Below are 115343 nucleotides of genomic sequence, written 5' to 3' on the forward strand. Positions count from 1 at the left end.
CAAAAAAATTAACACAAGTAATTACGCATATCGCGAATATCTAACCTCAATTTGCGTAAATCTGAAAAACGGAAGATTAAGCTTTTGTGACTTAGAAATCAGGTAGTTGTAATAGTGTTACCCGAAAATTAGCTTTTAGAAAAATTTTAAGGCGATTGGTTGTGAAAAATGCAGCAATCGACCCTGAATGTTACCGAGTTGTTTCCTCTTTTTTCTTTTCACAAAAAAATCAAAGTGAAGCTTGGTTGCGTCGACGAAACCCAAACCTGCCTTGTCAAGAACAAAAAAAGGGAAGCAAGAATCCTGCTTCCCTTTTCGAACTAGTAATCCAACTTATTTGATCACCTCCAGATATCTGCCCATCCAATAAGGAAGGAGCCAGATATCACCGGCGCTATATTCTACTTTGCCCGCGTTGCCGCCATCTAGCGAGAAGCGGTTTGCGTTATGTCTTGCAATGCGGGTTTCACTTGGAGGGAGAACTTCTTTGGTCAACTGCCCTCTGAAATTCGCTTCAAGCAGTTCGATGTCTTTTCTGTGGCTGTTTTTGGTCGTCCAGCTGATCAGGTCGATGGGATGTCTCTCCAGAAACCAGATGGATTCCTCCAAGTCGAAATTTTCAGGCTGCACAAGCGCCGTCATAATATTCCAAAGGCCTTCCTTCTCCGGTCTTTCCGCCTCCCAGTGATCCACGATGCTCTCTTTGTACTTTGCCTGAAGGTCTTTGTCAAAAGCATAGCGGTAGAGGCCCCAGTATCCGACGTAGTACATCTCGTCATCGGAATGGTTCCAGCCGTCAGACAACATCTTAGCCCAGTCGTCGCTTCCGTCTCCGGATCGGCCGATGCCAGCCATCGGACGCATCATGTTTTCCAGGTATCCATACTTGTTCATCAGCTCGAAGGCTTTGTCCTTAAACATTTGCTTGCCGGTAAAATGGTAAGCGGTCTGAAGCATCGCAGTGATATTGGAAGAGTTGAGCTTGCGGTCGCCCACCGATGTGGGGAAACTGTTGACATAATCCGGATTCCACTTGCCCCAGAGGGTTGGCTTACCGTCAAAGTCAATCAGGTACATGTCATTTTTGACAATATGCGTCATCACAGCATCGAGCAATTCGATGGACTTTGCTTTGATCCATGGATCGTCCACGATCTCCGCCATCACGCCAAATACAAAGACGTGACCAATGACTTCGTCCGAAGAAGTTGTCGATTTCCAATCCCATTCTGGGTCGGAGGCGTGTTGCCATCTTTCCGGGTCGGAAAGTTGTGGGATGTATCCACTGCGCTCAAATGATCTGGAAGGAAAGCCTTCGACATCGTTGACCGTGTACAGTCTCTCCATGGCCTCCAGAGATTCTCTGCAATTTTGCAGTGCCTCAGGAGATTTAGTGACAGCGTAGCGGAAAGCTTCGCCGGCGAGGTACATCGTCGTCCAAAGACCGTCATTGTCCGAGTCGTCTAATTGGCCTGTTGCCAGATTGCCGGCTTCCATCAGATCGAGAGAGGAGTTGAATCCATGTCGGATATGGCGCTCACGCATCTGTTTTTCGAGGATCTCCGCTTTTTGTGCGAGAGTCATTTCTTCGAAAACAATTGTTCCGAGACCATTCTCCGTCAATACGTGGGTTTTGTTGCCCTGTACGATCAAGTCTTTCACCTGCTCACCCGGCAGCCAGCGATCTCCGTAGTAATAGCTGAATTTGCCATCAGCGTCCATCTTAAACACTCCCATGGTAGTGCCAAACCAGAGGTTTTGGCCGTCGCTCTGCACCGTGGAGATCTCTGTCCAAGGCAGTTTTTGATTGGTTTCGCTTTTTTCACTAACCTTCAGATCGTAAGTGAAATAGCCGTTTTGGGTTCCGACTACGAGTTGGTTTTTGACTGAATGAACTGCCAAAGCGGTCATCTGCGCTCCAGAGAAGGCTTTTGTCAAGGTCTTGCTAGCTGGCGCAAAAGAATAAGTCTCGCTTGAGCTCAGGATCCAAAACTGATTTTGGCCCGCATCAAATACGATGTCCAATACATCGGCTCCGGCCGGTAATTCGAAGGAATATGCTGCTTGGCCTTTTTGCAGCAACTGAAGTTTGTTTTTGGCTGCTACCACGAATGTAAATTCATTGCCTCCGGCGAATGCTGTCGGACTGCTGAGCGTATGCTTCAAAAAGACCACTCCTGCCCAGGCATTGCTGAATACCGCTTCGTCATCCAGGTAGACCACGTGATCCTGGTAGCGATCGATGGCCAGTACATTTTTGTCCTTCATCGGGAGATAGGTCAGGTCAGGGACGATTTTTCCATTTTGCTGAAAATAGCCTCCGAAGGGCTTGACGAGTTGGTTTCCCTCCAAAATTTGAACGACGCCGTTTCGGTCACTTGCCAGGCTAAACTGGCTGGTGGCTCCAACTTTGCCGACATTCTTGATGGAATAATCCTGCAAAAATACCCGGTCTTTATGAACCTGTTTTGCGGGGCTTGGACTCTGCGCCGATACCTGAATACCCACTTGGGTAGCCAAAGTAAGGGCTAGAATCAATTGTGTCTTCTTCATTTTAATTTAGAGTGATTCAGGATTGATGCTTTTATATACAATGGTTTTGCCGGTCGAGAAGTGGCTGGAATAGGTGATATGGATGATGCCTTTGGAGTCCTGTATGAGCGAAGGGTAGGAGAAGCTCCCCTTTTTGGCGGCGTCATTTTCCAGATAGAGCGGCTTGTCCGGCCAGGTCATTCCCTCGTCGTCGGAGACCCAAAGAGCAAGCTGGTAGCGGCCGTCGTGGATGTCATTGCCGACCAAGATCCATCTGCCGTCTGCAAGCTTGAGCAACTCGACGCTGGCCGTGTTTGGGAGCGTAGTCTTAGTCGCTGCTGACCAGGATTGTCCCTGATCTTTGGAGATGCTCTGTTGGATGAAGGTCGGTCCGTCGCCCGAATCTCTCGCCAGGGCGACGATATCGCCGTTTTTGCGCTGTGCCAAAGCAGGCTGAATCGGGCCTCTCCCTACCAAAGGAAGGCTTGGTTTCCAGGTTTCTCCAGAGTCTTCCGAGATCGCCATCAGAGATAGGTTGAAGCCGTCAGAGTAAAGTGGCAGGATGATCTTTTCTCCCAAAACCAAGGGCTTGATCCGCGTCATCCATCCGATGCTTCGGTACTTGGAGTTTTTGGCTGCCTCGATCGTGAGCTTGTCGTAGTCCGGCGCATAGGCAGACCAGCCGTGATGCGTGTCGGGAAGTTCTTTGAGTCTTGCCTGCACTTCCGTGAGGAATTCTTCTCCCGGCTGCAGTAAGATATTGTCTTGCCAGTTCCAGATTGGTGCACCGGCTTGATCGTAATTTTTGCTTTTGCGGGTTCTTAGGATCGAATGCTCCCATTGATTGCCAATCACTGCGATCCAGACGAGCGTAAGTTCGTTGTCGGAATTGAGGAAAAGCACCGGATTGCAATCAGGAATGCCCGGGGTGTCTGCCATCAGAAACGGAGTCGACCACGTCGTGGCGGATTTTGCTTTTCTCGAGCCCATGATTCTGACATCGTTTGCGGTTCTTTCACCAGAACCTTGAAACCATGTTGCGAGCAAGTCTCCGTTGGGCAAGGCCACGATACTGCTGCCGTGAGTGTGCTCCGACTGAGGCGGGAAAATCTCCATGGCGGACTTGGTATTAATATTGGATTGGGCGAGGAGATTTTCTGTGCAAAGCAGTAAAATCAGCGCCGCAATGCATAGAATGAATGGTGTTTTCAATTTCATTTTTAGAATATTATTCAAGAAGAATCCCTTGCCCTTTTCAAAAAGGGGGAGTTTTGGGGTGAACGTCGACCCTTTGTGAGGGCTAGAGATCTTGGCGATATCTATTAGTTAGCAGCTTCGAGTCCTTCGACCTTGAATTTCCAAAACGCTACTTTCTTTCTGTTCCAAGTGTAGGTCATAACGAGGTCTTCGCCGTCAAGTGTGATACTGGGATAGGAGAATTCCGTCTCTGGATCTTCGCCCTTTTCGATGATTTGGTCGATAGCCCAGGTTTTACCATTGTCCAGTGAGATGGCCAGATTGATTGGATTTCGGTCGCCCCAGTTTTCACCGACCGGATTGTAGATGAGTGCAATTTTTTCTCCGCCAAGATGCGCGACATCTATTCCGCTATTGTTGTTTGGCAGGTCGGTCAGATAGATCGGCGACCAGGTTTTTCCATAGTCTTTTGAGTCCGTACGAGCGATTTCCCCCCCGGAAGTTCTGAGGAGTGCGTGGACGTTGCCGGGAGAGGATTCCCAAACGGTAGGCTGGATGACACCCTCTTCAGGGACGAGTGTTCTGTCCAATTCTATAAAAGGCGTGGCTTCCCAGGTTTTTCCGCCGTCAGTACTTCTGTCCATAAATGCGTTCCACACTTTGTTTTTCTCATTGGAAGCAGGCGCGAGCCACGTGCCGTCTGAAAGTACGATGTTGTGATTTCGGACAGGGCCTCTTCCTCCTTTGTCACCCGGTACCAGTTCCACAGGCGCTGTCCATGTTTTCCCTTTGTCTTCGGAGGTTTGAACCCAAGTTTCCCAGTCGTCAATCTCTTTGCCTACTTTGAAATAGAGGTAGATCTTTCCGTCAGGAGCATTGAAGAGAACCGGGTTCCAGTGAGGATCATTTCGGATTTTGGCCACTTTCTGTGGGACTTCCCAGGTAGTGCCGTTGCCTCTTGACATCCAAATGCTGACGTCATCGTGTTTTTCGTAGGAGCCGCCAAACCAAGCCACGAGGTATTCATTTGGGGCGACTGTGATCACGGTCGAGGCATGACCCTGAGCAAATTCGGGATGACTGTCAAAGATCTTGCTGGAGCTGACCTCGACAAGCCGCAAGGAATCTGCCGGAGCGTCCGCAACCACTTCGGTGTTGGAAGAATTGGCACATCTGACAAAAAGTAGGGTGAGGGCGAGGATGCAGCAGGAAAGGCTGAGCATCCGAAAGTGGTAATAGGTCATTCGTTTCTGTGATTTGGTTTAAATACTAGCGTGTGTTCAATTAGGACTAATCCGCTCAAATAAAAATAGGTTTTGGGAAGAAAAATAATCCTCTTTGAGCGTGAATAATTAATATAATCAATCCAATATTGGGCATCCGAAAATTGGACTTTCCTCCGCGATGAATAAAAGAACTTCTCTTCTCCTGCTGATTTTCCTGATATTTTTCGTGATCTCCCTGATGTCAAATATCCTGGGGCCGATCATACCCGATATTATCAACAGCTTTTCTCTGAGCCTTTCTCTGGCGGGATTTCTTCCTTTTTGTTTTTTCGTTGCTTATGGGGTGATGTCTCTGCCTTCAGGACTATTGGTCGAGCGGTACCGTGAAAAGCCGGTTCTGCTTACTGCATTTGCCTTGGCGACGTTGGGAGCTTTGGTTTTTGCTTTCAACCCGCAGTTTAGCTTTGCATTGATCTCGCTGTTTGTCATCGGATTGGGTATGGCAATGCTTCAGGTGGTGATCAATCCGCTACTGAGAGTAGTTGGGGGCGAGGAGAATTTTGCCTTCAATTCGGTGCTTGGTCAATTGGCTTTTGGAGCGGCGTCGTTTCTCAGCCCCTGGCTCTACAGCTATTTGGTGCAAAACCTTCACACAGGCAACGACGCGTTCTATTTTCAGTTTTTAGAAAAGATGGTTCCCGCTGACCTTTCTTGGGTTTCGGTGTATTACCTCTTTGCCTTGCTTGCGGTGCTGATGTTTTTACTGATCAGCCGAGTTTCATTTCCTAAGGTCGAACTCAAGGAAGATGAAAAAGTAGATTTAGGCAGTTCTCTTAAAGCGCTAATGGGCCAAAGGAAAGTTTGGCTGTTTTTCATCGGTGTTTTTTGCTACGTGGGCTCTGAGCAGGGGATCGCCAACTGGGTGAGTAAATTTCTGCAAGAATACCATGGGGCAGATCCTGCGACGACTGGAGCACAGGTGATTTCCTACTTTTGGGGATTGCTGACTGTGGGCTGCCTGTTGGGGCTGCTGTTGCTTAAGTTGATGGATGCAAAGCATGTGCTGATGTTATTTACCCTTGGAGCTATCGCAGCGCTGATTGTCGGATTGACCGCCGAGGGCACGTTGGTGCTGGTTGCTTTTGCCTTGACGGGGTTCTTTCTGTCGGTGATGTGGTCTATTATCATCTCGCTTTCACTAAATTCGGTAGCGATCGCACACGGTACGTTTGCAGGATTGCTCTGCTCGGGCATCATCGGCGGGGCGGTGGTTCCCTTGCTGATCGGAGCGCTGGCGGACGGCATTGGGCTTAGGGCCGCGATGTTTTTCCTGCTGATTCCGCTGGGGTATATTTTCGCTATCGGCATCTGGGCCAAACCGCTGGTGTCCAATGCCCGCGTCAAGTCTCTGAAAGAACTTTTCTCCTGAACGGCCATGTATAAAGTCATCCTGCTACTTGACTTTGGCGAGGAGTACAGCAAGGCTCTATTGAAGGGGATCAGTAAATACTCCTCGGAAAACGGCAACTGGAGTTTTTGCCGTATGCCGCTCTATTACCGGGAGACAATGGGGGTGAAGGGCATCGTCGAATGGGCAAAGGAATGGAAAGCGCACGGGATCATCGGTCAGCTGTACAACGAGATGGAGACGGAGTTTTACGAATCACCGTTCCCGGTGATTGCGCAGGACTTCAAGGAGCGCTTCAAAAAGCTGCCAAACATCACGGGACTCTATCACCAGACCGGTAAGATGGGGGCGGAGTATTTTCTGAAAAGAGGCTACCAAAACTTTGCCTTCTACGGCTTCAATAATATCGTATGGTCGAGGGAACGCGCGGAGGGATTTGAAACTGCTGTGAGCAAGGCTGGATTTCAGGTGAATTACTTTGAGCACAAAAAAGCCAGGTCGACAGACATCTGGTATTACAAAAGTAAGTCACTGGCCAAGTGGCTAAAAAGTCTTCCCAAGCCGGTCGCATTGATGGCCTGCGATGATAATCAGGGAGTGCACATCACTGAGACCTGCAAGCACAACCAAATCCGGGTGCCTCAAGAAGTGTCGGTATTGGGGGTGGACAATGATGTGATGCTCTGTGAGCTGTCTGATCCGCCGCTCTCCAGCGTCGAGCTGGATATTGAAAAAGGCGGATACGATGCCGCCCGGGCATTGGATCTGATGATTCAGGGCCGGGTGAAGTTTTACCGGGATATTCCCGTGCCACCGCTGAAAGTCATCACCCGGACTTCGACAAACATCTTTGCTTCTACGGACGATCACGTCGCACAAGCGCTCGATTTTATCCATCGAAATATCGAGACCAATCTACAGGTGGCTGATATTGTGAAGGAGGTCCCAATGTCGCGAAGATCCTTGGAAAAACGGTTTTTGGAAGTCACAGGCATGCCGGTTTATAAATACATCTCCAACCTGAGAATTGAGAAGATGGCGGAGAAATTGATCAGCACCGATCAGACAATTTTTGAAATAGCCCTGGATATGGGGCTTCAGGATAGTAAAAATATTGCGCGGCAGTTTCGGCAAGTGATGGGGCACACGCCGGTGGATTATAGAAAACTGTTTGCAAACAAGAAAAGCGGGATAACTACTAAATAAGGTGGACACACCCGGCGAACCACAGGAGGGATTTTTATGAACCGGATCACGTGAGATCTGAATGGAAATCATCCGATGTCACAGGGTTTTAATTTACCCGCTCTATGACATGGCAAGAGTGTTTGCCAGGAGGATTTCGCAGGGTAAACATCCCATGACTGCGGACAAGATCCAAGTTCAAATTTCTGGATGCGGATGGGTTTCAAATGCAATCATGTGGTTTTTATGTAATGATTTTTGCATTTGGAAATATTTTTTTTGGCTTTTGTTTCAGGTGGTTTTTCTTGCAATATCGTGCTTCCAATCCTTTCTGGGATAGTACTTGGATTGGGATTTTTTACTGGAAAAAATTACTCTGAAATACATGAAAAAAGAGTGAGGAGTGCTCATAGAGTTTTGGAAATCAGGCCTTTGATTTCTTCTCAGAAAGTAAAATTGAAAGTCGATAAGCAGACCGTGGACTCAGGAAGTATGAGTTTGAATTAGTGATGAGCGCTTTCCATATGAATAAAAAGAGCCCAAAAAATGGGCTCTTTTTTCATTTGCACCTATTGGGGTTTGGTTTGGTTTTTGTCTTTAATGTATTAAGTTTATCCGAGTCTTCCATTCACCCTCGATTTAAATGGCTTATACCCTACCGCTTTCGTTTCCGGTTTTTGATGGGAATGAGGCGCATTACTTAAAACAGGCGATTGGTTCCGGACAGTTGGCTACAAATGGTGAATTCATAGATAGATTTGAAAAGAAACTCTGTCGAAAAATGAAGTCCCACCAGGCTGTGGCTTTGAATTCAGGAACTTCGGCGCTGCACCTTGCGCTTATCTTACTGGGCGTGGGGCATGGAGACGAAGTAATCTGCCAGTCTTTTACTTTCTGCGCTTCTGCCAATCCAATCGTCTATTTGGGAGGAACCCCCGTGTTCGTGGACAGTGAGGCTGATACATGGAATATGTCTCCGGAATTGTTGGAGGATGCTGTATTAAGCCGGATTTCACTTGGCAAGAAACCAAAAGCGATCATCGTCGTGCATCTCTTTGGCATGCCAGCCAAGATGAAAGAAATCATGGAAATATCCGTGAAGTACAATATTCCGGTGTTGGAGGATGCTGCAGAAGCTGTGGGAAGCATGTATAGAGGAGAGAGTTGCGGTTCTTTTGGGAAGATTGGGGTTTTTTCCTTCAACGGGAACAAAATTATTTCTACAGGTGGAGGCGGAGCATTGATTTCTAACGAAGTAAGTGTCATCGAAAAAGCCAAATACCTGTCCTCACAAGCTAGGGAAGATCTGCCGTATTATCAGCATCTGGAAATAGGCTACAACTACAGGATGAACAACATGGCTGCTGCGGTGGGACTTGCCCAATTGGAAAAGCTACATGACTGTATTTCAAAACGAAGAGCCGTCAACGCCCGGTATAGAGATCTTTTCGAGGATCTTCCCGGAATAGAATTTCAGCCTGAATTGGAAGAATCCACTCCAAACTATTGGTTGAGCGCGATTTTGATTAACGGGGAGAAGACAGGTTTCTCCAATGATCGACTTCGAATTATGCTTTTCAAGGCTGGTATAGAATCAAGATTTTTATGGAAGCCTTTACATCTCCAGCCGGTTTTTCGCGGCGCGCCATTTTATGGAGGGCAGGTAGCTGAGAAGTTGTTTTTAAAAGGGCTATGTCTGCCAAGTTCCGAAAATCTCAGTTTGGAAGGTCAAAAGAAAATAACTGACATCATCGAGCGGGAACTTAGTAAAATTAGCTAGTGTGAGTTATCCTGATTCCGGGAAAAGAGCGCTCGACCTCGTTCTTGCCACGCTAATGTTTATTGGGTTGTTTCCTGTTTTTTTGTTCTTGTTTCTTCTCTTAGCTGTTTATTTCAAGGGGAGGCCCTTTTTTGCGCAGGAGCGCCCCGGAAAAAATGGCAAACGATTTTGGATCTTGAAATTTAAGACCATGACAGATGCCGTGGACGAAAACGGCAATTTGCTAGCCGATGACAAGAGATTAACCTCTTTGGGTAAGATTGTCAGAAAGACCTCGCTGGACGAAATTCCCCAACTCTTCAATGTACTGCGGGGAGATATGAGTTTGGTTGGGCCGCGGCCACTTTTACCGGAATATTTGCCGCTGTATAATGAGCGGCAGGCTCGGAGACACGCCGTGAAACCCGGTGTAACGGGATGGGCCCAGATCAATGGAAGGAACGCGATTAGTTGGGAGCAAAAATTTGACTTTGATGTTTGGTATGTCGATCACCTGTCGTTTGGGTTAGACCTGAAGATACTGCTGGAGACGCTGTGGAATGTGATTCGGGGAAAAGGAGTAAGCCAGCAGGGGCATGTGACGGTTGGACGTTTTACCGGAAGAATTGCTGACAACGGCTCTTGATTAATTGTCATGCCTGACTTTTTTCGATTAGACAACTCAGCTGAATCTTTCAGATTCCAAGTCAGATATATTTAATGCACCTAATTTTACCTTTTTTGATGTTTGACTTATTTAAGTCGCTTTTTAAATTAGTTAATTTGGATTTTGTAAATTGGTGTACCAAAGTTCAAATTTCAGTAATAACTGAAAGTTGAAGAAAATTAAAAAATCTGTTTACTTTGTATCTTGAAGATAAATTAATAGTGGACCCCATCAGTTTTTGACTATTTGAAAATATTTCTACTATGAATTTTTTATCCCGGTTGAAGATCCTTCCAAGATGGATCATAGCCACTCTTGACTCGCTGATTCTTTTTCATTGCGCATTATTTGGATATTTGGTTCGGTTCAACTTTGAACTGGAGCTGATTGAACAATACGACGCTTTCGCGGGAAGTTTTACTTTCATGATCGGTGGACTCTTGGTTATGCAAAATACCAGGAGCTATGAGGGTATCGTGAGGCATACTGGCTTTAGAGACGGTTCTAATATTTTCAAGACAGTTCTGCTGAATTTTACGCTGTTTCTTTTTCTTAATTTTTTCCATGGAAATTTCCTCAATGACAGGTTTCTACTGCCCACCTCAGTTCTCATCATTGCCAGCTTGTCGGCAATGTTTATGCTGATTTTTTACCGGTTGTTAGTGAAGGAGCTGTTTGTCTATATCAAAAACGGATTTGAGGAGAAAGAGCGACGGCACGCCGTGATTTTTGGAGCTGGGGAATCCGGGATTATTGCCCAAGAGGCCATTAAACAGGACAGCAAGAGCCAGATGAACATTGTCGCTTTTTTGGATGATGATACTAAAAAGGAAGGCAAAAACATCGACGGAAAAAGAATCTACAAGGGTTTGGAGGATTTGGAAAAACTCGTAGGCTTGTACGGGATCACTGATTTGATTATTGGCGTCAGAGATCTCTCAGTTTCCCGCAAAAATGAGATCATAGACGAATGTCTTAGACTGAATGTCGCTGTATCGGTGGTGCCTCCTGTAGATCAATGGATTAATGGGGGACTTACCGTAGGGGCCATCCGGGAGATTAAGATTGAAGATCTCTTGAGCAGAGAACAGATTATATTGGATAATCCGCGGATTGAGGAGGATTTAAAAGGTAAAGTTGTTTTGGTGACGGGTGCAGCTGGGTCTATAGGCTCAGAGCTGTGCAGACAAATTTCCTATTACCATCCGAAGCTTATTATCATGCTGGACATCGCAGAGTCACCACTTTACGATGTGGAGCAGGAGTTCAAAGAGCATCATCAAGGCTGTTCAATCAAAATCATACTCGGGGACGTGAGGAATAAGAAGAAGATGAAAGAAGTCTTCAGAGAATTCAAACCGAATGTGGTGTTCCATGCTGCTGCCTATAAGCATGTCCCAATGATGGAGAATTATCCTGAAGAGGCCGTCCATTCTAACGTGATTGGCACCAAGATTTTGGCTGATTTGTCGGTATTGGCGCAGGTCGAGAAGTTTGTCTTTGTATCCACGGACAAGGCCGTAAACCCGACCAACGTCATGGGAGCAAGTAAGCGGGCCGCTGAGATGTACGTGCAGGCGCTAAACCAATATCTGGACACTAATCACAAGAAAATCCACACCAGATTCATCACAACCCGATTTGGGAACGTATTGGGATCGAACGGTTCGGTCATTCCGCTTTTCAAAAAGCAAATCCTGAATGGCGGACCGATGACCGTCACGCATCCTGATATCACTCGGTATTTCATGACTATTCCAGAAGCTTGCCAGCTCGTGCTGGAGGCCGGGGTGATGGGAGAGGGAGGAGAGATCTATGTCTTCGACATGGGGGAGCCGGTGAAGATTTTGGATCTGGCTAAAAAAATGATTCGGCTTTCCGGGAAGAAGGTTGATGTCGATATTAAGATTCAGTTTAGTGGATTGAGAGAGGGGGAGAAGCTGTATGAGGAATTACTGAATGATTTTGAGACTGTAAAGATCACTCACCATCCAAAAATCAAGATAGCGCAGGTGCTGCCATCATCTTATCACCGAATCGACGGACAAATCGAGTTTTTCCAAGAACTGATTGGCAAAAATAACGAAACCGATTTGGTTAGACACTTGAAAGCACTGGTCCCAGAGTTTATCTCCAATTCCTCGAGATTCGAAGTCTTGGACAGAATGAATTAGAAACCGTTTTCGATAGGCACACATTTATCGAAAAAAGCTTGAAGAACGCGACTTGGTTAAACCCATGTGCGTAGTCAAACTGGCAAGATTGTTAACCAAAGAAGTCAACAGAAAATAAAGCCGTCCTCTTTCCAAAGATTGCGGCTTTTTTGTTGACGTATTTATCCTGCTGAAAACATGCCGATCGAGGTTAGTCTTTATAAGTCTTTTTTGCGGGAGTCTCTGGGTAAAAAAAGATCCCGAAACTCGTGAAAGTTCCGGGATCTGGAAGTTAAAAAAATGAGGCGTCTTTAGTAATTAACAAAGTTGGTGATCAGCTGAATGTCAAGCTTTTTGTCTCCGGTAGTTTGACTTGCGAGGCCTCTCAGGACCAACGTGTACACCCGGTTTCCCCTCAATTCAAGTGTTCCCGATTGGATCAGCGTTTCATCTGTTTCACTGGACTTCACTTTTAGCGTAAAGTTTCCAGTGTTCAATTCTTCGAAATCCGAGACTGACTTGAAAGTCGACCCAGTGACCAGCGGAGTGGTTGTACCTGATACTTCCAGATATACGTTATCGGCATCAGGAGAAAGGTGGACGAATCTCAATTGCGCTTTTTCCGCAGTTGGCATTTCCCAAACGTCTTTCACCAAAACGGCATCAATTCCTTCGGCTTCAGCAGCAACAAAGATCGAATAAACCGAATCGGCTTTCAGCACTAGGTCTTTTTCAAGCAGGGAAGTAGCAGAGTTGAAGGCCGAAAACCGGAAATCTCTGGTCCCTGGGTGGTAGGGGCTGTAGGGCAAAACCTGCGCGTACTGGACGGGCTGTTGGTTCACACGATTTTGGTTCGCGAAAATGTCCATCGCAGGTGCATCCGTTGCACCCTGGAAAATAGAAACATAAGCTGCTGGTTGCGGTTCTGGAGATTGGACATCGTCCATGCAGCTGGTCAATAGGAAGGAGCCGGCAATGACTCCTGTTACAATCAGAAATCCCCTGCGGGTACTAGTTTTGCTTTTGGAAATAAAGCTCATACGTGTTGGATTTAATTTTCAAATACGATCCCAAGACGGACCGAAGCCGGATTTCGCTTCAGGCAAGCGGCTAATACCTTGAAGTTTTTCTCGTTACTTGAGCTAAATAATTTAGATTCAGCAGCATAACAGGTGAATTTATTTTGAGTAGATAAGTGTTACCTAGCAGGAAATCCAGCCGGAGAAAGTCCGGAGATTTTAGGAAATTGCATTCAATTCCAAGCCATTCTATGCCCACCGTAACCGCTCAGATTCAGCACCAACTGACCCTGCTTGATGAAGCCATGTCCTGTGTTCAAAAGGATTTTCCAGAAACGCTGGAACGGGTTCATCCTCAAAACAAAAAGTCTGCTCTCAACTTTTTAAAATATTTAATCTTCCGAAAAAATGACGTTCGGAAGCTGCAGGATCAACTTCACGCCAACGGACTTTCTTCACTGGCCAGTGGCGAAAGCCACATTCACCGACAGATTCAGGTTACCCTACAGCATTTGGGCGATCAATTCGCCAAGCTTGACTCTTGCACCTCAACATTTGGACGTAAAGAAATTGAAAAAAGTAGTATCAAGCTTTTTGGTGAAAGGCATGCAGAATGGCCCTCTTCGGTCATGGTGACCTTTGATGCCTCCTTTTTGGAAGAAAAAAAGCTGATAGCTGAGTTGCTGAAAAGCGGAATGGGAGTAGCCAGGATCAACTGTGCGCATGACGATGAGGGCATTTGGCTCAAGATGATTGAAAAGATCCAGGCAGCAAGCAAGCAGACCGGGATTCCCTGCAAGATTCATCTGGATCTCGCGGGTCCAAAAATCCGGACGGTTTTGTTGGGAAAAGGAAATAAGAAGGGAAAAGTAAAGATCGAAGTCGGTTCGCTGATGTGGTTGAGCGATTCGGTAGACGGTTTTAAAGAAGAAGATGTCGTCATCAGCCCGAATGAACCCGGGATCATTTCCAGTCTTAAGCTCGGGGATCGAGTGTTTATCGATGATGGGATGATTTATGGAAAAGTGGACGAGCTCCGTTCGGGTAGTGTCTCGGTGAGGATCGAGCGGATCTCTTCCAAGAAGCCGGTAATAAAGGCCGGTAAAGGGTTAAACTTTCCCGATTCTACGTTGAACATTCTCTCATTGACGGACTTCGACCGAGCTTGCCTGCCGTTTGTCTGCGCTTATGCTGACACGGTCGGACTTTCCTTTGTCCGAAAATCACAGGATGTCGTCGATCTGAGAGATGCGATGAGGGAAATAAAGACGACAATTCCCCCCGTTATTCTTAAGATTGAAACCCATGAGGCGGTCGTAAATTTTCCGGAACTCATCCTGGAAGGAATGACCGAGCCGGATTTTGGCGTGATGATTGCCCGGGGTGATTTGGCGGTGGAGATTGGATTCGAGCGACTTGTCGAGATACAGGAGGAAATATCCTGGCTATGTGAGGCGGCTCATGTGCCGGTCATTTGGGCGACCCAGGTGCTGGAAAGTTTACATAAATTCGGCCTCGCATCCCGGGCGGAAATCACCGATGCGGGACGGGCCGCTGCGGCTGAGTGTATTATGATCAACAAGGGGCCGCATACGCTGGAATTGCTTCGGACGCTGCAAAGTATCGCTACACGTATCGCTGGGATACGGACCAAAAACCGCCTTTCCCTGCGTCCGCTGAAGATAGCAGCTGATTTTCTGGGGAAATAGGCAGGCAGCAGCAACTTATACGACAGTACACAGCATGTTTTCGGTGCCTGATTGAGATGCCAAGTCGATAGGAATACTGGAGGAACGCTTTTTGTTTTAGCAGTTTTTCCAAAAAGAAACTTTGAAATTGGACAGCGCTTTGTGAATTGAAACTTAATTTGGGTTTCAATTCACAGGATTTGTCCCTAACATCGCATATGCTTCAAGATACCTTTGGACGTGTTCACGATTATCTGCGGATCTCCCTGACAGACAACTGCAACTTCCGCTGCACCTACTGCATGCCGGTGGAGGAGATGCAATGGATGCCTTCTTCCAAGCTCATGAGCAAGGAGGAAATCCTGAAGATGGCCGAGGTCTTTGTTGGCTTGGGGGTAAATAAGATCCGACTGACCGGAGGTGAGCCGCTCGTGAGAAAGGAATTTCCGGAAATCCTGCAGGGAATCGCCAAGCTACCCGTGGAAGCGACTATTACCACCAACGGCGTCTTGATCCACAAACACCTCGAAGGCCTCAAGGCTGCTGGTGTCCGTTCGGTCAATGTCAGTTTGGACACGCTCAACCGTGAAAAATTCCAGAAACTCACCCGCCGGGATCAGTTTGATCAGGTTTGGGAAAATATTTTGCTGCTTTTGGAAGAAGGCTTTAGGGTCAAGATCAATGCGGTTGCCCTGCACGGGATGATTGAAGAAGAGATCTGTGACTTCGTGAGAGCTACCGAAAAACTCCCGATTCACGTTCGTTTCATCGAATTTATGCCTTTTGCTGGCAATCATTGGTCTAGCAAGCAGGTCGTAACAGCCAAGCAAATGCTTGATCTGGTCACGGCGGAATATTCAGTAGAAAAGTTGGTGGACGAAAAGCACGACACCGCAAAGAAATATCAGGTTCCAGGATTTGCGGGAACTTTCGCCTTCATCACCACGATGAGCGAGCACTTCTGCGGCGACTGCAATCGGCTGCGACTGACCGCCGACGGCAGGATCAAAAATTGCCTTTTCGGCAAGGAAGAGCTAGACCTTTTGGGAGCGATGCGAGCTGGACAGGATGTGATTCCGCTGATCAAAACCTCGGTGACCAGAAAACATTCGGCATTGGGAGGGCAGTTTACGGCGGATTATCTACAAGCCGATCCCGACAAGATTGACAACCGGAGCATGATCACTATTGGCGGCTAGATGAAAGAATTCATAGACGTTTCCGAAGCCAAAACCATCCTCAAATCCCTGCAAATGCAGGGAACGCCGGTCTTTTTACCGCTTGAGAAAAGTCTCGGAAGATTCACCTCCCGAGCGATCTTCGCTCCGATGGACGTGCCTTCTTTTGACAATTCGGGCATGGATGGTTACGCGATTGCGTGGAGCGAAGCGGGGGAAAGCAGGGAAGTCGTCGATGTCATTCAGGCTGGAGCAAATCCGGATTTTGATCTCGAACCCGGAAAGGCTGTGAGGATTTTCACCGGAGCGCCGGTTCCCAAAGGAGCTGATACCGTGATTCCGCAGGAATACATTGACCGAACTGGAAATGAGATTTCTTTTGAGCCCAATCGATTTTCCAAAGGGAATAATGTCCGGAAGAAAGGTGCTCAGTGCAAGACAGGAGAAGAAATCGTAGCGGCTGGCTCCAAGATTACCCCGGGCACGATCGGTCTGCTGGCTTCGCTGGGGATCGGTGAAGTCGAAGTTTTTCACTCACCAAAGATCGCTCTGATCCTGACCGGAGATGAGATCGTCGACTTGGGGAATCCCCTCCAAGCCGGACAGATCTATAATGCAAATGGTCCGGCATTGCAGGCTTATTTGGAGCTATTGGGGATCAGCGAGCTGACGATCTACAAGGCAAAGGACGAGGAAAGCGAAGTGACACGGGTAATTGGTGATGCGCTGGCTAACTCAGATTTTCTGTTGCTCACCGGGGGCATTTCTGTCGGTGACTATGATTTTGTCAAAGAGAGCCTGGAAAAAAACGAGGTGGAGCAGCTTTTCTATAAAATAAAACAACGTCCCGGAAAGCCTCTTTTTGCGGGTAAAAAGGGAAATAAATTAGTTTTTGCGCTGCCGGGAAATCCGGCTTCAGTCTTGTCCTGTTTTATGCAATATGTCAAACCTTGCCTAATGGAATGGATGGGTAATTCTGCGGCTTGGGCTGGCCCGTATTATCTGCCGATCGCTCAGGATTACAACAAGCGCACTGAGTTGACTTTCTTCTTAAAAGCAAAGATCGAAACTGGAAAAATCACCTTGCTTTCCGGTCAGGAATCGTTCAATTTATTGCCTTTTGGCGTTGCAGACGGCCTTGCCGAGATCCCCCTTGCCCTCGAACATATTCAGAAAGGAAGTCTGGTAGCGTTCTATCCGTGGTAGTGTAGCGCGATTTAGGCCGACCTTGTATTATCTTTAAATTCAAAATTGGACGCACAAATGCCCAATACTATTCATATCAAGGCTTTTGGAATGGTTGCCGAGCGGATCGGAGCTACTGATCTGGAACTGGCTCATTGCCTGGATTCGGAGGCACTGTTGGAGACTCTTCGCGCAAAATTCCCAGAATTGACAACCACAAAATTTAGCCTTGCCATCAACAAGAAGCTGATTTCCGGAAATCAGGAAATCCCTGAAAATGCTGAGATAGCCTTATTGCCACCCTTTTCTGGAGGATAAGATGAACCGATTCGAGAGACAAGTCATACTTCCCGGATTTGGGATCGATGGCCAAGCCAAACTTCGAAATTCCTCAGTTTTGGTCATCGGAGCCGGCGGACTGGGGTGCCCGATTTTGCTCTACCTTGCCGCAGCAGGCGTTGGGAAAATCGGTGTCGCAGATGGCGATAAGGTAGCGCTGTCCAACCTTAACCGACAAGTGCTTTTTGGGGAAAAAGAGCTGGGTAAAAACAAGGCTGAAACTGCCGCCCGGTATTTTCAAGAAAAATACAGTGACATCAAATGGGAGGTTTATCCGGAATTTATCACCACCGAAAACGCGCAAGAATTGATCTCAGGGTATGATTTGATGATCGATGGGACAGATAATTTTCCGACCCGATACTTGGTCAATGACGCCTGTGTTTTAATGGGAAAACCTCTGGTTTTTGGAGCAATTTACCAACACGAGGGCCAGGTTTCTGTTTTTAACCTAGGCGAAAATGCCTGCAACTACCGGGATCTATATCCGAAGATGCCTTCAGCTTTGGAGATCCCGAATTGTGCAGAAACCGGTGTAATCGGGGTTTTGCCGGGAATCATCGGGAACCTGATGGCCTTGGAAGCTATCAAGGTACTGAGCGGTCTGGGTAAGCCGCTGAGCAACCGAGTGCTGTTTTTCAACAGTCTTACCTCCCAGACCTACGAAGTAGAGATTTCCCCAAACTCGGAGGCACAAGAAGCCATGCCAGCGTCGTTTGCCTCGTTTGAAATTATGGACTACGAACTCGCATGTGAAGGCATCAAGCAGCTTACTTGGTCGGATGCCATGAAAAAAATGAATCATGATGTAGCTTTCGTGGATGTACGCGAACCCGGAGAAATGCCACCTTTGGAATGTACCGGCTTGCTAAAAATCCCGTTTTCTTCGCTTTCTACCCAATTTGGAAGATTAGCGGATTCTGAAGAGGTGCTGTTCTTTTGCCAAAGCGGGATCCGAAGTCAAAATGCCGCCCGGCAGCTTCAGGAAGCCTTTCCTGATAAGAAAATCTACTCAATCAAGGGCGGTATCAACGCATTGAAAACAAATTGACATGAGCATGGAAAAGGAACGCAACCCCAAAAATATCTTTGTGCAGGGCGCTATCTCGCCAGAAGCTGTCGCCAAATCGATAGCCAACCACGCAAGCAAGACCGATATCGGGGGGCATTCGATCTTCTTGGGGCAAGTTCGTGCTGACGAGAAACCCGAAGGGAAGGTGATCGCCATTGACTACACCGCCTATGAGGAAATGGCCTTGGAGAAGGCTTTTGAGATCCGGGAGGCCATTTTTGCAAAATATCCGCTGACCTGTATGCACATTTACCACAGTTTGGGGGCGGTGAAAGTCGGTGAGCTGTGCCTTGTTGTATTTACCTCGTCCAAGCACCGCAAAGCCGCGATGGACGCCTGCGACGAGCTGGTTGAGCGGATCAAGGCCGAACTTCCGGTTTGGGGAAAAGAGATTCTGGATTCAGATAATCATGTCTGGAAGGTGAATGTTTAATGCAGGATGTTAGAAGCTGAAAGACCGGAAACGGAAGAGGACCAACTCCTTGGAGTTAGATGTTTTCTCTAAACCCTAGATAGCAGTCGAGTGTCGACTGTTGACCGTTGACAAAACAAAGAATCATGATCAACATCACCCATAAATCATCCACACTTCGCAAAGCAATCGCCCAGGCGATTGTCTGTGTCAGCAAGCCGGAGACGATCCTTGCGGTAAAGAACCGGACCGTTCCGAAAGGCGACGTCCTGGAAATGGCCAAAACGGCCGGGCTTTTCGCGGCAAAGCGTACAGCGGACATGATTCCTGATTGCCATCCGCTGCCGATCGAGTTTACAGCAGTGAGCTACGAGATCGGAGAGATGGAAATCCAGGTGGTCGTCGAAATCCACACGATCTACAAAACCGGAGTCGAGGTGGAAGCGATGCATGCGGCTTCGGTCGTGGCGCTGACGATGTATGATATGCTCAAGCCGATCGACAAAGGGATTAGCATCCAACACATTAAACTTTTGGAAAAACGTGGCGGAAAGTCAGATCAAAAGTCGGATTTCAGCAAGTTGAAGGCGGCTGTGGTAGTGTGCTCGGATTCTATCTCTCAGGGAAAAGGAGAGGACAAATCCGGTAAAGTCATCATTGGCAAATTGGAAAGTTTCGGCGTTCAGGTGTTGAATTATGTCGTGATTCCTGATGATAGCGACCAGATTCAAAATGCTGCCCATGACGCGGTAGCGCAGGGGATCGACATTCTGATCTATACTGGCGGAACAGGGCTGTCGCCACGAGACATTACGCCGGAGTCATTGTTGCCGATTTTGACTCGAAGAGTGCCGGGAATCGAAGAGGCAATTCGATCGTACGGACAGCAGCGGGTACCGACGGCGATGATGTCGCGCTCTGTGGCTGGAACGATCGGAAAGATGTTGGTTCTGGCTCTGCCTGGTTCGACAGCCGGTGCTGGAGAATCAATGGACGCTGTTTTTCCGGCGGTTTTTCACGTGTTTCCTGTCTTGGCAGGAGCCAGGCATTGAAGGCTGCCGCATCAAGAATCAAGATACAAGAGCCAAGAATCAAGATCCGAGAGAAAGTGTAAATGTCCTGCCTCGCTGGAAGCAGGAGATTTCGTTTTCGTGCCTAAGCCAGTTGAGGCCTTAGTAATTCGATCTCGCTCTTCAATTCCTGAAGTTGCAGCTTCATTTTTCCAATGATTTCTTCCGAATCCACATGGATCGAATCGACCAAATCCTGGTAATAGGCGAGCCCGAGGTTCAGGTTTTTTCGAAACTTTTCGAGGTAAGCTTCCTGCTTGGTCGAGGCCTCAGGAATCAGCTTTTGAAATTCCTTTTTTAGATAATCCATATACAGCTGAGCCTCTTTGACAAAGACATGCGGCCGATCTGATTCTAGCTTCAGTGAGATCTTTCCATAGATGTGATCTACCATTTCCTTGAGGCTGAAAACCCCTTTAAAATAGGCCAAATTTGGGCCGGGACAGATGGTTACCGCATTGAGGTTTCGCCGCGGAGTTTCGCCCTGAGCGAGGATCGCCGGAGCGCTGAGTCCTTCGCAGAGGCAGTCTTTCTCCAAGATGTCGTTGAGTTCCTGCTTGCTGATCTTGCCTTGGTCAAACAGTTTGGACTTTAAAACCTGATATTGTCTTGACGCCGTGCAGATCGGCTTCTCGGTAAATTCCGTGCTGAAGCTCAAAAACTTCTTGTAGCAGGGACTTCCTGGCCGGTCTTTTTCGATTCGCATTTTGCGCTGATCTTCTCCGCTGCTCGTGCGCAAATTGTTGAACGGAATACCGAGAGGTGAAGCGTGGCTCAGGAAAAAGTCGGATTTTTTGGCCTCGATAATCCGCTGGATTGTCTCTTCGTCGACGGATGTGGCTTCCGGAACTAGCAGAAATGGACTTCCCCAACCCGTGCCGTCCAGCTGGTAGTGATTTCTGAGGAAGCTGTCTTCTCCGGCGGTACCGATCCCGCCTTGATAGGTGATTTTGATGGATTCACTTTCTGGCAAAAGCGGTTGTTCTTTTTGGCCCAATGCCAGATTGCAGCTCTGTCGGATGGTTTCGATCAGCTCTTTTCGGTTGGTTTTGAAATCCTCCAGGATCGGTCCTGCCAGGAAACCATCTGTTGCAAAAGCATGCCCGCCACAGTTTAGACCCGATTCGATCCGGAATTCAGATACCCAAAGTCCTTTTTTTGCCAGGAATTTCCCTTGGATCAATGCCGACCGATAGTCGCTTACCTTGAGGATGATCCGCTTTTTGATCTTGCCATTTTCGTCAGGAAAAAAATCGGCAAATTGCTCAGCATAGCTGTAGAGGGCGGGATTCATGCCTGCGGAAAAAACCAAGGCCGCTGTTAGTTTGCTTTTGGCGAAGCCTCTCAAGGCTGACAAGGCATCGGAATACTCCCGGGAGAGCTCGTTTCCTTCTTTGTCGTAGTTAAGTTTATCGACCTTGGTCATGATGTTCACGTCAACCGATCCGGGTATCACTAGCTCTGCAAGCTGGGCTTTTAGGCTGTTTTTTTCGGAAGATTCCGCCGCCAAGTATTGATTGAACAATCGCGTGACCTCACTTTCCTGCGGTAGTAGGGCGATCAATTGACTCATCGAACCGGCGACTTCCCAATTCTCGTTTTTCAACTCTTCCATCTGGGTCTGGATGACCTGATGCAGCATATCGAGATAAGCTTGGACTCTTTTGGCCCGATAGTCGGCTTCTGATTCCAGGATAGGGGAAAAAGGCAAGCTGAGTATTCTGGAATGGATCCTCCGCATGTCCTCCAACAGGAAATCATCCATGATGGAGACGACGCTGGATATGCCGAATCTGGCGACCTTAAGCGGGGTGTCGACTGTATATCCCAAACCCATCACTGGGATGTGAAAGGTGTGGAGCGTGGCAGACTGGTACATAAATGGAGCGGTAATGAATCTGATGAAGCCACAAAACTACCTCGGACCTGGTCTCGAAAGGATGCTTTTAGCTTGGTGCTAGCCTGACATTAATCAGAGAATAATCTGAGAAAAAACACCGTTCGGCATTCTGGTTTTTAGTGACTAATTTGATCACAGGCTTGAAAATCAAATTTTTATGATCGAAAAATTCAATTTGGGTTTGCTGGATTTGCTGTCCTTACTTCTACCGGGGGGCTTTTTGTTGGGCTTGGCCTGGCAGCTAGGAGGACTTCGGGACTCGTCCATGCTTCGTGAGATCCCGGAAGGCTGGGCGTCCGGGGCCGTGTTTGCGGCCACAGCTTATGTACTCGGGCATTTCATCCACATGGTAGCCAGTTACTTGGATGGGCTAGTCTTTGAGAGAATCAAGAAATCCAGATGGCCAGACGAGACCTTAGTCAAGAAAGCCATAGAGATTAAGGACAGTGAAATCGGTGAGATCGACCGGAAGTATTTCAATGTGTTCAAGTGGTCTTTGGCTTACTTGATTCAGCATCAGCCGCTGATGTATCAGGCGGTGGAAAAGCATATTGCAGAGTCGAAGTTTTTCCGAAGCTTCGTAGTCGTGCTTCTGATCGCAGGGATTTGGGCTTTCTCGAAAGGGAGCTGGGGAGGAGGATGTTTGAGTTTGATCCTCATGTTCCTCTCTCTGGTCAGATATGTTACCCAGCGACAAAAATCCATCGAATCGGCCTATCAGTACGTGATCGCTGCATGGGGAAAGAAACGGTAGGCTAGACAAGAGGTCTGAGAAAGAAAGCTTACTTGCGTTCTCGTCAGAGGCCTTCGCCTCGGATAAACTCCAGTTTTCGTCAAAACTCCATCTCGATGCTTTCTCCTGCTTTTAGCTGCAGGTCGATTTCGGAACCATCCGCAAAGAGAACGACCTTTTTGCCTTTTGCAGAGTGAACCCTTAGCGTTTTCACTTGTCCATCTTCCCAAGTGAAATCCAGCGTGAATCCTCCGCGAGCCTTCATTCCGGTTACTTTGCCGGATTTCCAAGCTTTGGGCAAAGCAGGCATGACCCGGATAATTCCTTCCTCGTGAGATTGCAGCAGCATCTCAGCCACACCGGCTGTGTAGCCGAAATTTCCGTCAATCTGAAAGGGCGGATGCGCATCAAATAGGTTGGTGAACAAGCCAGTGGCAAGAAGCTTTTGGATGTTGTCATAGGCCATCTCTCCGTCCATCAGCCTGGCGGAAAAGTTGATCAGCCAAGCGCGCGACCAGCCGGTTCCGGCGCCACCATTAGCCAGCCGGTAGTCGAGGGCCTTCTTCACCGCTTCGAAATGCTCAGGTGTGGCGTCTTTGGTGATGGCAGCGCCGGGATGAAACGCATAAAGATGTGACATGTGTCGATGGCCTTTTTCGGGCTCTTCGTATTCCCGATCCCATTCGAGGATCCTGCCGTCCGAACCCAATTGAATTCCGGGACGAAGCTGGGCGAGTTGGGTTTGGATCTTGTCGGTCAGCGCGGATCGTTTGCCCAGAATTTCATTGGATTTCAGATAGATGCTGAAAATATCTGAGATCAGTTGTTGATCCATTGCGGCTCCCATTGTCGAGGCCGCCTGGACGCCTTTTTCGTCGATAAATTGGTTTTCCGGAGAGGTCGAGGGCGCTGATACCAGTGTCCCGTCCCTTGGATCTGTAATCAACCAATCAGAGTAGAATTGGGCGATTTGCTCGAAAGCTGGCAGGGCTCTTTTCTCCAAAAAATCCTTGTCCTGAGTGAACAGGTAATGCTCCCAATAATGTCTGCCTAACCAGCCGCCCGCCCCGATCCAACTCCCCCAAAAGGCTGTTCTGGACTGCAGAAAAGGGATTTTCCAAAGATCCGTCGTGTGGGGAAGCATCGCTCCTTTCATGTTGAAATTCACGGAAGCGGGCTTCTTACCGTTCTCGATGAGCTCATCCGTAAAGTCAAATAGAGGCCCATGGAGTTCACTCAGATTGGTGACTTCCGCCGGCCAGTAATTCATCTGAAGGTTGATATTGAGATGGTAATCGGCATTCCACGGAGCGGAGATGTGCTGGTTCCAAAGTCCCTGCAAGTTGGCAGGATTGGTGCCAGGTCGTGAAGAGGAAATCAGGAGATACCGTCCAAAGTCAAAAAGGAGTTTTTCGAGATGTTGATCGGTTTTGCCCGACTTTACATTTTGGATGCGTTGGTCAGTGGGTGTTTCGTCCGCCGTTTCCCGGCTTAAAGTCAGACTCATTCGGTCAAACCACGACTTGTATTCCCGCTCGTGCGCCTGCTGGAGCTGCCCCCAGCTGCTAAACGCGATCTCGTCGAGTTTGGCTTCGGCCTTTTTCTCAAAGTCTGCCTCATAATAGCTGGTCTCGGCAACCAGTTTTAGGTAGATTTCTTTGGCTCCGCTTACCTGCAGGCCTTCCGATGTAGCTTTGATTTGGCCATCTTGATTTTGGGCGAGCAGGAGAACCCGGAATTTGACGCCGTTGAGAATTGGAAATGGCTTGGAATCGATCTGTCCATTGCGCTGTGTGACCATGCCTTTCATCTCGAGCAGGTTGTCATTCAGAGCTTTCGATTCCGCCGTCGGGTGATTCTGGTCCATCGGACGATCCATTCGGATCAGTCCCCGGAACCCATCTGGATGAGTGGTGAGGAGTTTGATCAAGATGGCTTGATCGGGCGCTGAAGCGAAGATTTCCTGCCTGACGCTATGCCCTTCACTTTTGAATTCGGTCAGGGCTATGGCGGTGCCCAGATCCAGACTTCTCTTGTATTCTGTGACTGACTTCCAATCGAAATCCATCCAAAGATCCCCCATCGTCTGATGAGATCGGGTGACTTCTTTTCTGGAAAATTTTAAGACCAGCAACGAGTCGGCTTTTTGGTGATCGCCCGCGATCAGATATTCACGGATTTGAGCGAGATCGGCAGGAGTTCCATCCGCCAAGCCCCAGTCGTCCGGGCCACCGGGCCACATCGAGTCTTCGTTAAGCTGGATATGCTCCTTGCCTGGAATTCCGAAGACCATGGCTCCCAATCGTCCGTTCCCCAGGGGGAGCGCGTCTTCCCATTTTTCGGCTGGCTGATTGTACCAGAGAACGGAATTTTGGGCTGAGGTAGAAAGCACAATAAAAAATGCCCAAAGGACTAAAATGGGAGACTTTTTCATGGGTTACTTGGGTATGGTCCAAGATTACGACAAATCCTCAACCCAGCCAACCTGTTCGGGGAAAAAATGCCTCAAACAGACTCTGAACGGCATTGAGTTCTATAAATCCTTCAGAAAATTCCGAAACTCATCCGTATTGAAGTTGCTCATTCCCTGCTGATAAAAGACGATTTTTCCTTCCTTGTTCACTACCAGAGTTGTGGGGATGGACTCGCTTTGTAGACTTTGATTTAGCCCGAAACTCGCATGGACAGAAGGAAAAGCCCAAGATTTTCCCTCAATAAATTCTCTACTTTTCTCGATATCATTATCTAATCCGATCATCAGGAATTCGAGATTGGGAGTGTCTTTGACTGATTTGTAGAGTTCGGAAATATGCGGCATTTCCGCCCGGCAGGGCCCGCACCAGGAAGCCCAGAGGTTGATGAAGACCGTTTTGCCCCGGTAGTCTTGGAGGTCGATTACATTTCCATCGAAGTCTTTGAACTGCGCCCGATAGTCGAATTTTTGATCGGTCAGATCGGGGATTTCGATCTTGGGTTTCATCAAGCCGGTCGAAAGCAACACGGACTGCATGCCGCCCTGAATCACCGGAAGTAAACCTGTGAAGTAGAGAAATGCGAAAAAGGCCAGAATCAGGCCCCAAGACTTAAATTCTTTTTTCATTTTAATGTATTAAGTACGACGTACCAAGTACAAAGTATGAGGCTTCTAGAACCTCTAAAGTTTGGGTTTTGGTCGTTAATTTTCTAATCCGACAATATCGAATACTGAATGTCGAATATCGAATGATGAAGTTTGGAAATCCGAAATCAAAATTACTTCCACAATCCCAGACTCTTAGTGACCAAGCGCACATATTCCCCTTTTTCAAATCCAATGCGGGCTTAACTTGCGGCGTTGATTAGAAGCAAAGTATTCCCAAACATATGACTTACGAGATTAAAATCGCATCTGAACTGGGTATTAAGCCCCATCAGGTAAAAGCCACCATCGAGCTTTTGGACGGTGGAGCAACGGTTCCCTTTATTTCCCGCTATAGAAAGGAAGCCACTGGAACCTTGGACGAAGTTCAGGTCGCTGGGGTTCGCGACCGCATCGAACAGCTCCGCGAATTGGACAAGAGACGGGAGGCGATCTTGAAATCTGTCGAGGAGCAGGGCAAGATGACGACCGAACTGAAGAAGGCCATCGAAGGTGCCGAGACCATGTCAAAGCTCGAAGACATCTATTTGCCCTATAAACCCAAGCGAAGAACCAAGGCGACGATTGCCAGAGAAAAGGGCCTTGAACCACTAGCTGAGCGGATTTTTTCACAAACTTCCTTTGACCTTCAGTCGGAAGCAGCAAAGTATCTCAACGATGAGTTGGAGGTGAAAACTGCCGAGGAAGCACTGCAGGGTGCCCGAGATATCATTGCGGAGTGGGTCAACGAGAGTGCGCCAGTTCGCGAAAAGATGCGAAAGTTGTTTTTGGATGAGGGGATGTTTACTTCCCGCGTAATTCCCGGAAAGGAAAACGAAGCGGTCAAGTACAAGGACTATTTTGACTGGTCCGAGCCGATCAAGACCGCACCATCCCATCGGGTTTTGGCGATGCGAAGAGGGGAAAAAGAGCTGTTTCTGATGCTGGATTCCTGTCCTGAGGAGCTTTCTGCTTTGGCTAGAATTGAAAAGGAGATTTTGGAAGATGCTGCAAACTCGGCTGTCGATCAGGTGAGAATCGCTGTTAAGGACTGCTATAGAAGATTGCTCAAGCCAAGCATGGAGACGGAAGTACGCTTGCTGACCAAGAAAAGGGCGGACGAAGAGGCCATTCGTGTGTTCGCGGAAAATCTCCGCCAGTTGCTTCTCGGTGCGCCATTGGGAGAGAAGTCCGTGATGGCGATTGATCCGGGATTTCGGACAGGTTGCAAGTTGGTATGCCTCGGCCCACAGGGTCAGTTTTTGCATTATGAAGCGATCTATCCGCACGAACCACAGCGGAGAACTGCCGAGGCAGGGATGATCGTGAAAGGCTTGGCGGAGAAATTTTCGGTGCAGGCTATTGCCATCGGTAACGGGACTGCAGGTCGTGAGACGGAAGCTTTTGTGAAAAGTCTCGGCCTTCCCAAATCGGTGATCGTGACGATGGTCAATGAGTCTGGCGCTTCAATTTATTCCGCGTCGGAAGTGGCTAGAAATGAGTTTCCGGATCTGGATTTGACGATCAGAGGCGCCATATCCATTGGTCGCAGACTGATGGATCCGCTGGCGGAGTTGGTAAAGATCGACCCCAAGTCCATCGGCGTCGGACAATATCAACACGATGTGGATCAAAACGCGCTCAAAAATGCGCTCGACGATACGGTGATGTCTGCCGTGAACGGAGTTGGAGTGGAGGTCAATACCGCTTCCAAGGAATTGCTCACCTATGTCTCCGGATTGGGGCCGGGTTTGGCACAGAATATCGTGGACTTCCGGGCGGAAAATGGCCCGTTCTCCAGCCGAAGCCAACTCAAGAAAGTGCCCCGATTGGGCGAAAAGGCATTCGAACAGGCAGCTGGCTTCCTGAGAATTCGGAATGCCAAGCATCCTTTGGACAGCTCGGCGGTTCATCCGGAGCGGTACGAGCTGGTCGAGAAGATGGCCAAAGACCTCAAAGCCTCGGTAAAGGATTTGATGGGTTCGGAAGATTTGCGCAGCAAGATTGTCCTAAAAAACTACGTATCTGAGACAGTCGGTTTGCCAACGCTTCAGGATATTCTGGAAGAGCTCTCCAAGCCGGGGCGTGACCCACGGGAGACTTTTGAGGTCTTCAATTTCCAGGACGGAGTTAACTCGATGTCGGACTTGAAGGTCGGCATGAAGCTGCCTGGAGTTGTGACGAATATTACGGCTTTTGGGGCTTTCGTGGATGTGGGAGTGCATCAGGATGGCTTGGTTCATCTGAGCCACTTGGCTGACCGATATGTCAAAGACCCAAATGAGATCGTCTCTGTCAATCAAAAAGTGCAGGTGACGGTGATGGAAGTGGATATCCCGAGAAAGCGAATTGCATTGAGCATGAAGGCTGATCCTTTTGCGGAGCGCGGAAAAAGCCAGGCCAAGCCTGTTCAGAAACCTGTGAAAACGGAAGAACCTCAGGGCAGCATGGCTGATAAGCTCGCAATGCTGAAGGGGAAGTTTGGGAAATAAAGCTTATTAAGTTATAGGTTATTTGTTATTTCGCTTCGGTTAGTATCCTCACTTAATGCACCATCGTTGGAAACGAATGGGGAGACTGATCGAGGCGATTTCTATTAAACAAATCGGCGGGAATCTGAAAATCTATGAGGACACGAGAACCACAGCGTTTTTTTAGGCAGTTTTTATTCCTTTCCCTTTTGTTGGCGAGTGGCGGTGTTTTTTCGCAACAGCTATTTAAGGGCACGATCGTCGATGCCGCCCGGGATGAACCGATTCCTTACGCTACAGTCTTTTTGACCAATACGACCTTTGGAGTGTCAGCAGACGAGGAGGGAAGGTTTGCGCTGAGCGCTCCTAAGGGAAACTATGATGTGATTGTCAGAATGCTTGGCTATGAGCCCTTGACGTTTTCGCTGAATACTACAGAGATAAAGCCGCAGGGTTATCGAATCATGCTCCAGCCTATCGAAGATGAGTTGGATGAAATTGAAGTGGAGGACGCGCGGGATCCTGCTTGGTATCGAAATCTGGAGATTTTTAAATCCTATTTCTTGGGAACATCAGCAAATTCTAAGTACGCGGAAATCCATAATGAAACCGACCTGCGCCTGGATGATCAGTCCACGCCAGGGGTTTTAGTGGTAAAGGCTGCGGATGTTTTAGAGGTTGAAAACCCAAATCTGGGCTACGGAATTCAATATTTATTGACTGATTTTAGATATGATCGGAGCAAAGGATATACTTTTTACGGCGGGAATCCCCTGTTTTTTCCGGATTCGACACTTGGTCCGGCGAAGCTAAAGAAAGTAGAAAAGGCCCGAGAGGAGGCCTACCGGGGCAGCTTGCAACATTTTATTCAGGCGCTCTATCTGGGAAAAGTCAGGGAAGAAGGCTTTGAAATCCGGAGACTCGACCGACTTCCGAAAGACGGCGGGTTTTTAGATCAACTGACTTCCGAGATTGTCGATGAGGAGACGCTGTTGTCACGCGACAGGGATGGTAGAGTGATGATCAGCTACGATTTTCACTTGCATATACTATATAAACTCGAGAAAGAATCCATCGAATATGCAGGTGTGATGAACGGGCCAAGATCCAGTAATCAAACTACAATCATGAAACTTGAGGTGGACTCACTTGAGCTCTATGAAAACGGCGGATATTCGGATGCTTTTGGGATCATGGTGGAGGGATACATGGCTTGGGAGCGGGTTGCGGATTTGTTGCCGCTCGATTATCGCTCTAAGTCACTGGGGAAATAGCGGATTGTAGATTTCTCTCCTCGCCTCAGACAGTTCAGAAAATCAGAGAACTCCCACAGGCAAAAACACAGACGGATGCCTTTCAATACATCATTCCAAACACCCAGAGCGGAATCTTTTTCCCAAAACCGTGTTCAATTTCATCAGCGGCAATCAGATAGTTTTCAAGGTGTTTGACTTGGCTTGCATCTTTGTTTTTACCACCCACTTCGATCACCAGGTCGTCTACTTTGAAATCACCTGATTCCGGCAATCTGACTTCTTTTTTGATGTTTTTGAGTTGGTTGAGAAGGAATGTCTCCCTCACAGAACCGATGTCAGGATTGGCCTTTAATGCATAGGAGAGGTTGGTGTTTTCCAAATATACTTTATCCGGCTTTTGTAAAAGTGAAACCCCTTTTCCATCAGCAATGAGGAAATTGAGCAATCTCGCTTTTTCCAGTTGAGTGAGCCATTCGTACACAGAATCTCTTGATGTTTCCACTTTGCGGGAGATAGCCGATACATTTGGCTTGAAAGGAACAGATTCCGCCAATACGCCAAGTAGTTTTTTGACTTTGTAGGCGGTACCGGCATTGTAGTCCGCAATGAAGGCCAGGTCTGATTCGACTACCGTGTTGATGATTTGCTGGAGGAAAACCGGAATAGTTTCTGGATTTGACTCAGTGATGATCGGAAGGTAACCTCTCTTGAGATATTCCTTGAATGCCGGAAGCGGTTGGAGTTTAGAGGTGATTTCAGGGGTGATTTGTGAATGCGAGTTTTGGATTTCTGCCAACGAAACTGCTTGAAAATTCTGATTCTGAGTCAAATTCAGGTATTCCCGAAATGACATTCCCGGCAACTCATAAGTGATCACCCGACGGCTCAAATCGGACTCACCTCTATAAATATCCAAGGCGGAGGAAGAGGAAAATACTACTTTCAGATCAGGAAAGGAATCATAGATGTTTTTGAGTTCGCGAGACCAATTTGGATATTTATGTACTTCGTCAATGAACAAGAACCTGCCGCCGTTTTGATAAAAATCGGCAGTGGTCTCTACCAAATTGTGTGTGTAAAACCAATAGTGGTCAGCTGAAAAGTAGAGCGCTTCATTGGATTGGGGCTTTATCCCATATTTGATCCGCTGGAGCATGAGTGTGGTTTTACCGGATCCACGAGGACCTTTGATGGCGATCATGCGCTGGTTCCAGTCAATCTCCGAGAAGAGATATCGGAAGAACTTGTCGTCAATCTGATTTAACAGATTTTGGAAGTTTGAAAACAGAATTTCCATTTTTGTAGAATCTATTCTTCAAAAATATGTAAATATTGTCGAATAAAAAAGACAAAAATATAGAAAGTATGACATCTTGAATCGACAATGTCCCACTTAAATTTCGTGTATCGAAAGCATTTGGAAATTCTTTGCGGCCTACTAGGTGCTATCATCGATGGTCTTTTATCGCAAGGGGAATGGAAAAATTCAGAGAGGCGGAAGGAATTGCGAGATTTAGTTTCGACACGCGTAACGGTTACTTATAAGACTAGGTGTGTGGATGATTAATAAATTTGGAGGCCTTGCCCAAATAAGTACATTTACGACATGAAGCCAGCTGTCCGCAACATTCTCATTTTGACTCTGATTACCGCCACTCTTGCGGTTATTTATTGGTTGGTGATTAGCTTTTATAATGAAAAGAATCGCACCGATGATGCGCACGTGGATGGAAATATTGTGCCTGCGATAGCCCGTACGGATGGTTTTGTAGATTCTATTTTTGTAGAAGACGATCAGTATGTCAGCGAGGGAGATCTACTCGTACAGCTGGACACGATTGATCTTTATCTGCAATTAGAGCAGGCACTGACCGCTTTGAGTATCTCCAATACCAATGTGAAAAGAGCGGAAACGGGCATCGAGGTGATGGAGATGGAGAAGAAGATCGCGGCGCAAAATATAGAAGCGCAAAGCGTCTCTGTAAGTACTTCTGAAAGCAACTATAAGCGCAATAAAGTATTGCAGGAAAAGGGCGTGGTGTCAGTGCAGGTGTACGAGAAGACAGAAGAAAGCTTAAAAAGTAATGAGGTAGCGCTTCAGAATGCTTATAACCGGCAGGTACAGGTGACGGCTCAGCTGGAGGATGCAAAAACGCAGCTGCAACTTGCCCATCAGAACATCACTGCACAGATGAATCAGATTGCAATCATCAAACAAAACATTCAATACGCGTCTATTAAAGCTCCTGTGAGCGGTTTTGTGTCGAAGCGAAAGATCCAGGCTGGGCAAATGGTTCGCACCGGGACTCAAATCTATTCCATTGTTCAGTCGGATGAATTGTGGGCTACGGCCAATTTCAAAGAGACGCAGTTGGCGGCTTTTCCGGTCGGCAAGCGGGTCGAAATCATCGCCGATGCCTATCCGGATGAGGTTTTTTATGGTATTGTAGAATCGATCGGCAGTGCCACAGGGTCCAAGTTTGCGCTTTTGCCGCCGGACAATGCCACTGGAAACTACGTAAAGGTCATCCAGCGTGTCCCGGTACGGATCAGATTTGAAGATACTGAGCTTGCCCAGAAGATGCTGAGACCGGGATTTAGCCTCGTGGTATCTCAATGATCACTTGTTTCCCAGAATTGTCTATGCAACAGGTAAAAGGCGCCGCTTAATGTTCGCAGATCCTAAATTCTGGACACGCTTTTTTTTCTTTGCCGCCTTGGTCGTGGGCAGCTTCAATTTCCTTGGGCAAAGTCTTTCCTTCAGTTATGTGCAGGGACACTTTGGCGTATCGTCAAAAGACGCCACCTGGCTGCTCCGCGGATTCCAGGCCGGTACCATTATCACCGGCATCGCGGGACTTGTTTTTATCAAATGGTTTGGCAACCGGAGTCTGTTTATCGGCTCTTTGACAGTATTCCTGATTGCTACTTTTTTCTCATTCACTGCAAAGGAGTTTAACATCCTGCTCGTAGCGAGAGTCGCGGCTGGTATCGCTAACGGCTTTGTAATCGCGGTTTCGACTCAAATGTTCCTTTCCACCTTTGAAGGCAAGACAAGAATAATCGGCTCGCTCTATACCGTGGCGGCCAATATTGCCGGGCTATGTTTGGGGATGCTTTGCGGCAGCCTGTTTACCGAGGATTACGGTTGGCAGTTCAATTATTTTCTCAGCGTGCCAGTGGTGTTAGTGCTGCTGGGTTTCGCATTTGTGTTTGTGCCTGCTACGCAAAAGAATGAAGAGATCGAAGAAGACTGGATCAGTCTGATACCCTTTTCGATCCTTATTGTTTCACTTTTTTTCCTGGTGCTTTTCCGCGAGCAATACGAAGGGATTAGCAACCCGAAAATATTGGTTTCATCCATCATCGCTTTATTGGCTGCGGTTACTTTGTTGATTCGGGGACTTATCCATGAAAAGCCGCTATTCGACACCAAACTTTTGCAGTATCCTGAGTTTGTATTGGCGCTGTTGATCTCCTATCTGACCGGCGCCGCTTTCGTTTTCAATGTTTCCATCCTTGCAAAACTGCTTGGCGGAATATTGCAGATGCCGATGGGTGAGGTCTTTCATTTCATGAACTTTCTTTTCCTGGTGGTATTTGTGATGCTAGTCTTCACCTTCATCTTGATCCTGAAGAAATTCAATGCGCATTGGCTCATGATCGTCGGCTTGCTGGCGATCGCTTATACCGCATTTTCGCTATCCAGGCTGAGTCCGGAGTTTAGCTTTGACAGCATTGTCGCCCCTTCGCTGATTGGAATCGCGGGGGCCGGGGTGGTCGCCACGAGTGTGATCATCATCGCAGTCAAAAGCGTCCCTCAGCAGCATATCAGCAAGGTTGCCAATTTCCGCAGCGTAGCTTTTACCTTGGGTATTGCCCTTACCGCCACAGATTTGGGCAGGCTACTCAATCTTGAAAGTACCCGGAATTTCAACCTCATGATCAGTTACACAGATCCCGGAAACCCCTTGGTGCAGGAGCGGTTGAATATGCTGCAGTCACTGTATCAAAGCAACGGGCTTGATGCAGACCAGTCCTATCAGGCCGCTTTCAATGGTTTGACCGGCATGGTAAACCTGCAATCTTTCTTCCTGAGCATGAGTGAAATTCTCTGGATCGGTTGTGTCTTAAGCCTTGCACTTGCGCTGGTACTTTTTATAGTATGGACAGCGCGTAATTATAAAACGCTTTTCCACTTATTCAATTTTAAAGAAGCCGGAAAATGAACATCTTGAAAGCCATTAGACTGGGTACGCTGATCGCCGCGTTTATCTTACTTTCTGTGGCGCATTCGAATGCGCAAAGAGAGTTTACGCTAGCCGAATGCATTGGGTATGCTTTTGAACATAATCCGGCACTCAATGCCATCGCAAAGGATACGCTGATCGCAGGTCTCGGCACGCAGCGGGTCTCGGGATTGTATCTGCCCCGGGCAAATTTTGCGTCAGCATTTCAATACTACATCGCTACGCGAAAAACGCTGGTGGAAGGTGGCTCAGCCCTGGCACCGCCTTCGCTTCCGGAGGGTGAGCCAATGGCACTGGATGTAGGATATAAGAACAGTTGGTATCCGACATTCAATGTGAACCAGCTTATTTTCGACCCGTCGTATCGCAACAATTACAACATCGCACTGCAAAATCAGCAACTGCAAAGCCAGGAACTGGTCAGCTTCAAGATTGATGTGGTCACCGGGATTACCAAGGCTTTCAATACCTGCAAACTGCTTGAATTACAGGCTCGGTTTCTTGAAGGAAACATTACGCGGATCGACTCACTGGCGGAATTGACCAGGATCAAGTTTACTGAGGGTGCGGGAGTGAAGATTGAAGTCAACCGGGTGGAAGTAACCGCCAACCGGATGCGGAGCGAGCTTGCCAATGTGCAAGGCAGCTACAACGAAGCTTTGGTGGCGCTACAGTTCCAGATGAATTATCTAGAGGCGGAACCGATGATTCTGACCAGCAATCTGACAGTCGGCCAAATCGTGGATGATTCGGATGAACTGTTACTGCAACTCTCCCAAGGAGCACCTGATCAGCGCATCGAAAACCAGTTGCTCCAAACTCAAATCTCTCTGGCCGATGAGTCAATCAAGTTGGAGCAAAGCAGGGCATTGCCTGTAGTCGGCGCTGACGGCTCAGTTGGGTTTACACCAGGTGCAAATGAGTTCAGTAACATGTTCCAGGGCGAACGATGGAGACCGTATTCGTATATCGGGATCAATGTCGGCATTCCAATCTTCAACGGGATGGATGTGAAGCGGGCGGTGGATCAGCGGAAGTTGACGGCGCAGCAGTCACGGGATTACCTAGATCAATTCAACATTCAATTTGAGTCCGAAAAAGCAATCACGGAGGTGCAGATACAGATGGCGTTGGAGCGATTCAAGTACGCTGACGCGAATCTCAAACTCGCAAACAACAACATCGAATTGCTGCATGAGGCCTTTGTAAACGGCGTCGCGGACAATCAGGACATGATCCTGGGTGAAAATGACCTGTATGACAACCAGGCGAGGTATTTCAACGAACTGCTGCAATTGATGCTCAGCGAAATTGAGGGGCAGCGGGTGGTTGGTTTGTTTAATTCTTTGGCAGGATTGTAGCCGTCAACAGTTCACAGACGACAGTCCACCGATGGTCCAAAGGTGGTCCAATGGCTTTTCCTTTGTCAGGCGTAAAGTCAGCTAAACAGATTGTAAGTTCGCCCTCATTTCCTCTACCAATTCTTTCAGTCGGGATTTAGCCTCGGGAGGTGAGATGATCCGAACCCCGTCTGCCAGACAGATCATCCAGCGAACAAATCCTTCGAGATGGGAGGTCATGAAGGTCATTTCTACGCGATTTTCCAGTCTTTTCTCCATCACAAAGCCTTGGTTGTACTTCTGCTCGCGAAGGTATTTTTCCATGGAAGATGGAACCGAAAGGACAATCTGGATCAGGTCTTCGGCTGCACGAACCTTGTCGATGTATTCCTTCAAGGTCGGGTGGGCCTGCGGATCGTAGGTTTCATCCAGAGTTTTCAGACTGTTGATGCGGTCCAGGCGAAAGGTCCGGTAATCTTTTCTCAGCCGACACCAGCCGATCAAGTACCATTGTTCCGTGGCATAGTAGACACCGACGCTTTCCACATTTCTACTGCTTGTCTTTTCCTCCGCAAAGGTCGTGTAGTTCAACGCCAGCAGTCTTTTGGAACTCAGCGAGTCCAAGATCACCCGAAGGTGCTCGTCTTTTCCCTTGAGTTGGAGTTGATTTCTGTTTCGAAAGACAGCTACCAAAGGCGACAACTGATCAAGACGGTCTTTTTCTGAGCTGCGCAAGACGGACTTGATCTTCAGCATGGCGGAGTGAAAATGCTCGCCGCTGCTACGGTCGGAGAGTTTTTCGAAGATCTTTTCAGCCACCACAAAAGCTTGCGCTTCCTCTTGCGTGAACATCACCGGAGGCAGGCGGTAGCCTTCCACCAAAGAATAGCCCTGTCCGGCCTCACCGATCACCGGGACTCCGGCTTCCTCCAGCGCGCGCACATCCCGATACACGGTTCGCAGGCTGATGCCAAATCGATTGGCGATTTCCTGCGCTTTGGTGACACGCTTGGATTGGAGCTGGGTGAGAATGGCCGTCAGTCGGTCGATCCGGTTCATGGGGTTGATTTTTTTTAAGAAAAATGAAAAATACGAAAACCCTACTGACATACTGTTGTCACTGGTCGGTAGTTTCTTTGTGTAACATAAAAACCTAACCACAAAAAAACATGGAAACTCAAGTGAAAAACGAAACGCTGATTTCAAAAGAACAACTGCTGGCACACTGGCAAGGACACCGGGCTTTGACCCGCAGAGTGATCGAAGCTTTTCCCGAAAAAGAGCTCTTTTCCTTTAGCGTCGGAGGTATGCGACCCTTTGCGGAGCTGGCGTCTGAGCTGATGGCGATAGCTGGTCCAGGGGTAAAAGGCCTCGCGACTAATGAATGGAAAGAGCTCGACGAAAAGGATCCTTCCAAAGGAAGCAAAGCCAAATTGCTTGAATTCTGGGACAAGACTACCGCAGAGATTGATGAGTATTGGCCACAGATCGAGGAGGGAAGATTTCAGGAAACGATGCTGGCTTTTGGAATGTACGAGGACAAGGGCTACTGTACGCTGCTGTATTTCATCGACAATGAAATCCACCACAGAGGTCAAGGCTACGTGTATCTGAGAGCTTTGGGTATCACTCCTCCGAATTTCTGGGAAAGATAAATTAGTAGGCAGTTTCCAGAGGGCAGCGATCAGTCGCAGTGTTCAAAATGTCCAGCTATTGTGAGTAGTAAGGAGGAAGTAGTAAGTTGTAGCGACCCCACAATTTACATCTTACCACTTACTACTCACAGATGCTGCCTACTGTGACTGCCAACTGAAGTTTAATTATTCTGGTACATCTGATTGTAGTCGCCTTCGTCCATTCCCTTGCTGAACCTTCGCAGGTTGTAGGTGAAGGACAGCATCACATACTGCTGGAGAACATTGGTCTGGACGTCTTCGATGTAGGACTCAGTGATGTCTCTGCGGACGTTGGCGTTTTGACCCAGGAGATCGTAGACCATCACGGAGATTTCGCCGCGCTGATTGTTGAATACTTTTTTGCCCAGACTCATATTGATCAGGGAGAAGTTATTGTCGTAGCCCTCCGAAAGCCCGGAGTTGATCTGATGGTTCAAATCCAGTCGATACACAAAACCCGCCCAGAAGATCCAGTTGAAGTTCACCCGGAAACGCTGCTGGAAGAAGTGGTTATTCAGGCTCGAATTCAGCGTGTTTTCGACGTCGTTGAACGAAGATCTTGACCAGATGTTGAAGTCTACCTGATCGCTGATGCTGGAGTTGAGCGAGAATCCACCGCTGATTCGCTGCGAATTGTTGAAGCCTGTCTCGTCATTGACCAGACTGGGTCTGTTGGAGACGCCTCCGCCGACGTTGAGGTTGAGTTTTGATTTGATAAAATCCAGCGGCATTCCGTAGCTGATCCAGGTTCTCAGATCTACGAAACCATCAAGATTGACCGGTTTGTTGAGCTGGGAGCCTTTTTCCAAGATAATTCCGTCCTGAATCTCGGTCGGCTCCTGGGCAATGAAGGAGCTGTTTGCGATGTAGTTTTCTACCAGATTTGCCTGTGCATAGACAAACCAGCTCTTGTCCGTGTCGGGATTGTTGCTTCGCATTCTCATCCTAAACTGATTGCTGTAGGATTGATTCAAGTCGGGATTTCCCGTCCTGAGCTGGAGCGGGTTGGAGTTGTCGATCACCGACTGGAGTTGGTTGATCTGAGGTTCGTCGGTCTGCGTGTCGTAGTCCAGCTGAATGTTGGTATTTGGGGAGAATTTGTATTCCATCCTGACGGTGGGAAGAAATGCGCTGAACTGGCGCTTTAAGTCAAAGGGGTCAGGGAATTCCTGCTTGTTGTCAAGTTGGGCATCCTGATATTGGACCTCAGCCTGCATTTTCAGTTTTTCGGTGCTATACTGATAGCCGAGCTCTAATTGCTGAGTCAGGTAGTCGCTTTGGAAGGTGTTGCTCAAAGCCGTGTCCAAAACGAGGATTCCGGTCTCGAAGTCGCCGCCCTCTACGTCGTAAGTCAGCTTGTCTGATTCGTTTGAGCGGTTTCCGATTTCATATTCAATCTCCATCTGGCCTTTTTTGCCGATGGTCTCGGTGTAGGAAATACCCGTTTCCCATGAGTTTCCGGTTCGCTCTCGCGTGGTGCGCTGGTCAAGGGTTTCATTTCTCGGGCCATCCTCCTCGTAGTAGGTGTTTCGGGCTTTGCGATCCGAGTCGTCCTCATTCCACCCCATGTGATAATTGGATCTCCAGGTCAATGTCCTTCCCGGTTTGTCAAACTTATGACTGTAGAGTAACCTGTTGAAGAAATCGTAGTCGTTGTAGGTTCCAGTTTTCAGGTTGTCTACCTCGTTGATCAGGTTGACTCCGTCGTCCGTTTGCCCAGTAAAGGCTGAGCGTTCGGTTTCGAATCTTGCAGACAATCTGGGGATATAGAGAATCCTGTTTTTCTCATCGATGTTGTAATCGAATCTGAAATTGGCCTCATGCTGATTGCTGACGCGAACATCGGTCGCTGTTTCGTTATAGAATTGGTTTGTGTCGTCGGTGGTCACATAGTCTCTGTAGCGATCCACAACTCCGACATTTTCATAGTTTGAATAGACGTAGCTGCCACTGGCTTTGATTTTTTTGCCCCAAAGATCCGAGTAGTTCAATCCCAGAATATTGGTGGTGATGATGCCTTCCTGCGGATTGGAGTTGTCTTGGGAGTTGGGGTCGCTCGAATAATTGAGCATGTTGACATTGTTGGTCAGGCCGGTGACCGTGATGCGCTGGTCTTCGTCGAAAGCATTGATGCTGGCTCCGACCAGGTATCGGTCGTCGGTGCCGTACCCCGCCGTAGCTTTACCAAACTGGCCTTTTCTGCGGTTTGCTTTGGTGATGATGTTGATGGTCTTCATTCTTTGTCCATCATCAAAGCCACTTAGCTGGGCTTTTTCACTTTTCTGATCAAAGATCTCGATGCTCTGAATTACCTCTGCGGGAAGGTTTTGCAGGGCGTTTTTGACGTCCGTACCAAAGAACGGCTTGCCATCCACGAGGATTTGGGCGATGTTTTCTCCCTGAGCCTGCAGCACACCGTTTTCGGAAGCCACGCCGGGGAGCTTCTCGATGAGCACTTGGGCGCTGGCATCCTTCATGGTTTTGAAGGCGTCCGCATTGTACATGGTGGTGTCGCTTTTCTGTGTCCCGGTCGATCTTCTGGCTGCGACTACTACTTCATTCAGCGCCGTAGCCTCTTCACTGATAGAGATGGTTCCTACGTCCAGATCTTTGGTGATCTGGACGTTTTTGAATGCATTTTGGTATCCCAGGTACTGGATTTTTAGAATAAATTCCCCCTCATTTTCCGTGGTCAATACGAAGCTGCCGTCCGGATCCGATATAATCCCAGTGACTTGCGCGGAATCTGTGGCCGATAGGAGCAACACGTTGGCGTAGGGGATGCCTTGGCGGGTTCCGGTATCCTGTACTTTTCCTTTGATGCTATGTGTTTGAGAAAATGTCGACGACAGACTCGCTACGAACAGTGCTAGGAATAATAGGTATTTCATGGTCTAGGTTTATTTTCTCTTTCGAATTAATCGGGTGTCAACTGTAGTACGGCCGATGAAAAACGAAGGACTACAGGACTACAAAGGAACCTAGATAATAGCAGGAAGTCAGGCCGGAATTAGTTGAGCGGTATAAATACCGAATGAACAGCTCCTTTTAGAAATTGAGACCGTAGCATCCTGCGGTGTGCTGATAGTGAACGAGTTGAGAGCTTCTGATAAACTCCGACAAAAATTGTCACGATAAGATGTTTGTTTTTCGATCATTTGTATGTTTATAAAAACAACATTTATAACTTAGCTCACGTAAACTGAATCACTTATGGAAGCCGTAGAGAAAATCAGCATCACCACCAAGACACTTGCATCGGGCAATTGTCAGGTCAAGTTTTTTGTCGAAGATCAGCAAAAGCCTCAGTATGGCTACCTGCTCGTGACCGAACCCAAGCCCGTGGGTGATATTATCGAGGAGATAAAAAACCGACTTGAGCAGCGCAGGATGGAAGCAATGAACCTCAATCCTTTTTTTCCGGTGCCTCCCACTTCAGTTGATCCTGATTTTTACTTGTTCTCAGCATGAGTTTTCTGGCTTCAAACCTCCGGTTTTTGCGAAAGCAAAAAGCAATCACCCAAAATGATCTGGCGGATCAACTGGATGTGCAGCGTACGATGATCTCCGCTTATGAAGACGGACGATCTGAGCCTAAACTGGCCACTTTGCAGACACTTTGCGCGATTCTAGAAGTTGGCGTAGAGGAGTTGCTGGAGCATGACATTGAAAAGCTCGGAAGAAAAGCTGTCCAGAAACGCGGTGTGCAGATTTTGACCATCGCCGCTGACGATTCGGATAAGGAAAACATCACACTTGTCGGTCAAAAAGCGGCTGCAGGTTACCTGAACGGCTTTGCCGATCCGGAATATATGGAGACGCTGCCGCAGTTTCATCTGCCAAATCTTTCGAGGCAGGCCACTTTTCGAGCTTTCGAGCTTTCGGGTGATTCTATGCTGCCGCTAGTCTCGGGGACCATCGTGATCGGGTCTTATGTGGAGCAGTTAAAGGAAATCAAAAGTGGTAAAACGTATGTGCTGGTCACGCAGACTGAAGGAGTCGTTTACAAAAGAGTTTTTAATTACCTGGAGGAAAACGGAAAGCTGTTTTTGGTCTCAGACAATGATCAATACAAGCCCTTTGAAGTGAGGGGAGAAGAGGTGGTAGAAGTTTGGGAAGCGAAGGCTTTTATCAGTACCGATTTTCCCAATCCCGGCGACAAGAAGAAGCCGTTAACGCTGGATGACCTCGGGGAAATGATTCGGGACATCCACGCGGATCTGAGAAAGATTAAGGGCTGATTTATCTGGTCAGTTTCACTTCTGCAGTGACGCCGTTAGAGGGGAAGTAGATAGTTCCGATCCAAGTTTGGCCTTGGTTGTCCGTGCTCAGGGATATCGTGCCAGCGATGTCGGTTGCGGTAGAATAGTAATCCATCGCGAGATATTCGCCATCGATCTGCCCCTTGCCTTCTGCGGTTCTCTGGTTAAGCAGATCATATTCATAATATGCGACGTTCGGGCCCTCTTGGTTGAAAGCAAAGATGCTCACTTTTTGACCGTTGAGATAAAGCGACCATTCCCCCGCTATGTCATGCACTGATTGATTGGTATCGGTGCCGCCTTCTGTGTCCAAAGTCAGACTTTCATAGATCTCATTTCCTTCGGGATTGGTGACGCTGGGGTCTTGATTAGGCGATGTTTCCACCAAGGCTTCCGCGTCTTGGACCAACTGATCCTTTGTGGTTGAGTCTTGGTCGACCGGAGTGATGTATTCCTCGTCCGGGACGCACATCCCGACTAAGATCAGAAAGCCAACTAAGCCACCGATCATCCACAGGTAGTTTTTTGCCCACCAGCCTTTAGGCTGAGGGATTGGAGGCGAGAAAGTGTTTTGATTTGGACGAAGTTGCGGTTGCGGTCCTGGCTTTTTAGCAACCATCTTCTCCAATACCTTGGAAAGCTCCCGAACATCGTAGTTCCATCTCGAGCTGGATAGCTCTTGGGCATGCTTGAGGGAGAGTTCTTTTAAGTCTTCCGGCAAATCTTCCGGATTGGGCATTTCAGCACCATTGACCAATATCGGGATCACCCGAAGATTGCGCTTTAAAGCCTCTGTGATTTCTTTTCTCACCCAATCGTCCGGCTTTTGAAGCCGTGCGATTCCCTTTGAGTCAACCACTTTCAGCCAATGCGGACCAATCATCGCCAGAAGAACTTTGCTTTCTCCGAGTGCTTTGGCAATTGATTCGTCAAAATTTAATCCAGCTTCAAGGGTTTCTACGTCATAGAAAATATTCTCCTGGCCAAAAACCTGCTCTAGTTTGTCCTTTAATCTGCCGGACTCGCCAGAAGTATCTTCTCTTCTGTAGCTGATGAAAATCTTTCCACTTGCCATAAAAATGCTCGATCTATATCCTGCTAAATTTAGAAAAATCAGGCAGTTTTTATTCAATCAGGCAAATTTTATTCGTGTAACAAGTCGCGAAAGCCGGATTTGATTTTGCCGACTGCGTCAAAAGATGGGTCAATGTTCACAACACCTTTCCCGAGCTCATGCCAGTATCCATCTCCACATTCGATGTAGGCCCCGCGTTTTTTACCCGGTTCTTCTTTGGCCATTTCGTAGTGGTAATCCGGGGTGAATACGATCTTCATCAGCTGAATAGCATATTCCCAGTTGATGGTTCTGGATTTCCCCAGTTTTTCAAAAATCACCTCGCGGTTAGAGAAATGAACGGTCACACTGCAATCAGAGATCGCATCTTCCTCCACCAACCGGTAATGAACCTGCAGCGGAGCTTCCTTTTTGACCGTTTCGTAAATGGCCTGAATCAAATCTTGCGCCATCAACTGCCATTCCTCTTGATTTGAAGGGATTTTGACTCCTTCGTCTTTGCCTTTTTCGAGCGCACTGACAGTGATTCCGCCTTCTTCAATGTCCTTATTCGTCCATTTGCTTTTGTCAAATAGCAGCTGTAAAGGCTTGATCCAAACAGTATTCAAAGCGCCTTTGTAGCTGTAGTCGTCGTTTAGCGTGAACCCCTCGTCCAAGATTTCCTCGTTGGTCAAATCCTCCCTGTCGGTGTAGTGAAGATCCAGGACTACGTCAAGGTCACCGTTTGACCAATCTAGCATAAGGCGAAAAACGTGGCTGTAAGGCGGCGGAACGATACCCGAATCGTATTCTAATACCAGGCCGGTGAATGTATTCTTGGAAGGAGTCATGTTCTAAGCTTTGCGCAAAAGTATGGTTTTTCGGTCAATTAAGTGGTTATTTTGCAATGCTAAACCGAGTCCTATGGAAGAACTTCTGGATCATATTTCCGCTGAGATTTACCAAAAATCCTATGTCATCGTCGATGATTTTGTGGATGAGCCCTTCCGAAAAGCCCTTCTGAAAGAGCAGATTGAACTGGTGAATCAGGGAAAATTCCGACATGCGGCAGTGGGAAAGGGAGGGCAGAAGCAGGTGCGAACCGAGATCAGAAGCGACGAGGTGCTGTGGATGGATGCGAACGAGCTGACTCCGCTTCAGGCGGCGTATTGGGAGAAGATCGAGGAGGTCCGGAAAGTGCTGAATCAGCGTTGTTTCCTCGGTTTGAGATCGTTTGAGGGGCATTTTGCAAGATATCCTGTGAGATCATTTTACAAGAAGCATCTAGACCAGTTTCAGGCGGTACCTCATCGCGTGGTGACGGTGATCCTTTACCTCAATGATTCTTGGACAGCCGAGGATGCCGGTGCATTGCGGATGTATTTTCCTCAGGAGGATGGCTCAGAACTGATCGAGGATGTGTTGCCCCTGGGTGGAAGGCTGGTAGTGTTTCTGAGCGGTGAGATTCCTCATGAGGTGCTGCCAACCAACAAAGAGCGGATCAGCATCACCGGGTGGCTGAGAAATATCGACTAGCGGAGTTTGATGTGAATTGTTTTGCCGCCACTACCAACCTGCACCGCTGATTTTTCGAAGCTTGGAGGGCCAAAGTAGATCTTTGGATTGTTGGAGAATCCGTATTTCTCCTCGGGAAGACCGACAAAATTTGTGGTCATGATTCCGTTATCATCTTCGTCATGGAGGACTGTGATCGCATATCTTCCCGCAGGAATATCGTCAAGTCTTAACTCGGCTTTGCGGTCTTTCGGATCTAAAGCAAGTTGTCTGAAGGCCTTGTCGACTTGTTCAGGAAAGCCGTCTTCGTTGTCAAAAACCAAGACCAGAATCTTGCCCTTATCAGATCGGGCGTCGTGAATTAGGACATGAGTTGAAGCGGGAGGAATGCTAAAAGATAGAGCCGACAAAGTCAAAAAGATAAAGCTGAAGATCAAATTCATAGGTTTTCAAAGGTCTGACTTCGGTTGATTTTTCCATTGGGAGTCAGGACAAACTCCCGGCTAAAATAGACTTCCTTGGGGACTTCAAAGCGACTCAAATTGTTTACCAAAGACACTGTTAATTTTTTCGATGTTTCAAGGTTGGGCTCGTTTTCCAGAATCAAAACGAGCTTTTGACCCAGTTTTTCATCGAATTCTCCGAAAAAGAAAAATCTTGAGCCAGGGAAAAATTCCTGAATGACGGACTCGGCTTTTGACTCCAGCAGTTCGGGATGCAGTTTGATTCCACCCGAATTGACCACAAAGTCGGCTCTGCCTAACCAGAGGAAACCGTTTTCTGATTTCAAGTCCACGAGGTCGTTGGTCTGGATTTTTTCAGTCCGGCTCATCGGTGATTTGACCCAAAGCGCGCCCCGCCCGTCTTGCCCGATTTCCACGCCGGGAAGTGTTTGGTAGAGAAGGTCTCCTTGGGTGATTTTAGCCAAGGCGATGTGGGAAACGGTCTCGGTCATCCCGTAACTCTGCCAAGCTTCGATGGAGTTCACAACCAGTTTACTTTTTAATTTTTTGGAAATGGAGGCTCCGCCGATGATCAAATGTTTGACGCCCCGAAGGGTTGCCACAGACGGTGGGTTTTCAATTGCTTTTTCCACCTGTAGCGGAACCATGGCGACAAAATCAGGGACGAAACTGATAGCGTCAAGCTGAATTCCACTCGGCTCCACTAGCCAAATTGGGCAATCCCATACCATCGCCCGAACCAACATCATCTTTCCGGCGATGTATTCCGGGCTCAGGCAACAGAGGAGTTGAGTGCTTTCGTTTGCATTGAAGAAAGCTCCCGTTGCTATCGAGCTTGCCAGCATTTGCTCCCGCGTGACTTCGATTTTTTTGGGAACTCCGGTAGAGCCTGAAGTCTGCTGCACGAAGGTTTTTGCCCCGGAAAGCCAGGCGTGACAGAAGGTAAAAGCCGCTTTGGCGAAATCAGGAAGTGCTTCCAGATCCCGCTCGAAGTCGCTGAGATCACTGAATACCTGATTGTCAAAATGAAGCTGAAACATCTGAAACGGCTAAATTAGAAAGGGATTTTGGTGTCAATAAATTTCAGACAAGGCTGTTATCTTGCACAAAAATCGGATTTTTAACCAAAACGAAAACCATGGAGTGGATTACTGCCAAAGTTTACGAAGATATCACTTATAAAAAATGCAATGGGGTCGCCCGGATTGCTTTCAATAGGCCGGAGGTTCGGAATGCTTTTCGCCCCAAAACTACCGCGGAATTGTACGATGCTTTCTATGACGCGCAGGAGGACACTTCGATTGGGGTGGTGCTGCTGAGTGGAGAAGGACCTTCGTCCAAGGATGGGGGTTGGGCTTTTTGCTCAGGTGGCGACCAAAAGGCCCGCGGAAAGCAGGGCTACGTGGGAGAAGATGGATATCATCGACTGAATATTCTGGAAGTCCAGCGGCTGATCCGTTTTATGCCCAAGGTGGTGATTGCGGTCGTCCCAGGCTGGGCAGTTGGAGGCGGACACAGCTTGCACGTGGTTTGTGATTTGACCTTGGCGAGCAAGGAGCATGCGATTTTTAAGCAGACCGATGCCGATGTGACGAGCTTTGACGGCGGCTATGGCAGTGCTTATCTGGCCAAGATGGTCGGACAAAAGAAAGCACGAGAGATTTTTTTCCTTGGAAGAAACTATTCCGCTCAAGAGGCATATGAGATGGGTATGGTGAATGCGGTGATTCCCCACGCCGAACTTGAATCCACGGCCTACGACTGGGCTCAGGAGATCTTGGCCAAGTCACCGACGTCGATCAAGATGCTCAAGTTTGCGATGAACCTGACCGATGACGGGATGGTGGGACAGCAGGTGTTCGCCGGAGAAGCTACCCGATTGGCTTATGGAACTGAGGAAGCGATCGAGGGCAGAAATGCCTTTTTGGAGAAAAGAAAGCCGAATTTCAAAAATATTAAGTGGATTCCTTAAGCCCGATCACAACTTACTTTCGTTTAATTCAGTCGATGAAAGGTAGTTTTTTCGGTTACTGATTTGAATAAGGAAAGAGACAAAAAAGGAGTCTGGCGATTGACCAGACTCCTTTTTCGCTATTGCGTCACAAACTTTTTCCGCACAATATATTCCACTGCGCGGGCAGCCAGTCTCGCTGTGGCATTGTCCTGATCAAACTGCGGATTGAGCTCCACTACATCCAGGCTAATCAGTTTTTTGCTTTTCACGATCAGCTCAAAAACCTTGAAGGCGATCTGCGGATTGAAACCCATTGGCGACGGTGCCGATACTCCCGGCGCGAAAGCGGAGGAAAACCCATCCATATCGATGCTAAGGTAGATTTTGTCGACAGAATCGATAAACCAAAGAATTTGCTCCTGGATAAATTCCCAGTTGTGAAGTCGGAAATCCTCCATCACGATGTATTTGGCTTTCAGTCTCTCTGCTGTTTCAAACAGTGATTTTGGGTTGGCAGCACGCTGAATTCCGAGCGCTAAGTAGTTGAAATCGTCCGGGTTTTCCTCCGCGAGCTGGAGAAACGGCGACCCCGAATGGCCTTTGCCTCTTACCAAGGGGCGAAGGTCGAAATGCGCATCCAGATTGATGACGCCCAGTTTTTCGTTCTTTTCTCTAACAAAATTCAAAACTCCCCGTCCATGTGCAAAAGCAAGATCATGGCCTCCGCCGAGCAAAACAGGAAAGTGATTGCTGGATAGTAGGTCGTAAGTGATCTTTGAGATCACCTCATGGGAAGATTCCATGTCCTGATCCAGGGTAAAAATATCCCCATAGTCCAGAATCGGCAGATCTTCCGGCAGATGAAGTGCGATCGAACCCAACATCTTTCGGATCGCAGAAGGCCCCTCTATCGTGCCGGTTCTGCCTTGATTCCGAATGACTCCTTCTTCGCTCGCATAGCCCAAGATTCCAATTTTGTGGTTAGAATCTTGGCTGAGATTCAGGTTGGAGATCGTTTGGACTGCCTGATGCCAATATTCGGTCTGATCCGACTTTCTGCCTGACCAGTGGAAAGGAGAGGGATTTTGGTTTAGATTCATAAGATTTCGATTCAGAGAGAAAGTATATTTATGCTAACTTAAGAAAAGTTACGTGTTAGTTTTGATGACAAATTAAGCTTCTGATCATGAAAGAGTATCGGATCCCACAAAAGGAAAATATCGACTTGGATACTTTTCAAGAGCCCAGTGATTCATTTGCCGGCTACAGCTATGCAGATTACCTCAAGTGGGATTTTGAAGAAATCGTCGAGCTGATCAAAGGGAAGGTTTTTAAAAAAGCAGCAGCGCCCAATCGAAAACACCAGGGGGTCTCCAGAGATCTTACGCTGATTTTCGGAAATTTTCTCAAAGGTCATAGATGCAAGGTCTATGCAGCTCCTTTTGATGTTCGACTTTCTAAAGATCCTGACTTTAAGAAAATTGATTCAGTTATCCAGCCGGATATCTCTGTGATATGCGATCCATCCAAATTGGACGATAAAGGGTGTTTTGGCGCGCCGGATCTGATCGTGGAGATCCTCTCACCAAGCAATAGCCGGGTGGAACTTCAGAATAAATTTGAGTTGTACGAGGAGTTTGGGGTTAGGGAATATTGGGTGATCCATCCCGTTGAATGTTCGCTTTTGATCTATACGCTGGTTGATGGAGAATTCCAGCCTTCAAGGCTTTTTACATCCGGGGATAAAATCAAATCAATCGTGCTTCCCGGTTTCGAACTGGATTTGGAAGACGTGTTTTCGGAGGATTGAACGTAAGGCTTTTCGTAAGTTCTAAACTTTGGAAAGGCTTACTTTGTAGCAAGTTTTGATTTTCCATCTAGAAAATCCCTTTCAATACCTCCTCATCCACCAAATTTGGAACCGTCACTTTCAGCCCAGGACTTCTGTCCATTTCCCGCTGAAGAGCTTCCATCGAACCGGGATTTCTTGCCCAAGCCCTTCTTGCGATTCCGTTATTGACATCGTAGAAAAGCATCGATTTCAGTTTTCTTTCGGCTTCCTGACTTCCGTCAAGCACGAGACCAAAGCCCCCGTTGATCACTTCACCCCAGCCGACCCCGCCGCCGTTGTGGATCGAAACCCAAGTGGCTCCCCGGAAACTGTCGCCGATCACATTGTGGATCGCCATGTCGGCAGTGAAGCGACTTCCGTCGTAGATGTTGCTGGTCTCACGATAGGGGGAATCTGTGCCGCTGACATCATGATGGTCTCGCCCGAGAACGATCGGAGCAGAGATTTCTCCTTTTTCAATGGCCTGATTGAATGCCTCAGCAATTTTGGCGCGTCCTTCCGCGTCTGCATAGAGAATCCGAGCCTGAGATCCGACCACCAATTGATTCTTTTCCGCTTCTTCTATCCAAGTGATATTATCTTGCATCTGTTGAGAGATGGATTCGGGAGCTGTTTTCATGATTTCTTTCAAAACTGAAGCGGCGATCTCGTCGGTTTTTCTTAAGTCTTCTGCTTTGCCAGAAGTGCAAACCCAGCGGAAAGGTCCAAAGCCGTAGTCAAAACACATCGGGCCCAGGATGTCCTGTACATAGCTCGGATAGCAGAAATCAATGCCGTTTTCGGCCATCACGTCTGCTCCTGCTCTGGAAGCTTCAAGCAAAAAAGCATTTCCATAGTCGAAAAAGTAGGTGCCTTTTGCCGAATGTAAATTGATAGCAGCCGCGTGACGACGAAGCGATTCTTGGACTTTTTCTCTGAAAAGGTCCGGCTGACTCGCCATCATTTCATTGGATTCTTCGAAAGAAAGCCCGACCGGATAGTAGCCGCCTGCCCACGGATTGTGCAGGGACGTTTGGTCAGAACCCAACTCGACAAAGAGATTTGCGGCGTAGAACCTTTCCCATACTTCCACCACATTTCCAAGGAAAGCGATTGATACCACTTCCTGATTGAATTTGGCTTCAAAGACCCGCTCAACCAATTGATCTAAGTCTTCGATCAACTCATCTACCCAGCCTTGTTGATGACGCTTTCTTGCAGCAGCGGGGTTAACTTCGGCGCATACGGTTACGCAACCTGCGATATTTCCTGCCTTCGATTGGGCGCCGCTCATGCCGCCCAGACCCGCTGTAAGGAAGATCTTGCCGCTTGGGGCTACACCGTTCCCGAGTTTTTTCCGGAAGGCATTCATCACCGTGATCGTCGTGCCATGGACGATCCCCTGTGGGCCGATGTACATGTACGAACCTGCGGTCATCTGTCCGTATTGTGTCACGCCGAGGGCGTTGAACCGTTCCCAATCGTCGGGTTTGGAGTAGTTTGGGATCATCATCCCATTGGTTACGATCACTCTTGGGGCTTCTTTGGATGAGGGAAAAAGCCCCATGGGATGACCTGAATACATATGGAGTGTCTGCTCTTCGGTCATTTCCGATAGGTATTTCATGGTCAGCAGGTATTGTGCCCAGTTTTGGAAAACCGCACCGTTTCCGCCGTAGGTGATGAGCTCCTCAGGGTGTTGCGCCACGGCTTCGTCCAGGTTGTTTTGGATCATTAGCATGATGGCGGCAGCTTGTTGTGACTTGGCGGGATATTCTGTAATAGGCCTTGCAGAAATCTTGTATTCCGGTATGAATCGGTACATATAAATCCGTCCATATTCCTGTAGCTCAGTCAGAAATTCTTTGGCAAGTTCTTCATGCCATTCCTTCGGGAAATAGCGCAAGGCATTGACCAGAGCCAGCTTTTTCTCCTCGGTGGAAAGAACGTCCTTCCGCTTTGGAGCATGGGAAAGATCCGGATTTCTTTCTCTTTTTGGAGGCAAAATGGAAGGAATGCCTTGACGGATTTGATCTTGAAAATTCATCGGATTTGCGATTTTTGATTTACGTTTTACGAGCCAAATTTGAACTTTCGAGCTTTGTTTTGAAGTCTTGAGTCTTAAATCTTTGCTCCCTTTTTCCAGACCTGAGCAGGTTTCAATTTTCCCTGTTGATATAGAATCTCGCGGTAGTCAGCGGTGGGGAAAAGAACAAAATCGGCGAGCATCCCCGAGATCAGTTTTCCCCGATCTGCTAATCCTAAAGCCGTCGCTGCGCGGAAAGTGATTGCGGCGAAGACTTCTGCGGTGCTGAGTTTTTCAAAGGTCGCCAAGATCGATGCCTGCGCGAGTAAATCTCCCATCGGCGCAGAACCGGGATTCCAGTCCGATGCGATTGCCAAACCACCGCCCTGATCGAGGATCTTTCTTGCTGGTGTAAAAGCGCAACCCAAGCCAATCGACGCTCCCGGAAGTGCTACCGCGATCGTGTCAGATTTTGCCAAAAAGTTGATTTCTTTTTCAGTCGAAGCTTCCAAATGATCGGCAGACTTGGCGCGAACCTCGACCGCGACAATAGATCCTCCCACCGTAAATTGATCCGCATGAACGGTGAGATCAAATCCGGATTCTTTGGCTTTCTGAAGGTAAGGAGTTATTTCTTCCGGGGAAAAAGCGCTCTTTTCCACAAATGCGTCCACCCGTTTGCACAGCTTTTCCTCGATTAAAACGGGGAAAAGTTGGGCTGAGATCAGATTTAGATAGGATGTGTTGCTTCCTTCGAAGTCACGGGGTTTCATATGAGCAGCCAAGCAAGTTGCGATCAAATCCGCTGCGGTTGATCTGTCGGCTTTCTGGATTGCCCGAAGCATTTTTACCTCTTCTTCCAAAGAAAGTCCATAGCCGCTTTTCACTTCGATGGTGGTGACTCCTTCTGAAAGGTGGCGATTAGCGTTTTGGGTTGTGATTCGAGCCAATTTTTCCAAACTCAGTTTCCGGGTTTGGGTGACGGTATCCCAGATTCCTCCGCCGGCTTGGGCGATCTCCAGATAGGTTTTACCTGAATTTCTCATCGCAAAATCCTTTGCTCTCGATCCTCCAAAACAGATATGGGTATGACAGTCGATCAACCCGGGAAGAGCAACAAAATCAGCTTTCAGTTCTACTAGTTCTGCCTCTGGGAGATCTTTTTTTAATTCAGTCCATGAGCCCACTCTCAGTATTTTGTCACCGTCTAGAAGAATTCCGGCTTGGGAAATGATCTCCATCTGCTCGTCCCTCAAAGCTCCTTTTAGAGGAAGTTTGTCCAGCGTCAGCAGTTGGGTAATTGGGCCGATTAGTTTCTTGTTTCCCACGGATTTTCACAGATTTGATTCACAGATTCACACAGAATGATAGCGATAGAGGCTTCGTGATTTGTGCTTTTCTCGGTCTAATTTAAAAATCAAACAACTCGCTCCATTGAGTATCGAAAGCTAATCCTTCCGAACCGGCCACCTGCTTGGCCAAAGTGATCAGCTCACCGCTTTTAATCAGCTCAATCGCCGTCTCCATGTCCTCGTACATAATCCGGTCGGACACTACCGGTTCGATGTCTTTTCTCACCCGCTCATAGATCGCAGTCATGATCTTGCCAGACTTGAGTGGTGCATGGTAATCCATGGCCTGTGCAGCATAGAAGATCTCGATTCCGAGGATTTTTTCGACGTTTCCGATTACCCGCAGTGCTTTTCGGGCCCCGATACTTCCCATGCTCACGTGGTCTTCCTGACCAAGGGAAGTTGGGATAGAATCAGCCGATGCAGGAAAGCAAAGTCCTTTATTTTCCGAAGCCAGAGCCGCTGTGGTGTACTGAGGAATCATCAAACCCGAGTTGAGTCCGGTTTCTTTGAGCAAAAGTTTTGGCACTCCCGGTGTGTCACCTTCAATGGAAAGATAGATTCGCCGGTCTGAAATATTGCCGATCTCCGAAGCGGCCAGGCATGCGTAGTCCAAAGGCAAAGCAATCGGTTGACCGTGGAAATTTCCGCCTGAAACGGTGTTGTCCGCGTCGAAAACAACAGGATTGTCGGTCACCGAGTTGATTTCGGTTTCGATGCATTCTTTTAGGTGCAGCCATGCATTCCAGCTCGCTCCGTGGACCTGTGGCATGCAGCGCAGAGAATAGGGATCCTGAACCCGGGCACAGTGCAGGTGTGAGTTGACGATTTCCGACTCGTGGAGGAGGTTTAGGATGGTCTGTGCGACATGCTGATTTCCTGCAAAGGGCCGTAGTTGATGCAACTGGGCAGTAAATGGTTTGATTGAACCCATCAGTCCTTCGATCATCATCGCGCCTGTGATGCTGGCGTGTGTGAGCAGATTGTGCAGCCGGTCGACGATCTTGACTCCATGCGCTGCCATAAATTGCGTTCCGTTGATGAGCGCAAGGCCTTCTTTTGGACCGAGTGGCAAAGCAGGCTTGCCAAGTTGCTGTAAAACCACATTTGCCTTCTGAATTTTTCCCTCAAAAAACACTTTCCCCATCCCAATCAAAGGCAAAAATAAATGGGAAAGTGGTGCCAAATCTCCTGAGGCCCCAACTGATCCCTGTTCAGGGACGACCGGGATCACGTCGTTTTGAAGCATCCAATCAATTCTGTCCAAAGTTTCCATTCGGATGCCGGAGAATCCCTGCGCCAAGGCGTGGATCTTCAATACTAGCATCAGGCGGGAGATCTCTTCTGAGATAGAATCGCCAAGGCCGACCGCGTGACTTTTTAGCAGATTTTCTTGCAAAGTGGTGGTGTCCTCAGCTGATATTCTGGTGGTGCAGAGCGGACCAAATCCCGTATTGATGCCATAAACGGCCGCTTCACCCTGTGCAATCTGGGCGACAGCTTCAGCGGATTTGGTCACTTTCTGAATCGTCTCGTCACTGAAGACTCCCTTAACTTCTTTGTGGGCTAGTTTCAAAGCCATCGAAGCTGTGAGGAGATCTTGGCCGTAGTGGAAAGTTTTCATTTCTGTTTTTGACCTGGCAGGCTTTCAATGCCGGCCAGGTCTTTGGGTTTTTATTCTTTCCAAAATTAGCTTGAAATAATGATGCTTATTGATACTATTTTTGTCAATAATCAATAACTGTTGAGCATCAATGGAACTGAGACATTTGATTTACTTTCAGGCAGTGGCGGAGGAATTGAACTACCGCAAAGCGGCGGAACGGCTATTTATCTCCCAGCCGGGATTGAGCAGGCAGATTAAACAATTGGAGGAATTACTGGAGGTTCAGCTTTTTGAAAGAGATAAAAAACATGTGAATTTGACGGCTGCGGGAGCCTATTTAAAAGGGGAGGTTGACTTTGTGATCAATCACCTAGAAGCTGCCAAGAGCCAGCTGCTGCTCATCGAGTCAGGAAAAGTAGGGGAGTTGCGGATCGGCTTTCTCGGCTCTGCATCCAACCAGATCCTGCCGGATCTACTGAGCAGACTCAATGCCGCGGAGCCTTTGATCACCACGAGCTTGGAGGAGCTGAGCAACTCGGTGCAGGTGGAGATGATCCAAAAAGACAAACTGGATCTGGGCTTTGTCCGACTGGCATCCGTGCCCGAGGATCTGGAGATCAAGCCGGTGTTTCGGGATACTTTTTCGCTCGTGGTGCCCGAAAATCATCCCATTCGTAACGAGGACTTTCGATCTGTCTCCCAGTTTAGCGAGGAGTCGTTCATCCTTTTTTCAAGCGATTACTCCAATTATTATTACGAGCAGATTATGGGTATTTGTCGCGATGCGGGCTTTTCTCCCAAGATCAGACACAAATCTGTCCATGCGCTGACGATTTTCAGACTGGTCGAAAATGGCTTGGGTGTGGCGATCGTTCCGAGTTCCCTAAGGGCTGGATACGATCTCAAGGTACGTTTTATGAAGATTCACGACATTCCCCAATTCACTGAGTTGTCGGTGATCTGGAAGCCGGAAAACCGGAATCCGGCCCTGAAGCGGATTTTGCCTTTGATCTAGGCGAAAAGCAATCTGATCGGAGATAAAATCGGAGTCGCTTACGGAAACGCCATCACTGCGACTGTCGCTGTGACGACCGAAAGCAATATGCTTATCGCCAGTAGTTTGGAGTAATTTGTCTCCCAATGTTTGTCGTTACCCGCCGGGCTTTGAACCAACTTTTTTACCGGTTTGATCACCAGTTGGACTATCGCCAGACAACCCAGAAAGTAAAAACACAAAACAATCAAGAATGTAGCGACGGTTTCCATTATCTCCATAGCCTCAAATGTAAATCGGGCTCGGCGCAAGAAAAATAAGAGGCAGCAGACTTAACAATTTGTTAATCTGGTTTTTGTGTCAGGAGAAAAATAGACGCGGTAAGTCAAAAAAAAACCGACGCCCCGTAACTGGGCGTCGGTTGATTATTTGAGGATTGGATTTTCGATCATCACACCGGCTCGGATTTTTTCATCTAAGGTGCTGCCGACATCTTTCCTGTCGAGCTGCTGGAATCTCGCTCCAGATGGGGTTCCCGTAATTTGAGATACGGCAGTTCTGAGTAGCAGTTCATTCAGGTCACCGAGAGGCTGGAGACGTTCCTGGGACTCTTTTACCGGGAGATTTGGAGCAAATCCGCCGGTGTAGTCGCTTTGGTCAAGGCTGTTAAAGCTTTGCGAGACGATCGGCAGTATGCCATAGAGATTCTCTTCGTTTTCTTCGTCCTCAAAGGCTATTGAGCCTACATTTTTTCCGGTAGTCAGATCACCGATGAGGTAGACGTCCATATATGGCTTCAGTCCGTTGATGATCAACTCGGACGCTGAGGCAGTCCGGGTGGAGGTAAGGATATACACCCGATTTCCAGTCAGCGTGTTTCCGAGGTTCTGGGCTTTTGCCAAGAATGTCGTCTTGACATTGCTGAGTTCGGGTATTTCACTCATCAGGAAATTATTGTATTTGGTCTTGGAGAAAACACTTGTAGCACTCACTCCTGGAGCGATCAGACTTGCCAGATTGACTGCTGAGGTCACATATCCTCCGCCGTTGTACCTGAAATCCACGATCAGGTGATCGATCCCTTCTGCTTTGAAATTGCCAAAGATTTGGTCCACTTCGGTGTCATAAGCGACGCTGTTTTCGCCGGGGCCTGGGGCGAAGAAGTTATAGATTAGGTAGCCGATTTTCTCGCTGTTGACAGTGTAGACAGTATCGAGGAAGATCGGATTTTCCGCCAATTGTACGGCAGTAAGCGTGACATCCGGTTTTGGAACAAATGTCAAAGCTCCATTGTCATATCTCAAATAGGAAAGTGTATGTGTCCCACCGATTGCATCCAAAAGTTCCCGGTAGTTGTCCAGTGTCATCACCGTACCGTTGATCTTGGTTACGAAATCGCCACGCTTCAGATCGACAGCTGACGCCGGACTGTTCTTCTTGATGTAGGAAATTTCCGCAATCACATTATTGCTTGAAGAGCTTTCCCGATAGAGTGTAAACTCATATCCCGCATCCAGATTAACCCCATTGAGCGAGTTGATCAGCTCCTGATAGTCCGGATATATAACCGAAAAACGGTCGGTCGGTCGATTGAGAAGCGCTTCGAAATAGTCTTCGGGGTCCGAGGTTACAGCGATAGGGGTACCTAGATCGTCCAGCCAGAGATACACCTCATCCATGACGTCCAATATCCAAGTATTGGCAGCCTCGTTGGAAGATGGATCCACTGTAGGCGCCGGATCTTCTTCCTTGTCACAGGACATGGCAACGATTGCTGCCAGGATAAATAGGAGTGATTTGGCTTGTCTCATGGTTAGTTGTTTGGTTTTAAGCAACAGGACTGTGATTACTTTTTCTGTATATCGTCCGAAGCGTTAGAAGGCCGAACCAAAAGACACATCGTGAAGCTGACTGTCCAGAAGTTTTCCTTTTTCACATTTCAAAACACGGTAGGGGAACTTACGAAGTAATTCATGGTTATGGGTTGCCATCAGGATGGCAGTTCCTTTTTTATTGATTTCCTGAAAGAGTTTGAAGATCCCATCCGCCACATCCGGATCAAGGTTCCCCGTCGGTTCATCTGCCAGCAGGATAGAGGGTTCATTGAGCAAAGCCCGGGCGATGACCACGCGTTGTTGTTCGCCACCTGATAGTTGATGGGGCATTTTCTGTAGCGAATCGGTCAAGCCGACTTGGATCAGTACCTCGCTGATCCGGTCTTTGATTTTGACGGGATCCGTCCATCCGGTCGCTTTGAGGACGAAGGAGAGGTTTTCGCGGATCGTCCGGTCACTGAAGAGCTGGAAATCCTGAAAGATGATTCCGATTTTTCTCCGGAGATAGGGGACTTCACTGTTTTTCAACTTTGTCAGAGAGTAGCCCACAATCTCTCCAAAGCCTGCCTGAAGCGGGAGATCTGCATAGAGTGTCTTGAGAAGGGAGCTTTTGCCGCTTCCTGTCCTGCCGATGAGAAACACAAATTCATGCTGCTCAACCGAAAAGTTGATATCGGAGAGGACGGGATTTTCTCCCTGAAATATAGTGGCTTGAGTGACCTGGAGCACAGGTTTAGTACTGAAATCCATGCGTTAGAGTTCTAATTTTTGAAGTTTTCCAAAGGGAAGGTTCTTGATCACTTCCTCCAGCTGCGGTTCCTTGCCTCCCAATCCAAATTTCTCAATGCTTTTGAGTGGTCGGTCCGCACGGAAGTACGCCACCAAAACGAAATTTTCATCTCGGATCTGGATGTAATCGGGGATTTTTGCTTTTCCTTTTACCTTGATAATATACATGGGGTGAAATTAAAAAAAAAAGAGGCTGTATCTTTTAAGAAACAGCCTCTCTTGAGTTTTATTTTCCGGCCGCCTTCGCGTGATCAGCCAGAAACTGTGCCAGGCCCGAATCGGTCAGCGGATGCTTGAGCAATCCAGTGATGACTTTGAGTGGACAGGTGACGACATCCGCGCCGAGTTCGGCACATTTGATTAAGTGCATGGTGTGGCGCACAGACGCCGCTAGGATTTCTGTTTCAAAACCGTAATTCTGATAGATGTGGGCGATCTGAGCGATCAGTTCCAATCCATCGTAGGAGATATCGTCCAGTCTGCCGATGAAGGGAGAAAGGTAGGAGGCGCCGGCTTTTGCTGCCAGGATCGCTTGACCTGCAGAGAATACCAGTGTACAGTTGGTTCGGATTCCTTCGCTGTGGAAGTATTTGATTGCTTTGATGCCGTCCTTGATCATCGGGATTTTCACGACGATCTTGTCGTCGATCTTCGCAAGGATCTTGCCTTCGCGGATCATTCCGTCGTAGTCTGTGGAGATCACTTCAGCACTTACTTTGTCATCCACGATGTCGCAGATGGCCTTGTAATGTGCCATTACGTTGTCGTCGCCACTGATGCCTTCTTTGGCCATCAGGGAAGGATTGGTAGTCACGCCGTCCAAAACGCCCAAATCGTAGGCTTCACGGATTTCGTTCAGATTGGCAGTGTCAATAAAGAATTTCATGAGATAGGTTTTTTGTTAAGACTTATTCGAGGTCTTAGGTTGAGATTGATTTATAATAGGCTAACGGACAAAGTTAGAAGATAAATCAGGATTAGGAATTCCTAAAAGTGGTGGATTTGGAAAATTTAGGGCAAAAAAGAAGCGGCATCGCACCGCTACAACCGCCTACCCTTGCTTCCTTCCGGACCTGGGGGATTTAGCAGGAGCTGGTCGTGCCGCTAGGTCACAAAGGTAAAGTAATTTTCACTGCATCCAACGGCGTCTACCCAATTTGATCCTATGCCTCAGAAAATCAACCGGTAAATTTTTATCTTAGGACACCTAATGAGTTTATCTTCCCTCACCCAAATCAGAATCTATGAATAGCGCACGAATCGCCACCTTAATGGCTTTGGCATGTCTTTCGGCTTGTCAGGCACCACAGAAGCCACCTTACACATTTCAGGTCGCGGACATCGAACCCAACCTGATCACCTTGTCATCGGATGAGTTTATGGGCCGGATGCCTTTTACCGAGGGGGAAAAGATTACCACAGATTTTTTGGAGACAGAATTCAAAAAGTTGGGCCTTGAGCCTGGCAATGGCGATTCTTATTTTCAGGACGTCCCGATGGTGTCGATATCCTGCAATCCGGCGGAGACGATGGAGTTCAAAAGCAAGAGCGGAAGTCTGTCCATCGAAGGGCTCAAAGATTTCGTGGTCTGGACGCAGCGGACGGACAGTCTGGTGGAGGTGAAAGACGCCGAAGTCGTATTTGCCGGATTTGGTATCGTAGCGCCCGAATATGGTTGGAATGACTATAAAAATATCGACGTCAAAGGCAAGATCGTCGTTGTCCTGGTCAACGATCCTGGATTTGGAACGGAAGATGCGTCGCTTTTCAAAGGAAATACGATGACTTACTACGGACGATGGACTTACAAATACGAGGAAGCCGCTCGACAGGGAGCGCTGGGCTGTCTGATCGTGCATAACACCATTCCGGCAGGATATGGATTTAATGTGATCCAAAACAGTTGGAAGGCATCCAAGCTTTACCTGGACGACCGGGGAAAAGAGCCGTACAAGCTGGGATTTGAAGGCTGGATCACGCTGCCGACAGCCAAGAAGCTGTTTGAAATGGGTGGGATGAACGACTCTGAGATGCTAGCGAAAGCTAGAAAGGCAGATTTCGAACCAGTTTCTATGGAGATCTTCGCTTCGGGATCCATCCAGGTGGAAGCAACATACAACGTCTCCAAAAATGTAGTGGCCAAGGTGACTGGAAAAACCCGACCGGATGAGTACTTGGTCTATTCAGCACATTGGGATCACTTCGGGATTGGCAAACCGGATGAAACGGGCGACAGCATCTATAACGGCGCACTGGACAATGCTTCCGGCACAGCGGCGTTAATCGCTTTGGCAAAAGCCTTCAAGACCGATCCACAGCCAGAGAGAACTGTGGTTTTCCTTGCTGTCACGGCCGAAGAGCAGGGGCTCTGGGGCTCGGCTTACTACGCGCAAAACCCGATTTACCCAAAGGAGAAAACCGTCGCGAACATCAATATGGATGGAATCAATCCTTACGGTAAGATGAAAGATGTCTCGATCATCGGTGCGGGTCAATCCGAAATGGAGGATTTGCTCAATGTGGAGCTCGAAAAACTGGGTCGCTACAGCGCTCCGGAACCCAATCCCGTAGCGGGATATTATTTCCGCTCAGATCACTTCAATTTTGCTAAAATCGGAATTCCTGCCTTGTATTTTGGGACTGGAATTGACCATTTTGAAAAAGGTAAAGAATACGGAAAACAACTCCAGGAGGACTATACGGCCAACTACTACCACAAACCTAACGAGGAGTATGACCCAGCCCGCTGGAACTTGGACGGAGCAGTGGACGATGTGCAGCTCCTCTATAATGTGGGAAAAAGTCTCGCCAATTCGGACAAATGGCCGGCATGGAAGCAGACATCGGAATTTAAATCGGTACGGGACAGCTATATGAAAAAATAAAAACAGAGAGCCGGATCGATAAGATTCGGCTCTCTGTTTTTCAACCCACTTTTATGCCCCATTTTCCCAACAGCCCCGGCAAACCGTCCAGATCAAATCTCGCTCCCTTGATCTTGTTTCGTTCCGGGTCGATGCGGTAGTTGACCGCTTCCCGGAAGTCGGCTTTTTCCACAATCGTCTGGTCAAAAACTGCTCCGCTGAGCTCAGAACCCATAAAGTTTGCGCCACTCAGATCAGTCTCTGAAAAGTCCACCTCCAGCATTCTGCAATTGTTGAAGATGGATTTTTTAAGCTTGAGGTTGAAAAAGTTACAGTAGTCAAGTTGGCAGCCTTGGAAGTTGAATTCCAAGAGAAAAGGATTCGCGCCGTTGAAATGTACACCGAGGATTTTGCAGGTTTCGAATCGGACGGTTTGAAAGGAAACCCCGGTCACCTTGGCGTTGCTCAGATCACAGTTTTTGAACGAGCAGTTTTCGAAGCTTGATCCGTGAAAATTCAGATTGGAAAAGTTGCAGCCGACAAAGTGGCATGCATCGTATTCACCGATTTCGAAATCAGCAGGTTGAAGATTTTGGAAGGTTTGGTTGGCGGAGAAGGGCATGGATTAAGAATAGAACTTGAAAATTAAAAGCTTTGGACCTTTGCGGTTTTGACGGCAAAAGTTTTCATTGATTTCGTACCTCAAAGATCGCAATTCTAAAGGCCTGCCAAATCCCACTTTTGGATGGTTTCTTTGATCAGGTTTGCGACTTTGTTATTCACTTTTTCGAAATATTCCTTCGCTTGTTTTTCGTCAAAGTTGGGGTAGCCCTGACCTTCTTGGTAGAGTCCGATTGAGGAAGGAAACGGTACCGCTGACCAAGTGCCTGCCTTTGGGTAAGCCGTCACCTGATCGGGATTGTATCGTTCCTTGTGGACCAAGGTTGGATCAATTGCCTGGATGTAGGCGGTTTCATTGAGCCCGGCATGCCCGCCGTCTTCCTTGAATACTTCCAGAGTCACGTCAGAGGCATAAGACCACCAGTTGATGACCAGCGTGCGGACGCCCATTTCATTAGCGACGTCGGATGCGACTTTTTGCAAAACAGCCGTCTGGCCACCGCCGTGGCCGTTAAGGATGATGATGTTTTTGAATTTGTTTTTTGCCAAACCCTTCATAATATCCCTGATAAATAGCGCGTATGCTTCCTCGGAGATCTGAAATGCGCCGGGGTAGGCCGCCATTGATCCCGTGATTCCGTAGTTGAGCGTGGGTGCGATCATCGCGTTCAACTCTTCGGCGATGGTCCTCGCCATGGCTGTCGGGGCGGTGTTGTCTGCGCCGTTGTTGATGACACCATGCGGTTCCAGGGTGCCGGTAGGCAGGAGGACGGTAGTGATCTTTGCCGGTACCAACTCCGCGAACTCCATCCAGTTGATGCGATCCATTTCGCGGGTGGAAGGCGATTGCGCCAGAGTCGAAATCGAAACAAGCACGAAAATCAGGAAGGAAATCGATTTTTTCATTGGGTCTGAGCTTTCCCGGAAAAGTACGGCTTTTCAGCAAAAAGCTACTCGCCGCTGAAGGAAGAGATTCCTGCTTCGAAGTCCACTGTTTCCCTTTTTGCGAAATCTAGCCCGCTCTTTGACTTGGTTGATTTTCCGAAGGTCAGATGGGTCTAACTAGCCGGTCGGGTTTTTTATTTTGTCCCAATATTTTCAAATTCACAGCCCTAAGCGGTCGTATAGAGAACCAAAAGGGCCGACGAAACTGAAAGCGAAAGTATGACCACAATTGGATTGGATATCGGAGGCTCGCATATCTCTGTAGCACAAGTAGTTTGGGATGGGAGTCAAGCCAAAATCAATGCGTTTCATGAAGCTGACGTGGATACACATCGGTCTGCGGAGGAAATCATTGCCGACTGGACGGACTTGATCCGCAAATCAGCCCGATCGCAGCCTGACATTCAGCTCGGGATCGCCATGCCCGGACCATACGATTATCCCAATGGAATTTCGCTGATCAAAGACCAGGGGAAGATGAAGTCGCTGTATGGTCTCTCTGTGAAAAATCTTCTGGCGGAAAAGCTGCAGATCGATCCGGTGCAAATCGTCTTCACCAACGATGCAGAAGCCTTTCTTTTAGGAGAAAGCTTGGCCGGCGCTGGACGGGGATTTAAGAATTCTATTGGATTGACGCTTGGTACAGGGCTGGGTTCGGCGTTTAAAATGGGCGATACTGTCAACGATGCTAAGCTGTGGACCGCACCGTTCAGAGATGGAATAGCGGAGGATTACCTGGGAACCGGGTGGATCAGGCGCGCGGCAGAAGAGAAGCTTGGGCTGGAGATCTCCGGCTTGAAGGATCTGCTTTCGGGAGATTTTGATTCTGAGGCTGTCGAGGAGATTTTGGCTGAGTTTGGAACAACCCTGGGTGAGTTTTTGTCCCCTTATATTATCCAGATGAATTGTCAAGGAGTGGTGATTGGAGGAAAGATCGCCAGAGCAGCGAATCGTTTTTTGCCCTACACCCATGCCTATTTGGAGTCGGTGGGAAATCCAATTCAGATACGAATTTCAGAATTGGAGGAGAAAGCAGCCATGATAGGAGCCTGTCATCCTTTTCTGGCTGCAAAAATCGTCGACCGGGAACCGCTTTTTTAAATTGAATTTGCTCAAAATCTTCGGTTCACCTAAGCTTCGTTTATTCTATTCTTCCCGCTTTTCGGTTGTTTGACCCCTCTTTGCCAGTCAAAGCATCGCCCAAGTCAGCCCTTGCCAAATCGGCGAAGCCATTCATTTGAGCTACTATCTGAGGGTTTTGGGCGGAGACGTCAGTAGTTTCGCCCGGATCTTTTGTCAAGTCAAAAAGGGCAGCTGAATCGAGTTTGACGTTGGTGTATTTCACCGGGATGCCGTCATTTCGCATCTCTGTGTCTGTGGGAATCGTGCGATAGGTGTGGGCTAAGACCAATTTCCATTTCCCGTAAATCACGGCCTGAAGTTCGTTTTTGTTGTAATAGGGGTAATAGGGTTTGGGTTGCACTTTTTCCCCCTGGATTATCGGCCAGATATCGGATCCGTCAATCGGAAGCGTCGGGAGTGTTGATCCGGTCACTTTCGCCAACGTGGGCAGGATGTCAATCGTCATTGCGGCTTGGTCTCGAACTTTTCCAGCGGGAATCTTGCCAGGCCATGTAAAGATCGCCGGAACCCGAATGCCACCTTCCCAAGAGGTGCCCTTTCCTTCTCTCAAGCCAGCCGTGAGTCCTGCATGACCGCCGTAGGAAAGCCAAGGTCCATTGTCTGAAGTGAAGATGATCAGTGTGTTTTCATCAAGGCCGAGTGCTTCCAGTTTTTTTCGGATTTCGCCGACCGACCAGTCGATCTCCATCATCACATCGCCATACAGTCCCTGCTCGGATTTGCCTTTGAACTTATCCGAGACATAGAGCGGCACGTGCGGCATGTTATGGGCCAAGTAGAGAAAAAACGGCTGGTCCTGGTTCTTTTCAATAAATTCAAGCGACTTGTAGGTGTACCAAGAGGTCAATTCCTGCTGATCTTCCAGATAGGCAATGGTTTTTTCTCCTTCGATCAAAGGAAGTGGAGGATAGTAGTTTTTACTTTCGGGATGATTAGGCCACATGTCGTTGGAATAGGGAAGTCCAAAGTAGCTGTCAAATCCCTGTCTCGTTGGCAAGAACTCTGCGTGGTGGCCCAGATGCCACTTGCCGACCATTCCTGTCTGGTAGCCGTTTGCTTTTAGCATTTCAGCGATAGTGGTCTCTTCAGGATTCAGCCCGTGCTTGGCCGAGTGATCAAGGGCGCCATACAGCTCCAGTCGATTGGCGTAGGTGCCGGTAAGCAGTGCCGCTCGCGATGCCGTACAAACTGCATGCGGTACATAAAATTGGGTAAATCTCGAACCGTCCGCGGCGAGCTGATCCAGATTCGGTGTTTTCCAGCCTTTGGCACCATAAGCGCCCAAATCCCCGTATGCCATGTCATCCGCAAAAATGAGGATGATGTTGGGTTTAGGGTCTTGTGCTTTTTCCTCCGGAGTCAAAAAGAGAAGACTCGCCAAAATCGGAAAAGAATGGAAAAGCGTATTCATTGGAATCTGTGTACGTAGTGAAAGAATTCGGTAGGGGGCAACTGCCTAGCTCAGCCTATTGATGACATCTTCAAACAGCTTCTCGTTGACGACGGCCACACCACCCAATAGGCCCACATCTTTGCCAAGTTGGTAGAGTGCCAATTGTGATTTTTCGCGGGACTTGGCCATGCTGTAGATGTTCAAGGCCTGCTGAATCGGCGTGATGAGATATTGATTGGCCTCGGCTACAGATCCGCCTATGATGATCAATTCGGGATTGAGGAGTTGGATTAGGATTGATATCCCCCGACCGAGATCCAATCCCGCTTCCGATAGGATGGTGATCGCGCGCTGATCGCCCGCCAAGGCTGCTTCTACCACCAATCCAGGTTCAAGATCGCCTTGATGATCTCTTACCATTCTGGCCAAGATGCTGTCTTTGTCCAACTTGATGGCGTCTTCCGCCATTCGGACGATGGCTGTCCCTGATGAAACTGACTCCAGACATCCCTTTTTTCCGCAGGTACAGGTCACATCTCTTGTTTCAAAAATCGGTGAATGCGAAAACTCTCCGGCAAAACCTGAGGCCCCATGATAGATTTTGCCGTCGATGATGATGCCCAGTCCGATGCCCCAGCCGATAAAAATTCCCAAGACGTTTTTATGGTTATGAACAGATCCAAATTTGAATTCGGCCAGTGTCATGGCCCTGGCGTCATTTTCAAGGAACACTTTCTTCTGAAAACGCTCCTCCAGGCTCTCCAATAGCGTCTTTTTGCCAAATCTCAGGTAAGTGTAATTGACCCCGCCGATAGAGTCTACCAAGCCCGGCATCGAAAATCCGATGGCGATGATCTTTTCCGGAGCGATCTTAGTTTTTTCCAGGTAACTGTCGATCAGATCACAAAGCTGGTCGAAGGTCTCTTTTTCGTTGTTTAGGACGATTTTATGATCCTCTTTTTCATACGCCAACTCATGATTGCAGGAATACAAAGCCAGATGCATGTTGAACTTGGACAGATCCACCGAAAGCACATAGAAGGCATTCTCGGCCAATCGGTACAGATCGGGTTTTCTACCTCCCTGAGATTCGGCTCGACCTTGCTTGATCACTTCGCCGGAAGTCATCAGATCGGAGAGAAGAGCGTTTACCGTCGGAAGCGAGATGCCGACTTCATTGCAGATTTCACTTGCCGTATTGGCTTCTTTGAGGTAAAGATTTTTGATGATCTTGATTTTATTCAGGTAGCTTTTTATTTCTACCACACCTTCCATTTTGGAGATGAGTTGTTGCGGGTTTATTAGGTTCATAGCAGATAGGAATGCCTGAATTAAATGAAATTTTAGATTTCAAAAAAGACTTCCTGAAAAAAATTAAATAATGGAAGGGAATATCTTGAGGGAAATTCGAATTATTAGAAAAGAGAGGTGGGTTTTCTCGAAAGAATTGAAAATTTCAAACTTGGATTTTCCCATATTTGAACATTCCTTATGTTTGTCAAAATTTTTAACACACAAAATGCCCTTGAGATAAGTTCTCAAACGGGGAAATGATTTTTCAGGGCATTCCCCCGATGCGCCGTGGCGGATCGGAACAGACTATCTGATAGCTAAAAATCAAATTATAAAGATGAATTATCCACAAATAGAAGCTCAGTTGAGCAAGTCAGCGGTTTTTGAGAAAGTAGCGCTTTTTCTAAAAGAACTAGGGTTTGAAATTTCATCCAAAGACATGGACCGTCCGTGGGGCGGATTTTTTGTGTTGGAAGAGTCGCAAATCCTGAAGTTTAAATCCGAGTTTTTTCCGGAGGTTGCCCTGTCGGATGCCCAGTTGAAGCAAAAACTCAGTCCGAAGTTCCTCTTGGTGGCGCCTGACGCGCGACTTTCTTGGCAGTACCACTTTCGTAGGGCGGAGCTTTGGAAACTCATCGCCGGAAAGTCTGCGATCTGCAGGAGTGATTCAGACGAGCAAGGACCGGTAGAGCCAATGACACCGGGAGCGGTGGTTTCTCTCGAAAAAGGCGAGCGCCACCGATTGATCGGAACTGATAATTGGGGCGTGGTTGCGGAGATTTGGATGCATTCTGACCCTGAAAATCCGTCGGATGAAGAGGATATTGTGAGGCTTCAGGACGACTATTCCAGAAAATAAATAAGCTCGGGGTGTTACCCCGAGCTTTAAAAATCTAATGTTTAGTCCGTAGCTCAATCACCCTTAAATAAACTACTCAGATCAAAAAACGACTGCGGACAAGCCGAAAGAAGTAGATGAATCTAGCTATAATTTTTTGAAATTCAATTAATTGGAATTCAAAAAAAATCTCTGTGTTGTGAAATTTTTTCGACGCACGGCCTCGCTAAAATAGAAGGTTAGTTTACACACTGTGGAGGATTTTTACAGATTACTTCCCTCGGGCCGCACTTCCGTCACAGGCAGGACGCGTGCTATTGGGCTTCGACGATTTGGTCGTTTTTGAAATTGACCAGATCTTCCAATCTGCCGGCAGAGTTGTAGTATTTCCAGGGACCTTCTTTTAGGCCATCCTTCATGTTGCCTTCTGATGCCTTGCGGCCGTTTTCATGGTAGAAAATCCAAAGCCCATCGGCCTTGCCTGATTTGAAAGTGCCTTCAGATTCCTTTTGTCCAGTGACATAATAGGTGATGCGTGTCCCGTCGCCATCTTTCAGAGTCCCCTTGTCCAGTTTGGAACCGCCATTGTAGCTAAAGTATTCTCCGACGTTTTTCAATCGGCCATTGTCCCAAAATTCCTCTTGGGTGAGCTGTTTGTTGTCGTAGAAAAGTCCCCATATCCCGTTTTCAAAACCCAAGGTGTAAGTTCCGACTGACTTGAGCTGGCCGCCGTCGTAGTAGTAGAACCACTGTCCATCCTCCATCCCCAGTAGGTAGCTACCTTCTGCAACCAAAATCCCGATCTTGTTGAAATACTTCCAAAGGCCGGTTTTGAGATCGTTCTTATAGTCCCCGATGGAATAGATTTCCCCGTCGGGGAAGAAGCTTTTCCAAGTTCCGGTTTTTGCGCCGCTTTCATAGCTTCCCTGGACCGAGATTTGTCCCGAACTGTGGTACTCGAGGTATTCACCGACAGGCACTCCCAACTCGTATGTCTTTCGTTTGGATAGGGCTTTGTTTGGGAAATATTCCTCCCAAATGCCTATCGCAATGCCATTCTCGTACTTTTCGATTCGGGCCTCTCTTCCGGTTTCATAGTAGTATTTCCATTCCCCGGTTTTGTTGCCGTTTTGGTCGAAATATTCTTCCGCTTCCAGGGATTTTGTACCTGGAAAATACCGCTTCCATGCGCCTGTCTTTTCGCCGTTTTTGTAATTGCCCGTTTCCTGCAGGATGGAATACATATTCCTTTTGAAACTCCCTTCCAGCTGTCCTTTGACATAGGTGGCTTCTGTGATGACATTCCCATCAGGGTCGTATTCTATAAAAGGCCCTTCCCGCAGTCCGTTGACATAAAATTCCCTTGCTGCCAATTCCCCGAACTCGTAGTAGGTTACCCATTGTCCGGATCTCAGACCGTTTTCATATTGACCTTCGAGGCGGACTTGCACTGGATCGATGTAAGAGGGATTGCCGGTCTTGCCGAAAAACTCCGTGTACTTGCCTACCAAAATACTGTCTTGATAGATCAGCTGTCTTTTGATCGCTCCGTCGATGTCAAAATATTGGGCTGGTCCCATAAGCCTCCCGTCGCGATATTCGGCTACTTCCATCCGTTTACCATTGGGGTAAAACTGCGTCCAGGTTCCATCTTTTTTGCCGCTGGCAAAGGTGCCTTCTGCGATCTGGGTATTGGTCTTGGGATTGTAGAATTTCCATAGGCCTTCGCGTAGTCCTTTGGTAATCACTCCAGTGCCCATCAACGTGGAGTCGGAATTGAATTGCTGGATCAGTTTGGGGTCCTGGGAGTAGGCTGAAAAGTATAAGAAGATAAAGGCTGCCAGAAGCAAATTTCTCATGTTGGGTAGGTTTCGGTGGGGTATTACGCAGGCTCTAAGCAAACGGTCGAAAGAATGGATTCGATATATTTACTACGTACGAATCGATTTCCTGTTTAAAATTAAGTTAATTCCTGCTTTGTTCGCCTGGAACCTGGAGGATACGCACGATTTTTTTTACTTCTTCCTGAAGTGCCAAGACATTAGCCGTGGGATTTCCGAGTATTTCAAAAGGCTTGATCCAGAGGTGAAATCCGAGATCAGACCCTTCGATGGTCTCTGGGTTATCCGTTTGATTCTTATTCAAAATCAGGTCAGGATAATCCCATTTGTTTTCACTTAGTCCAAATGAAAACCCTTCCTCAAGGAATCGTTCCGAGAGACTTTCTCTGTTTTTTCCCATCAAGGCTGTGATAAAAAATCCGTTTCCAAACCAGTTGAGCAGGCGGATATTCACTCCATCTAGAGAGTCAAAATCACGGATCAGATCCAAAACCTGGTAAGGGAGTCCGAGCAGGTCATTGCCTTTGGATATCTTTGATCCCCGTGATCGTTGCGAAATTTCCGTCAGTTCAAAGTTGGAAATGGCGTTTGCTACCTCCTCCAAGATGCCGACAAATTGTTTTTTTAGCAGATTTTGCCGGCGAACCAGATCGCTGTCCAGCCAAAGGTTGAGATCTAATGGATCTTGCGGATCGGCCATTTTACCAACGTAGTAGGACCGAGGCCCACGCGAATCCAGACCCAAAAGCAGCAAGACACACCAAATCCCCTTTCTTTAATCTTCCTTGCTCCCAGGCTTGGGAAAGTGCAATCGGAATCGTCCCGGCCGTGGTATTGCCCAGATACATGATATTGTTGAAGACCTTCTCGTCGGGAAGCTCGAGCTTCTGCTGCACGTATTGGCTGATCCTCAGATTGGCTTGGTGGGGGACGAGCAAGTCAATTTCGTCTTTGGTGTATCCGTTATGATTCAACGCCTCGTTAATCACTTCCATGAACCGCACGATGGCATGCTTGAAGACGGTATTGCCATTCATTTTGACAAAAAAATCACCCCTGTCAATCATCTCTTGGGAGAGTCTGACCTCGCCGCTGGAGCTCGGCGCAATGCAGTATAGCTCCTCCGCAAAGGCACCGTCGGAGTGCAGATGGGAGCTGAGAATGCCCGGTTCGCTCTGTCCGACGGCACCCAAGATCACTGCTCCGGCACCGTCAGCGAAGATGACTGCGCTGGATCGGCCCTCGTCACTTTTGTCAAGTGCTGAAGACTGGATCTCGGCACCCACGACCAGGATCTTGCGATACATCCCTGTTTTGATAAATTGGTCGGCGACGGTCAGCGCATATAGGAAGCCAGAGCAGGCATTTTTTACATCCAAAGCGCCGATGTTCGCCAGTCCTAATTCCCGCTGAAGCAGGACACCGTTTCCCGGAAGAAAATAGTCCGATGTGATCGTCGCGAAAACAATGAAATCTACCTCTGAGGGCTCTATACCGGCTCTTTCCATTGCCATGCGGCTGGCTTTGGCTGCCATGTTGTTGACCGTGTCGACTCCCGGAGTAAACCAGCGCCTCTCGTGGATACCTGTCCGCTCCACAATCCATTCGTCGTTGGTATTCATCATTTCAGAAAGCTCCTGATTGGTCACAATCCTCTCTGGGACGTAGTGTCCAGCTCCAAGAATTCGGGATCTATTCATTGTCATTCGGGTCTATGTTGGGGAGAATACTTTGATCGGCAATATCGATACTACTTGGCATTCCCACAAAAAGGCTACAAAAAGCGGCAGTTTTTGGCTTACCCGAAAAGTGTATAGTTACCAAACTGGTCCATGGGTGAAATCTTGCGGATAATTCCCGGTGAATCATTCTGAACAGAGTTGACCAAAGAGGAGACGCTATAGCTCATCATCATCTCAGCGGGATAGGGCTTGAGGATCTTCAGAAGATCTGACTCAGAGGTGTATTTGTCGAGCCACTTTTTTTCGTCTCCCCGGCTCAAGATCACCGGCATGCTGTCATGGACTTCTTCGATCACTTCATTTGCTGACGTGGTGAGAATCAAAAACGTATGTTGGGTTTCTCCGGAGACAGTTTCGTACTCTTCCCAAATGCCCGCAAAAGCGAACAGGTCATCCTCCCTGAGTGTAAACCGGTACGGGATTTTGGTCTTTTTTCCCAGTTTTTTCCATTCGAAGAAGCCATCAGCAGGAATCAGGCAGCGTCTCTTCTGAAAAGAACCTTTGGTGGAGAGTTTCTCATGAATCGTATCAGCCTTTGCATTGATCAGTTTTTGAGTGACTGGTCTGTTTTGTCCAAAATCCGGAGTGACTCCCCAGTAGAAGTACGAAAAACCTTTTGGGCTGTCGGAGGTGATCACCGGCACGAGCTGCGTGGGCGCGATGTTGAACCTCGGTTTGAAATCTGCCAGCATTTCCGCCTGAAATCTTTCTTCCAATTCGATTCTACTTTTGCTGAGAGAGTATCTACCGCACATGATCAGGGAGTTAAATTATTCGGGTGGAAGTTAGAGATCGTGGCTTATAAATTCAACAGCCCGACACTCAGAGTAGTAGCTTTTTTCTCGGGAAGGGCCGGAAAATCCCACGTGACCTCCATGTTTTGGGAACTCAAAATGAACCAAATCCAATGTTTTGGCGAGTTTGTGTGGAAAACAAGTGTCGCTTAGAAAAGGGTCGTTCTGCGCATTCAGCACCAGAGTTGGGACTTCAATCTGATCTAAAAACTGCAGCGACGAGTTGACTTCGTAGTATTCTGCCGCGTCCTGAAAGCCATGTAGCGGTCCGGTGTAGAAATCATCGAAATCCCGCAGGGTCCTGGTCTTTTGGAGCATTTTCAGATCCAGTTCCCGCGGGAAAGTTTGCGATTTTCGGGTCACTTTCTCTTTGAGTGTAGTCAGAAAGCGTTTGGAATAGATGATGTTTTCTCCGGTGGAGATCTTTTCGCAGGATCTTGCCAAGTCAAGGGGAACGGATATGGCAACAGCTTTTTTGATTTTGGAGTTAGGGAATTTTTTCTCTCCCAGATATTTCAGTGTGAGATTCCCTCCCAGACTAAATCCCACCAAGAAGATTTCGGAATAGGTTTTCTCAGCATGCTTGATCACGGTGTCCAGATCATAAGTGGCGCCGCTATGATAAAAGATGGCTTTTCGATTCATCTCTTCACTGCAGCCGCGAAAGTTCCAACTTAGGACATCAAACCCTTTTTGCCAAAACTCGCGAGCCATTCCCAGCATGTAGGGCCGGCTGCTATTCCCTTCCAAGCCATGGCTCAAGATCACCAACCGTGGGCGATCAGCCCTAAACCAATCCAGATCCAGGAAGTCTCCGTCCGGAGTTTCGATTCGTTCGCGCAAAGGTTTTCGAAGTTCTACCTTGCGGAAAAGTGCCGGGTAAATGGTTTCTAAGTGGCCGCTAAAGAGCCAATTAGGCCTTTGATAAGAGCTTTCAGAAGTCAGTGGCATAGGGTGAAAAGGCCTAAAACAGCTCGGAAAATACAGGATATAAATTTGAATAAAGCGTATTTAAAAACTATTTTTGGTCTCTTTAAAAACGAACAAGCTCAAAATTACCTATGGCCGAAATAATCAGAATGCCAAAAATGAGTGACACAATGGAGGAGGGGGTGATCGCTGCATGGTTGAAAAAAGTGGGAGATACTGTGAAGCCCGGAGATATCTTGGCGGAGGTAGAAACCGACAAAGCGACCATGGAGTTGGAATCTTACGAAGAAGGTGTCCTTTTATATATTGGAGTTCAAGAGAAAGATTCAGTACCTGTGAACGGTGTCATTGCTATCATCGGGGAAAAAGGCGAGGCCTATGAGCAATTGCTCAATGGATCTGCTGCTCCGGCTGAAGCCAAAAAAGAAGAATCCAAGCCGGAAGCTAAAGCTGCCGAACCTGAGAAATCAGAGGAAGCTCCAAAAGCAGAAGCTCCTGCGGAAAAAATAGATACCTCCAGCATCAATGCAACGGTCATCACCATGCCAAAGATGAGTGATACCATGCAGGAGGGAACCATCGCCACTTGGTTGAAAAAAGTGGGCGATGCAGTCAAATCCGGTGAGATCATTGCCGAGGTAGAGACAGACAAGGCGACCATGGAGCTCGAGTCTTATGAAGACGGGGTTCTCCTATATATCGGAGTCGAAGCTGGAAACAGCGTCGCTGTGGATGGAGTCATCGCGGTGATCGGAGAGAAAGGCGCCGACTATCAGACTTTGCTGAAAACACAGCAGGGCGGAAGTAAGCCTGCAGCTCCGGCTGAAGCGAAAGTCGAACCAGCACCGGAAGCAAAAACTGAAACGCCGGCTCCAGCGGCAAAAACGACCGCAGCACCGAGTGCTCCGGCAGCGGCAAACGGCGAGCGAGTGATAGCATCTCCGCTGGCTAAGAAGATGGCCGAAGAAAAAGGTTTTGACATTCGTCAAGTAAGCGGATCAGGCGAAGGCGGAAGAATTATCAAGAAGGATATCGAGTCATTCGTACCTTCTGCAGCGCCTGCAGCTGCTTCGGCAACTGCCTCAGCTGCCAGCTCAGCTCCGGCGGTAGGTGTGGAAAGCTTCCGTGAGGAGAAAGTTTCTCAGATGAGAAAAGTGATTGCGAAGCGACTTGCCGAAAGCAAGTTTGGCGCGCCTCACTTCTACCTGACCATGGAGATCAACATGGACAAGGCGATCGAAGCCAGAAAGAGCATGAACGAGATCTCTCCCGTGAAAATCTCCTTCAACGACATGGTGATCAAAGCTTCAGCGGCAGCTTTGCGTCAGCACCCAAAAGTAAATTCCAGCTGGCTTGGCGATAAAATCCGCTACAATGATCACATCCATATCGGAATGGCCGTAGCAGTGGAAGAAGGTTTGCTGGTGCCTGTGATCCGATTTGCAGACAGTCTGTCTTTATCCCAGATTTCCAATCAGGCGAAAACACTCGGTGGAAAAGCCAAAAACAAAGAACTTCAACCCAAAGATTGGGAAGGAAATACATTTACAATTTCCAATTTGGGAATGTTTGGCATCGACGAGTTCACTGCGATCATCAATCCTCCGGATGCCTGTATCCTTGCTGTTGGCGGGATCAAGGAAACCGTAATCGTGAAAGAAGGTCAGATGAAAATCGGCAATATCATGAAGGTGACTCTTTCCTGCGACCACCGAGTCGTAGATGGATCTGTAGGTTCAGCATTCTTGATCACATTGAAAAGCTTACTTGAAGATCCGGTCAGGATCTTGGTTTAATAGAATAACTGCCAAAAAGTCCTGTTTCGACAGGACTTTTTGCTTTTGTATGGTTATTGGAGAAAGGGTTGTTCAGTTATTGGCTATCAGTTACAATTGCTCTGATCAAAACTTGCAAAGCCAGATTGTTGGATCCAATAACTTGAAAACTAATAACCAATAACTTTTATCCATGGAAAAAATCAAATCAACCACCGTCGTCGCCATCCGACACAATGGACAAGTGGTCATAGGAGCAGACGGACAGGCGACGCTCGGCAATACGATAGCAAAGAGTACGGTCAAAAAACTCCGTGTGCTTCAGGGAGGAAAGATCGTGACGGGCTTCGCAGGTTCGACAGCTGATGCATTTACGCTGCTGGAGAAGTTTGAAGAGAAACTCGGAGCATTTGGCAACAACATGAAGCGCGCTGCGGTTGAGCTGGCTAAGGAATGGCGCACGGACCGGATGCTGAGCAAGTTGGAGGCAATGATGATTGTCGCTGACAAAGAAGACATTCTGATCATTTCCGGTAACGGCGACGTGATTGAACCAGACATGGAGATTGCCACGATTGGTTCGGGAAGCATGTTTGCCCAATCCGCAGCCCGGGCGATGAAGAAGTTTGCGCCACATCTTTCAGCCGAGGAAATGGTCCGGGAAAGCCTCCATATCGCGGCAGATGTCTGCATCTACACCAACCATAATCTGGTGATCGAGCAGGTGAAAAGTTGACAGTTTCGAAAAGAAATGAGTTAAAAGCCGGAAGTTGACTTCGGCTTTTTTTCGTTTTAGGTAAACCTCTGGAAGAGATTGAGAGTTATCAGAATGTAACTCAAGCTTTTCCCATGGAAACTACAACCACTAAAAAGACTGTAAAAAAGGATTATCGAAAACTGATCTTGGAAGGTTATGTAAATCATGTTTTGGAACATGGTGCTGAACCGGCCTCAGTTTTCAAGTTTGCGAAGGATTTGAAGATGAAGGAGGAAGAGTTTTATACCTACTTCACTTCATTTGAATCCATCAAATCATCAATTTGGGTTTCAATATTCGATTCTACGCTAGAACAGATCGAAGCCCAGGAAGTATTCAAAGAATACAGCGTCCGGGAAAAATTTCTCAGCTTCCTGTTTACCTGGATCGAGGAGCTTAAGAAAAACCGATCCTACCTACTGAGTTTATACCAGGACAAAAGCAAAGCTTTCAAATCGCTGCCGTCAGATACCAGAGAGTTCAAAGAGAAGTTTAAAGACTTTGCCGGAGAGTTAATTTCGGAAGGGAGGGAAAGCCAAGAAATCGCGAGCCGGCCAGTGATCGCCGATCGGTACGACGAGGCGCTTTGGCTTCAGGTCGTATTCATATTCAAATATTGGCTCGATGACAGAAGCCCACGATTTGAGAAAACCGATGCAGCCATCGAGAAATCCGTCAATCTCGCCTTTGATCTGATGGGAAAGAGCGCACTAGACAGCTTTTTGGACTTCGCGAAATTTCTCTACCAAACGAAATAAACATGGCCAGTAAGGTAAAAGAACAGGAAACCATCCCGGTTTCCAAAGTGCAGCGAGCGGCCAAATTTATCTCCACGGGAGCCAAAGTTGGTGGGAACTACGTGAAGCACTATGCCAAAAAGATGGTCAATCCATCGATGGATAAGGAAGAACTGCACTCCAACAATGCCACCGATATCTATAATTCGCTCAGTGAGCTGAAGGGGTCAGCCCTGAAAGTGGCTCAGATGATGTCGATGGATAAGAATCTCCTGCCGAGAGCTTACCAGGATAAGTTTACGATGGCGCAGTACTCAGCGCCGCCTTTGTCTTATCCTTTGGTGGTGAAGACTTTTCAAAAGTACTTCGGCAAGCCACCGGAAGGGATCTTCGACACGTTTACACGATCTGCTGTCAATGCCGCTTCCATCGGTCAGGTCCATCAGGCTACCAAAGACGGAAAGACCTTAGCCGTGAAAATCCAGTATCCAGGGGTGTCTGATTCGGTCAGTTCGGACTTGAAATTGGTCCGCCCTTTTGCGCTGCGACTTCTCAATATGAATGAAAAAGAGCTCGATCACTACATGGAAGAGGTGGAGGAGAGGCTCGTGGAGGAGACTGATTACACGCTGGAAGTGAAGCGCTCCCGCGAGATTTCGGAGGCCTGTGCGCATATTCCAAATCTAAGATTCCCGACCTATTATGATGAATTCAGCTCAGAAAGGGTGATAACCATGGACTGGATCTCAGGTAAGCATATCAAAGAATGGATGGAAACCAATCCCAGTCAGCAGTCCAAAAATCAGGTTGGGCAGGCGCTGTGGGATTTCTATCACCACCAGGTACACAATCTAAAGCAGGTTCACGCAGATCCCCATCCAGGCAATTTTATAATCCAGGACGACAGTCGATTGGGAATCATCGATTTCGGCTGTGTTAAGGTGATTCCGGAGGATTTCTATCGGGGCTATTTTCCTCTGATGAAGAAGGGTATGGTCTTGAGGGAGGACGAGTTGAATCAGATCTTCTATTCGCTCGATTTTATTTCGGATCGCGATACCGAGGAAGAGAAAATTTACTTCAGAGGCGTGTTTAAGGACATGATTTCGCTATTGGGGATGCCCTTTCACGTGGATCGGTTTGACTTTGCTGATGACGGCTACTTTGAGCGGATTTTCCAATTGGGCGACAAGATCTCCAACGATAAGATGTTCAAAAAATCGCGTCAAGCACGGGGTTCCAGACATGGCCTATACATCAACCGAACCTATTTCGGGCTCTACAATCTGCTCAATCAACTGCAAGCCGAGGTGGATACGACGAAGCCGGAATGGTTAAAGTGAAAAAAGGGAGGTTTTTAGCCTCCCTTTTTTTAGTTTACTTCGAATAGGTCACCCGATAGATACAGTTGGCCATATCGTCTGAAATCAGCAGGCTTCCGTCAGGAAGTTCCTGAACATCCACAGGTCTTCCCCAGACTTCCTGGCTCGCATCGTCCAACCATCCGGTAGCGAATGTTTCTTGCCCGGTTACTTTTCCGGATGCATCCATTTTGGCCAGAACAACTTCGTAGCCCGCTTTTTTGCTTCTGTTCCAGCTGCCATGTTTGGCGATGATTGCGTTGTTTTTGTAATCGGACGGAAACATTTCCCCTTCATAAAATCTGATTCCAAGCGGAGCATTGTGTGGGCCGAGTTTTGCGGCCGGTGCCACATAGGCATCTGCTTCTTTCCCCTTATCTCCAAATTCCGGATCCTTGACCGTGCCTGCATGCCAATACGGATATCCAAAATGTTGTCCGGCAGCAGTTGCGCGGTTGAGCTCGCAATCCGGGGTGTCATCACCGAGCATATCGCGACCGTTGTCGGTAAACCACAACTCTTTGGTCACAGGATGCCAGTCAAAACCGACCGTATTTCTTACGCCATGAGCATAAACCTCCGGTTTTGACCCAGGTTTGTTCACGTCCAATCGGGTGATGCTGGCGAAAATTTCCTCTTCCGGATCACAGATGTTGCAAGGCGCACCAACTGGCACGTAAAGCATTCCGTCGGGTCCGAAGGAAATAAACTTCCAGCCATGGTGACTTTCAGTCGGGTAGCCGTCAAAAACCACCTCAAACTTCGGATTGTCCAGGTTGTTTTTGATGTCTTTGAACCTTAGGATGCGGCTAACTTCAGCCACATAGAGGTCGCCGTCCTTGTAGGCGACACCATTGGGCATGTCAAGATTTTCGGCCAAGATGAACTTGGAATCGGCTTTGCCGTCGGCATCTTCATCCACCAGAGCATATATATATTCTTCCTGACGGTTTCCCACGAAAACAATTCCGTCGTCCGAGATGGCCATCGATCGGGCATTGGGCACATCTGCCGCCCAGACTTCGATCTTGAATCCGGGTTGCAGTTTGATTTGATCCAGTTTTACATCTGCTTTTGCGGTGCGGATATCCTGTTTATTGGGGCCGTTTGAAGCTGAGACGGGAGAAAGCTTTCCCTGGCAGCTCGCACCCAGACTGATCAATCCGAGGGCAAGACTAAAAGCAATTGGCTTTATGTAGTTCATGGATTTTTTCTTTTTTACCCAAATAAGCTAATCAAATTGAGAATGTTTTCCGAGTGGAAGCTGTATAAACGGGGCTTTGGTTATTTTTGCGCCATGTTATCGATTTCCAACCTTTCTTACTTCATCGGCGGTCGCCCGCTTTACGAAAACGCCAACCTGCATATCAAGCCGAAAGATAAAATCGGGCTTGTGGGTCAAAATGGAACCGGCAAGTCCACCTTACTAAAGATCATCAACGGCGACTATCAGGCGACCACAGGGGAAGTACAAAAAGCGAAAGACTGCACGATCGGATTTCTGAATCAGGATCTACTTTCCTATCAGTCTGACGAAAGCATCCTGAATGTTGCCTTGGCGGCGTTTAAAGAAACTTTGGCTCTACAGGATGAGATCGAAGAAGTCCTGAAACTGATGGAAACCGACTACTCGGAGGAGATCATCAATCGGCTGGCTCACCTTCAGGATCGCTTCGAAAGCAACGAAGGCTACACGATCAAGGCCAAAGCCGAGGAGGTTTTGGAAGGAATCGGCTTTCAAACCAAAGATCTGGGCAAGCCACTGCGACAGTTTTCCGGAGGATGGAGGATGCGGGTGATGCTGGCGAAACTCCTTTTGGAAAAGCCCTCCCTGCTCATGCTCGATGAACCTACCAACCACTTGGATTTGCCCTCCATTCAGTGGGTGGAGAACTACCTCAAAAACTATGAAGGCGCCGTTGTCGTGGTTTCCCACGATCAGACCTTTCTCGATAATTGCATCAGTACGACCGTGGAGGTCTCCAATCAGACTTTGACGTCCTATCCTGGAAACTACTCTTTCTATAAGGAGGAGAAGAAGATCCGAATGGAACTTCAGCAAAACGCCTACGAAAATCAGCAGCAGATGATCAAGCAGACGGAGAAGTTCATTGAGCGTTTCCGAGCCAAGGCGACCAAATCCAACCAAGTTCAGTCCAGAATCAAAGCACTCGACCGAATGGATCGGGTCAATGAAGTGGTCAATGACGAGGCATTTGTAAACTTTAAGTTTAAGTTTTCCCAGAAATCAGGACGCGATGTCGTGATCTTGGACCATGTCTCCAAGTCGTATGGTGATCTGGTGATCTTGAAAAATACAACGGCCAGGATCGAGCGGGGAGACAAGATTGCATTGATCGGAGCGAATGGGAAAGGAAAGTCCACACTGCTGCGGATCATCGCCGGCCCAGAGCAAACGACAGGCACTAGAACGGAGGGACACAATGTGATCAAAGCATTCTTTGCGCAGCATCAGCTGGAAGCCCTGACCTTGGACAACGAGATCATGCAGGAAATGGCTCAAGCTGGAAGCAAGAAATCCGAAATGGAGCTTCGTGGCGTTTTGGGATGTTTTCTTTTTTCCAATGAAGAAGTATTCAAAAAGATCAAAGTTCTATCTGGAGGTGAGAAATCCCGTGTCGCATTGGCAAAGACGCTGATCTCTGAGGCTAACTTCCTATTGCTCGATGAACCTACCAACCACTTGGACTTTCAGTCGGTTAATATTCTCATCCAAGCTCTACAGCAGTACGAGGGGACGTTTATTACCGTTTCCCACGACCGACATTTCATCAAAGGCGTGGCGAACAAAATCTGGTACATCGAAGATCACGAGATCAAGGAGTATCCCGGAACCTACGACGAGTACGAGTTTTGGAGAAGCCAACAGACGGAGGTGAAGACCACTCCTGTTGTCGAGAAAATTGAGAAAAAGCCTCAACCGGCATCGCCTCGAAATACCCCCGAGACACAGCAGGCGAGACGGGATCTGAAGAAGCTGGAAGAACAGCTCCAGAAGATCGAAAAGGAGATTGAATCATTGGATCTGCTGAAAGCCGAAACAGAAGCCAAGATGGCAGATCCGGAGATGTATGAGGATGAAGCGAAAGCTCAAAAAGTGCAAGAAGGCTACCAGCGCATCCAGAAAAGCCTCGATGATGCCAATGCTCATTGGGAGCAACTGGTAGATCAGATCTCTTCGCTTCAGGAATTGGCCGGATAATTGGCTTGGCTTTGAGGTAAATTCTTTACTTTGAACTCATGTCTAGAAAGTATTCGATTCTGATTTTCTTCCTGTTTTTAGCCAGCGCAGGCATCGCGTTTTCACAGGTACTGGAGGATAAAGTGTACTCGGAGCATATCCAGTCGGTGAGGTTGTTTCCTTTGGGATTGCAGCAAGACAGTCAGTTGGATGCGCCTGTGGTGGGCATCTCTGATTCCAGACCGTTGATGTTGCTCTTTGACGACGTTGCGTTCGACCCGGAGCAGTATTCTGCCAAATTGATTCATTGTGATGCCAACTGGGAAAAGTCCGGCCTTCGCGACAATGACTTTTCTTTGTCTTTTAACGAATACAATATCACGGAGTACAACTATTCCATCAATACCCGAATTCCCTACATCCATTATGCTTTTCCGGTTCCCCGGGTGACCAAATCGGGGAATTACATCCTGAAAGTCTACCGGAATCGGGACGAGAACGAGGTGATTCTGACCCGGCGATTCATGGTCTACGAAGAGCTGTTCACGGTAGGAGCGTCGGTAGTGCCGCCGACAGAGACGGAGGATCGAAGAGCCCTCCAGCAGATCAATGTGGTGGTTAACTATTCAAGGGTGGATTTGTCCGATCCCACCACTCAGGTGAAAGTCCTTATTAGACAAAATCAGCGCTGGGACAATGCTAAGCTACTGATCAAACCCACTTTCCTCAATCAAAATGCGAAGAGTATACGGTACGAGCCCTTTGACGGATCGAGTACGTTCCGGGCGGGGAATGAATTTAGGTTCGTGGATTTGAGGTTTATTCGGGCGACAGGGGTAAATGTCGCTGAAGTGAAGGTGGAGGAAACGGTGATTTTGGCGAGTGCACTCCCGGACAAACCGCGTCCGGGCGGAGTTTATTCCCAGTATCTGGATCTGAATGGACAATACATGGTGTATACCAATGATCGACCGGGAGGAAATCCAGAGGTTGAAAGTGAGTATATGTATACCACGTTTTATCTCGAAGCTGACCCCGGGCGGGATATCAGGATGCTTGGATCCTTGACAGGATGGGGCAACAGTCCAGAGTCTAAGATGAACTATGACCCAAAGACGGGACGATACAGCACGTCATTGCTGTTGAAGCAGGGCTGGTACGATTATCAATATGGTTTTGTGAGCGAGGACGGTTATGACTCCGACCCGATCGAAGGGAGTTTTTTTGAAACCGAAAATGAATATGAGGTTCTAGTGTACTACCGCGCCTTGGGATCCCGATACGATCAGCTGGTCGGATATGTGTACCTGCATCCAAACCGACGGAGGATTTGACAGATTTCTAATTCTCGCGAAATTCCACGTGAGACTGGGAAGGCCCAAGAGCGGCGTTTTAAGAAGGTCTTGTGCTAGCCTGAGAATGTATATAAAAGAAAAATCCTCTCGATTTGAGAGGATTTGATTTTTATTGCTCTTCGGAGGATTCTATTTCGCTTTCGCCTTCTTCAGAAGTTGGCGCAACATTTTGTCTCACACGATCAGTCGGCTTGTAGGGAACGAATCCCTCGCGCTTAAACTTGTAAGTTGTAGTGCGGTTTCCGGAAGGATGATTTGCGAGATCCAGCATTCCAAATCCTTTGTGGGTAAAAGCACCCAGTCCACACTTAAATACAAAATCCTGAACTTCAGGCGCTGCATAAAGTGTAAATGGAAGCGTATAGCCTCTCACCTCGTACTTCACATCCATATCATAGACGGCATAGATTCGAGCAAATTTCTTCTGCTGTTCCTTCAGTTTATTTACATAAACCATGTCAGGGACGACTTGGAACTTGAAGAATGATTCCATCTGCTCAGGCGTATACCAGCCTGACTTTTCCATACGGGTCAAGGTAGATTCGTACAGCAAATCGGAAAACTCATCGCTGTCTGGATTAATGAATCGCTTGCCGGCTTCTTCGTTGAAAGCCGGAGTGATCAACACCAGTGGGGAGATACATACGAATTTGTTGTTGGTCTCCAGCGTTGGCTCAGTTTCCAATTCGGTGTATTCCGGCGATAGGATCAGGTTGCCGAGTTCGATCTTTGGCGTAGCAAAAACCTGCTCCAGCAAGTAATCCATGAAGTCCTCGCTTTGAGACGAAAGGACGAGCGTCACCAAACTGGAATAATAATGCAAACCACTTCTACTCACTTTCGTCTGGCCTTTCAAACCAGAGAAATTGAAATAGTTGTAGTTGAAGAATTCTTCTCTTCCTCCTTTCACAATTACTCCTTTGAGAAATTGCGCCAGGATATACTGGTGATGAAAAGGCAAATAGGAGCCTTTGTTTTTAAGTGAAAATATAAGTCTGACTCTCACGGTGATTTAAAAATAAAATGAGACAAATGGTGAATTAAAATACTTACGTGTTTGGGTGTATAAGCAGGTGTCAAAAGTACAAATAAAATTCAAAAAAAGTCAAACGTTGAATCTAAAATGCATAATGTCTCCATCTTGGACTACATATTCTTTACCTTCAATTGCAATTTTCCCATTTTCACGGCAACCTGCTTCTGTCTTGAATTGCGTATAGTCCGCAAGCTTGATTACTTCCGCCTTGATAAATCCACGTTCAAAATCGGTGTGAATCACCCCCGCTGCCTGAGGCGCTTTCCATCCTCTTTTGATCGTCCAGGCCCGTACTTCCTGCACGCCCGCGGTAAAATAGGTGATCAAATCCAACAGGGTGTATGCCGCGGCAATCAACCGGTTCATACCGCTTTCTTCCAAACCATATTCGGAAAGGAACATGGCAATCTCATCGGCATCTTCAAATTCCGCGATCTGGGATTCCAACGCTGCGCAAAGTAGAATAACTTCCGCATTTTCTTCCTTCACTTTAGCTTTCAGCTGATCTACAAATTTGTTTCCGGTCGTGATACTCGCCTCGTCTACGTTGGCGACGTACAGCACCGGCTTGATGGTCAGCAAATGCAGATCTCTCACAGCTTCCAGCTCTTCTTTGTCGACTTCGATAGCGCGGGCATTCAATCCAGAGGTAAGTCCAGTCTTAAACCGATTGAGGATTTCAAGCTCAACTCTGGCCTTTGCATCACCTGCTTTTGCCACCTTTTCGGTCTTTTGAATCTTCTTTTCGACTGATTCCAGGTCCTTCAACTGTAGCTCGGTGTCGATGACTTCTTTGTCGAAGACTGGATCAACTCCGCCGGCGACGTGGACAATATTATCATCTTCAAAGCATCTGATGACGTGGATGATGGCATTTACTTCCCGGATGTTTGCCAAGAATTTGTTGCCGAGTCCTTCTCCTTTGGAAGCACCTTTTACCAATCCTGCAATGTCCACAAACTCGATAATAGTAGGCACGACACGCTGCGGATTGACCAGTCCTTCGAGGACCTGGAGCCTTTTGTCAGGCACTGAAACCACGCCTACATTTGGCTCGATCGTACAGAAAGGGAAGTTTGCTGCTTCTGCTTTGGCGCTTGACAGCGCATTAAACAAGGTAGACTTGCCCACATTTGGAAGTCCAACAATGCCACATTGTAATGCCATTAATTCGTTGCTTTAATTTTAAAGATTCGGTAGGACTTATACCCTTCATAAAACTCCATCACGGAGACTCTGAAGATGGTATAAACCGGAATTGCAAAGATCATCCCTACGATGCCGGCGATTTTTGCCCCGGCAAAGATAATAACAAATATCTCAAGGGGATGTGCCTTCACTGATTTGGAAAAAATCATTGGCTGAATGACCACGTTGTCAGTGAGTTGCACGACAGCAAATACTGATAAAATCTTGAAAAGAAAGTAGGTGTACTCCGCGTCGCTGGAAAATGTGCCTGTCGAGATACCCACCATGATCCCAAACGAAGCTCCCAAGATAGGGCCGGCATAAGGAATCAGGTTGGCGACGGCGGCAAACAGCGCGATTGTCAACGCATAGTCTACGCCCACAATGGTCAAACCTAAACTCGCGATCGAGAAAAGAAACAACATCTGGATCAGGAGGCCAAAGAGGTAATTGGAAAGTAGCTTCTCCACCTTGGTAAACGTGGCGACAGAAAGCTCGAAGTAGGCGTTTGGTATCAGGTTTAGCAGGTTTCTTCTCAACAGGCCATTTTCCAAAAGAAGAAAGAAAGTGATGAATGCCACAGCCATTGTGCCGATAATCAGACTGCTCGTCACATTGACAAATCCGCTGATAAAGCCACCAAAATCAAATGATTTAATGAAGGCGACGACGCTACTTTTCATCTCTTCAAAAAGAGACCCAGGTTTGTTTTCCAATAATTGATAACGGAAAAGCACCCGCTCCACGCGCTCTATAGGCTCCTGCACTTGCAGGTAGATCCCCTCCAGATCCATCTCGGACAGGATCACCAACTGGTTGTTGATCAAAGGCAAAAAAAGTAAACTCAACAAGAATATCAGCAGGATAATCGATGCATACGAAATCAGGATCGCTAACCATCGAGGGATGTGCTGTCTGACCAGGTGAAAGTCATTGAGCTGATTGGTAAGTGGGCGGAGTAGGGCGGCGATGACCAGCGACAGGATGAGATAGAGCGTGATATTGGAGAAATACCACCCGAACAATAGAAATGCTCCAATGAAAAGAATCAGGTAAATGAAAAATCGCTGCATAAAACAAAATACAAAATAAAAGGAGGCCAATGCCTCCTCGAATATACTTTATTCAACGGCGGATAAGCAATCGCTTATCCAATAGGAATTTACTCCCATTTGAGGTCATCGTTGACTTCGGTTTCTGCATCTTCATTTTCAAACTGTGCGAAATCAACTTCTGGCATCAGGTCGTTTTTCACATGATCCACGGCCTCATTGAGTGCATTGGCAAACTTGAAGAAGTCCTCCTTATAAAGAAAGATCTTATGCTTCTCGTACGTGAAGTTGTCGCCGTTCATCCGTCTTTTGCTCTCGGTGATCGTGATGTAGAAGTCGTTGGCGCGGGTAGACTTGACGTCAAAAAAATAGGTTCGTTTTCCTGCTTTTACTTTTTTTGAGAAAATTTCCTCTCTGTCATATCCTCGATTGTCTTCCACTGGGCTTCCGGATTTAGGTTTGGGGTTTTATAGATTTTAGTGATCTAAGATAAAGCAAAAGCAAAGTAGAAATCAAAGTGAGCTACTACTTTTTTTAGAAACTCCATATATAATAAACGCAAAGAGTTAAAAATCAGTAAAAAAGTATCGGGCTTAAATAAAAAAAGTGGCTTTCGCCACTCTTATTCTCCATGCATAAATGCCTTCTTGGCAAGCAATTCTTCTTCTGTTTCCGGATTGTCAGGATCGTCTACACAGCAGTCGACAGGACACACTGCAGCGCACTGAGGCTCCTCGTGAAAGCCGTTGCATTCGGTGCACTTTGCAGTCACGATGTAGTAAAATTCGTCCGACACCGGCTCTTGCTTTTCGCTGGCCGACACGACCGACCCGTCTTCAAGAGTGACTTCTTTCAGCGCGGTTCCACCGCCCCAGGTCCATTCGACCCCACCTTCGTAAATCGCTGTATTTGGACATTCAGGTTCGCATGCACCGCAGTTGATGCATTCGTCTGTAATCATTATAGCCATGGCTCAATCAATTTGAAGCCCAAAAGTACAATCTCATTAGCTGCAAGGCAATAAAAAGTTGTCATACTAATTAATTTAATTTTATTCTAAGCTGGGCCTCTTTTGATAACTTTGCCGCATGACAGCAGGATTATCGCCCCAAAACAGGACTCAAGTTTTCATAGACCTAGGCAATTTGCTCAGGAATTTGGATGCCGAGGAAAAGGAGACGCTGTTTCGAAGAGCTCATAATCAGAATACTTGGTTCACGCCGATTTCGATGGAGACCGCGCTTGCCGGCCTTTCCGCAATGTTGGCGAAAGAGACCTTGGAGCTTTGGCTCGCCAAGTACACTTTTCCGGAAAACACTGTCGCAAAAAAAGTCGGAATCTTGATGGCAGGAAATATTCCCGGCGTGGGATTTCACGATCTGATGTGTGTGCTGCTTTCCGGAAACATTGCCGTGGTGAAGTTGAGTTCTTCGGATTCTTTTTTCTCAAGTTGGTTGATAGACCGTCTCATCCAGCTGGAGCCGGAGTTGGGCGACTTCATCCAAATCGAGGAGATGCTGAAGGGTATGGATGCTTACATTGCGACGGGAAGCGACAATTCGGCTCGCTATTTCAATTATTATTTCGGGAAATATCCAAGTGTCATCCGGGCCAACCGGACTTCCGTAGCCATCTTGACCGGCGATGAGTCGGAAGCGGAGCTCGAAAAACTCGGATTAGATATATTCCTCTACTTTGGGCTGGGATGCAGAAATGTGTCAAAGATTTTTGTGAAAAATGCAGCCCAACTTACGCATCTATTGGACATCTTGGAAAGGTATAGCTGGGTTGCCCAAAATCATAAATATGTCAATAACTACGAGTACAACAAATCTATCTATCTGGTCAATCGTGAGCCCCATCTTGATAATGGTTTTTTGATCCTGAAGGAAAGCAACGAGCTCGTTTCTCCTATCGCAGTACTGTTTTACGAGATCTACGAAGATCAGGAAGCGCTCCTCCAAACGCTGGATGCGAGCGCGTCTAAAATCCAGTGCGTAGTGGCTGATCCGCAAAAAGTGCCGGGTGCTATTGCATTCGGGGAGGCGCAGCGTCCCGCGCCTTGGGACTATGCGGACAACGTGGACACTCTGAACTTTCTATTGGGGCTGAATTAGGAAGGCGATTCAGGCGGGTCGATTTTTGGGAGGGTAATGCAGAATTTTGTGCCCTCACCGATGGTGGAGTTGATAGTCAGCGTGCCGCCGTTTTTGGCGATATATTCCCTCACCAGCAGCAATCCAAGGCCTGTGCCGCTTTCGTTGGATTGGCCTCGGGTAGAAAATGAAACTCCTTCATTGAGTTTTTTCAGATTTTCTTCCGAAATGCCAACTCCATAATCCCGTACACACAGTTTCAATTTGTCCTTCTGCTCTTCACACGAAATCAACACCTTGGAGTCGGAGTTTGAAAACTTGATGGCATTAGAAATCAGATTTCTGAGGATAAGCTCCAGCATGTTTTTATCAGCGTTTATCCAGGTGTTTTCAAATCCCTGAAGCTCCAGAACGATTGATTTTTCACGTGCGATCCGGTCTAAGAGATTTTTTTGGCTTTGGATCAATTTGTTAAGGTCCAACACTTGCGGCTGGATGTATTCTCCCCGAAGCTGTGAACTGGTCCAGGCCAAAAGGTTCTCCAACAGGATGGCTACGTGTTCCATGTTTTTGGAGATCTCAGGCAGCATCTCCAGAAATTCATCTTCGGTCACGATCCCGTTTTGGGTTAGGTGAATCAGCTCCTTGACTCCGAAGACGGGCCCTTTGAGATCATGGGAGATGATGCTGAAAAACTTATCCTTCAGATCGTTTAATTGCTGAAGCTCGGCAGCCTGTTTTTTTAATTGCTCGTTTTTTTGGATTTGTTCTGTGATGTTTTCAAACAACAGTAACACACCCGAAACGATGGCTTTGTTTTCAGAAATCGGAACGGATTCAATCTTCAAATCCCAAGCGTCATTCCCGTTTGAGATTTGACATTGGAGGAATTGATGTTCTTGCTGCAGCAAGAGCTCCATAATCTCGGGTTTTGATTCAAAGAGCTGTTCTGCGGAACGGCCGATTTTCAAGTTTTCGGGATTTTCCCAAAAAGTTTTAGCAACCCGATTGAAGTCTACAATCTTGAGTCGATGATCGAAGATAATCACTCCCCGTGTCATGATTTCGAGGATTTTTTCGCGGGCGACTGGTTTCAAATCGAACAAATTGAACCTTAGGATCGCAATCGAAATCAGCAAGTAGGTGAATAGGAACGCGTAAGGAGTCGCATCCAGTCCCTCGAAAGGCTTGAGCCAGGAGAACTGATATAAAATATTGATAATCAGTGGAAAGAGCCCAGCTAGGATTAATAGACGGGTCTGGCGACGGAAGTGTATGTTGGCATGTTGGAATCTCTTCCAGAGAATGAATGTGCCAACAAAATAGAAAGCGTAGGCATAAGCAACCTGAACTGGGTACCAGATCCCTTTCTCTATTCCCAGAATGGGAAAAGGGCCGCTAGTGATCAGCCAGTTGCTTTGATAGTGCAGATGGTGCCAAGAATTTGTCAGGACCATCAGGTGGGTTAGCACAGGTAAAAAGAGAATGCTTGGATAAATCCACGGTTTCCTGGAGGTGTCGTACTCTGTGTATTTCAAGGAAAAGATGACCCAAAATGCCGGCGCCAAGACCAAGCCTATGTATTGCACTTTGCTCCAAATGAGCATGTCCTCGACTGTCTGAACGGTCAGCTCCACCCCGTAAAAGAAGCCCCAAACGGAAATCGACAGCATGGTGAATGCGATCCATCTGACGGAATCTTCCAGTTTCAGGCCGATGTAGACAGAAAGTCCCCCCACCATCAAACTGGAAATGATCAGGGTTAAAGCGTACGGGTTTAATACGAATTCCATGAAAATTACTGGCTGCCGCCCGATGTTTTGGACAAGGGCAAGGGTTTGTCAAATCAATATTAAATGATTTAATCTAGCTTTAGAAACTTCGTTGAATTCAGCGGCAAATTTTGTTTTGATCTCCCGGAGCTGGATCAAAGCGCTGGCCGGACTTTACTTTTTTGATGGGATATGGGGAAAGCCTGTGACGGCCGCCGGCTTGATTTTATCTTTTGGTAAATTGGTCTGATTGTTTCATGTCGAAAAGAGAAAGTAAAACCTCACAGAGTCCTTGGAAGCCGGATGTTACGTTAATTACTTGGCTAATACTGTGAATACAGATCACATTCAGTTACCTTTTTTGAGGGCTTTTTCCTATATTCGCGTTCGAAAAATCGAACCTAATATCCACATAAATATCCAAAACAATGGCTTTTGATATCGAGATGATCAAAGAGGTGTATGCCCGGTTTCCCGAGCGTATCGCTGCAGCAAGAAAAGTTGTGGGACGACCACTTACTTTGACCGAAAAAATCCTTTATGCTCACTTGACCGAAGGTCCTGCTTCTCAAGCATATAAAAGAGGTGCTTCTTACGTCGACTTTCAGCCAGATCGAGTAGCCATGCAAGATGCAACTGCTCAGATGGCATTGTTGCAATTTATGCAGGCCGGCCGTGACCAGGTGGCTGTTCCCTCGACTGTTCACTGCGATCACCTGATCCAAGCTGAAATCGGTGCTGAAAAAGATCTAAGCAAGGCCAAGGATAAAAACAGAGAGGTCTACGACTTTTTGGCTTCTGTATCCAATAAATACGGCATTGGCTTCTGGAAACCGGGAGCAGGGATTATTCACCAGGTAGTTTTGGAAAATTATGCATTCCCTGGCGGAATGATGATCGGAACGGATTCTCATACTCCAAATGCCGGCGGTCTGGGAATGATTGCAATCGGTGTCGGTGGAGCAGATGCATGCGACGTGATGGCTGGACTGGCTTGGGAGCTGAAATTCCCAAAGCTGATCGGTGTGAAGCTTACCGGTAAGATGTCGGGCTGGACCTCTGCCAAAGACGTGATCTTGAAAGTGGCCGGTATCCTGACTGTGAAAGGTGGGACCGGAGCTATTGTAGAATATTTTGGTGAAGGAGCCCGCTCTCTTTCCGCGACAGGAAAAGGCACCATTTGTAACATGGGTGCTGAGATTGGTGCGACGACTTCTATTTTCGGTTATGATCAGAAATCTGCAGCCTACTTCCAAGGAACTGGCCGTGCGGATGTAGCAGCGATGGCGGATGCGATTGCTGAGCATTTGACCGGTGATGTAGAGGTGTATGAGCAGCCGGAAAAATATTTCGACCAAGTGATCGAAATCAATCTTTCCGAACTCGAACCGCATGTCAACGGCCCATTCACGCCAGATTTGGCTTGGCCGATTTCCAAATTTGCAGCAGCAGTCAAAGAAAACGGCTGGCCGGCAAAGTTGGACGTGGGATTGATCGGATCTTGCACCAACTCGTCTTATGAGGATATCTCCAGAGCAGCATCGCTGGCTCAGCAGGCAGTAGATAAAAAACTGGTTGCGAAATCTGAGTATACCATCACTCCGGGTTCTGAGCAAGTTCGCTTCACGGTAGAGCGCGATGGCTTCCTGGACACCTTCGGGAAGATGGGCGGAGTCGTATTGGCCAATGCTTGCGGACCTTGCATCGGTCAGTGGGCGCGTCATGGCGCTGAGAAGCAGGAGAAAAACTCTATCATCACTTCCTTCAACAGAAACTTTGCGAAGCGTGCTGATGGTAATCCAAATACCCACGCATTTGTGGCTTCTCCGGAGATCGTCACAGCTTTGGCGATTGCCGGTGATTTGACGTTCAATCCCCTCATCGATACCCTGACAAACTCCGAAGGCAACGCTGTAAAACTGGATGAGCCAACTGGATTGGAGCTTCCAACCAAGGGATTTGCTGTAGAAGACGCGGGCTATCAAGCTCCTGCAGAGGACGGTTCCCAAGTGAATGTCCTCGTAGATCCTGCCTCAGACCGCCTTCAATTGCTTGCGTCCTTCCCGGCTTGGGAGGGCACGGACCTCAAAGGCTTGAAGCTTTTGATCAAAGCCAAAGGCAAGTGTACGACTGACCATATCTCTATGGCAGGACCTTGGCTGAAGTTTAGAGGTCACTTGGACAATATCTCCAACAACATGCTGATCGGCGCGGTGAACTATTACAACGACTCGACCAACGCTGTCAAAAATCAGCTGACTGGCGAATACGGTGAAGTGCCTGCGACTCAACGGTACTACAAGGCGCAGGGAATCGGTTCTATCGTCGTAGGTGATGAAAACTACGGAGAAGGATCTTCCCGGGAACACGCTGCAATGGAACCAAGATTCTTGGGAGTTCGCGCGATCTTGGTGAAGTCTTTTGCCCGTATCCACGAGACCAACTTGAAGAAGCAGGGGATGCTGGGATTGACTTTCGCAAATCCATCAGACTACGATCTGATTCAGGAGGATGACTCCATCGACATCTTGGGCTTGACCACATTTGAACCGGGTAAGCCACTGCAGATCGTGCTGAACCACAAAGACGGAAGCAGCGACACCATCTTGGCCAATCATACTTATAATGAAGGTCAGATCGAATGGTTCAAGGCAGGCGCTGCGTTGAACTTGATCAAGGCTCAAGCCTAATATCTTTAATTATCAATCTTTCAAAAGCCGTGACTCTGGTAGTTGCGGCTTTTATTATTTCCTATGAGAAGATCTTTATACTTTATTTTGCTGCTATTGAGTTTTGTTCTGGTTTTCAACCCCGGATTTGCTCAAAATGAATCGGACGAGCGAGCTCTTATCAATGTCGACAAAGGAATCAGTATTTCTAAGGATTCCCTTTTTCTGCTCAACCTCCGTTTTAGAATGCAAAACAGGTTTGGACTGAGATCCGAAAGTGGAGAAGACCTGTCCATCGAGCAGACAGATTTCAGGGTAAGGAGGTTGCGATTACGGTTTGATGGCTATGTTCTCAGTCCTCGTATACAATACTATATCCAATTGGGCTTTTCCAAAGCGGATTTGGATCTGGAAAGTGGAGACTACGCCCAGCCAATCAGAGATGCTTTGATTTACTATTATTTCACCGACAATCTCTATGTGGGCTTCGGTCAAGGGAAACTTCCGGGCAACCGGGAGCGGGTCGTTAGCTCCGGAAATTTGCAGTTTTCCGACCGGTCTCTGGCAAACGGTACTTTCACGCTAGATCGTGATTTTGGTTTTTTTGGCTACTATACGATTCCTACTAAGGGGCGGGCAAACTATCAAATCAAAGCCGCAATAAACACAGGAGAGGGCAGGAATCCCTCCCCGGGCGATGCCGGGCTGAGCTATACCGGAAGATTTGAATACCTGCCATTCGGCAAATTTGTAAATTCAGGAGACTATTCTGAAGGTGATTTGGAGTTTGAAACCACTCCTAAGCTTTCAATTGGAGCCTCCTACAATTACAACGACGAGGCAGTGCGGGCGCGGGGGCAACTGGGATCACACCTATGTGAGGCCAGGGATTTGCAGGTCTTTATTGCGGACGCGATGTTTAAATACATGGGGTGGGCGATGATGGCTGAGTATTTTCAGCGCACTGCAGCGAATCCGCTGACACACAACGAGGCCGGCGATACCAAAGCCGTCTGGGTGGGCAAAGGGAACAACATCCATCTCAGCCGGATGATCTCCCGGAAGTCCGAATTGGCTCTGAGATATTCTTCAGTTCGTCCTGATCAAGAGATTGAGATGTATGAACACCGCGCAGAAGAAACCGCACTTGGCTATACGCGATACATCAACGGTCACCGGATCAAAATCCAGGGGAATCTGGGCTACGCATGGGCTGATGATGAGATCGAACTGGTAAATACTGCGAACTTTTGGTTTGCTACATTCCAAGTGGAGTTTGGGATATGATTTTTTTGCAGAAAAATGTATTTATAATAGATTAAACTTGTCACGAAATACAAATTGCTGTATGTTTACAGTCTGAGTATGATCGAGTCGATCATTTCGCTGGTGAACACGAAGGCAATTTCTATTCGATGCAAGACAAGGGAATAAACAGTACGTTTAAAAAGATCATTTACGAGTCATCGGAGATGGTCTTTCTTGCTGACGATTCCTATCCGTATTCGGTCTTTTACGCCAATGAGTCCTTTGAGGACCAGATCGGCGAGACCCTGAAAGATAGGTCGTTGGTAGGTATGGGGCTGGATATCAATGCTTATATCTTTAAAGAGGAGCTGATTCTTTCCCACGACAAAAAAGACTACTCCTTTAAGCTCGAATTGCCGCAGGACAGTGGCTCCAACTATTTCCTTTTCTACAAAGGGAAGGAAATAAAAACGCACGGGCTGCCTAGCAAAAAAGAAACCTACCAGTTTTTCACCTCCAAACTAGATCTGATCGGTATCGGCAAATCCGATCACCTTACCTACCTGAGTCCGACGGCTTTGCCCATGCTCGGATACGGCTCGGAGGAATTGCTCAATACGAATCTTTGTCCGCTGATTCACCCGGAGGATTTGACAAAGCTCCAAGAAATCTGGAAGTCACATCAGAAGAGTCAGGAAGTAGCCCTTTTTGAATTTAGGTTTGCGGGAAAGGACGGCAGCTACCGTCACTTAGAATGCTCACTTCAGTTTAGTCCCGAAACCTTCTTTATCATCGCCCGGGATATTTCCCATCGGGTCATCAGACAGGCGAACGACAAAAGACTCCTCGCCCTTAGAGAGAAAACACCTGAATTGTCCAAAACGGGCACTTGGAAATTGGATCTGGGGTCAAGACAATTGAAACTTGAGACTGGTGCTGAGCACATTTTGTCAGACTTGCTGGGTGAAAATTATGAAATAGATCGAATCGAGGAGTTGTTTTTGGTTCAGATCGGTGACTTGGTCTCTTCTTTGAACGACTCTAAATCTGAATTCGAAGGCGTTCTAAAGATTTCAGATGAGCGAGAAGTTGGTTTTTCAGCCTTTCTTCCTGAAGCGAGCCCTGGAGAAATTTGGGGAATAATCTCGGATGGCAGACAGCGACAAGCGCTTCAAGATGAGCTGGAAATGCACCGAAATCTCTGGACGGAAGGCCCAGAACCCACGATGATTGTAGAGCCGGACGGCACCGTTTTTCTTGCCAACAAAGAGGTAAATAACCTTTTTGGGTTGGATTACACCGAGCGGATTGCCCATTTGGAGGATTTGAAGGTGTATTTTGCAGAGTCAAATCGTTGGTTTGAATGGGTCGGCGCAGCGCCCACTGACCGCTCCGTTCATCGCTATTCGACTCATTTGATTCATGAAGACGGGAAGAAGCTGAGCTTGGAAGTCGCTTCCCGAAAGGTCGAAATCAATCAGAAATCCTACGCTATTCTTGCTTTCAGGAATATTTCGGAGCGGGTCAATCTGGAGAAGAAGGTAGAAGCCAGCAGCGATTTTCTGATGAATCTGACCGAGCAGGTGCCAGGGGGGCTATATCAGCTGGTGTTGGATGCCGAAGGCCAAATGAATTTCTCTTTCCTTTCGAAAGGAATCAGTGCTGTCCTGGGACTTTCTCCAGAAGACATTCATCAGTTTACTGATATTTCGGCTGCGATTTCCAAAGTACATCCTCAAGATTTGCCATTAGTCATCATGTCCTCTGTGGCTTCAGCGCGGAAGATGGAGCCTTGGCAATGTCAATTCCGAGTAAAGTCAGGAGTCAATAGTCAGGAGTACCGCTGGGTACTCGGTGCCGCGAGGCCTCAGGCTTTGGCGACCGGAGAGATGGTGTGGTACGGATATCTGACCGACATTTCGAAGCAAAAGGAATTTGAAGCGAAGCTCGACGAGGCCCGACTGGCTGCCGAGAAAGCAAACCAGATCAAGTCAGACTTCTTGTCGATGATCAGTCACGAACTGCGGACACCACTGAATGCGATTTCGGGGTCGGTGTATTCACTTTTTCAGGAGAATCCTACAGAAAGTCAGCAGTCGGCGCTTAGCACGATCAATTTTGCAGTCGACAACCTGATCATCATGATCAATGACTTACTCGACTTTCAGAAAATTGAGGCTGGTAAATTAACCATCGAAAGCAATCCACTGAACTTGAAGCAAGTGGTGGAGCAGGTGATGAAGGGCCTTTCGTTCCATGCGAATGACAGCAAAAACAAGCTGGAGCTGCATCTCTCGGAGGGACTCGATATCTATGTCAAAGGTGACAAAACCCGTCTTTCGCAAGTGCTCAATAATTTGATCACCAATGCGCTCAAGTTTACACACGAAGGAAATGTCGAAGTAAGGATAGACCTGTTGAGCCAAGTCAAGGACAAAGTCCGGGTATATTTCTCGATTAAGGACACAGGAATTGGCATTGCCAGGGAGAATCAGGAGAAAATCTTCAACGACTTCGACCAGGTGAAGCCTACCTTTAATTCCAAATACGGTGGGACCGGCCTTGGATTGTCGATCACTCGAAAGTTGCTCAAGCTCATGGGTGGCACTATCCAACTGGAGTCCGAAGTTGGTAAAGGCAGTCGATTCTATTTTGAGCTGGAGTTTGATCGTACGCAGGTCGAGCATATCCCGGCGGCGACCAATGGGCACTTTTCCAGAACATTTGATGCCCTTCATCTGCTGATGGCTGAGGACAACGAGGTAAACGCACTTGTGCTGGGCAAGATTATCAAGAAGTGGGGCTACACCTACCATCGCGTTCACGACGGGAAGGAAGCAGTAGATGCAGCCCGAGACGGCAAATACGACTGCATCCTGATGGATATTCAGATGCCGGTGATGGATGGCTTTGAAGCCACTTTGGAGATCAAAAAGTTCTCCGATACGCCGATCATCGCACTGACCGCCGCCGCCAAACTCGAAATCATGGAACGGATCGATGAGTGCGAGTTTGAGGGTTTTGTGGCCAAGCCGATCGACGCCAACGAGCTACTCAAGAAAGTGAAAGAAGTGACCGCTCACGGAAGCTATAGAGCCTGAGCTTTGGCGTAGTATTCCTGCACCAATTCCATGTCAGGATATTTTTTGGCGAGGTCTTCGAGGTAGCTCAGCGCTGAGATTTTGTCGCCCTTCAGGACATAATAAATCCCCTTATTTCGCATCGCAAACGGATTTTTGGAATCCATCTGAATGCTCTGATTGATGAGGTCAAGGCCTTCCTCTGGCTTGTCCAGAAACAGAAGATACAGCCCCTTGTTGTTGTAGAAATAAGCCTGCTCGTTGTCCAGCGCGATTGCTTTGTCCACCGATTCCAAAGCTCCGTTGAGGTCTTTTTCCTCAAAAAGAATCATCGACCTTAGGTTATGGAGATTGGGTTCAGCGGGATTGATTGCTTCAGCCCGATGGAGGATTTCATTTGCTCTGCTGTATTCTTTTTGGTAGAAAAGGATCGTGGCCTGATTGACCATCAGGTCAGAATTGCTGGGGTCGATAGCGGATGCCTTTTCGAAGGCTTGTAGAGCTTCGGGATAGTTCTTGAGTTTTTCCTGACTCAGTCCTGCAAGAAAGTGAGACTTCCAGTTGTTCGGGTCAAGCGAGAGGAGACGATCCGCGTCTTCTTCGGCTTTGTAGAATTCGCCGTTGTCCAGGTAGCTGAGCCCTCTTTGGAAGATCGCTTCGAAATAGTCCGGACGAAACTGAATCGCTTTGCTCAAATCTAGAATCGACTCCTCAATTTGATTCAGTTGAAGATGAGCCATTGCTTTGTTGAAGTAGGCGTCGGAATAGGTCGAGTCCAGGGCGATTGCTTCCTGATAAAAGCCCATCGCGGACTTGGGGTCATTTTCCTCCAGCTTTTCATTTCCTTTGAGAAGGAATCGGCCTTTTTTGTCTTCCAAGCTGTCGCAGCTTGAGATTATAAAAATGATTGCACAGGTAACTCCAAGCTTAAGTAGTGTCGTCTGTTTTCTCATTTGCTGTAATGAATTCATTCTCGTCTTTTTCTTCACCCAAAAGTAAGGCAAAAGGCTTGGTGTGCTCCGAAAGAGCAAATATTTCTCGCAAAATCGCCATTGCCGGGATCACCAAAATCATACCGGCGATCCCCCAGATCGAGGCCCCGACCAGCAGTCCCAGAAATGTAATGAAGGCATTGAGATTGACATTGCCGCCGACGATTTTCGGGGTCAGGAGATTCCCTTCCAAGATCTGGATGACCTGATAGGCTCCAAAGATAAGCGCTGGATAGAGTATGCTATCCATGGTCAAAAAGGAGTAAATCATTGGCAACATCACTCCGATCAACGGACCGACGTAAGGGATAATATTCAGTATCGCGCCGATCACCCCAAAGAAGATCGCATGCTTCACGCCAATGATCGAATAGGCCGTAATATTCAAAATCGCCAGAATCACCATCACCTTGCCGACGCCCACGATGTAATTCTGAACGAGTTTTCGCAGGTTGGTAATCCTCATATTCACCAAAGCAGAGTCCCTGTCCCGGTAGATCATCACCATCATTTTGGTCAAATGATCCCGGTAGAGCAGAAGAAAAAACATAAAAATCGGAATCAATACCAAGCCCGTGAGCGAGCCGATCGAATTCAAAGCGAATGCCGAGATGCTTTTGCTGTTCTCGTTCAGCATAGTTACGAGGTAGTCCGTTTCTACCTTTTCTGCGAGGTTTTCGTTAAGTCCGAAATTCTCAAAGGTCCATGTGTCAATCTCCTGTGCCATGGTCACCAATCTTCCGGATACATCATCAAAATCCTTGGTAAAATTCACCACGTTGCTGATAATGAAACTGATCAATCCCACAACGAGCGTCATCATCACCAAAAGTGAAAGGACACAGGTGACCGCCCTCGGTACTTTGTATTTCTCCAGAAAATTACTGAACGGAGTCAGGAGAACCGCAAAAAATCCCCCCATAAAAAGCGGTATCAACAGGCTCTTTCCGATAATCAGAAAGAAGACCAGGACAATAATGAATATCATCACCGTCAGTGCTTTCAAATAGGGTGGAAGGTAAAAGAGCGGTTGTCTCATAGTGTTGGATTAATTGTAAGCACATGAAAGTAGAAGATATGCCTTCCTGAGTCAAATTGCAATTATGTCCCAACGAGTCCCGATCTTTTCAATAAGGCGTCCGGTTTTGGATCCCGACCTTTGAATCGTCTGTAGAGCACACTCGGATGCTCGCTTCCTCCCGCGGATAGGACGTTTTTCTCAAAGGAGCGAGCAGTTTCCTGATCAAAAATTCCTTTTTCTTGAAACAATTCAAACGCATCGGCATCTAATACCTCGGCCCATTTGTAGCTGTAGTAGCCAGAAGAATAACCCCCTTGGAAGATGTGGGAGAAGCTTGTGCTCATCAGTGTGCGAGGCACTTTTGGCAGCAAATCGGTTTTTTTCATCACCGCTTCTTCAAACTCAGCGATGTCGGAGATCGATTCCGGATTGCTGCTGTGGTAAGCCATGTCCAGCAGCCCAAAGCTGATCTGCCGCAACGTCATGTAGCCCTGTTGGAAATTCGCGGCATTTTTGATCTTTTCTATCAAGTCTGCAGGAATCGTCTCTCCCGTTTGATAGTGCTTCGCAAAGAGATCCAGACATTCTTTTTCGTAGCACCAGTTTTCAAAAATCTGGGACGGAAGCTCCACAAAATCCCAGAAGACGCTTGTGCCGGAGAGGCTTTCGTAAGTGCCCTTGGCCAGCATGCCATGGAGCGCGTGGCCAAACTCATGGAATAGCGTCGTCACTTCGTTGAAAGTCAGAAGGCTGGGCTTGCTTTTGGTCGGCTTGGTAAAGTTGCAAACGATAGAGACGTGAGGTCGGTGATCTTCTCCGTTTTGGACGTTTTGACCGCGGTAGGAGGTCATCCAGGCACCGTTTCTTTTTCCAGTTCTTGGGAAAAAATCCGCATAGAATACCGCCAGATGATCTCCGTCGCGATCTTTTACTTCATAGGCGGAGACTTCCGGATGATAAACCGGGATGTCGGAATTGGGGACAAAGGTGATCCCGAACAGTTTTTCCGCAGTCTGGAAAACGCCATCGATGACCTTTTCGAGTTGAAAGTAGGGTCTCAGCAGCTCATCATCGAGCGCATATTTTTCTTTCTTGAGCAGCTCGGAATAGTAGCCAAAATCCCAGCGCTCGAGGTTTTCCAGTCCGTCTGTCTTCTTTGCATAATCGGCTACTTCCTGGACATCAACTTCGGCCTTTGGCTTTGCTTTTTGCAGGAAGGACTCCAAGAAATCCATCACGGCTTTTGGGCTTTTGGCCATTCGCTCCTCGAGGACAAAGTCTGCATGGGAAGCATAGCCCAGCAGATTCGCGCGCTCGTGACGGAGTCGGAGCAGCTCTTTGATCGTTCCTTGATTGTCGAGCTCGTCGCCTTTTGCCGATTTGGTGTTGTACGCCAGATAGAGCTTTTCTCGCAATTCCCTGTTTTTAGCATACGTCATCGCCGGCACGTAGCTGGGGTAGTCGAGCGTAAAAGCCCACTTTCCGCTTTGCCCTTTTTCTTCCGCGATTTGAGCAGCGGCTTCTTTGATACCATCAGGCAGTCCGTCCAGTTCTTGCTCATTATCTACAAAGTGGACGTACTTGTTGGTTTCTGCGAGGACGTTCTCGCCAAATTTCAAACTTGATTGCCCCAGTCGACGGTCAATCTCACGGAGCTTGGCTGCGTCTTCAGTACTCAACTTTGCACCGTTTCTGACAAACGATTTGTAGGTTTTCTCCAATAGCGTAGTCTGCTCAGCGCTGATCGAGAGGGAATCCTTTTCTTCAAAAACATGCGCTACCCGCTGGAAAAGCTCTTGGTCGAGCAGGATGTCGTTGGAGTGTGCAGTGAGCAATGGAGAAATCTCACGAGCTAGCTTCTGGATTTCGTCGTTGGTTTCGGCCGAGTTGAGATTGAAAAAAATAGCTGAAATCACTCCAAGCTTTTTACCGGACCGGTCCAGCGCCTCAATGGTGTTTTCGAACGTCGGAAGCGGTTCGGCTTTGATCTTCTCAATATCTGCCTTGGCCAGTTGGATGGCTTCCGTGACGGCAGGAAGATAATGTTCGGGTTGGATGAGTTGGAAAGGAGCGGTATCAAATGGAGTGGCGAAATCAGCCAAAAGCGGGTTTGTCATGGGATTGGGTAATCGTTTGAATACTTAATTCGGAGCAACCCACTTTGGTTCGAGGAGGTGCCCCACTTTTTTCATTTCAGCCTCCAATTTACCGATTTGTTCGGTAAAGCTTTCCAGCTGCCAAGGGTGGAAAGGTGTGTTTTTTGACTCTTCCAGGGATATTCGATAGGTTTCAAAATTCCCAAGACCAAAACTTGCTTCCGCCCGGTTGACTAAAATCCAGTATTTCTGACTGTTGTAGTATTCCTGGAGTTCTTGTCCGTCTTTGGTGCCGTCGTTGATGAGTGCCTGATCGTTTTTTTCTTTTTCCTGAATCAGCTTCCAATCCCGGTCGCAGAGGTAAAGCACCCTCGTCCAAGTCCGCTGCGCGAAAATCAAGTCAGCGATTCGGTCTTGGTCATTTTTTGCCAGATTGGAGGTGGCATGATAGAGCAGCGTCATCGCGAGATTGATGCCATTGTAGCGGTTGTTGAGCAAATAATAGCTTCTCTGGTAATATAAAATGGAGTTTTCCAGATGCTGATCACCTTCGCCGCATTCGTAGAGTTTTTTCTCCACCGCACCAGCCGAGGAGACCGTTTCGGGGTCGTTTGAAGTGTCCAGATGGATGGATTGAAGCAGTTCCAGTGACTCATAGAGCGCGCTGAGCAAGTTTGGCTGGGCGGCTTTGTAGGTGGTAAAAGCCAATCGGTGAATGAGGTACGTGTCTTTTTGGGCAGAGTTTGTGCTGGAAAGCATCACAGCAGTCTGAAAGAGATTCTTGGCTTTGGCATAGTCCTTAATTTCAATTGCATCTTCTGCCTCCTGAATGATCAGGGAAAGTGCTTTGCCAATTTCAGGCATCGCTTCTTTTTTCTCAGATTCTACTACGGCTTTTTCGATTTGCTCCTGGAGTTTGGGTGGAATCAGTGAATTGAGGTAGGTATAGACTGGGCTATCGGCTTGATTTTTTTCCAAAACAGATTGAATCACATTGCCCAACGCACCTCTGAAGCGCTCCACTTCCTCATAGTCTATTGCATCACCAAGGTGCTGATAGCTGTGGATCACCACGTGGTTGAGATCGAAAGGATACATCAGTTTATTCTCTGAAATCACAATCGTCGTGAAAGGCCGGAGTGCGTGTCGGACTCCGAGCTCATAGAGCGCATTGGCATTGAGGGTCGAGAGATCGGCGATCACCAGATCGGCCTGCAGCAGCTCCTGATACATCTGCACATCGATGGAGCCGGAGTGGGTGATCTCATCGGCCCGGACACACTCGATTCCTTTGGCCTCTACCACAGGCTTGATCAGGAGGCGGTAGGACTTGTTCAGGTCTAGCTTGCGTCCGTTGATGTAGTCTGTTTTGATTCCAAAACCCATGACGACGAAGCATCTTTTTTTGTCGTTTGCCATAGCGAAAAAATTAACTTTTGTGAGTGAAGGTTATTTGCAAATATTCTGAAAGGTAAAAATTTACAGAAAATTCCAAGCATCGAATTTTGCACGGACGAAATCTAATGAGCCTTCAAAGAAAAAGCCCGGAGAATGTGTCTCCGGGCTTGATTTTCAATCTTCAATACAAGTCAAAATCGCAACTCATCTCGTCCATCCCGATGGGTGCTCCATCGGGAGTACTGAGGGTTTGCTGCGGTGTCCATTCTTCGGGCAAATCCAGAAAAGCTTCGATCTTGTCGTGCAGGTATTCTCTGTGAGCGAGCAGTACGCCGCTGCCGCTGGTCATGTCGCTGATTTTATCCAAATGCATTCGGGTGATCGCCCGGACGGTCTGCGAAGCGTTTGCGTCTTTGGAAAGTTCGAGCAGTCGATCTGTCAATTTAGCCTCGGTCATGAGTTTGATCTCACCTTGCAGTCCCCCTGGAAGGGAAGCTGAAAACACTTGTGCAGTGATTTGATCCAAGACTGACTGGTAGCTTGGAAGGCTTTTGTCCTGCAGATTTTGCAGATAAATCCGGTTGACACGGCCGCTTTCGAGCAGGAAGCCGAAGGTCGCGTCCACGATATTTTCGGCGGGTGCGATGGGATCAAAAGTTGGTCCTGTGCGGGAGGGGAAAGTCTCCCGGTTTCTCCCGTAGCCATAAGGTCTCGGCGGTATCAAAGCCAGTACGTGGGCGGGTACTTCAAGCTGTGCTGGGGAAATAGTGGTCAATAACGCGCTGAGTGCTTCATTTTGATCTTTCGCAGGAACCCACTTTTGCTCGGGCTGATTGTCTCCTTTGATCTTGTAGGTGTAGTCCAGACCGCCGATCACCTTGCTGGTCGCTTCCAACTGGTAGCGGTGCATCAAGTACAGCGGGACAAAGACCTCTTCCAACAAGGCTTGGGGTTCTCCTGTTTTGATAGCGTTCAGCCCAAAGGATTTCATGCGGTTTTCTCTCAACTTAAGCAGTCGCATCAGTTCACCGGATGCGGTGGCGCCATTGTCCCAGAGGTGGGAGCGGGGATGTACGCCGCTTGGATTTCTGGAGTCTGAATCCGTGATGAACTCAAAGCCGGCAGCGTAGGTGTCTTCCAAAGTTTTCTTCAGAAAATCAGCTTCACTCTGTCCTGCGGCAGGCGTTCCATAGCCGTATTTGATGGCCCATTTGTCCCACTCACCGATCTTCAGGTCGTAAGCCTGGCTGAGGTCGAGTTTGCCATCTGCTCCTTCAGTAATGAGCGGATGGGGATAGTCCATCACGGATGACCGGTTGTTGGGAGAAGTAGCATAGCTGTGCGCTACACCGATTGTGTGTCCGATTTCGTGGGCAGATAGCTGCTTCAGCCGGTCCAAAGCCAGCTGCATTGCCTTGGGATCCGCAGGTTTGCCTTCTTCGAAAGGTTGCAGCAATCCCTGAGCGATCAAGTAATCCTGTCTTACCCTCAAAGATCCCAAGGACACGTGCCCTTTTAGGATCTCACCGGTCCTCGGGTCTCTGACGCTTGATCCATAGGACCAACCTCTCGTCGAGCGGTGTACCCATTGAATCACATTGTTTCTGACGTCCATCAGATCCATTCCTTCTGGAGCCAGCTCCACGCGAAAAGCATCTTTGAATCCAGCTGCTTCAAACGCCTGCGCCCACCAGTTGCCTCCTTCGATCAGCGCGGACGCGACCGGCTCGGGAGTTCCTCTGTCGAGATAGTACACAATCGGCTCAACCACTTCCGAGACGGCTGCAGTTGGATCTTTTTTCTCCAACCGATGTCTTGAAATGAATCGTTTGATCAACGGCTCGTCGATCGGAGTAGTGTAATCCTGGTAGCTGATCGAGAAAAATCCGCCTCTCGGATCAAATTCGCGCTTGGTGTACAACTCCGGAAGCTCGATGAATGAATGTCTCATTCGTACCGTGACCGCTTCTGCCGTCGGAGTCACGGATCGCAAGTTGCCGCCGGCACCGGTGCCGGTCAGGGTGATGGTAGCTTCTACTTCCGTGTTTTGGGGGAAATTTTTGGTGGTCGGGAGATAGAGGCCGGATCTGCTCGCTTCCACCCGATAGCTGCCTTGGCGTGAGCGGGTGAGTGTCTCTGCTACGCCGTGGGCATCTTGCAGATAGAAATTGGTGGCGTCCACGATTAGCTTTTCGCCATCTTTTTGGACGACTTCAAAACCCCAAAGTACGGATTCTGCAAAAGCATCTTGAATCGATTTGGCTTCGTAGGGATTGTCGGTGTAGGCTCTGAAGCCGAGGTTTTTGTGAACCAAAAAGACTTTGTTTCCGGTCTTGCGAAACTCGACCAGTCTCTCGTCTCCAAGTTGGCCCCTGTCCAGCCCAATGTCATTGGAGCCGACACCTGCAGTCAGGGAGTTGACGTAAAGAAATTCCTTGTCGAGATTGCTGATTTCAAGGTAGATTTTGCCCTTTTCCTCATCGAGGTAAAAAGGCACGAATCCGTCATTTTTGCTCATTTTGCTCAAAACCAGGCTTTGGGAGAAACCGGAAAGAACACAAAGCATCAAAAAACAGAATGAGAGTAGTGGTTTTTTCATAGGGTATTTTTGTCTTGTTCCAAATTATCAAAAAGCAGAGGGACTTCAGCACCACTAATGGAAAATCACCGAAGAAAATATCGAATCATCAACGCAGTGTCCGTTTGCTTCGACCCGTCAATCGCCTGAAGGCCACTGCTGATCTCATCCCGGTCTGTGTAGGAAGTGCGGGAAAAGCGCAGGTAGGCAGTCAATTTTGGTCTGATTTGGTATTGACCGAGCAGATAGTAGCGCATCCCCTGACCTGAAAAGGCCGGGATCGAAAAAGTCCACAGCACGTTGTTTTCGAACGCGTAAAGCCGGTTGTCATAGGTTTCTGTATCGAAAAGCGCCACTCGGCCGGTCAGTCGCCATTTATCTTTCCCATACTGTACATCCTGAAGGATCATAAAGCCGTGGGTGACGTCGCCCTGGATGTCGACTCGACTGATGAGTATTCGGGAGCGAAGGAAGAGATCTCGGGTAAGCTGGGACTCCAGGCTCAGCAGTCCATTCAGTTTCTTGACTGGCTGGACGTAATAGGGCAGGGAAGACTCTCCGGTGTCGCTGAGATTCCTGTCTTTTTGCTCTTGGCGAATTTGGGCAAAAGCGGTCAGGTTTCTGGTCGGCTGGTAGCTGACGCGGGCGAGCCACTCGTAGCCTTGTGAGGGCGCGTAAACGCGGTATTTCAGCCAGGGAAACTTGAAATAATCGTAATAGGCATTGATTTTCCAGCGCTTGTCTGGTTTGATCTGGATGCCGAGATAGAGGCCTTGCTCATTGATGGGGCGGGTGTTCTCAGCAAATCCGGAGGCGTAGAAGCTATGGAAATCGCGGTCATATTTTCTCCAAAGCAAGGAGAGGTCAACTTGCTTGCTCAGACTGCTCACGAAGCCCAACACGGTTCCGCTGCCACCACTTTGAGCGACAGCGGACTCTCCAAAGAGAAAGAAGTTCCGCCAGTTGTAGTTGAAATATAAGCTAGAGACGAGATTGCTTTGGCCGGCAAATTCAAATCGGTTATAGATCTGTGCTGATCGAATCCAAGGTCTGTCAAACTGGGTGAAAAGGGAGTTGGCTCCCAGTTGAAACTTTCCCGAAGGATGAGAGTATTGCACGTTTCCACCCAAATTGGATTCCTGAAATTGATTTTTGGTAGCCAGTTCGCTGCTGGTACGATGTAGTCCGGATTGATTAAGCGTGCTGATGATTTCACTGGCGTCGAGGGTATCCAAAGAAACCGAGATCCTGCCGTCGCGGGTGGCATGGGATGCAATCAGAGACGCTTGCCAGTTTTTAAATTGCCGCGTCACGCCGATTCCTCTGAAAAAGCCGAATTCCATCGCCGCCGTGTAGGGCAAGATGCCGATGCTGCTTCGTCTGACCGTAGGCACTGTTTCTGAACCTTTCCCCAGCGTATAGCCAGCGCCAAATATCAATCCCTGCCCAAAAGAAGCTTGAAAATCACCCAAAGCGATGGTTTTCCATTTGCCGACAAAGTAGCGGGTGAAGTGAAAGGAAAGAAAGTTGAAGCCATAGCGGGCAGTCTTTCCATCCCAGGTGAAGGGCTCTCCGGCGTCTTTGTCCAGGGTGATCCCCATACTGAAGTCTCGTGCGTGCTGAATGCGGAATCTCAGGTACACGGTGTTTGGATCGCCAAGATATCGGCTGGAGATGGTTCCGGTGCTACTGGTGTCAGCGGGTGTGAATCCTTTTCGGGTTTCCCAGGTGCGCTGATGACGGAATAGGATGTAGGCTTGCTCCTCGCTTTTGACCCGATCCCAAAACCTCCTGCTTTTTGCCCCTGAATCGCCAATCGTGACAAATGGGAGCAGGCTCTCTATCGTCTGTACATCAAACTCCGGAATGGCTTGGAGCTCATAGATCGATAGCAAATCGCCGAATTCATTTCTGTAATCGATTAAATTGCTGATTTGCGAGGGATTCAAAAGGTAGGTGGCCTGGAGGATTTCCGCGTCGGCCCGGTTGACGTCGATGGGATTAAGGTAAAGCTGGAACAGCACCTCGTAGATCGATTCGTAGTCCAGATCCTCTTCCTGGACTGGGAAAAGCCGCTCCATAAAGTTTTCCAAGTCTATTGGCGTCTTTGGTGGACTTTGGGAAAAAGTCCAAAGAGGGAAAAGGATAAAGAGGAGGATACCGGGGATCGCCTTCATTTTTCACCGAGTTTCATGACCAAACTCAGATGATGCGTGCGTCCGAGAGAAGTGTTTTGACCATAAGCATAGTCAAATCCGAATTGATTTTTTCTCATACCCAACCCAAAGCTCAGCCGACTGGGATTACTGCTGATGCCGGTCCTGAGGTAGATCCAGTCTCTCAGTCTATATTCTATCCCGGCTTTGAACACCGGATCGATTTCGATGTCTTTCTCAACTTCAGCCTGGATTCTCAGCGATTCACTCGGAAGATAGGAGATGCCCAGTTGAACTGCCGTTGGGAGTCTTTGCTCGCTGTTGTTGCTGATCTTTGCCTGATTGAGGTTGGAAAAGTTTGCCCCAAGGAAGAATTTTGGCCCGAGCTCTGCGACTCCTCCGAGCGAAAAAATCAAGGCGTGACCGGTACCAAACCCTTCGATTTGAGTTTGAAACCAGTCGATCTTTGCTCCCAGACTGACGATCCCCAGCGTATTTGAGAACCCCAGTCCGATCAGCTGCTGGTTGAATAGCTTTCCTCCAAACCTTGAAAGACCGAGCCCCAGGGTCCCGAAGTTGTTTTTCCATCCCACAGCCAGATCCACTGTACTCAATTCGGAGATGCCATATCGGTGGTCAAACCCGGCAGAGATTTCGGTTTGCTCGAGCCGATCGAGCGCACCGATGTTGTTGAAGTAGGTCCAGGCATCGGGGAGGATGACTTTCGCACTTCCCATCCCTTGACTCCGGGCTCCATGAGCCTGGGAGAGCGGGTCGGTCTGGGCTTGGCTGATAGTAATAGCCCAAAACGAGAAGCACAAAAAAAATAATTGCTTCATCAGGTTCGAGGAAAAAAAACGCTGAACCTAATTTAGTTAAAAATTGAAACTAAATAAATGAATTTCAGAAAATTAAAACGGAGCCCTGAAGTTGAAGAAGAAGTTTCCTTCTCCCTGATTGTTAAGCGAATACTCGAACCTTAACACCATGTCGTAGATAGCGACGATATCCAGACCCGCGCCATATCCAAACAGGTATTTGTTGGCAAGTCGGGCGTTTTCGGGGATCTTGTTCCGGTCTGTCACACCTCCATGATCGAAGTTTGCGCTCAGGTAAGCCCTAAAGGGAACGGTACTGAATTGGTCCAAAGGCATAAATCTTGAGATGTCGAAAGACAGATCAAAGAGCTTGTAGCGAAGGCTGTTTTTCTGCACATAGAGCTGCTGCCCTTCGATCACGTTTAGTTCATATCCGCGGATGAAGTTGGGTGAATAGCCAATCCCTCTTACCAAGGTGTAGGGCTGCTGAGGACTCAGAAACCACACCCCAGTCAAGCCGGCTGCGTAGTGGAACTTGTCACTGATCGGAAAGTACTTGTTGGCAACGAGATTGACTTCTACTTCGTCGAGATCTTCGGTGAAAAAGATGCCGTACTTGGTGGCCGTGATCTGGAGAAGCTCTCCTTGGGTGGCATAAGCGGCAATGTTCCGGTTGTCATGACGGAAGGAATACTGAAGAAAGAGGTATCGCAGATTATTGTTTTCGGGGTTTTGTAGATAGGCCGGATTCTCGACCAATACTTCCGGGTTGATCCAGGTATAATTGTATCCAAGCGTAAGGAAGTGATAGTTGTAAAAGGTCCTCCTGTGTGTGTATCGCAGTGCTGTGGAGAAATTTTTGCGCAGCACAGCCTCTGTTTCACTGGTGTAGAAAACCTGCCGGTTATTTTCAGATTTGATGGGAATCGTCTTTTGATCAGCATAGGTCAGCTGGACGGCAAAGCCATGCTTTTGTTTCTTGTCGATGTAAGGCTTGGAATAGAGGATGTCGAGTCCTTTGGTGAAGCCCATCTGACCTGAGAATCGCAGCTTTTCGTTACGGCCTCCCACGTTGCTGTGGCTGAGTTTTAGTCCGAAATTGACACGTGACCAATCTCTTCCCTGATTCGTCCACCATTCGGAGAAGTTTCTGTCTGCCAGCTGGAAGATGACCGAAGGCAACACGTACCAGCGCTCTTTGACAGAGATCAGGACTTCAATTTCGTTCTCACCTGTAAAGAGCGGCGTGACTTCCACTTCCGTAAACAGCCTCAGGTTATAGATCTTTTGCTGATCGGCCTGGATGATCCCCATGAACGTTTCCCAGTCGTAATAGAAGTCGGTCGAGAAGTCCAGTTCCCGGAGGATGACGCTTTTTTGCGTCTTCACGTTTCCGATGATGAAGATGTTATTGACCCTGACGCTGTCGGGAGTGGGAGGATTTACCGGCTCAAGTGTGGTGTCTTGCGCCCTGATCTCTCCGATGCTCACCAGCAGGGTAAATAGTGATAGGGTGAGTATATTTTTAAAAAGAGAAATCAAAGGAATTGTTATTGAGTAATTTTGGTTGCAACTCAGCGTACCTGGCCAAAAGGTATGACAAAGTTTTACACCGATGAAAAAGATAGCCATATTTCCTGTTTTGGTCTACCAATATCTGATCTCTCCGCTGTTGCCGGCTGCCTGTCGATATACACCTACCTGTAGCCAGTACATGATCGAGGCAATCAACAAACACGGCGTGATCAAAGGGGGGCTGTTGGGATTTAAAAGAATCGGCCGATGTCATCCCTGGGGAGGACATGGCCATGATCCGGTTCCTTAGATCTTTTCCGGCTGGATTCCTTTTTTCAGCGCCAATCCAACGAGTACAAATCCGATGATAACCAAGGGTACACTCAGGATTTGACCCATGTTGAACTGCATGGATTGCTCAAAATCCACCTGAACTTCCTTCAGGAATTCCCATACAAACCGCATCCCAAAGACCGAAATCAGGAAAAGTCCCAGCAGCAAACCGTCAGGAAGTCTCGACTTGTATTTGGCCCACAGCGCAAACAGGATCAGGAAAATAACAAAATAGGAGAGTGACTCGTAGATCTGAGTCGGGTATTTGGTTCGTCCGAAGGTTTTCACCTGGACGAGGTAGCCATCAGGCTGCTCGGTGATTTCGAAATTGAGCGGAGTTTCTACGGACTCGGCGAGGTATTCCTTTGAGGATCGGAATTGAGTCAGGGCATATTTGATATCCCGCTCCAGGATGTTTGACAAGTCTTCTTTGGAGAAATTCCCCTTGTTGATCTTCAGCTCAAAGTTCACCGGCACGATCCCATTACCCTTCATTTCTCCGGCTCGATCTTCAGGTTTATACGCCTCGATTGACTCAATCGGCACTTTGAGCGTCTCCAGAATTTCTTCACTATCCCGAGCAAAGACAAATCCGCTGTCCGTTCCGGTGTCTTTTCCACCGATCTCAGAGTTCATCAGGTTTCCAAACCGGATCAACGCGCCAGTCATCGCCGTGACGATCACGATTCTGTCCACCACCCAGAGGTAACTTTGCCCCGGAGTCCTTTTGGAATAAAGCCAAAGTGCCAGCAGGATCGCGATGGCAGCGCCGTGAGACGCCAAACCGCCTTCCCAGACTTTGAGGATGTCGATTGGATTGCTGAGGTATTTCTCAGGCTCGTAGAAAAGGACGTGACCTAATCTCGCACCGATAATGGTCGCCAAGACCATGTAGATCGTCAGCTTGTCAACCAGCGATTCGTCCTGCCCCTCTTTTCTGAAAAAGTAAACCATGAATTGTTGGGAGATGATAAAGCCCAAGGCAAAAAGCAAACTGTACCATCTTAGTCTCTCAAATCCGGCGAAAACCGCCTGATTGGGATCCCATACTACATAACTCAGAAAAGATTCAAGCATAATGTCTGATTAGAATTGGTCTAATTGTTCAAGTTCTTCGGCAAAACCTCCCGACAAGATCGGAAAGCGATACCAGGTTTTTGGGTCGACGTTGAATTCGTCCAGGTGAAAAGACGGAGCCAATCGCTCCCGCTTCCATTGGTTTCGCGACCAAAGTCGGAAGAATTTTTTGATATAGTCCTTCAAGATGGATTCTTCGATCTGGAGTTCTTCTTTCAAGATGAGGAAAACATCCAGCGGAGATCGCTTATCGCGAATCGCTTGTCGCTCGATTTCCAGCAGCACCACGTAGGGCATGAGATCCTTTTCGTCGGTCTGAGTGCGCTCTAGAGGACGCAATTCAGCGGTCGGGGTGAGTGAGTTGACATACGAAAGTCCCGGGCGGTTGAGGTTTTTCTCGGCCCACTGCAGCCAGTGGAGGACAAAGTGCTTGTCCACTGCGGCGATGGGAGATATACTGCCGCTGGTGTCGCCGTCCATTGTGGCATAGCCGACGTCTCCCTCACTTCGATTGGAAGTAGAAAGCAAAAGCGCATGGTTGATATTGGCGAGCATCCAAATGATGGGCGATCGGGTACGCGCTTGGATGTTTTGAAGCGTAATGTCGTCCTGCTCCCAAGTCAGCTTCCGGCCGATTGCCGTCTCGATTTTGTGAGTGTAGGAGGCAACTTCCTCGTCGATTGTCCACGAGTAGAATTTCGCACCAAGGCTTTCAGCCAAGGCTTTGGCGGAGTTGAAGGTGTCACCAGAGGAATTCTTTGTTCCCTGATAGGCGGTGGTTAACAGCTCTCCGACGAGTTCTTTTTCGGGATTTTCGGTTTTGGGAGAAAAAGGAATTCCCAGTTTTGTCACAAACTTTTCCAATCCCAGCTCGGCAATTCCCCTTCTGACCATCTCGGCAACCAAAACGGCGATTGTCGAGGAATCTGCTCCTCCCGAGAGCGAGAGGACAAACCCCTTGCTTTTGCTTTTCCGCAAGTAGTCAAAAAGTGCAAGCGTAGAAGCCTGGACAAACTCCCATTCCTTGGGCTGGACCGGAGCGATTTCTTGTTTTTTGTTTTCCAGAGAGAAAGTAAAAAGCTGGAAGTCCTGGAAGGAAAGCAGTTGATTTCTGGACAGGAGTTTGCCGTCTTTTGCCAACAAAATCTCTCCGTCAAAGATCATCCGACCGGCTTCATTTCCCAGTAAATTGACGTAAGCATAATAGCAGCCAAACAGCTGGGAGCTATTTTCGACCAGTTCCTTGCGCTCTAGTGACTTGCCCATTGCAAAATGCGAAGCGCTTGGGTTCAAGATCAAGTCGACTTTTCGCTTGCAGAGACGGTATCCGGGCCGAGTATCGCCCCGCCAGGCGTCTTCGCAGATTTCGAAACCGTAGTGGATGTCCTTGTGCCGAAAAGTCAGGTCACCAAATGGAACCGTTTTACCCTCAAACTCAAGATCAATGACCTGATCTGCAAGCCAGGGAGTAAACCATCTGAATTCGTAATGTACGCCGTCTATGGCCAGAAACTGTTTGGCTACAATGCCTTTCAGTTCAGCGTTTTCGATCACGGCGACGGTGTTGTAGACTTTGTCCTGAATCCTGACAGGAAGTCCGACGGCCACCGTGATGTCCACACAATGCGGGATGAGTTTTGCCAGTTGGGTGAGCGCTTTTTGGGGATACCAATAGCTCAGAAACAGATCCTCGGATCCGTAACCGGTGATTGCCAATTCGGGAAAGCAGAGGATTTCGACTTGCTCTGATTTTGCCTGGTCGAGTGCGCTCAGAATCCGCCCGAGATTACCTTCCCAGTCCAGGGAAGTTTGATTGACGGTAGCACCTGCTATTTTGATCTCAGCCATAGTTGGTGGAGGGGACAGAAGATTACTGCTAAACGGCGATGTTCAGGATTTCACAGGCGTGTTTGGAAGCTTCCTGCTCCGCTTTCTTTTTGGTGCCGCCTTTGCCCTGAGAGATGGATTCACCGTCTACGTTCAGCTCGACAACGAATTCCTTGAAGCGTTGGTTTCCGTTAATCTTGAGGACTTTGTATTCGACTACTTTCGCCTCTTTTTGAGACCATTCAATGATTTTGCTTTTGTAGTTGGTCACTGTGCTGACCATTCCGTCCACGTCCATGTGGAGGAGAATGCGCTGAAGGATGAGTTTTTGGGTAAATTGATATCCGCGATCCAGATAGATCGCGCCTACGAATGCTTCCAAAATATCCCCAAACAGGGACTTGTTGCCGATAAACTGCCGGTTGCTTACGACCTGCTCGAGTGTGGTTTTCAAGCCGATCTTGATGCCGATGTCGTTCAGCGTTTCCCGATTGACGAGTTTGGACCGGGTTTCGGTCAGGAATCCCTCGTCGCGGTAGGGGTATTTTTTGAACAGATGCTCGGCAATGACTGACCCAAGCACTGCATCACCCAAAAACTCCAGTCGTTCATTGGAAATCTTAAAGCCCTTGGTAGTTTCCTCCCCGAGCCCGGACGGGGTGAGCGCCAGTCGGTAGAGGGACAAATTTAAAGGCTTGCGCCCAATGATCATCTTGATCGAGGATGCAAGCCTTTTGTCTTTCGAGCTAAAGAAAAGAGTGTGGATTCCGAGTCTCTGGAAGAGTTTCACTCTGATCAGTTATATTTTTTGAAGATGACAGAGCAGTTGTGTCCGCCAAATCCAAAGGTATTGCTTAGTGCATAGTTGACTTCTCTCGCCTGGGCCTTGTTAAACGTCAGGTTGAGTGCCGGATCAAACGCTTCGTCATCTGTAAAGTGATTGATCGTAGGCGGTACCAGGCTGTTGTTGATGGCAAGGATAGAAGCAATCGCCTCTACAGCTCCTGCTGCCCCCAACAGGTGGCCAGTCATTGACTTGGTGCTGCTGATGTTGAGATTGTAAGCATGCTCTCCAAAGACTTTTTGGATCGCTTTGATCTCTCCGACATCACCAAGTGGAGTGGACGTCCCATGGACATTGATGTAGTCAATGGCTTCTGGTTGCAGTCCGGCATCTTCCAGTGTGATCTTCATGACACTGCTCGCTCCCAATCCTTCCGGATGTGGAGCAGTAATATGATAAGCATCTGCTGTCATACCACCACCGACTATTTCAGCGTAGATTTTTGCGCCTCTGGCTTTTGCATGCTCCAATTCTTCCAGAATCAACGCTCCGGCTCCTTCACCCAAGACAAAGCCATCGCGGTCTTTGTCAAATGGACGGGAAGCTGTCTGTGGAGATTCGTTCCGTTGAGAAAGTGCCTTCATTGCATTGAATCCGCCGATACCTGCTTCAGAAACAGCCGCTTCTGAACCTCCGCTGATGAACACATCGGCTTTGCCCAGACGGATGTAGTTGAATGCATCAATCAGCGCATTGGTCGCCGAAGCACAGGCTGACACGGTCACAAAGTTTGGTCCTCTGAATCCGTATTTGATGGAAATGAATCCTGCGGAGATGTCCGCGATCATCTTGGGGATAAAGAATGGATTGAACCGTGGCGTACCGTCACCTCGGGTAAAATCGGCCACTTCCTCCTGAAATGTCCTGAGGCCTCCGATGCCGGAACCCCAGATTACCCCGGAGCGGGACTTGTCAATGGAATCAAGATCAAGCCCTGAATCAACAATCGCCTGATCGGCGGTAATCATTGCGTACTGGGTGAATGCGTCCATCTTTCGCGCCTCTTTCCTGTCCATAAATTGGTCGAGGTCAAGATTTTTGACCTCACAGGCGAATTGTGTCTTGAAAAGTGAAGCGTCGAAGCGTGTAATAGGCGCAGCACCACTCACACCATTAATCAACCCCTTCCAGAATTCTTCTGTGGTGTTTCCTATGGGTGTGAGGGCACCTAAACCCGTTACAACAACTCTTTTTAAATTCATATAATGAATTTAGTAGTGCTTATTTTACGTTTGCCTCAAGGTATGTGATAGCCTGGCCGACAGTACCGATTTGCTCAGCCTGGTCGTCTGGAATAGAGATGTTGAATTCTTTTTCGAATTCCATAATCAATTCCACAGTATCCAGAGAGTCAGCTCCTAGGTCATTGGTGAAGCTCGCTTCCATAGTCACTTCAGACTCTTCTACGCCCAGTTTGTCAACAATGATGGCCTTTACTTTTTGTGCAATTTCAGACATTTTGTGATCAGTTTAGTTAATAACACTCCGCAAAGAAATATATTTAATAGCTAATTGACAAAGAAATGGACGAAGTAAATTTTTAAGTAAAAACCCCGTTCGCCCCGCTCAATTTTAATTTCTAACTTTGCCCCGATCACGATTCTTCCTAAATGAAGAAGACCAAATTATTTATAGAACCCACATTTGATTTCGAGTTGCTAGGGCTTGTCTCGCCTGTCAAAGACTATAAAATGGCGTGGCTGATCAATCGGGATCTGGATTTGGATTTGGTTCGCGCAGAAGACATTCAAATCGAGTTTCTGTCCTCAGCTAAGCTGGAAATCGCTCAATTTTTCCTTTCTTTACCGCATGGTTATATCCAACTTTTGAAAAATAAAGCAATCAACACGTCGCAGCAATTGGCATATTTGATCCCGGAATTGCGAAATTTGGACTACTTCCTATTAGTACAAGACCACACACAGCAACTCAGTATTACTACCTTTGTGGATAATCTCGCCCAAAACCCCTTCATTCAAAGCGTAGTAAGACTGGATGTTTCAAAATTGAAATCGAAAGAAAACCTATTAACTTATTAAAACCCGATGAGCCACTTGCCTTTTAAGAAAACAAAAATTCTGGCTACAATAGGCCCAGCCTCAAACAATTACGAGATGATCAAGAGCCTGGCTGCCGCCGGGGCCAATGTCTTCCGACTGAATTTTTCCCACGGTAGCCATTCGGTACATCAGGAAGTCATCGAAATCATCCGTAAAGTAAATGCTGAACTCAACACCAATCTGGGCATCCTTCAGGATCTCCAGGGACCAAAAATCCGCGTCGGTGAAGTCGAAAACAACGGCGTGGAGATCAAGCCGGGAGAAAAGATCACGATCACCAATGACCCTGTGATCGGAACGGCCTCGCTCGTGAGCACCGTGTACCAGAATCTTCCAAACGACGTCGTGCCAGGCGACAGAATCCTGATCGACGATGGCAACTTGGAAGTAGTGGTGAACAGCACAGACGGAAAGAACGTCAACGCGACGGTAATCCACGGCGGAATCCTCAAATCCAGAAAGGGAATCAACCTTCCAAATACCAAGGTCTCGGCACCGTCGCTGACCGAAAAAGACATTGAGGATCTAGCGTTTGGCTTGGAGCAGGATGTGGATTGGATCGCTTTGTCGTTTGTAAGGTCTGCAGATGATATTGTTGATCTGAGAAACAGAATAAAGGCAGCCGGCAAAGAATGTAAGATCGTCGCCAAAATCGAAAAGCCGGAAGCGCTTGACAATATCGACGCCATCATAGAAGCTACAGACGCCATCATGGTGGCCCGTGGCGACTTGGGAGTGGAAGTTCCGATGGAGATTGTCCCGCTGTGGCAGAAGAAGATGGTGGAAAAGTGCAAACTGGCCTGCAAGCCTGTCATCATTGCTACGCAAATGATGGAAAGCATGATCCAAAACCCACGCCCAACCCGCGCTGAAACCAATGACGTGGCAAATGCAGTGCTGGATGGAGCTGATGCCGTGATGCTATCTGCCGAAACTGCCTCCGGTAAATATCCGGTAAATGCAGTCAAAGCCATGACCAGCATCATCATGTATCTGGAAGTAAATGCTGAGATCTACCATAACCTCTACAAAATCCCTGAGGAGGAAGAAACTTTCCTCAGCGACAACTTGATCCTGATGGCCGCCAGACTTTCCAGAAATGTGAAAGCAAAGGCGATTGTAGGTATTACCTATTCCGGCTTCACCGGATTTAGATTGGCTTCTCACCGTCCGCTTGCAAACATCTTTGTGTTTACAAGCAATCAAAAACTCTTGACGCAGATGGCGTTGGTGTGGGGAGTGAGAGCGTACCACTACAGCAGCCAGGTGTCAACGGATGCGACTTTTGAAGACATCGAAAACACCCTGAAAAATGACAAACACGTCCTTTCGGGAGATATCATCATCAATACGGCAAGCATGCCATTGAAGGAAAAGGGTAGAACCAACATGCTTAAAATCCACGTGGTGGAGTAAAAAGTAGGGTCTCATAACAACGAAAAAAATGGAGGATGTAAAAATTCTCCATTTTTTTTTGGCTTTATCTAAACAAAATGTTTAACAAAAAGATTTAAATGTTAAACAAAACTTACTAATACCCATGATAAAACCTACCAAAATCCTTCTTACTATGTCATTGCTGTTCGCATTTGTGTCATGCGATGACTCAGATGAAATGCCAGTGGACAATCCGTCTTTGACAGAAGCCGCCACTGATGCGGGTTTGACCACGCTACTAAGTGCAGTGGACGCCGTTCCGGGATTGGGCGCCGCCCTGCAGTCCGAAGCAGCGATTACTGTTTTTGCTCCTTCCAATGGCGCCTTTGAGGCTGCATTGGATGCTTTTGGTGTCGATGACCTATCTCAGCTCGTGACCAAGATCGGCGGAGAGGAAAATCTGCAGACGGTCCTCGGATTTCATGTCGTTCCTGCCGTTGCGTTTTCAAAGGACCTCTCGGCAACAAACACGTTTACCACGCTGGCCGGACAAGATCTGACTGTCAATGTGAGTGGTTCGGGGGTGACGGTGACCGACGCAACGGGAAATACAGTAAATGTGATAGCAGCAGATGTCGCTATCGACAATGGCGTGGTACATGTGATCGACGGCGTCCTTCTACCGGAGCTGGATCTTCCCACGATCGTAGAAGCGGCTACTGCGGCGAACCTCACTGTACTGCTTGACGCTGTGAATGCTGCCGGCGTAGGGCAGACGCTTCTGGATGCAGAGGCTGTTACAGTCTTCGCGCCTACGAATGCTGCGTTTGTGGCACTCTTGGCGGAACTCAATGTCAGTTCGCTGCAAGAACTGATCGGAGCGATTGGTGCGGAAGGTGTCCAGAAAGTCCTCGGTTTTCACGTCGTTCCGGCAGTCGCATTCTCTTTTGATCTACAGGAAGGTAGTCAAACTGTTCCGACCTTAAGCGGCGAAGAGCTGACC

Annotated in this window: 93 protein-coding genes and 1 other RNA gene (1 of these 94 cut by a window edge); 42 read left to right on the forward strand and 52 right to left on the reverse strand. The window is 47.8% G+C overall.

The annotated features are described in order from the left end of the window. Positions 1–333: 333 nt before the first annotated feature. The 3 genes from G459_RS0101730 to G459_RS26615 form a co-directional block, all read right to left on the reverse strand. Positions 334–2553 carry a hypothetical protein gene (locus G459_RS0101730; RefSeq protein WP_035454864.1) on the reverse strand — a complete coding sequence of 740 codons (2220 nt, stop codon included), beginning with the start codon at positions 2551–2553 and terminating at the stop codon, positions 334–336. A gap of 6 nt (positions 2554–2559) precedes the next feature. Next, positions 2560–3750 (reverse strand): sialidase family protein, encoded by a 1191-nt coding sequence (locus G459_RS0101735; RefSeq protein ID WP_026966088.1) that lies wholly within the window; start codon positions 3748–3750, stop codon positions 2560–2562. 104 nt (positions 3751–3854) lie between these two features. Next, positions 3855–4973 carry a sialidase family protein gene (locus tag G459_RS26615; RefSeq protein ID WP_051315026.1) on the reverse strand — a complete coding sequence of 373 codons (1119 nt, stop codon included), beginning with the start codon at positions 4971–4973 and terminating at the stop codon, positions 3855–3857. A gap of 160 nt (positions 4974–5133) precedes the next feature. On the opposite strand from G459_RS26615, the gene G459_RS0101745 reads away from it, so the two are divergent. The 5 genes from G459_RS0101745 (at position 5134) to G459_RS0101770 (ending at position 12148) form a co-directional block, all read left to right on the forward strand. Next, positions 5134–6384 carry an MFS transporter gene (locus G459_RS0101745; protein ID WP_026966089.1) on the forward strand — a complete coding sequence of 417 codons (1251 nt, stop codon included), beginning with the start codon at positions 5134–5136 and terminating at the stop codon, positions 6382–6384. Between the two features lie 6 nt (positions 6385–6390). After that, entirely contained in the window at positions 6391–7569 is a 1179-nt protein-coding gene (locus G459_RS0101750; protein WP_026966090.1) for an AraC family transcriptional regulator, read from the forward strand. A gap of 622 nt (positions 7570–8191) precedes the next feature. Further along, positions 8192–9328, forward strand: coding sequence for an aminotransferase class I/II-fold pyridoxal phosphate-dependent enzyme (locus G459_RS0101760; protein WP_026966092.1), 1137 nt, complete (start codon positions 8192–8194; stop codon positions 9326–9328). Between the two features lies 1 nt (position 9329). Then, a complete protein-coding gene (locus tag G459_RS0101765; RefSeq protein WP_026966093.1) occupies positions 9330–9953 on the forward strand; it encodes a sugar transferase in 624 nt (207 codons plus the stop codon). A 284-nt stretch (positions 9954–10237) separates the two neighbouring features. Then, a complete protein-coding gene (locus tag G459_RS0101770) occupies positions 10238–12148 on the forward strand; it encodes a polysaccharide biosynthesis protein (protein WP_026966094.1) in 1911 nt (636 codons plus the stop codon). A gap of 290 nt (positions 12149–12438) precedes the next feature. On the opposite strand, the gene G459_RS0101775 is transcribed toward G459_RS0101770, so the two are convergent. After that, positions 12439–13167, reverse strand: coding sequence for a DUF4397 domain-containing protein (locus tag G459_RS0101775; protein ID WP_026966095.1), 729 nt, complete (start codon positions 13165–13167; stop codon positions 12439–12441). Positions 13168–13397: 230 nt separating this feature from the next. Between G459_RS0101775 and G459_RS0101780 the strand changes: the two genes are divergently transcribed. The 7 genes from G459_RS0101780 to moaCB all read left to right on the forward strand — a co-directional run bounded on the left by G459_RS0101780 (position 13398) and on the right by moaCB (position 20072). Beyond that, positions 13398–14855 carry a pyruvate kinase gene (locus G459_RS0101780; RefSeq protein ID WP_026966096.1) on the forward strand — a complete coding sequence of 486 codons (1458 nt, stop codon included), beginning with the start codon at positions 13398–13400 and terminating at the stop codon, positions 14853–14855. A gap of 197 nt (positions 14856–15052) precedes the next feature. Next, positions 15053–16033, forward strand: a complete 981-nt coding sequence (gene moaA, locus G459_RS0101785) for a GTP 3',8-cyclase MoaA (protein ID WP_026966097.1) — start codon at positions 15053–15055, stop codon at positions 16031–16033. Beyond that, complete coding sequence (locus G459_RS26620) at positions 16034–17218, forward strand: molybdopterin molybdotransferase MoeA (RefSeq protein ID WP_035454868.1); 1185 nt, start codon at positions 16034–16036, stop codon at positions 17216–17218. It abuts the gene before it with no gap. A gap of 57 nt (positions 17219–17275) precedes the next feature. Continuing rightward, positions 17276–17515, forward strand: coding sequence for a MoaD/ThiS family protein (locus G459_RS0101795; RefSeq protein ID WP_035454870.1), 240 nt, complete (start codon positions 17276–17278; stop codon positions 17513–17515). 1 nt (position 17516) lies between these two features. Next, positions 17517–18587, forward strand: coding sequence for a HesA/MoeB/ThiF family protein (locus G459_RS0101800; protein WP_035454872.1), 1071 nt, complete (start codon positions 17517–17519; stop codon positions 18585–18587). Between the two features lie 7 nt (positions 18588–18594). After that, a complete protein-coding gene (locus G459_RS0101805; protein WP_026966100.1) occupies positions 18595–19041 on the forward strand; it encodes a molybdenum cofactor biosynthesis protein MoaE in 447 nt (148 codons plus the stop codon). Between the two features lie 125 nt (positions 19042–19166). After that, entirely contained in the window at positions 19167–20072 is a 906-nt protein-coding gene (moaCB, locus tag G459_RS0101810) for a bifunctional molybdenum cofactor biosynthesis protein MoaC/MoaB (RefSeq protein ID WP_026966101.1), read from the forward strand. Between the two features lie 103 nt (positions 20073–20175). Here the strand turns inward: moaCB and G459_RS0101815 are convergent, their stop codons facing one another. Further along, entirely contained in the window at positions 20176–21969 is a 1794-nt protein-coding gene (locus G459_RS0101815) for a hypothetical protein (RefSeq protein ID WP_026966102.1), read from the reverse strand. 178 nt (positions 21970–22147) lie between these two features. Here G459_RS0101815 and G459_RS0101820 point away from each other — a divergent pair, with 178 nt between their 5' ends. Continuing rightward, positions 22148–22744, forward strand: coding sequence for a hypothetical protein (locus tag G459_RS0101820; RefSeq protein WP_026966103.1), 597 nt, complete (start codon positions 22148–22150; stop codon positions 22742–22744). 79 nt (positions 22745–22823) lie between these two features. Here the strand turns inward: G459_RS0101820 and G459_RS0101825 are convergent, their stop codons facing one another. Beyond that, positions 22824–25157 carry a glycoside hydrolase family 95 protein gene (locus G459_RS0101825; RefSeq protein ID WP_026966104.1) on the reverse strand — a complete coding sequence of 778 codons (2334 nt, stop codon included), beginning with the start codon at positions 25155–25157 and terminating at the stop codon, positions 22824–22826. Between the two features lie 99 nt (positions 25158–25256). Then, complete coding sequence (locus tag G459_RS0101830; RefSeq protein ID WP_035454874.1) at positions 25257–25823, reverse strand: TlpA family protein disulfide reductase; 567 nt, start codon at positions 25821–25823, stop codon at positions 25257–25259. Between the two features lie 263 nt (positions 25824–26086). Between G459_RS0101830 and G459_RS0101835 the strand changes: the two genes are divergently transcribed. Both G459_RS0101835 and G459_RS0101840 read left to right on the forward strand, forming a co-directional pair. Further along, positions 26087–28333, forward strand: coding sequence for a Tex family protein (locus G459_RS0101835; protein ID WP_035454877.1), 2247 nt, complete (start codon positions 26087–26089; stop codon positions 28331–28333). Positions 28334–28467: 134 nt separating this feature from the next. Next, the gene (locus G459_RS0101840) at positions 28468–29586 is read left to right on the forward strand and encodes a carboxypeptidase-like regulatory domain-containing protein (protein ID WP_084454301.1); all 1119 of its coding nucleotides are present in this window, start codon (positions 28468–28470) and stop codon (positions 29584–29586) included. Positions 29587–29668: 82 nt separating this feature from the next. Here G459_RS0101840 and G459_RS0101845 read toward each other — a convergent pair whose 3' ends face one another. Continuing rightward, complete coding sequence (locus G459_RS0101845; protein ID WP_026966108.1) at positions 29669–30865, reverse strand: ATP-binding protein; 1197 nt, start codon at positions 30863–30865, stop codon at positions 29669–29671. Between the two features lie 309 nt (positions 30866–31174). Here G459_RS0101845 and G459_RS0101850 point away from each other — a divergent pair, with 309 nt between their 5' ends. Genes G459_RS0101850 through G459_RS0101860 form a run of 3 tightly spaced genes read left to right on the forward strand, consistent with a single transcriptional unit; the run spans position 31175 to position 35179 of the window. Then, complete coding sequence (locus tag G459_RS0101850; protein WP_026966109.1) at positions 31175–32188, forward strand: HlyD family secretion protein; 1014 nt, start codon at positions 31175–31177, stop codon at positions 32186–32188. Between the two features lie 49 nt (positions 32189–32237). Next, positions 32238–33797 (forward strand): MFS transporter, encoded by a 1560-nt coding sequence (locus G459_RS0101855; protein WP_026966110.1) that lies wholly within the window; start codon positions 32238–32240, stop codon positions 33795–33797. Then, positions 33794–35179: a TolC family protein gene (locus G459_RS0101860; RefSeq protein ID WP_026966111.1), complete on the forward strand. Its 1386-nt coding sequence runs from the start codon at positions 33794–33796 to the stop codon at positions 35177–35179. The genes G459_RS0101855 and G459_RS0101860 overlap by 4 nt, the downstream gene beginning before the upstream one ends. Positions 35180–35260: 81 nt before the next feature. Here G459_RS0101860 and G459_RS0101865 read toward each other — a convergent pair whose 3' ends face one another. Further along, complete coding sequence (locus tag G459_RS0101865; RefSeq protein ID WP_035454880.1) at positions 35261–36217, reverse strand: helix-turn-helix transcriptional regulator; 957 nt, start codon at positions 36215–36217, stop codon at positions 35261–35263. Positions 36218–36327: 110 nt separating this feature from the next. Between G459_RS0101865 and G459_RS0101870 the strand changes: the two genes are divergently transcribed. Next, on the forward strand, positions 36328–36813 hold the full coding sequence (locus tag G459_RS0101870; protein ID WP_026966113.1) for a DinB family protein: 486 nt from the start codon (positions 36328–36330) through the stop codon (positions 36811–36813). 161 nt (positions 36814–36974) lie between these two features. Here G459_RS0101870 and G459_RS0101875 read toward each other — a convergent pair whose 3' ends face one another. Then, on the reverse strand, positions 36975–39725 hold the full coding sequence (locus G459_RS0101875; RefSeq protein ID WP_026966114.1) for an outer membrane beta-barrel protein: 2751 nt from the start codon (positions 39723–39725) through the stop codon (positions 36975–36977). A gap of 322 nt (positions 39726–40047) precedes the next feature. Between G459_RS0101875 and G459_RS0101880 the strand changes: the two genes are divergently transcribed. Further along, positions 40048–40305 (forward strand): hypothetical protein, encoded by a 258-nt coding sequence (locus G459_RS0101880; RefSeq protein ID WP_026966115.1) that lies wholly within the window; start codon positions 40048–40050, stop codon positions 40303–40305. After that, complete coding sequence (locus G459_RS0101885; protein WP_026966116.1) at positions 40302–41075, forward strand: XRE family transcriptional regulator; 774 nt, start codon at positions 40302–40304, stop codon at positions 41073–41075. Before G459_RS0101880 ends, G459_RS0101885 begins: the two co-directional genes overlap by 4 nt. A gap of 1 nt (position 41076) precedes the next feature. Here the strand turns inward: G459_RS0101885 and G459_RS28775 are convergent, their stop codons facing one another. Further along, positions 41077–42171, reverse strand: a complete 1095-nt coding sequence (locus tag G459_RS28775; protein WP_051315028.1) for a toll/interleukin-1 receptor domain-containing protein — start codon at positions 42169–42171, stop codon at positions 41077–41079. A 68-nt stretch (positions 42172–42239) separates the two neighbouring features. Next, on the reverse strand, positions 42240–43001 hold the full coding sequence (locus G459_RS0101895) for a hypothetical protein (RefSeq protein WP_026966117.1): 762 nt from the start codon (positions 42999–43001) through the stop codon (positions 42240–42242). Positions 43002–43074: 73 nt separating this feature from the next. Here G459_RS0101895 and G459_RS0101900 point away from each other — a divergent pair, with 73 nt between their 5' ends. Continuing rightward, a complete protein-coding gene (locus tag G459_RS0101900; RefSeq protein ID WP_026966118.1) occupies positions 43075–43686 on the forward strand; it encodes a 2OG-Fe(II) oxygenase in 612 nt (203 codons plus the stop codon). On the opposite strand, the gene G459_RS0101905 is transcribed toward G459_RS0101900, so the two are convergent. Then, complete coding sequence (locus tag G459_RS0101905; RefSeq protein ID WP_051315029.1) at positions 43683–44108, reverse strand: DUF2141 domain-containing protein; 426 nt, start codon at positions 44106–44108, stop codon at positions 43683–43685. The two genes, G459_RS0101900 and G459_RS0101905, sit on opposite strands and share 4 nt — an antisense overlap. Then, entirely contained in the window at positions 44105–45169 is a 1065-nt protein-coding gene (locus G459_RS26630; protein ID WP_035454884.1) for an AMP-binding protein, read from the reverse strand. Before G459_RS26630 ends, G459_RS0101905 begins: the two co-directional genes overlap by 4 nt. A gap of 98 nt (positions 45170–45267) precedes the next feature. On the opposite strand from G459_RS26630, the gene G459_RS0101915 reads away from it, so the two are divergent. Beyond that, a complete protein-coding gene (locus G459_RS0101915) occupies positions 45268–46101 on the forward strand; it encodes a 1,4-dihydroxy-2-naphthoyl-CoA synthase (RefSeq protein WP_026966120.1) in 834 nt (277 codons plus the stop codon). A gap of 119 nt (positions 46102–46220) precedes the next feature. Here G459_RS0101915 and hutG read toward each other — a convergent pair whose 3' ends face one another. After that, positions 46221–47183 carry a formimidoylglutamase gene (gene hutG, locus G459_RS0101920; RefSeq protein ID WP_026966121.1) on the reverse strand — a complete coding sequence of 321 codons (963 nt, stop codon included), beginning with the start codon at positions 47181–47183 and terminating at the stop codon, positions 46221–46223. Between the two features lie 86 nt (positions 47184–47269). On the opposite strand from hutG, the gene G459_RS0101925 reads away from it, so the two are divergent. Next, positions 47270–47893, forward strand: coding sequence for a Uma2 family endonuclease (locus G459_RS0101925; RefSeq protein WP_035454887.1), 624 nt, complete (start codon positions 47270–47272; stop codon positions 47891–47893). A gap of 67 nt (positions 47894–47960) precedes the next feature. Here the strand turns inward: G459_RS0101925 and G459_RS0101930 are convergent, their stop codons facing one another. From G459_RS0101930 to hutH, 3 genes are all read right to left on the reverse strand, one after another. Beyond that, positions 47961–49961 carry a urocanate hydratase gene (locus G459_RS0101930; RefSeq protein WP_026966123.1) on the reverse strand — a complete coding sequence of 667 codons (2001 nt, stop codon included), beginning with the start codon at positions 49959–49961 and terminating at the stop codon, positions 47961–47963. A gap of 74 nt (positions 49962–50035) precedes the next feature. Next, positions 50036–51268, reverse strand: coding sequence for an imidazolonepropionase (hutI, locus tag G459_RS0101935; protein WP_026966124.1), 1233 nt, complete (start codon positions 51266–51268; stop codon positions 50036–50038). A gap of 82 nt (positions 51269–51350) precedes the next feature. Next, complete coding sequence (hutH, locus tag G459_RS0101940; protein WP_026966125.1) at positions 51351–52916, reverse strand: histidine ammonia-lyase; 1566 nt, start codon at positions 52914–52916, stop codon at positions 51351–51353. Positions 52917–53046: 130 nt separating this feature from the next. Between hutH and G459_RS0101945 the strand changes: the two genes are divergently transcribed. Next, positions 53047–53913 (forward strand): LysR family transcriptional regulator, encoded by an 867-nt coding sequence (locus G459_RS0101945; RefSeq protein ID WP_026966126.1) that lies wholly within the window; start codon positions 53047–53049, stop codon positions 53911–53913. A 404-nt stretch (positions 53914–54317) separates the two neighbouring features. On the opposite strand, the gene G459_RS0101955 is transcribed toward G459_RS0101945, so the two are convergent. The 5 genes from G459_RS0101955 to ffs all read right to left on the reverse strand — a co-directional run bounded on the left by G459_RS0101955 (position 54318) and on the right by ffs (position 57624). Further along, positions 54318–55703 (reverse strand): S41 family peptidase, encoded by a 1386-nt coding sequence (locus G459_RS0101955; RefSeq protein WP_026966128.1) that lies wholly within the window; start codon positions 55701–55703, stop codon positions 54318–54320. Between the two features lie 63 nt (positions 55704–55766). After that, the gene (locus G459_RS0101960; protein ID WP_026966129.1) at positions 55767–56477 is read right to left on the reverse strand and encodes a cell division ATP-binding protein FtsE; all 711 of its coding nucleotides are present in this window, start codon (positions 56475–56477) and stop codon (positions 55767–55769) included. 3 nt (positions 56478–56480) lie between these two features. Continuing rightward, positions 56481–56684 carry a hypothetical protein gene (locus G459_RS0101965; RefSeq protein WP_026966130.1) on the reverse strand — a complete coding sequence of 68 codons (204 nt, stop codon included), beginning with the start codon at positions 56682–56684 and terminating at the stop codon, positions 56481–56483. Positions 56685–56742: 58 nt separating this feature from the next. Continuing rightward, complete coding sequence (gene fsa, locus G459_RS0101970; RefSeq protein WP_026966131.1) at positions 56743–57402, reverse strand: fructose-6-phosphate aldolase; 660 nt, start codon at positions 57400–57402, stop codon at positions 56743–56745. 135 nt (positions 57403–57537) lie between these two features. After that, an RNA gene (ffs, locus tag G459_RS29350) (signal recognition particle sRNA small type) lies at positions 57538–57624 on the reverse strand. A gap of 136 nt (positions 57625–57760) precedes the next feature. On the opposite strand from ffs, the gene G459_RS0101975 reads away from it, so the two are divergent. Continuing rightward, entirely contained in the window at positions 57761–59401 is a 1641-nt protein-coding gene (locus tag G459_RS0101975) for a M28 family metallopeptidase (protein ID WP_026966132.1), read from the forward strand. A 40-nt stretch (positions 59402–59441) separates the two neighbouring features. On the opposite strand, the gene G459_RS0101980 is transcribed toward G459_RS0101975, so the two are convergent. Then, positions 59442–60002 carry a pentapeptide repeat-containing protein gene (locus G459_RS0101980; protein ID WP_026966133.1) on the reverse strand — a complete coding sequence of 187 codons (561 nt, stop codon included), beginning with the start codon at positions 60000–60002 and terminating at the stop codon, positions 59442–59444. Positions 60003–60097: 95 nt separating this feature from the next. Continuing rightward, positions 60098–60907: a creatininase family protein gene (locus G459_RS0101985; protein WP_026966134.1), complete on the reverse strand. Its 810-nt coding sequence runs from the start codon at positions 60905–60907 to the stop codon at positions 60098–60100. Between the two features lie 258 nt (positions 60908–61165). Here G459_RS0101985 and G459_RS26635 point away from each other — a divergent pair, with 258 nt between their 5' ends. After that, positions 61166–62047 carry an ROK family protein gene (locus tag G459_RS26635; protein WP_084454303.1) on the forward strand — a complete coding sequence of 294 codons (882 nt, stop codon included), beginning with the start codon at positions 61166–61168 and terminating at the stop codon, positions 62045–62047. Positions 62048–62087: 40 nt separating this feature from the next. On the opposite strand, the gene G459_RS0102000 is transcribed toward G459_RS26635, so the two are convergent. Then, entirely contained in the window at positions 62088–63500 is a 1413-nt protein-coding gene (locus tag G459_RS0102000) for a sulfatase family protein (RefSeq protein ID WP_026966135.1), read from the reverse strand. 45 nt (positions 63501–63545) lie between these two features. After that, complete coding sequence (locus tag G459_RS0102005; protein WP_026966136.1) at positions 63546–64793, reverse strand: ROK family protein; 1248 nt, start codon at positions 64791–64793, stop codon at positions 63546–63548. Between the two features lie 319 nt (positions 64794–65112). Between G459_RS0102005 and G459_RS0102010 the strand changes: the two genes are divergently transcribed. Then, the gene (locus tag G459_RS0102010) at positions 65113–65634 is read left to right on the forward strand and encodes a cupin domain-containing protein (RefSeq protein WP_051315031.1); all 522 of its coding nucleotides are present in this window, start codon (positions 65113–65115) and stop codon (positions 65632–65634) included. 293 nt (positions 65635–65927) lie between these two features. Here G459_RS0102010 and G459_RS0102015 read toward each other — a convergent pair whose 3' ends face one another. From G459_RS0102015 to G459_RS0102035, 5 genes are all read right to left on the reverse strand, one after another. Further along, complete coding sequence (locus G459_RS0102015; RefSeq protein ID WP_035454889.1) at positions 65928–67472, reverse strand: toxin-antitoxin system YwqK family antitoxin; 1545 nt, start codon at positions 67470–67472, stop codon at positions 65928–65930. Positions 67473–67578: 106 nt separating this feature from the next. Continuing rightward, complete coding sequence (locus G459_RS28780) at positions 67579–68154, reverse strand: hypothetical protein (RefSeq protein WP_051315032.1); 576 nt, start codon at positions 68152–68154, stop codon at positions 67579–67581. Position 68155: 1 nt separating this feature from the next. After that, a complete protein-coding gene (locus G459_RS0102025; RefSeq protein ID WP_026966139.1) occupies positions 68156–69154 on the reverse strand; it encodes a 3-oxoacyl-ACP synthase III family protein in 999 nt (332 codons plus the stop codon). A gap of 98 nt (positions 69155–69252) precedes the next feature. Next, the gene (locus G459_RS0102030; protein ID WP_026966140.1) at positions 69253–69951 is read right to left on the reverse strand and encodes an SOS response-associated peptidase; all 699 of its coding nucleotides are present in this window, start codon (positions 69949–69951) and stop codon (positions 69253–69255) included. 30 nt (positions 69952–69981) lie between these two features. Further along, the gene (locus tag G459_RS0102035) at positions 69982–70941 is read right to left on the reverse strand and encodes a YheT family hydrolase (protein WP_026966141.1); all 960 of its coding nucleotides are present in this window, start codon (positions 70939–70941) and stop codon (positions 69982–69984) included. Positions 70942–71051: 110 nt separating this feature from the next. Here G459_RS0102035 and G459_RS0102040 point away from each other — a divergent pair, with 110 nt between their 5' ends. The 4 genes from G459_RS0102040 to G459_RS0102055 all read left to right on the forward strand — a co-directional run bounded on the left by G459_RS0102040 (position 71052) and on the right by G459_RS0102055 (position 75532). Beyond that, positions 71052–72716, forward strand: a complete 1665-nt coding sequence (locus tag G459_RS0102040) for a pyruvate dehydrogenase complex dihydrolipoamide acetyltransferase (RefSeq protein WP_026966142.1) — start codon at positions 71052–71054, stop codon at positions 72714–72716. A gap of 172 nt (positions 72717–72888) precedes the next feature. Further along, a complete protein-coding gene (hslV, locus tag G459_RS0102045; RefSeq protein ID WP_026966143.1) occupies positions 72889–73431 on the forward strand; it encodes an ATP-dependent protease subunit HslV in 543 nt (180 codons plus the stop codon). Positions 73432–73544: 113 nt separating this feature from the next. Further along, a complete protein-coding gene (locus G459_RS0102050; protein WP_026966144.1) occupies positions 73545–74210 on the forward strand; it encodes a TetR/AcrR family transcriptional regulator in 666 nt (221 codons plus the stop codon). 2 nt (positions 74211–74212) lie between these two features. Further along, on the forward strand, positions 74213–75532 hold the full coding sequence (locus G459_RS0102055; protein ID WP_026966145.1) for an ABC1 kinase family protein: 1320 nt from the start codon (positions 74213–74215) through the stop codon (positions 75530–75532). Between the two features lie 34 nt (positions 75533–75566). On the opposite strand, the gene G459_RS0102060 is transcribed toward G459_RS0102055, so the two are convergent. Then, positions 75567–76754, reverse strand: a complete 1188-nt coding sequence (locus tag G459_RS0102060) for a PQQ-dependent sugar dehydrogenase (protein WP_026966146.1) — start codon at positions 76752–76754, stop codon at positions 75567–75569. Between the two features lie 93 nt (positions 76755–76847). Between G459_RS0102060 and G459_RS0102065 the strand changes: the two genes are divergently transcribed. Next, complete coding sequence (locus G459_RS0102065) at positions 76848–78773, forward strand: ABC-F family ATP-binding cassette domain-containing protein (protein WP_026966147.1); 1926 nt, start codon at positions 76848–76850, stop codon at positions 78771–78773. 38 nt (positions 78774–78811) lie between these two features. Beyond that, entirely contained in the window at positions 78812–80086 is a 1275-nt protein-coding gene (locus G459_RS0102070; protein ID WP_035454893.1) for a type IX secretion system plug protein, read from the forward strand. Positions 80087–80216: 130 nt separating this feature from the next. On the opposite strand, the gene cas6 is transcribed toward G459_RS0102070, so the two are convergent. From cas6 to G459_RS0102095, 5 genes are all read right to left on the reverse strand, one after another. Next, on the reverse strand, positions 80217–81113 hold the full coding sequence (gene cas6 / locus G459_RS0102075) for a CRISPR-associated endoribonuclease Cas6 (RefSeq protein WP_026966149.1): 897 nt from the start codon (positions 81111–81113) through the stop codon (positions 80217–80219). Positions 81114–81212: 99 nt separating this feature from the next. Beyond that, a complete protein-coding gene (gene ychF / locus G459_RS0102080) occupies positions 81213–82310 on the reverse strand; it encodes a redox-regulated ATPase YchF (RefSeq protein WP_026966150.1) in 1098 nt (365 codons plus the stop codon). Then, the gene (locus G459_RS0102085; protein WP_026966151.1) at positions 82310–83404 is read right to left on the reverse strand and encodes an AI-2E family transporter; all 1095 of its coding nucleotides are present in this window, start codon (positions 83402–83404) and stop codon (positions 82310–82312) included. Before G459_RS0102085 ends, ychF begins: the two co-directional genes overlap by 1 nt. An 89-nt stretch (positions 83405–83493) precedes the next feature. Further along, positions 83494–83823, reverse strand: coding sequence for a DUF3276 family protein (locus tag G459_RS0102090; protein WP_026966152.1), 330 nt, complete (start codon positions 83821–83823; stop codon positions 83494–83496). A 182-nt stretch (positions 83824–84005) separates the two neighbouring features. After that, positions 84006–84353, reverse strand: coding sequence for a 4Fe-4S binding protein (locus tag G459_RS0102095; protein WP_026966153.1), 348 nt, complete (start codon positions 84351–84353; stop codon positions 84006–84008). 118 nt (positions 84354–84471) lie between these two features. Between G459_RS0102095 and G459_RS0102100 the strand changes: the two genes are divergently transcribed. Further along, positions 84472–85500, forward strand: coding sequence for an acyl-CoA reductase (locus G459_RS0102100; RefSeq protein WP_026966154.1), 1029 nt, complete (start codon positions 84472–84474; stop codon positions 85498–85500). On the opposite strand, the gene G459_RS0102105 is transcribed toward G459_RS0102100, so the two are convergent. After that, positions 85497–87272, reverse strand: a complete 1776-nt coding sequence (locus G459_RS0102105) for a sensor histidine kinase (RefSeq protein ID WP_051315033.1) — start codon at positions 87270–87272, stop codon at positions 85497–85499. The genes G459_RS0102100 and G459_RS0102105 overlap by 4 nt on opposite strands. A gap of 407 nt (positions 87273–87679) precedes the next feature. Here G459_RS0102105 and G459_RS0102115 point away from each other — a divergent pair, with 407 nt between their 5' ends. The 3 genes from G459_RS0102115 to G459_RS0102125 all read left to right on the forward strand — a co-directional run bounded on the left by G459_RS0102115 (position 87680) and on the right by G459_RS0102125 (position 94269). Next, the gene (locus tag G459_RS0102115) at positions 87680–89941 is read left to right on the forward strand and encodes an aconitate hydratase (protein WP_026966156.1); all 2262 of its coding nucleotides are present in this window, start codon (positions 87680–87682) and stop codon (positions 89939–89941) included. Positions 89942–90004: 63 nt separating this feature from the next. Beyond that, the gene (locus tag G459_RS0102120; RefSeq protein WP_035454896.1) at positions 90005–91207 is read left to right on the forward strand and encodes a porin; all 1203 of its coding nucleotides are present in this window, start codon (positions 90005–90007) and stop codon (positions 91205–91207) included. 128 nt (positions 91208–91335) lie between these two features. Continuing rightward, complete coding sequence (locus G459_RS0102125; RefSeq protein ID WP_026966158.1) at positions 91336–94269, forward strand: ATP-binding protein; 2934 nt, start codon at positions 91336–91338, stop codon at positions 94267–94269. Here G459_RS0102125 and G459_RS0102130 read toward each other — a convergent pair. The 8 genes from G459_RS0102130 to G459_RS0102165 all read right to left on the reverse strand — a co-directional run bounded on the left by G459_RS0102130 (position 94257) and on the right by G459_RS0102165 (position 106939). After that, on the reverse strand, positions 94257–95201 hold the full coding sequence (locus tag G459_RS0102130) for a tetratricopeptide repeat protein (RefSeq protein WP_026966159.1): 945 nt from the start codon (positions 95199–95201) through the stop codon (positions 94257–94259). The two genes, G459_RS0102125 and G459_RS0102130, sit on opposite strands and share 13 nt — an antisense overlap. After that, the gene (locus G459_RS0102135; RefSeq protein ID WP_026966160.1) at positions 95176–96279 is read right to left on the reverse strand and encodes an AI-2E family transporter; all 1104 of its coding nucleotides are present in this window, start codon (positions 96277–96279) and stop codon (positions 95176–95178) included. Before G459_RS0102135 ends, G459_RS0102130 begins: the two co-directional genes overlap by 26 nt. A 62-nt stretch (positions 96280–96341) precedes the next feature. Further along, entirely contained in the window at positions 96342–98378 is a 2037-nt protein-coding gene (locus tag G459_RS0102140; RefSeq protein ID WP_026966161.1) for a M3 family metallopeptidase, read from the reverse strand. Positions 98379–98402: 24 nt separating this feature from the next. Continuing rightward, on the reverse strand, positions 98403–99776 hold the full coding sequence (locus G459_RS0102145; RefSeq protein WP_026966162.1) for a tetratricopeptide repeat-containing protein: 1374 nt from the start codon (positions 99774–99776) through the stop codon (positions 98403–98405). Between the two features lie 160 nt (positions 99777–99936). After that, positions 99937–102354, reverse strand: coding sequence for a zinc-dependent metalloprotease (locus G459_RS0102150; RefSeq protein ID WP_026966163.1), 2418 nt, complete (start codon positions 102352–102354; stop codon positions 99937–99939). Between the two features lie 65 nt (positions 102355–102419). After that, a complete protein-coding gene (locus G459_RS0102155) occupies positions 102420–104510 on the reverse strand; it encodes a ComEA family DNA-binding protein (protein WP_026966164.1) in 2091 nt (696 codons plus the stop codon). Further along, positions 104507–105328: a PorV/PorQ family protein gene (locus G459_RS0102160; protein WP_026966165.1), complete on the reverse strand. Its 822-nt coding sequence runs from the start codon at positions 105326–105328 to the stop codon at positions 104507–104509. Before G459_RS0102160 ends, G459_RS0102155 begins: the two co-directional genes overlap by 4 nt. 72 nt (positions 105329–105400) lie before the next feature. Then, positions 105401–106939, reverse strand: a complete 1539-nt coding sequence (locus G459_RS0102165) for a BamA/TamA family outer membrane protein (protein ID WP_157373254.1) — start codon at positions 106937–106939, stop codon at positions 105401–105403. Here G459_RS0102165 and yidD point away from each other — a divergent pair. Next, positions 106923–107132 (forward strand): membrane protein insertion efficiency factor YidD, encoded by a 210-nt coding sequence (gene yidD, locus G459_RS0102170; RefSeq protein ID WP_026966167.1) that lies wholly within the window; start codon positions 106923–106925, stop codon positions 107130–107132. The two genes, G459_RS0102165 and yidD, sit on opposite strands and share 17 nt — an antisense overlap. Here the strand turns inward: yidD and G459_RS0102175 are convergent. The 5 genes from G459_RS0102175 to G459_RS0102195 are packed head-to-tail and all read right to left on the reverse strand — an operon-like array spanning position 107129 to position 112361. Then, positions 107129–108232: a prolipoprotein diacylglyceryl transferase gene (locus G459_RS0102175; RefSeq protein WP_026966168.1), complete on the reverse strand. Its 1104-nt coding sequence runs from the start codon at positions 108230–108232 to the stop codon at positions 107129–107131. The two genes, yidD and G459_RS0102175, sit on opposite strands and share 4 nt — an antisense overlap. Positions 108233–108241: 9 nt before the next feature. Beyond that, a complete protein-coding gene (gene nadE / locus G459_RS0102180; RefSeq protein ID WP_026966169.1) occupies positions 108242–110080 on the reverse strand; it encodes an NAD(+) synthase in 1839 nt (612 codons plus the stop codon). Positions 110081–110108: 28 nt separating this feature from the next. Then, on the reverse strand, positions 110109–110849 hold the full coding sequence (gene rnc / locus G459_RS0102185; RefSeq protein WP_026966170.1) for a ribonuclease III: 741 nt from the start codon (positions 110847–110849) through the stop codon (positions 110109–110111). Between the two features lie 5 nt (positions 110850–110854). Further along, on the reverse strand, positions 110855–112105 hold the full coding sequence (gene fabF, locus G459_RS0102190) for a beta-ketoacyl-ACP synthase II (protein ID WP_026966171.1): 1251 nt from the start codon (positions 112103–112105) through the stop codon (positions 110855–110857). A gap of 19 nt (positions 112106–112124) precedes the next feature. After that, positions 112125–112361 carry an acyl carrier protein gene (locus G459_RS0102195; protein WP_026950184.1) on the reverse strand — a complete coding sequence of 79 codons (237 nt, stop codon included), beginning with the start codon at positions 112359–112361 and terminating at the stop codon, positions 112125–112127. 152 nt (positions 112362–112513) lie between these two features. Here G459_RS0102195 and G459_RS0102200 point away from each other — a divergent pair, with 152 nt between their 5' ends. From G459_RS0102200 to G459_RS26645, 3 genes are all read left to right on the forward strand, one after another. Further along, positions 112514–112942 carry an IPExxxVDY family protein gene (locus G459_RS0102200; RefSeq protein ID WP_026966172.1) on the forward strand — a complete coding sequence of 143 codons (429 nt, stop codon included), beginning with the start codon at positions 112514–112516 and terminating at the stop codon, positions 112940–112942. Positions 112943–112948: 6 nt separating this feature from the next. After that, positions 112949–114379, forward strand: a complete 1431-nt coding sequence (gene pyk / locus G459_RS0102205) for a pyruvate kinase (RefSeq protein WP_026966173.1) — start codon at positions 112949–112951, stop codon at positions 114377–114379. 154 nt (positions 114380–114533) lie between these two features. Next, positions 114534–115343 carry the 5' portion of a fasciclin domain-containing protein gene (locus G459_RS26645; protein ID WP_245588109.1) on the forward strand. It continues 132 nt past the right edge of the window, so only the first 810 of its 942 coding nucleotides appear in the window; it begins with the start codon at positions 114534–114536; the stop codon falls past the right edge of the window.

Source organism: Algoriphagus terrigena DSM 22685, assembly GCF_000429445.1.
Classification (GTDB): domain Bacteria; phylum Bacteroidota; class Bacteroidia; order Cytophagales; family Cyclobacteriaceae; genus Algoriphagus; species Algoriphagus terrigena.

What these genes read in the sequence shown, in the direction of transcription:
- G459_RS0101730 (WP_035454864.1), bottom strand. Translation starts at nt 2,553, where the DNA reads ATGAAGAAGACACAATTGATTCTAGCCCTTACTTTGGCTACCCAAGTG.
- G459_RS0101735 (WP_026966088.1), bottom strand. Translation starts at nt 3,750, where the DNA reads ATGAAATTGAAAACACCATTCATTCTATGCATTGCGGCGCTGATTTTA.
- G459_RS26615 (WP_051315026.1), bottom strand. Translation starts at nt 4,973, where the DNA reads ATGACCTATTACCACTTTCGGATGCTCAGCCTTTCCTGCTGCATCCTC.
- G459_RS0101745 (WP_026966089.1), top strand. Translation starts at nt 5,134, where the DNA reads ATGAATAAAAGAACTTCTCTTCTCCTGCTGATTTTCCTGATATTTTTC.
- G459_RS0101750 (WP_026966090.1), top strand. Translation starts at nt 6,391, where the DNA reads ATGTATAAAGTCATCCTGCTACTTGACTTTGGCGAGGAGTACAGCAAG.
- G459_RS0101760 (WP_026966092.1), top strand. Translation starts at nt 8,192, where the DNA reads ATGGCTTATACCCTACCGCTTTCGTTTCCGGTTTTTGATGGGAATGAG.
- G459_RS0101770 (WP_026966094.1), top strand. Translation starts at nt 10,238, where the DNA reads ATGAATTTTTTATCCCGGTTGAAGATCCTTCCAAGATGGATCATAGCC.
- G459_RS0101775 (WP_026966095.1), bottom strand. Translation starts at nt 13,167, where the DNA reads ATGAGCTTTATTTCCAAAAGCAAAACTAGTACCCGCAGGGGATTTCTG.
- G459_RS0101780 (WP_026966096.1), top strand. Translation starts at nt 13,398, where the DNA reads ATGCCCACCGTAACCGCTCAGATTCAGCACCAACTGACCCTGCTTGAT.
- moaA (WP_026966097.1), top strand. Translation starts at nt 15,053, where the DNA reads ATGCTTCAAGATACCTTTGGACGTGTTCACGATTATCTGCGGATCTCC.
- G459_RS26620 (WP_035454868.1), top strand. Translation starts at nt 16,034, where the DNA reads ATGAAAGAATTCATAGACGTTTCCGAAGCCAAAACCATCCTCAAATCC.
- G459_RS0101795 (WP_035454870.1), top strand. Translation starts at nt 17,276, where the DNA reads ATGCCCAATACTATTCATATCAAGGCTTTTGGAATGGTTGCCGAGCGG.
- G459_RS0101800 (WP_035454872.1), top strand. Translation starts at nt 17,517, where the DNA reads ATGAACCGATTCGAGAGACAAGTCATACTTCCCGGATTTGGGATCGAT.
- G459_RS0101805 (WP_026966100.1), top strand. Translation starts at nt 18,595, where the DNA reads ATGGAAAAGGAACGCAACCCCAAAAATATCTTTGTGCAGGGCGCTATC.
- moaCB (WP_026966101.1), top strand. Translation starts at nt 19,167, where the DNA reads ATGATCAACATCACCCATAAATCATCCACACTTCGCAAAGCAATCGCC.
- G459_RS0101815 (WP_026966102.1), bottom strand. Translation starts at nt 21,969, where the DNA reads ATGTACCAGTCTGCCACGCTCCACACCTTTCACATCCCAGTGATGGGT.
- G459_RS0101820 (WP_026966103.1), top strand. Translation starts at nt 22,148, where the DNA reads ATGATCGAAAAATTCAATTTGGGTTTGCTGGATTTGCTGTCCTTACTT.
- G459_RS0101825 (WP_026966104.1), bottom strand. Translation starts at nt 25,157, where the DNA reads ATGAAAAAGTCTCCCATTTTAGTCCTTTGGGCATTTTTTATTGTGCTT.
- G459_RS0101830 (WP_035454874.1), bottom strand. Translation starts at nt 25,823, where the DNA reads ATGAAAAAAGAATTTAAGTCTTGGGGCCTGATTCTGGCCTTTTTCGCA.
- G459_RS0101835 (WP_035454877.1), top strand. Translation starts at nt 26,087, where the DNA reads ATGACTTACGAGATTAAAATCGCATCTGAACTGGGTATTAAGCCCCAT.
- G459_RS0101840 (WP_084454301.1), top strand. Translation starts at nt 28,468, where the DNA reads ATGAGGACACGAGAACCACAGCGTTTTTTTAGGCAGTTTTTATTCCTT.
- G459_RS0101845 (WP_026966108.1), bottom strand. Translation starts at nt 30,865, where the DNA reads ATGGAAATTCTGTTTTCAAACTTCCAAAATCTGTTAAATCAGATTGAC.
- G459_RS0101850 (WP_026966109.1), top strand. Translation starts at nt 31,175, where the DNA reads ATGAAGCCAGCTGTCCGCAACATTCTCATTTTGACTCTGATTACCGCC.
- G459_RS0101855 (WP_026966110.1), top strand. Translation starts at nt 32,238, where the DNA reads ATGTTCGCAGATCCTAAATTCTGGACACGCTTTTTTTTCTTTGCCGCC.
- G459_RS0101860 (WP_026966111.1), top strand. Translation starts at nt 33,794, where the DNA reads ATGAACATCTTGAAAGCCATTAGACTGGGTACGCTGATCGCCGCGTTT.
- G459_RS0101865 (WP_035454880.1), bottom strand. Translation starts at nt 36,217, where the DNA reads ATGAACCGGATCGACCGACTGACGGCCATTCTCACCCAGCTCCAATCC.
- G459_RS0101870 (WP_026966113.1), top strand. Translation starts at nt 36,328, where the DNA reads ATGGAAACTCAAGTGAAAAACGAAACGCTGATTTCAAAAGAACAACTG.
- G459_RS0101875 (WP_026966114.1), bottom strand. Translation starts at nt 39,725, where the DNA reads ATGAAATACCTATTATTCCTAGCACTGTTCGTAGCGAGTCTGTCGTCG.
- G459_RS0101880 (WP_026966115.1), top strand. Translation starts at nt 40,048, where the DNA reads ATGGAAGCCGTAGAGAAAATCAGCATCACCACCAAGACACTTGCATCG.
- G459_RS0101885 (WP_026966116.1), top strand. Translation starts at nt 40,302, where the DNA reads ATGAGTTTTCTGGCTTCAAACCTCCGGTTTTTGCGAAAGCAAAAAGCA.
- G459_RS28775 (WP_051315028.1), bottom strand. Translation starts at nt 42,171, where the DNA reads ATGGCAAGTGGAAAGATTTTCATCAGCTACAGAAGAGAAGATACTTCT.
- G459_RS0101895 (WP_026966117.1), bottom strand. Translation starts at nt 43,001, where the DNA reads ATGACTCCTTCCAAGAATACATTCACCGGCCTGGTATTAGAATACGAT.
- G459_RS0101900 (WP_026966118.1), top strand. Translation starts at nt 43,075, where the DNA reads ATGGAAGAACTTCTGGATCATATTTCCGCTGAGATTTACCAAAAATCC.
- G459_RS0101905 (WP_051315029.1), bottom strand. Translation starts at nt 44,108, where the DNA reads ATGAATTTGATCTTCAGCTTTATCTTTTTGACTTTGTCGGCTCTATCT.
- G459_RS26630 (WP_035454884.1), bottom strand. Translation starts at nt 45,169, where the DNA reads ATGTTTCAGCTTCATTTTGACAATCAGGTATTCAGTGATCTCAGCGAC.
- G459_RS0101915 (WP_026966120.1), top strand. Translation starts at nt 45,268, where the DNA reads ATGGAGTGGATTACTGCCAAAGTTTACGAAGATATCACTTATAAAAAA.
- hutG (WP_026966121.1), bottom strand. Translation starts at nt 47,183, where the DNA reads ATGAATCTAAACCAAAATCCCTCTCCTTTCCACTGGTCAGGCAGAAAG.
- G459_RS0101925 (WP_035454887.1), top strand. Translation starts at nt 47,270, where the DNA reads ATGAAAGAGTATCGGATCCCACAAAAGGAAAATATCGACTTGGATACT.
- G459_RS0101930 (WP_026966123.1), bottom strand. Translation starts at nt 49,961, where the DNA reads ATGAATTTTCAAGATCAAATCCGTCAAGGCATTCCTTCCATTTTGCCT.
- hutH (WP_026966125.1), bottom strand. Translation starts at nt 52,916, where the DNA reads ATGAAAACTTTCCACTACGGCCAAGATCTCCTCACAGCTTCGATGGCT.
- G459_RS0101945 (WP_026966126.1), top strand. Translation starts at nt 53,047, where the DNA reads ATGGAACTGAGACATTTGATTTACTTTCAGGCAGTGGCGGAGGAATTG.
- G459_RS0101955 (WP_026966128.1), bottom strand. Translation starts at nt 55,703, where the DNA reads ATGAGACAAGCCAAATCACTCCTATTTATCCTGGCAGCAATCGTTGCC.
- G459_RS0101960 (WP_026966129.1), bottom strand. Translation starts at nt 56,477, where the DNA reads ATGGATTTCAGTACTAAACCTGTGCTCCAGGTCACTCAAGCCACTATA.
- G459_RS0101965 (WP_026966130.1), bottom strand. Translation starts at nt 56,684, where the DNA reads ATGTATATTATCAAGGTAAAAGGAAAAGCAAAAATCCCCGATTACATC.
- fsa (WP_026966131.1), bottom strand. Translation starts at nt 57,402, where the DNA reads ATGAAATTCTTTATTGACACTGCCAATCTGAACGAAATCCGTGAAGCC.
- G459_RS0101975 (WP_026966132.1), top strand. Translation starts at nt 57,761, where the DNA reads ATGAATAGCGCACGAATCGCCACCTTAATGGCTTTGGCATGTCTTTCG.
- G459_RS0101980 (WP_026966133.1), bottom strand. Translation starts at nt 60,002, where the DNA reads ATGCCCTTCTCCGCCAACCAAACCTTCCAAAATCTTCAACCTGCTGAT.
- G459_RS0101985 (WP_026966134.1), bottom strand. Translation starts at nt 60,907, where the DNA reads ATGAAAAAATCGATTTCCTTCCTGATTTTCGTGCTTGTTTCGATTTCG.
- G459_RS26635 (WP_084454303.1), top strand. Translation starts at nt 61,166, where the DNA reads ATGACCACAATTGGATTGGATATCGGAGGCTCGCATATCTCTGTAGCA.
- G459_RS0102000 (WP_026966135.1), bottom strand. Translation starts at nt 63,500, where the DNA reads ATGAATACGCTTTTCCATTCTTTTCCGATTTTGGCGAGTCTTCTCTTT.
- G459_RS0102005 (WP_026966136.1), bottom strand. Translation starts at nt 64,793, where the DNA reads ATGAACCTAATAAACCCGCAACAACTCATCTCCAAAATGGAAGGTGTG.
- G459_RS0102010 (WP_051315031.1), top strand. Translation starts at nt 65,113, where the DNA reads ATGAATTATCCACAAATAGAAGCTCAGTTGAGCAAGTCAGCGGTTTTT.
- G459_RS0102015 (WP_035454889.1), bottom strand. Translation starts at nt 67,472, where the DNA reads ATGAGAAATTTGCTTCTGGCAGCCTTTATCTTCTTATACTTTTCAGCC.
- G459_RS28780 (WP_051315032.1), bottom strand. Translation starts at nt 68,154, where the DNA reads ATGGCCGATCCGCAAGATCCATTAGATCTCAACCTTTGGCTGGACAGC.
- G459_RS0102025 (WP_026966139.1), bottom strand. Translation starts at nt 69,154, where the DNA reads ATGAATAGATCCCGAATTCTTGGAGCTGGACACTACGTCCCAGAGAGG.
- G459_RS0102030 (WP_026966140.1), bottom strand. Translation starts at nt 69,951, where the DNA reads ATGTGCGGTAGATACTCTCTCAGCAAAAGTAGAATCGAATTGGAAGAA.
- G459_RS0102035 (WP_026966141.1), bottom strand. Translation starts at nt 70,941, where the DNA reads ATGCCACTGACTTCTGAAAGCTCTTATCAAAGGCCTAATTGGCTCTTT.
- G459_RS0102040 (WP_026966142.1), top strand. Translation starts at nt 71,052, where the DNA reads ATGGCCGAAATAATCAGAATGCCAAAAATGAGTGACACAATGGAGGAG.
- hslV (WP_026966143.1), top strand. Translation starts at nt 72,889, where the DNA reads ATGGAAAAAATCAAATCAACCACCGTCGTCGCCATCCGACACAATGGA.
- G459_RS0102050 (WP_026966144.1), top strand. Translation starts at nt 73,545, where the DNA reads ATGGAAACTACAACCACTAAAAAGACTGTAAAAAAGGATTATCGAAAA.
- G459_RS0102055 (WP_026966145.1), top strand. Translation starts at nt 74,213, where the DNA reads ATGGCCAGTAAGGTAAAAGAACAGGAAACCATCCCGGTTTCCAAAGTG.
- G459_RS0102060 (WP_026966146.1), bottom strand. Translation starts at nt 76,754, where the DNA reads ATGAACTACATAAAGCCAATTGCTTTTAGTCTTGCCCTCGGATTGATC.
- G459_RS0102065 (WP_026966147.1), top strand. Translation starts at nt 76,848, where the DNA reads ATGTTATCGATTTCCAACCTTTCTTACTTCATCGGCGGTCGCCCGCTT.
- G459_RS0102070 (WP_035454893.1), top strand. Translation starts at nt 78,812, where the DNA reads ATGTCTAGAAAGTATTCGATTCTGATTTTCTTCCTGTTTTTAGCCAGC.
- ychF (WP_026966150.1), bottom strand. Translation starts at nt 82,310, where the DNA reads ATGGCATTACAATGTGGCATTGTTGGACTTCCAAATGTGGGCAAGTCT.
- G459_RS0102085 (WP_026966151.1), bottom strand. Translation starts at nt 83,404, where the DNA reads ATGCAGCGATTTTTCATTTACCTGATTCTTTTCATTGGAGCATTTCTA.
- G459_RS0102095 (WP_026966153.1), bottom strand. Translation starts at nt 84,353, where the DNA reads ATGGCTATAATGATTACAGACGAATGCATCAACTGCGGTGCATGCGAA.
- G459_RS0102100 (WP_026966154.1), top strand. Translation starts at nt 84,472, where the DNA reads ATGACAGCAGGATTATCGCCCCAAAACAGGACTCAAGTTTTCATAGAC.
- G459_RS0102105 (WP_051315033.1), bottom strand. Translation starts at nt 87,272, where the DNA reads ATGGAATTCGTATTAAACCCGTACGCTTTAACCCTGATCATTTCCAGT.
- G459_RS0102115 (WP_026966156.1), top strand. Translation starts at nt 87,680, where the DNA reads ATGGCTTTTGATATCGAGATGATCAAAGAGGTGTATGCCCGGTTTCCC.
- G459_RS0102120 (WP_035454896.1), top strand. Translation starts at nt 90,005, where the DNA reads ATGAGAAGATCTTTATACTTTATTTTGCTGCTATTGAGTTTTGTTCTG.
- G459_RS0102125 (WP_026966158.1), top strand. Translation starts at nt 91,336, where the DNA reads ATGCAAGACAAGGGAATAAACAGTACGTTTAAAAAGATCATTTACGAG.
- G459_RS0102130 (WP_026966159.1), bottom strand. Translation starts at nt 95,201, where the DNA reads ATGAGAAAACAGACGACACTACTTAAGCTTGGAGTTACCTGTGCAATC.
- G459_RS0102135 (WP_026966160.1), bottom strand. Translation starts at nt 96,279, where the DNA reads ATGAGACAACCGCTCTTTTACCTTCCACCCTATTTGAAAGCACTGACG.
- G459_RS0102140 (WP_026966161.1), bottom strand. Translation starts at nt 98,378, where the DNA reads ATGACAAACCCGCTTTTGGCTGATTTCGCCACTCCATTTGATACCGCT.
- G459_RS0102145 (WP_026966162.1), bottom strand. Translation starts at nt 99,776, where the DNA reads ATGGCAAACGACAAAAAAAGATGCTTCGTCGTCATGGGTTTTGGAATC.
- G459_RS0102150 (WP_026966163.1), bottom strand. Translation starts at nt 102,354, where the DNA reads ATGAAAAAACCACTACTCTCATTCTGTTTTTTGATGCTTTGTGTTCTT.
- G459_RS0102155 (WP_026966164.1), bottom strand. Translation starts at nt 104,510, where the DNA reads ATGAAGGCGATCCCCGGTATCCTCCTCTTTATCCTTTTCCCTCTTTGG.
- G459_RS0102160 (WP_026966165.1), bottom strand. Translation starts at nt 105,328, where the DNA reads ATGAAGCAATTATTTTTTTTGTGCTTCTCGTTTTGGGCTATTACTATC.
- yidD (WP_026966167.1), top strand. Translation starts at nt 106,923, where the DNA reads ATGAAAAAGATAGCCATATTTCCTGTTTTGGTCTACCAATATCTGATC.
- G459_RS0102165 (WP_157373254.1), bottom strand. Translation starts at nt 106,939, where the DNA reads ATGGCTATCTTTTTCATCGGTGTAAAACTTTGTCATACCTTTTGGCCA.
- G459_RS0102175 (WP_026966168.1), bottom strand. Translation starts at nt 108,232, where the DNA reads ATGCTTGAATCTTTTCTGAGTTATGTAGTATGGGATCCCAATCAGGCG.
- nadE (WP_026966169.1), bottom strand. Translation starts at nt 110,080, where the DNA reads ATGGCTGAGATCAAAATAGCAGGTGCTACCGTCAATCAAACTTCCCTG.
- fabF (WP_026966171.1), bottom strand. Translation starts at nt 112,105, where the DNA reads ATGAATTTAAAAAGAGTTGTTGTAACGGGTTTAGGTGCCCTCACACCC.
- G459_RS0102195 (WP_026950184.1), bottom strand. Translation starts at nt 112,361, where the DNA reads ATGTCTGAAATTGCACAAAAAGTAAAGGCCATCATTGTTGACAAACTG.
- G459_RS0102200 (WP_026966172.1), top strand. Translation starts at nt 112,514, where the DNA reads ATGAAGAAGACCAAATTATTTATAGAACCCACATTTGATTTCGAGTTG.
- pyk (WP_026966173.1), top strand. Translation starts at nt 112,949, where the DNA reads ATGAGCCACTTGCCTTTTAAGAAAACAAAAATTCTGGCTACAATAGGC.